This is a genomic window from Luteibacter sp. Sphag1AF, from assembly GCF_014192715.1.
In the GTDB taxonomy this organism is placed as follows: Bacteria; Pseudomonadota; Gammaproteobacteria; order Xanthomonadales; family Rhodanobacteraceae; genus Luteibacter.
This window is the reverse complement of the sequence record NZ_JACHYH010000001.1, coordinates 337,121-451,643: the sequence shown is the minus strand read 5'-3', so window position 1 is coordinate 451,643 and position 114,523 is coordinate 337,121. Positions and strand designations below refer to the sequence as shown.

The 114,523-nt window shown below is 64.1% G+C and carries 101 protein-coding genes and 1 riboswitch (1 of these 102 only partly in view); of the genes, 42 read left to right on the top strand and 59 right to left on the bottom strand.

Translation table 11 applies throughout. From position 1 onward, the window contains the following. The first annotated feature begins 242 nt into the window (after positions 1–242). Entirely contained in the window at positions 243–1,199 is a 957-nt protein-coding gene (locus FHW69_RS02075; RefSeq protein WP_183421353.1) for a hypothetical protein, read from the top strand. Between the two features lie 84 nt (positions 1,200–1,283). On the opposite strand, the gene FHW69_RS02070 is transcribed toward FHW69_RS02075, so the two are convergent. The 5 genes from FHW69_RS02070 to FHW69_RS02050 form a co-directional block, all read right to left on the bottom strand. After that, complete coding sequence (locus FHW69_RS02070; protein ID WP_183421352.1) at positions 1,284–2,189, bottom strand: DUF4097 family beta strand repeat-containing protein; 906 nt, start codon at positions 2,187–2,189, stop codon at positions 1,284–1,286. A gap of 21 nt (positions 2,190–2,210) precedes the next feature. Further along, positions 2,211–2,627: a hypothetical protein gene (locus FHW69_RS02065; protein ID WP_183421351.1), complete on the bottom strand. Its 417-nt coding sequence runs from the start codon at positions 2,625–2,627 to the stop codon at positions 2,211–2,213. Next, positions 2,627–3,172: a sigma-70 family RNA polymerase sigma factor gene (locus tag FHW69_RS02060; RefSeq protein ID WP_183422238.1), complete on the bottom strand. Its 546-nt coding sequence runs from the start codon at positions 3,170–3,172 to the stop codon at positions 2,627–2,629. Before FHW69_RS02060 ends, FHW69_RS02065 begins: the two co-directional genes overlap by 1 nt. 144 nt (positions 3,173–3,316) lie before the next feature. Next, positions 3,317–5,104, bottom strand: a complete 1,788-nt coding sequence (locus tag FHW69_RS02055) for a phosphoenolpyruvate carboxykinase (GTP) (RefSeq protein WP_183421350.1) — start codon at positions 5,102–5,104, stop codon at positions 3,317–3,319. Positions 5,105–5,213: 109 nt separating this feature from the next. Further along, positions 5,214–5,798, bottom strand: coding sequence for a TetR/AcrR family transcriptional regulator (locus FHW69_RS02050; RefSeq protein WP_183422237.1), 585 nt, complete (start codon positions 5,796–5,798; stop codon positions 5,214–5,216). A 104-nt stretch (positions 5,799–5,902) separates the two neighbouring features. Between FHW69_RS02050 and FHW69_RS02045 the strand changes: the two genes are divergently transcribed. Further along, positions 5,903–6,814 carry an alpha/beta hydrolase gene (locus FHW69_RS02045; RefSeq protein ID WP_255494485.1) on the top strand — a complete coding sequence of 304 codons (912 nt, stop codon included), beginning with the start codon at positions 5,903–5,905 and terminating at the stop codon, positions 6,812–6,814. Between the two features lie 72 nt (positions 6,815–6,886). Beyond that, positions 6,887–9,358, top strand: a complete 2,472-nt coding sequence (locus FHW69_RS02040; RefSeq protein ID WP_183421349.1) for an acyl-CoA dehydrogenase — start codon at positions 6,887–6,889, stop codon at positions 9,356–9,358. 81 nt (positions 9,359–9,439) lie between these two features. On the opposite strand, the gene FHW69_RS02035 is transcribed toward FHW69_RS02040, so the two are convergent. The 5 genes from FHW69_RS02035 to FHW69_RS02015 all read right to left on the bottom strand — a co-directional run bounded on the left by FHW69_RS02035 (position 9,440) and on the right by FHW69_RS02015 (position 16,480). After that, positions 9,440–10,450 (bottom strand): diguanylate cyclase, encoded by a 1,011-nt coding sequence (locus FHW69_RS02035; protein WP_183421348.1) that lies wholly within the window; start codon positions 10,448–10,450, stop codon positions 9,440–9,442. After that, complete coding sequence (locus tag FHW69_RS02030) at positions 10,441–11,007, bottom strand: chemotaxis protein CheB (RefSeq protein WP_183421347.1); 567 nt, start codon at positions 11,005–11,007, stop codon at positions 10,441–10,443. The genes FHW69_RS02035 and FHW69_RS02030 overlap by 10 nt, the downstream gene beginning before the upstream one ends. Beyond that, positions 11,004–11,831, bottom strand: coding sequence for a CheR family methyltransferase (locus tag FHW69_RS02025; protein WP_183421346.1), 828 nt, complete (start codon positions 11,829–11,831; stop codon positions 11,004–11,006). Before FHW69_RS02025 ends, FHW69_RS02030 begins: the two co-directional genes overlap by 4 nt. Before the next feature lie 4 nt (positions 11,832–11,835). Continuing rightward, positions 11,836–15,471: a response regulator gene (locus tag FHW69_RS02020; RefSeq protein WP_183421345.1), complete on the bottom strand. Its 3,636-nt coding sequence runs from the start codon at positions 15,469–15,471 to the stop codon at positions 11,836–11,838. 67 nt (positions 15,472–15,538) lie between these two features. Beyond that, positions 15,539–16,480, bottom strand: coding sequence for a type II CAAX endopeptidase family protein (locus FHW69_RS02015; protein ID WP_183421344.1), 942 nt, complete (start codon positions 16,478–16,480; stop codon positions 15,539–15,541). Positions 16,481–16,627: 147 nt separating this feature from the next. Here FHW69_RS02015 and FHW69_RS02010 point away from each other — a divergent pair, with 147 nt between their 5' ends. Next, on the top strand, positions 16,628–18,283 hold the full coding sequence (locus FHW69_RS02010) for an FAD-dependent oxidoreductase (protein ID WP_183421343.1): 1,656 nt from the start codon (positions 16,628–16,630) through the stop codon (positions 18,281–18,283). 21 nt (positions 18,284–18,304) lie between these two features. Here the strand turns inward: FHW69_RS02010 and FHW69_RS02005 are convergent, their stop codons facing one another. Next, positions 18,305–19,909 (bottom strand): peptide chain release factor 3, encoded by a 1,605-nt coding sequence (locus tag FHW69_RS02005; protein WP_183421342.1) that lies wholly within the window; start codon positions 19,907–19,909, stop codon positions 18,305–18,307. A gap of 51 nt (positions 19,910–19,960) precedes the next feature. Then, positions 19,961–20,977, bottom strand: a complete 1,017-nt coding sequence (locus tag FHW69_RS02000; RefSeq protein ID WP_183422235.1) for a cysteine synthase A — start codon at positions 20,975–20,977, stop codon at positions 19,961–19,963. Between the two features lie 214 nt (positions 20,978–21,191). After that, a riboswitch (SAM riboswitch) is annotated at positions 21,192–21,306 on the top strand. Positions 21,307–21,400: 94 nt separating this feature from the next. Between FHW69_RS02000 and FHW69_RS01995 the strand changes: the two genes are divergently transcribed. Genes FHW69_RS01995 through FHW69_RS01985 form a run of 3 tightly spaced genes read left to right on the top strand, consistent with a single transcriptional unit; the run spans position 21,401 to position 24,692 of the window. Next, positions 21,401–22,435: a homoserine O-succinyltransferase gene (locus tag FHW69_RS01995; RefSeq protein ID WP_183421341.1), complete on the top strand. Its 1,035-nt coding sequence runs from the start codon at positions 21,401–21,403 to the stop codon at positions 22,433–22,435. A 2-nt stretch (positions 22,436–22,437) separates the two neighbouring features. Next, a complete protein-coding gene (metB, locus tag FHW69_RS01990; RefSeq protein ID WP_183421340.1) occupies positions 22,438–23,625 on the top strand; it encodes a cystathionine gamma-synthase in 1,188 nt (395 codons plus the stop codon). Continuing rightward, entirely contained in the window at positions 23,622–24,692 is a 1,071-nt protein-coding gene (locus FHW69_RS01985) for a homoserine dehydrogenase (RefSeq protein WP_183421339.1), read from the top strand. Before metB ends, FHW69_RS01985 begins: the two co-directional genes overlap by 4 nt. Positions 24,693–24,764: 72 nt before the next feature. On the opposite strand, the gene FHW69_RS01980 is transcribed toward FHW69_RS01985, so the two are convergent. Further along, positions 24,765–26,432, bottom strand: coding sequence for an APC family permease (locus FHW69_RS01980; protein ID WP_183421338.1), 1,668 nt, complete (start codon positions 26,430–26,432; stop codon positions 24,765–24,767). 172 nt (positions 26,433–26,604) lie between these two features. On the opposite strand from FHW69_RS01980, the gene FHW69_RS01975 reads away from it, so the two are divergent. Next, positions 26,605–26,985 carry a hypothetical protein gene (locus FHW69_RS01975; protein ID WP_183421337.1) on the top strand — a complete coding sequence of 127 codons (381 nt, stop codon included), beginning with the start codon at positions 26,605–26,607 and terminating at the stop codon, positions 26,983–26,985. A gap of 79 nt (positions 26,986–27,064) precedes the next feature. Here FHW69_RS01975 and FHW69_RS01970 read toward each other — a convergent pair whose 3' ends face one another. After that, positions 27,065–28,447 (bottom strand): L-serine ammonia-lyase, encoded by a 1,383-nt coding sequence (locus FHW69_RS01970; protein WP_183421336.1) that lies wholly within the window; start codon positions 28,445–28,447, stop codon positions 27,065–27,067. Positions 28,448–28,515: 68 nt separating this feature from the next. Between FHW69_RS01970 and FHW69_RS01965 the strand changes: the two genes are divergently transcribed. Beyond that, positions 28,516–28,743, top strand: coding sequence for a glutaredoxin family protein (locus tag FHW69_RS01965; RefSeq protein WP_183421335.1), 228 nt, complete (start codon positions 28,516–28,518; stop codon positions 28,741–28,743). A gap of 1 nt (position 28,744) precedes the next feature. On the opposite strand, the gene FHW69_RS01960 is transcribed toward FHW69_RS01965, so the two are convergent. From FHW69_RS01960 to FHW69_RS01940, 5 genes are all read right to left on the bottom strand, one after another. Continuing rightward, positions 28,745–30,091 (bottom strand): GTP-binding protein, encoded by a 1,347-nt coding sequence (locus FHW69_RS01960; RefSeq protein ID WP_183421334.1) that lies wholly within the window; start codon positions 30,089–30,091, stop codon positions 28,745–28,747. Between the two features lie 14 nt (positions 30,092–30,105). Continuing rightward, the gene (locus tag FHW69_RS01955) at positions 30,106–30,666 is read right to left on the bottom strand and encodes a YceI family protein (RefSeq protein WP_183421333.1); all 561 of its coding nucleotides are present in this window, start codon (positions 30,664–30,666) and stop codon (positions 30,106–30,108) included. Then, entirely contained in the window at positions 30,663–31,250 is a 588-nt protein-coding gene (locus FHW69_RS01950; protein WP_183421332.1) for a cytochrome b, read from the bottom strand. The genes FHW69_RS01955 and FHW69_RS01950 overlap by 4 nt, the downstream gene beginning before the upstream one ends. Further along, positions 31,234–31,860: a YceI family protein gene (locus FHW69_RS01945; RefSeq protein ID WP_255494483.1), complete on the bottom strand. Its 627-nt coding sequence runs from the start codon at positions 31,858–31,860 to the stop codon at positions 31,234–31,236. The genes FHW69_RS01950 and FHW69_RS01945 overlap by 17 nt, the downstream gene beginning before the upstream one ends. A gap of 124 nt (positions 31,861–31,984) precedes the next feature. Continuing rightward, complete coding sequence (locus FHW69_RS01940) at positions 31,985–33,442, bottom strand: GTPase (protein ID WP_183421330.1); 1,458 nt, start codon at positions 33,440–33,442, stop codon at positions 31,985–31,987. A gap of 123 nt (positions 33,443–33,565) precedes the next feature. Between FHW69_RS01940 and FHW69_RS01935 the strand changes: the two genes are divergently transcribed. Both FHW69_RS01935 and FHW69_RS01930 read left to right on the top strand, forming a co-directional pair. Beyond that, positions 33,566–37,069: an ATP-binding protein gene (locus tag FHW69_RS01935; RefSeq protein WP_183421329.1), complete on the top strand. Its 3,504-nt coding sequence runs from the start codon at positions 33,566–33,568 to the stop codon at positions 37,067–37,069. 156 nt (positions 37,070–37,225) lie between these two features. Further along, positions 37,226–40,726, top strand: coding sequence for a hybrid sensor histidine kinase/response regulator (locus FHW69_RS01930; RefSeq protein WP_183421328.1), 3,501 nt, complete (start codon positions 37,226–37,228; stop codon positions 40,724–40,726). 7 nt (positions 40,727–40,733) lie between these two features. Here FHW69_RS01930 and FHW69_RS01925 read toward each other — a convergent pair whose 3' ends face one another. Both FHW69_RS01925 and FHW69_RS01920 read right to left on the bottom strand, forming a co-directional pair. Next, positions 40,734–41,156, bottom strand: coding sequence for a DNA polymerase III subunit chi (locus FHW69_RS01925; protein WP_183421327.1), 423 nt, complete (start codon positions 41,154–41,156; stop codon positions 40,734–40,736). 13 nt (positions 41,157–41,169) lie between these two features. Continuing rightward, a complete protein-coding gene (locus FHW69_RS01920; protein WP_183421326.1) occupies positions 41,170–42,660 on the bottom strand; it encodes a leucyl aminopeptidase in 1,491 nt (496 codons plus the stop codon). A 76-nt stretch (positions 42,661–42,736) separates the two neighbouring features. Here FHW69_RS01920 and lptF point away from each other — a divergent pair, with 76 nt between their 5' ends. Continuing rightward, positions 42,737–43,864: an LPS export ABC transporter permease LptF gene (gene lptF / locus FHW69_RS01915; RefSeq protein ID WP_343203944.1), complete on the top strand. Its 1,128-nt coding sequence runs from the start codon at positions 42,737–42,739 to the stop codon at positions 43,862–43,864. Beyond that, positions 43,864–44,955, top strand: coding sequence for an LPS export ABC transporter permease LptG (gene lptG / locus FHW69_RS01910; protein WP_183421325.1), 1,092 nt, complete (start codon positions 43,864–43,866; stop codon positions 44,953–44,955). Before lptF ends, lptG begins: the two co-directional genes overlap by 1 nt. A 462-nt stretch (positions 44,956–45,417) precedes the next feature. On the opposite strand, the gene FHW69_RS01905 is transcribed toward lptG, so the two are convergent. After that, positions 45,418–45,738 (bottom strand): hypothetical protein, encoded by a 321-nt coding sequence (locus FHW69_RS01905; RefSeq protein ID WP_183421324.1) that lies wholly within the window; start codon positions 45,736–45,738, stop codon positions 45,418–45,420. A 375-nt stretch (positions 45,739–46,113) separates the two neighbouring features. After that, positions 46,114–48,873, bottom strand: coding sequence for a valine--tRNA ligase (locus tag FHW69_RS01900; RefSeq protein ID WP_183421323.1), 2,760 nt, complete (start codon positions 48,871–48,873; stop codon positions 46,114–46,116). A 116-nt stretch (positions 48,874–48,989) separates the two neighbouring features. Between FHW69_RS01900 and FHW69_RS01895 the strand changes: the two genes are divergently transcribed. The 3 genes from FHW69_RS01895 to tsaB all read left to right on the top strand — a co-directional run bounded on the left by FHW69_RS01895 (position 48,990) and on the right by tsaB (position 53,018). After that, positions 48,990–50,918, top strand: coding sequence for an ATP-dependent DNA helicase (locus FHW69_RS01895; RefSeq protein WP_183421322.1), 1,929 nt, complete (start codon positions 48,990–48,992; stop codon positions 50,916–50,918). Positions 50,919–51,003: 85 nt separating this feature from the next. Next, a complete protein-coding gene (gene creD / locus FHW69_RS01890) occupies positions 51,004–52,332 on the top strand; it encodes a cell envelope integrity protein CreD (RefSeq protein WP_183421321.1) in 1,329 nt (442 codons plus the stop codon). Next, positions 52,329–53,018 carry a tRNA (adenosine(37)-N6)-threonylcarbamoyltransferase complex dimerization subunit type 1 TsaB gene (gene tsaB / locus FHW69_RS01885; RefSeq protein ID WP_183421320.1) on the top strand — a complete coding sequence of 230 codons (690 nt, stop codon included), beginning with the start codon at positions 52,329–52,331 and terminating at the stop codon, positions 53,016–53,018. Before creD ends, tsaB begins: the two co-directional genes overlap by 4 nt. Here tsaB and FHW69_RS01880 read toward each other — a convergent pair. The 6 genes from FHW69_RS01880 to FHW69_RS01855 are packed head-to-tail and all read right to left on the bottom strand — an operon-like array spanning position 53,015 to position 58,010. Beyond that, positions 53,015–54,244: a DegT/DnrJ/EryC1/StrS family aminotransferase gene (locus tag FHW69_RS01880; protein ID WP_183421319.1), complete on the bottom strand. Its 1,230-nt coding sequence runs from the start codon at positions 54,242–54,244 to the stop codon at positions 53,015–53,017. The two genes, tsaB and FHW69_RS01880, sit on opposite strands and share 4 nt — an antisense overlap. Beyond that, positions 54,228–54,647 (bottom strand): EamA family transporter, encoded by a 420-nt coding sequence (locus FHW69_RS01875; protein WP_183421318.1) that lies wholly within the window; start codon positions 54,645–54,647, stop codon positions 54,228–54,230. The genes FHW69_RS01880 and FHW69_RS01875 overlap by 17 nt, the downstream gene beginning before the upstream one ends. Continuing rightward, positions 54,644–55,003 (bottom strand): EamA family transporter, encoded by a 360-nt coding sequence (locus tag FHW69_RS01870; RefSeq protein ID WP_183421317.1) that lies wholly within the window; start codon positions 55,001–55,003, stop codon positions 54,644–54,646. Before FHW69_RS01870 ends, FHW69_RS01875 begins: the two co-directional genes overlap by 4 nt. After that, positions 55,000–55,836, bottom strand: coding sequence for an alpha/beta fold hydrolase (locus tag FHW69_RS01865; protein ID WP_183421316.1), 837 nt, complete (start codon positions 55,834–55,836; stop codon positions 55,000–55,002). Before FHW69_RS01865 ends, FHW69_RS01870 begins: the two co-directional genes overlap by 4 nt. 55 nt (positions 55,837–55,891) lie before the next feature. Then, positions 55,892–57,343 carry a sensor histidine kinase gene (locus FHW69_RS01860; protein WP_183421315.1) on the bottom strand — a complete coding sequence of 484 codons (1,452 nt, stop codon included), beginning with the start codon at positions 57,341–57,343 and terminating at the stop codon, positions 55,892–55,894. Further along, positions 57,336–58,010 carry a response regulator transcription factor gene (locus FHW69_RS01855; protein WP_183421314.1) on the bottom strand — a complete coding sequence of 225 codons (675 nt, stop codon included), beginning with the start codon at positions 58,008–58,010 and terminating at the stop codon, positions 57,336–57,338. Before FHW69_RS01855 ends, FHW69_RS01860 begins: the two co-directional genes overlap by 8 nt. 277 nt (positions 58,011–58,287) lie before the next feature. On the opposite strand from FHW69_RS01855, the gene FHW69_RS01850 reads away from it, so the two are divergent. After that, on the top strand, positions 58,288–58,893 hold the full coding sequence (locus tag FHW69_RS01850) for an outer membrane beta-barrel protein (RefSeq protein ID WP_183421313.1): 606 nt from the start codon (positions 58,288–58,290) through the stop codon (positions 58,891–58,893). 129 nt (positions 58,894–59,022) lie between these two features. On the opposite strand, the gene FHW69_RS01845 is transcribed toward FHW69_RS01850, so the two are convergent. Then, positions 59,023–60,273: a hypothetical protein gene (locus FHW69_RS01845; RefSeq protein WP_183421312.1), complete on the bottom strand. Its 1,251-nt coding sequence runs from the start codon at positions 60,271–60,273 to the stop codon at positions 59,023–59,025. Next, entirely contained in the window at positions 60,270–62,675 is a 2,406-nt protein-coding gene (locus FHW69_RS01840) for a hypothetical protein (protein WP_183421311.1), read from the bottom strand. The genes FHW69_RS01845 and FHW69_RS01840 overlap by 4 nt, the downstream gene beginning before the upstream one ends. Positions 62,676–62,988: 313 nt before the next feature. Between FHW69_RS01840 and FHW69_RS01835 the strand changes: the two genes are divergently transcribed. From FHW69_RS01835 to FHW69_RS01815, 5 genes are all read left to right on the top strand, one after another. Then, positions 62,989–63,609: a PepSY-associated TM helix domain-containing protein gene (locus FHW69_RS01835; RefSeq protein ID WP_183421310.1), complete on the top strand. Its 621-nt coding sequence runs from the start codon at positions 62,989–62,991 to the stop codon at positions 63,607–63,609. Between the two features lie 10 nt (positions 63,610–63,619). Continuing rightward, entirely contained in the window at positions 63,620–64,132 is a 513-nt protein-coding gene (locus tag FHW69_RS01830) for a DUF2271 domain-containing protein (RefSeq protein ID WP_183421309.1), read from the top strand. Between the two features lie 30 nt (positions 64,133–64,162). Continuing rightward, a complete protein-coding gene (locus FHW69_RS01825) occupies positions 64,163–64,972 on the top strand; it encodes a DUF4198 domain-containing protein (RefSeq protein WP_343203943.1) in 810 nt (269 codons plus the stop codon). Positions 64,973–65,042: 70 nt separating this feature from the next. Then, positions 65,043–66,059 (top strand): FAD:protein FMN transferase, encoded by a 1,017-nt coding sequence (locus tag FHW69_RS01820; protein ID WP_183421308.1) that lies wholly within the window; start codon positions 65,043–65,045, stop codon positions 66,057–66,059. Positions 66,060–66,151: 92 nt separating this feature from the next. After that, on the top strand, positions 66,152–67,645 hold the full coding sequence (locus FHW69_RS01815) for a sulfite reductase subunit alpha (protein ID WP_183421307.1): 1,494 nt from the start codon (positions 66,152–66,154) through the stop codon (positions 67,643–67,645). Here the strand turns inward: FHW69_RS01815 and FHW69_RS01810 are convergent. The 6 genes from FHW69_RS01810 to FHW69_RS01785 all read right to left on the bottom strand — a co-directional run bounded on the left by FHW69_RS01810 (position 67,639) and on the right by FHW69_RS01785 (position 72,974). After that, positions 67,639–68,322 (bottom strand): HAD-IA family hydrolase, encoded by a 684-nt coding sequence (locus FHW69_RS01810; RefSeq protein ID WP_183421306.1) that lies wholly within the window; start codon positions 68,320–68,322, stop codon positions 67,639–67,641. The two genes, FHW69_RS01815 and FHW69_RS01810, sit on opposite strands and share 7 nt — an antisense overlap. Before the next feature lie 66 nt (positions 68,323–68,388). After that, positions 68,389–70,203, bottom strand: coding sequence for a M56 family metallopeptidase (locus FHW69_RS01805; protein ID WP_183421305.1), 1,815 nt, complete (start codon positions 70,201–70,203; stop codon positions 68,389–68,391). 1 nt (position 70,204) lies between these two features. Next, positions 70,205–70,591, bottom strand: coding sequence for a BlaI/MecI/CopY family transcriptional regulator (locus FHW69_RS01800; RefSeq protein ID WP_183421304.1), 387 nt, complete (start codon positions 70,589–70,591; stop codon positions 70,205–70,207). Positions 70,592–70,777: 186 nt separating this feature from the next. Next, positions 70,778–71,188 (bottom strand): HU family DNA-binding protein, encoded by a 411-nt coding sequence (locus FHW69_RS01795; RefSeq protein ID WP_183421303.1) that lies wholly within the window; start codon positions 71,186–71,188, stop codon positions 70,778–70,780. A gap of 201 nt (positions 71,189–71,389) precedes the next feature. Beyond that, on the bottom strand, positions 71,390–72,145 hold the full coding sequence (locus FHW69_RS01790; RefSeq protein WP_183421302.1) for a molybdopterin-dependent oxidoreductase: 756 nt from the start codon (positions 72,143–72,145) through the stop codon (positions 71,390–71,392). Then, entirely contained in the window at positions 72,138–72,974 is an 837-nt protein-coding gene (locus FHW69_RS01785) for a cytochrome b/b6 domain-containing protein (protein WP_183421301.1), read from the bottom strand. Before FHW69_RS01785 ends, FHW69_RS01790 begins: the two co-directional genes overlap by 8 nt. Before the next feature lie 247 nt (positions 72,975–73,221). Here FHW69_RS01785 and moaA point away from each other — a divergent pair, with 247 nt between their 5' ends. The 5 genes from moaA to FHW69_RS01760 are packed head-to-tail and all read left to right on the top strand — an operon-like array spanning position 73,222 to position 77,081. After that, positions 73,222–74,199, top strand: coding sequence for a GTP 3',8-cyclase MoaA (gene moaA / locus FHW69_RS01780; RefSeq protein WP_221195350.1), 978 nt, complete (start codon positions 73,222–73,224; stop codon positions 74,197–74,199). A gap of 20 nt (positions 74,200–74,219) precedes the next feature. Next, positions 74,220–74,471: a MoaD/ThiS family protein gene (locus FHW69_RS01775; RefSeq protein WP_183421300.1), complete on the top strand. Its 252-nt coding sequence runs from the start codon at positions 74,220–74,222 to the stop codon at positions 74,469–74,471. Between the two features lies 1 nt (position 74,472). Continuing rightward, positions 74,473–74,958, top strand: a complete 486-nt coding sequence (locus tag FHW69_RS01770; protein ID WP_343203942.1) for a molybdenum cofactor biosynthesis protein MoaE — start codon at positions 74,473–74,475, stop codon at positions 74,956–74,958. Further along, the gene (gene moaCB, locus FHW69_RS01765; protein ID WP_183421299.1) at positions 74,955–75,893 is read left to right on the top strand and encodes a bifunctional molybdenum cofactor biosynthesis protein MoaC/MoaB; all 939 of its coding nucleotides are present in this window, start codon (positions 74,955–74,957) and stop codon (positions 75,891–75,893) included. The genes FHW69_RS01770 and moaCB overlap by 4 nt, the downstream gene beginning before the upstream one ends. Further along, positions 75,894–77,081, top strand: coding sequence for a molybdopterin molybdotransferase MoeA (locus FHW69_RS01760; protein ID WP_183421298.1), 1,188 nt, complete (start codon positions 75,894–75,896; stop codon positions 77,079–77,081). Positions 77,082–77,084: 3 nt separating this feature from the next. On the opposite strand, the gene FHW69_RS01755 is transcribed toward FHW69_RS01760, so the two are convergent. The 15 genes from FHW69_RS01755 to rpsB all read right to left on the bottom strand — a co-directional run bounded on the left by FHW69_RS01755 (position 77,085) and on the right by rpsB (position 92,028). Next, positions 77,085–77,447: a hypothetical protein gene (locus tag FHW69_RS01755; RefSeq protein WP_183421297.1), complete on the bottom strand. Its 363-nt coding sequence runs from the start codon at positions 77,445–77,447 to the stop codon at positions 77,085–77,087. A gap of 131 nt (positions 77,448–77,578) precedes the next feature. Next, complete coding sequence (gene rnhB, locus FHW69_RS01750) at positions 77,579–78,235, bottom strand: ribonuclease HII (protein ID WP_183421296.1); 657 nt, start codon at positions 78,233–78,235, stop codon at positions 77,579–77,581. Positions 78,236–78,249: 14 nt separating this feature from the next. Then, positions 78,250–79,479, bottom strand: coding sequence for a lipid-A-disaccharide synthase (gene lpxB / locus FHW69_RS01745; protein ID WP_183421295.1), 1,230 nt, complete (start codon positions 79,477–79,479; stop codon positions 78,250–78,252). Between the two features lie 58 nt (positions 79,480–79,537). After that, complete coding sequence (lpxA, locus tag FHW69_RS01740; RefSeq protein WP_183421294.1) at positions 79,538–80,311, bottom strand: acyl-ACP--UDP-N-acetylglucosamine O-acyltransferase; 774 nt, start codon at positions 80,309–80,311, stop codon at positions 79,538–79,540. Beyond that, the gene (fabZ, locus tag FHW69_RS01735; protein ID WP_183421293.1) at positions 80,308–80,781 is read right to left on the bottom strand and encodes a 3-hydroxyacyl-ACP dehydratase FabZ; all 474 of its coding nucleotides are present in this window, start codon (positions 80,779–80,781) and stop codon (positions 80,308–80,310) included. The genes lpxA and fabZ overlap by 4 nt, the downstream gene beginning before the upstream one ends. Beyond that, a complete protein-coding gene (lpxD, locus tag FHW69_RS01730) occupies positions 80,774–81,805 on the bottom strand; it encodes a UDP-3-O-(3-hydroxymyristoyl)glucosamine N-acyltransferase (RefSeq protein ID WP_343203941.1) in 1,032 nt (343 codons plus the stop codon). The genes fabZ and lpxD overlap by 8 nt, the downstream gene beginning before the upstream one ends. Positions 81,806–81,908: 103 nt before the next feature. Beyond that, positions 81,909–84,314 carry an outer membrane protein assembly factor BamA gene (gene bamA / locus FHW69_RS01725; protein ID WP_183421291.1) on the bottom strand — a complete coding sequence of 802 codons (2,406 nt, stop codon included), beginning with the start codon at positions 84,312–84,314 and terminating at the stop codon, positions 81,909–81,911. A 222-nt stretch (positions 84,315–84,536) separates the two neighbouring features. Then, entirely contained in the window at positions 84,537–85,883 is a 1,347-nt protein-coding gene (gene rseP, locus FHW69_RS01720) for an RIP metalloprotease RseP (RefSeq protein ID WP_183421290.1), read from the bottom strand. 47 nt (positions 85,884–85,930) lie between these two features. Continuing rightward, positions 85,931–87,112, bottom strand: coding sequence for a 1-deoxy-D-xylulose-5-phosphate reductoisomerase (locus FHW69_RS01715; protein WP_183421289.1), 1,182 nt, complete (start codon positions 87,110–87,112; stop codon positions 85,931–85,933). Continuing rightward, positions 87,112–87,933, bottom strand: a complete 822-nt coding sequence (locus FHW69_RS01710; protein WP_183421288.1) for a phosphatidate cytidylyltransferase — start codon at positions 87,931–87,933, stop codon at positions 87,112–87,114. Before FHW69_RS01710 ends, FHW69_RS01715 begins: the two co-directional genes overlap by 1 nt. Positions 87,934–87,946: 13 nt before the next feature. Then, on the bottom strand, positions 87,947–88,684 hold the full coding sequence (gene uppS, locus FHW69_RS01705; RefSeq protein WP_183421287.1) for a polyprenyl diphosphate synthase: 738 nt from the start codon (positions 88,682–88,684) through the stop codon (positions 87,947–87,949). Between the two features lie 16 nt (positions 88,685–88,700). Then, positions 88,701–89,258 (bottom strand): ribosome recycling factor, encoded by a 558-nt coding sequence (gene frr, locus FHW69_RS01700; RefSeq protein ID WP_183421286.1) that lies wholly within the window; start codon positions 89,256–89,258, stop codon positions 88,701–88,703. A 101-nt stretch (positions 89,259–89,359) separates the two neighbouring features. Further along, entirely contained in the window at positions 89,360–90,082 is a 723-nt protein-coding gene (gene pyrH, locus FHW69_RS01695) for a UMP kinase (protein WP_183421285.1), read from the bottom strand. Positions 90,083–90,229: 147 nt separating this feature from the next. Then, positions 90,230–91,108: a translation elongation factor Ts gene (gene tsf, locus FHW69_RS01690; RefSeq protein WP_183421284.1), complete on the bottom strand. Its 879-nt coding sequence runs from the start codon at positions 91,106–91,108 to the stop codon at positions 90,230–90,232. Between the two features lie 80 nt (positions 91,109–91,188). Then, positions 91,189–92,028, bottom strand: a complete 840-nt coding sequence (rpsB, locus tag FHW69_RS01685; protein WP_183421283.1) for a 30S ribosomal protein S2 — start codon at positions 92,026–92,028, stop codon at positions 91,189–91,191. Between the two features lie 357 nt (positions 92,029–92,385). Between rpsB and map the strand changes: the two genes are divergently transcribed. From map to FHW69_RS01655, 6 genes are all read left to right on the top strand, one after another. Further along, positions 92,386–93,153: a type I methionyl aminopeptidase gene (gene map / locus FHW69_RS01680; RefSeq protein ID WP_183421282.1), complete on the top strand. Its 768-nt coding sequence runs from the start codon at positions 92,386–92,388 to the stop codon at positions 93,151–93,153. 70 nt (positions 93,154–93,223) lie between these two features. After that, positions 93,224–95,878: a [protein-PII] uridylyltransferase gene (gene glnD / locus FHW69_RS01675; protein WP_183421281.1), complete on the top strand. Its 2,655-nt coding sequence runs from the start codon at positions 93,224–93,226 to the stop codon at positions 95,876–95,878. After that, the gene (dapD, locus tag FHW69_RS01670) at positions 95,865–96,692 is read left to right on the top strand and encodes a 2,3,4,5-tetrahydropyridine-2,6-dicarboxylate N-succinyltransferase (RefSeq protein WP_183422230.1); all 828 of its coding nucleotides are present in this window, start codon (positions 95,865–95,867) and stop codon (positions 96,690–96,692) included. The genes glnD and dapD overlap by 14 nt, the downstream gene beginning before the upstream one ends. Positions 96,693–96,696: 4 nt before the next feature. After that, positions 96,697–97,047 (top strand): Spx/MgsR family RNA polymerase-binding regulatory protein, encoded by a 351-nt coding sequence (locus FHW69_RS01665; RefSeq protein ID WP_183421280.1) that lies wholly within the window; start codon positions 96,697–96,699, stop codon positions 97,045–97,047. Between the two features lie 67 nt (positions 97,048–97,114). Further along, complete coding sequence (gene dapE, locus FHW69_RS01660; RefSeq protein WP_183421279.1) at positions 97,115–98,245, top strand: succinyl-diaminopimelate desuccinylase; 1,131 nt, start codon at positions 97,115–97,117, stop codon at positions 98,243–98,245. A gap of 100 nt (positions 98,246–98,345) precedes the next feature. After that, positions 98,346–99,893: a hypothetical protein gene (locus FHW69_RS01655; RefSeq protein ID WP_183421278.1), complete on the top strand. Its 1,548-nt coding sequence runs from the start codon at positions 98,346–98,348 to the stop codon at positions 99,891–99,893. 9 nt (positions 99,894–99,902) lie between these two features. Here FHW69_RS01655 and FHW69_RS01650 read toward each other — a convergent pair whose 3' ends face one another. Beyond that, complete coding sequence (locus FHW69_RS01650) at positions 99,903–100,685, bottom strand: phosphodiester glycosidase family protein (RefSeq protein WP_183422229.1); 783 nt, start codon at positions 100,683–100,685, stop codon at positions 99,903–99,905. Between the two features lie 127 nt (positions 100,686–100,812). Here FHW69_RS01650 and FHW69_RS01645 point away from each other — a divergent pair, with 127 nt between their 5' ends. After that, positions 100,813–101,301, top strand: coding sequence for an 8-oxo-dGTP diphosphatase (locus tag FHW69_RS01645; RefSeq protein WP_183421277.1), 489 nt, complete (start codon positions 100,813–100,815; stop codon positions 101,299–101,301). Between the two features lie 34 nt (positions 101,302–101,335). Here FHW69_RS01645 and FHW69_RS01640 read toward each other — a convergent pair whose 3' ends face one another. Beyond that, positions 101,336–102,709, bottom strand: a complete 1,374-nt coding sequence (locus FHW69_RS01640) for an adenosylmethionine--8-amino-7-oxononanoate transaminase (protein WP_183421276.1) — start codon at positions 102,707–102,709, stop codon at positions 101,336–101,338. 57 nt (positions 102,710–102,766) lie between these two features. On the opposite strand from FHW69_RS01640, the gene gspN reads away from it, so the two are divergent. From gspN to mazG, 5 genes are read left to right on the top strand one after another with little or no spacing between them, the layout of a single operon-like run. Further along, complete coding sequence (gene gspN, locus FHW69_RS01635; protein WP_183421275.1) at positions 102,767–103,534, top strand: type II secretion system protein N; 768 nt, start codon at positions 102,767–102,769, stop codon at positions 103,532–103,534. Next, positions 103,531–104,328, top strand: coding sequence for an inositol monophosphatase family protein (locus FHW69_RS01630; protein ID WP_183421274.1), 798 nt, complete (start codon positions 103,531–103,533; stop codon positions 104,326–104,328). The genes gspN and FHW69_RS01630 overlap by 4 nt, the downstream gene beginning before the upstream one ends. Beyond that, positions 104,325–104,882: an ADP compounds hydrolase NudE gene (gene nudE, locus FHW69_RS01625; RefSeq protein ID WP_183421273.1), complete on the top strand. Its 558-nt coding sequence runs from the start codon at positions 104,325–104,327 to the stop codon at positions 104,880–104,882. Before FHW69_RS01630 ends, nudE begins: the two co-directional genes overlap by 4 nt. Next, entirely contained in the window at positions 104,879–105,688 is an 810-nt protein-coding gene (cysQ, locus tag FHW69_RS01620; protein WP_183421272.1) for a 3'(2'),5'-bisphosphate nucleotidase CysQ, read from the top strand. Before nudE ends, cysQ begins: the two co-directional genes overlap by 4 nt. An 8-nt stretch (positions 105,689–105,696) precedes the next feature. After that, a complete protein-coding gene (gene mazG, locus FHW69_RS01615) occupies positions 105,697–106,500 on the top strand; it encodes a nucleoside triphosphate pyrophosphohydrolase (protein ID WP_183421271.1) in 804 nt (267 codons plus the stop codon). Positions 106,501–106,570: 70 nt separating this feature from the next. Here the strand turns inward: mazG and FHW69_RS01610 are convergent, their stop codons facing one another. Further along, on the bottom strand, positions 106,571–107,089 hold the full coding sequence (locus FHW69_RS01610; protein ID WP_183421270.1) for a hypothetical protein: 519 nt from the start codon (positions 107,087–107,089) through the stop codon (positions 106,571–106,573). Positions 107,090–107,258: 169 nt separating this feature from the next. On the opposite strand from FHW69_RS01610, the gene FHW69_RS01605 reads away from it, so the two are divergent. Together FHW69_RS01605 and FHW69_RS01600 are read left to right on the top strand one after the other, a co-directional pair. Next, complete coding sequence (locus FHW69_RS01605; RefSeq protein WP_183421269.1) at positions 107,259–108,017, top strand: DUF4097 family beta strand repeat-containing protein; 759 nt, start codon at positions 107,259–107,261, stop codon at positions 108,015–108,017. An 89-nt stretch (positions 108,018–108,106) separates the two neighbouring features. Further along, positions 108,107–109,240 carry a sodium:proton antiporter gene (locus FHW69_RS01600; RefSeq protein ID WP_183421268.1) on the top strand — a complete coding sequence of 378 codons (1,134 nt, stop codon included), beginning with the start codon at positions 108,107–108,109 and terminating at the stop codon, positions 109,238–109,240. Here the strand turns inward: FHW69_RS01600 and FHW69_RS01595 are convergent. Next, positions 109,229–110,125 (bottom strand): LysR family transcriptional regulator, encoded by an 897-nt coding sequence (locus tag FHW69_RS01595; RefSeq protein WP_183421267.1) that lies wholly within the window; start codon positions 110,123–110,125, stop codon positions 109,229–109,231. The genes FHW69_RS01600 and FHW69_RS01595 overlap by 12 nt on opposite strands. Positions 110,126–110,251: 126 nt before the next feature. On the opposite strand from FHW69_RS01595, the gene FHW69_RS01590 reads away from it, so the two are divergent. Further along, positions 110,252–111,313, top strand: coding sequence for an aldo/keto reductase (locus FHW69_RS01590; RefSeq protein ID WP_183421266.1), 1,062 nt, complete (start codon positions 110,252–110,254; stop codon positions 111,311–111,313). Between the two features lie 56 nt (positions 111,314–111,369). Here FHW69_RS01590 and phaZ read toward each other — a convergent pair whose 3' ends face one another. The 3 genes from phaZ to FHW69_RS01575 form a co-directional block, all read right to left on the bottom strand. After that, complete coding sequence (gene phaZ / locus FHW69_RS01585; protein WP_183421265.1) at positions 111,370–112,653, bottom strand: polyhydroxyalkanoate depolymerase; 1,284 nt, start codon at positions 112,651–112,653, stop codon at positions 111,370–111,372. A 193-nt stretch (positions 112,654–112,846) separates the two neighbouring features. Further along, entirely contained in the window at positions 112,847–113,608 is a 762-nt protein-coding gene (locus FHW69_RS01580; RefSeq protein WP_183421264.1) for a methyltransferase domain-containing protein, read from the bottom strand. A gap of 12 nt (positions 113,609–113,620) precedes the next feature. Continuing rightward, positions 113,621–114,523: the end of a molybdopterin cofactor-binding domain-containing protein gene (locus FHW69_RS01575; RefSeq protein ID WP_183421263.1), read on the bottom strand. 1,374 nt of this gene lie beyond the right edge of the window; the window shows 903 of its 2,277 coding nt (coding positions 1,375–2,277); its start codon lies beyond the right edge, outside the window; it ends in the stop codon at positions 113,621–113,623.

Genomic DNA, 114,523 nt, shown 5'->3' with positions numbered 1-114,523 from the left:
CGGGTTGATGGCAGTTTATATGGGTACGGCGGCTTGCGGTGATGGTTTTTGACAAGCAGTCGCAGAGCCGGCGAGACTGGGGCGAAGCCCGTTCCGGAACGTTAAACGGCAGTAAACGCCGTTCCTGAAGTGGTAACCACGGGGTGTTAGTAAAACGTAAAACGGGGTACACTCAAATCGTTCCGGTGGGCTGGGTCGGGACGAACGGGGAAGCCAGCCAATTCCTGTCGACACAGATACCTATGCGCCGATCGCTCTCCACATTGCTGCTTATGCTGCCGCTCGCTGCGGCCGGACAAGTTGCGTCTGGTGGAAACGACGCGCAGAGCTCACGTCTGCTGACTTCGCCGGTGCTTCTGCCTTCGACTCCCGGTGTCACCACCACGCCGTTGTGGCAGGCCGCTGATGGCCGCACGTTGTCGATTCGCAATTCTTCGCGCCCCGATACGCTCTCGCCGCTGGCCGTGAGCCCCGTGCTGAGTGGACCGTCGTTTTCCTCCGGTTTGCAGTATGACCTGGGCCCGCGCATTCAGGCGCATGCCGAAGTCAGTGGCCAGCAGTGGCTCAATTCCACCGAAGCCTGCGGCAGTTCTGTTTCCACCCGCACTGATCTTTGCAGCACGCCTGGCGCGCCGCCGCGCATCGTAGGCAGCGAAGTCGGCGCCACGTTCCGTGGCGACGCTTATAGCGTGGGCGTGGGCATCGGATCGTCCCGTCCGTCGACCGCCGGTCCCGTGCTTCCGCGCGTGGTGCCGGGTTTGTCCACGGTCGCGGGTCTGCCGTTGGGCACGTTTGGTTCCAGTACGGAATTCAATGCACACGGCCGCGTGAATATTGATGCGCGCAGTGGTTTTGATCTCGGTGCCAGCATGGGCCGCATCCGTCTGCTGCCGGGCAATCTGCTGGGCCTGGGCGCCGTCGATCAGAAAGCACTGAGTTTCGGCGTGGATCGTGGTCCGCTCAGTGGCTCGATCACGGGCCGCACCATGCAGCCGGAAGCGGCCATCGTGAATGGCCTGAACGCGGATCGTCGCTGGTCCGCCATCGACCTGGGCGTGACCTGGCATCTGCCGTGGCGCGGCGAGTTGAGCGTGGGTGCACAGAACGTCTGGTCGTCGGGCAATGCGCCCACACCGGCCGCAGGTCCGGAACCGGATCAGGGGCGCACGCCGTACGTGCAGTACCATCAGGATCTCTGAGTTGCGCGCGGTGCGCGTGCTCTGACCGAACAAAAAAGAAGGGCCGGTAACGCGATGCGTTACCGGCCCTTCTCACATCTGCCGTCAGCGATCCTGCTTGCGGACGCGGATGTCGCCGCTGAACGATTCGAGGTGGACATAGCCGCTGCCGTCACCGATGGTTGTCTTCAGCTCTTTGCCCGGGCCGTCTTCATCCCGGGACGGCGTGCCGAAGTCGCTGCGGATCTCGCCGCTGAAGGTGGACACGTTGAGGCGTGAACCGGTATTGGCAGGCAGCTGCAATTGCACGTCGCCGCTCATGGCATCCACGTCGAGCTTGCCGCCCGGGGCGGGGCCGCCGTTGATCAGGATGTCGCCGGATACGGTGCTGAAGGAGGCTTCGCGCCACGGGCCGCCACCGATGGTCATGCGGCCGGATACTGTCTGTGCCTCCACGCTTTCGACCACGCTGGGCGCCGTGATGTCCCCGCTGACCGTCTGCAATTCCGCCTTCGTGGCCCGGCCTGAGAGATCGATGCTGCCACTGACGCTTTGCACTTCGATCTTCGGCGTGCGCACGTTGGCGCGCACCTTGCCGCTCACGGTATTGATGCTGACGCGCCCGCCGTCGAGGCCATCGATGCTGAGCGGTGCGCTCACCACGTTGATATCCACATCGACCGATCTGGGCACGCGCACATTGAGGACGGTGCCCTGCATGCGGGTATCGCTGTCCCAGTTGAAGAAGCCGTTCTTGCCGTTGGCTTCTACCTTGATGTCGACCTCGCGATCATCGCCGCCCAGTTCAAGGGGGCGCGCGCCATCGCCGAGCGTGCCCGACACCTGCACCGTGTTGCGATCCCACGTGGTGACGGTCACTTCGCCTTTCACGTTGTTGATGTTGATGTGTGCATTGGGACGCACGTCACGGCTGAGGTTGATCGGCGTGCCGGCAATGGCATGTCCGATAGAGAAAGCCAGCAGCAGGGGAGTGAGATAGAGCATTTTCATGGGAGGTCTCTTCTGCGGGGCTTAGCCGGCTTGCTGTTCGAGATGACGCAGGCGATCACGTTGACGTTCGGTGCGTTCAAGCAGGCGCTGAAGCGCCGGGGAATTCGGGGAATCCTGCATGGCCTGACTGAGCTCCATGCGCGCGGCATCCAGTTCGACCGCAGCACCTGCAAGGCGCGGATCACTGGGTTTCCACGCTGGCGCGGATGCAAACTCAGGTGTCTGGACCGGAGCAATGAGATGAAGACCCAGTGTGCCGCCCAGCACGGCCACGCCTGCGATGGCGGCGGCCCTCAGCCAGGGGCGGGCGCGTGGTCGCCGGGCGGCTGCCACAGGGGCGAGTTCCAGTTGCCGGTCGATGTCGGCCCACAGATCCCGGCGCGGAGTTACCGGCCGGTTGAGGGCGCGCATCTGGCGCAGGTAATCGAGGTCGTTCATTACTTTTCTCCCAGCGCGCGCCGGAGCAATCCCCGCGCGCGATGCAATTGTGCTTTCGACGAACCCACCGCCATCCCGAGTTCAATGGCGATTTCTTCGTGCTTCCAGCCTTCCACGTCATGCAGTACCAGTACCGCCCGCGCCCTTGGAGGCAGCAAGGCAATCGCTTTTTCCAGTTCCTCGCGCTCGGCCGGGCAGAACGGCCGGTCAGCGGGATCAGGCAGATGCTCTTCGTCCATGATCGTGACCGGGTCGGCGTTGCGGGCACGTATGGACATCAGTGCCGTATTCACCGCCAGCCGGTAGATCCACGTGCCGAACGCGCTTTCAAACCGGAAGCTCTCAAGCTTTTGCCACGCCTTGACGAACGCTTCCTGCACCAGGTCTTCCGCCCGGGCATGATCGAAGGCGGCAAGGCGGAGCACGGCGCCATACACGCGGTCGGAATGGCGGCGGTAAAGCGTCTCGAACGCCTTGCGATCACCGGCCACGGCGGCGCGCACGACGTCGTCGTCGGTCGATTCCGCTGGCAGCTCAGGCTGCATGTAGGGTTCGGTGACCAGGCATAAGGCGCTCATCTTGCCACCTTGGATGCCGGTTCGCGCGCAATGGTTTAGACCTTTGCGTTTCCCATAAAGAAAACGCCCGGCGTGGCCGGGCGATTCTGGTGTGCGAAGGGGCGGTGAAGATCAGCCGACCGCGCGTTCCTTTTCCATGCCGGCCAGGGCGGCCAGCAAGTCGTCGCTGACGCGACGGCGTTCTTCCTTCAGGCGTTCGGGCATGCGCTGGCCGAAGCCGTCCAGATACTCGCCAATGTGGTCCAGCTCGACCTGCCAGCTTTCAAGGTCCACGTGCAGCAGGGCGTCCAGCGCGCCGTCCTTGAGGTTCAGTCCGTGCAGGTTGAGCTCGCCCGGTGCGGGCACGGTGCCGATGGGGGTTTTCTCGCCCGGCACAGAGCCGGTGACCCGGCCGATCATCCACTCAAGCACGCGCAGATTGTCGCCGTAGCCCGGCCACATGAAACCGCCATCGCTGTCCTTGCGGAACCAGTTCACGTGGAAGATTTTCGGCAGCCGCGCGCCGGGCTTGTCGAACGATAGCCAGTGCGCGAAGTAGTCCGCGAAGTTGTAGCCGCAGAACGGCTTCATGGCCATGGAGTCGCGACGCAGAACGCCCACGGCACCCGTGGCAGCAGCGGTGGTTTCCGAGCCCATGGCTGCACCGACCAGTACGCCGTGCGCCCAGTCTTTGGCCTCGAATACCAGGGGAACCAGTGACGGACGGCGGCCACCGAAGACAATGGCCGAAATGGGGACGCCCCGTGCGTCTTCCGCTTCCGGCGCCCAGCTCGGGCACTGCTTCGCGCTGACGGTGAAGCGGGAGTTCGGATGGGCGGCAGGGCCATTGGCCTTGTCGTAGGGACGACCCTGCCAGTCGGTGACTGGCTCACCTTCACCCAGGCCTTCCCACCACGGGCGATTGTCTGCCGTGAGAGCGACGTTGGTAAAAATCGCATCGTGGCCCAGCGTGGACAGCGCGCTGGGATTGGTGCCCGGGCCGGTGCCCGGCGCCACGCCAAAATAGCCGGCTTCCGGATTGATGGCCCACAACCTTCCATCGTCGCCCGGGGTCATCCAGCAGATATCGTCACCGACGGTCCAGATCTTCCAGCCATCCTTGCGATGACCTTCGGTCGGAATGAGCATGGCCAGATTGGTTTTGCCGCATGCCGAGGGAAACGCTGCGGCGATGTAGTGTTTCTCGCCCTTGGGGTTTTCCACGCCGACGATGAGCATGTGCTCGGCGAGCCAGCCTTCCTTGCGTGCCTGATGGCTGGCGATGCGCAGGGCGTGGCATTTCTTGCCCAGCAGCGCGTTGCCGCCGTAACCGGAGCCAATCGACTTGATCGACAGCTCCTCCGGGAAATGCATGATGAAGCGGCGCTCCGGGTCAAGATCGCCCGTGGAATGCAGGCCGCGCACGAAGGAGCCTTCGCGCTCGATACGCCTGAGTGCCGGTGCGCCCATGCGGGTCATGATCCGCATGTTGGCAACGACATAGGGGCTGTCGGTGATTTCCACGCCGCAACGCGCGATGGGGGAATCAATCGGGCCCATGCAATAGGGGATCACATACATGGTGCGGCCGCGCATCGCGCCTTCGAACAGGGCGTCGATCTTCGCGTGCGCATCGGCAGGCGCCATCCAGTGGTTGTTGGGGCCCGCGTCCTCTTCCTCCGGCGTGCACACGAAGGTCAGGTGTTCAACGCGCGCCACATCCGAGGGATGGGAGCGGTGCAGGTAGCTGCGCGGATTCGTGGTGGGATTCAGGGCGATCAGATCGCCTGTGCCCAGCATGGTTTCTACGAGGCTGTCGTATTCCGCATCCGAACCGTCGCACCAGTGAATCCGGTCAGGCTGAGTGAGCCGGGCAACATCTGCCACCCAGCGATTCAACGATTCCAGAGAGCTTGCCATGTCGCGCATCCTTCGTGGTCTCCATGTAAAAACATGAAGTGACAGTAGTTTGCGGTCGCTGGTATTGGCAAGGTACGGCGCAGCATCGCACGCCGTATGTGTTCATTTTTCAGGCTTTTTCAGGCGTGAGCGTGGTGATGACATGTTCGACGTACGCGTCGAATTCGTCATGGCTCAGGCGCGGAAGACCCAGCGTGAAGTTCAGTTGAAGGAAACCCACATACGCCGCATAGGTGAGGCGTGCGCGATGCAGTGCGGTGACCGGCTCCAGTCCCGCCTCGCGATACATGGTGTTGAGGAAGTCCATGCGCCGCTGTGACACGCGGGCCATGACCGGCACCACCTGCGGGTGATCCAGCGCCTTCAGCAGTGCGGCATACACGCGATGCGGTTGCAACTCGTGCGCCACGCGGCGGAACAGCTCCGGCAAGCGCTGGCGGGGGTCGCTGATGAGCTCCATCTTGCCCAGCACTTCGCGCTCGCCGTATTCCTCCCAGCGTTCCAGCGCCGCCTGAAGCAGCGCTTCGCGGGTGCGGAAGTGCCAGTAGAAGCTGCCCTTGGTGACGCCCAGCCGACGGGCCAGGGCCTCCACGGCCAGTGCGCCAACGCCTTGCTCGGCGATCAGGGCCAGGGCGCCATCTTCCCAATCTTCAGCGGAGAGGCGGACTCGTTCGTTTTTAGCACCTGCATTCATCGGCGCATGGTAGCTGACCAGCGGAGCAATGCAATCGGGACGTGCAGCGTCATGCTGCATAAGACCTTGACTTTCAACGCGTTGAATGACCGTACGGAGGCGTATTGACGCAGGTCTGTCGGGGCTACATACTCGGGCGTATGGTCATTGATCCCACCACCAGCACGAGTGTCCACGAAACCGTCGTTGCCCACGATGGCATTGCGCTTGCCACGGAACGCTGGCCAGGAAGCCGCCGCCCGTCGCTGATCTTCGCACATGGCTTCGGCCAGACAAGACACGCGTGGGCCGGTTCGGCCCGCACGCTGGCCGGGCTGGGGTTTGATGCCACCACCTTCGACGCCCGCGGGCACGGACAAAGCGACCATGTGGCCGGTGGGGATTACCACATGCCGCAGTTTGTCTCCGACCTGCTGACCGTTGCCGGTCGCCGCGCTGCGGCCGATGGCGTGGCCCCCGTGCTGGTGGGCGCTTCCATGGGCGGCCTGCTGGGTCTGGTGGCAGCGGGGGAGGCGGATGAGGCACATCCTTTTTCGGCACTGGTTCTCGTGGACATCACGCCGCGATGGGAAACCCGTGGCGTGGAACGTATTCTCGGGTTCATGCGTGCGCACCCGGACGGATTCGCCAGCTACGAAGAGGCCGCCTCGGCGATCGAGGTGTACCTGCCGCATCGTCGCGAGCGCAAGACCGAATCCCAGCTCAAGCCGCTGATGCGCGAAGACGCGCAGGGCCGCCTGCGCTGGCATTGGGACCCGGCCATGCTCGACAGCGTGGTTTCGGAAAGCGAGCGCTATCAGCCCAGGCTGTTTGCCGCCGCCGCGCGTGTCAGTGTGCCGGTGCTGCTGCTTTCCGGTGGACGCAGCGACGTGGTCTCACACGAGACCGTCAACGAATTCCTCAAACTGGTGCCCCACGCGCGCCACGTGACGTTGCCCGAGGCAACCCACATGGTGGCGGGGGATGCCAACGACGACTTCACGCGTGAAATCGTTCGATTCACAGAAGCACTGTAACGTTTAGTACCAATCGGCCAGGGCATGTTCCTGGCTGCAACGAAGCCTGATGACAGTAACGAGGTAACCCCGATGTCTGCGATTCTTGTTGTGCTGGCGGCGCTCATCGCCTCCGGCGCGTGTGCCTACCACCGCACCAGCCTGCGTACGTGGGTCGTGGCAACGGCGGTCACTGTTCTGGTCGTCGGTCTCATTGCCCGCGCGCCCTTCACGACCGTGATTCTCCTGATCGTGCTCGCCCTCGTGGCGGCACCGCTGCTGATGATCGACTTCCGCCGCAAGAAGATCAGCGCTCCGCTTCTGGCCATGTTTGCCAAGGTCACGCCGAAGCTTTCGGCTACCGAGCAGACGGCGCTGGAAGCCGGCACGGTCGGCTTTGAAGGCCAGCTGTTCTCCGGCAAGCCGGAATGGTCCGAACTGCTCAAGCAGCCGAAGCCCGAACTCAGCGTGGAAGAGCAGGCGTTCCTCGACGGCCCCGTCGAAGAACTCTGCGGCATGGTCGACGACTGGCAGATCACCCACGAACTGGCCGACCTTCCGCCGAACGTGTGGGAGTTCCTCAAGAAGAACCGGTTCTTCGGCATGATCATTCCGAAGAGCTACGGTGGTCTGGGTTTCTCGGCGCTGGCCCATTCGGCTGTGTTGCAGAAGCTCTCCAGCATGTCGCAGACGCTGGCTTCCACCGTTGCCGTGCCCAACTCGCTTGGACCGGGCGAACTGCTGATGCACTACGGCAGCGATGAGCAGAAGAACCACTATCTGCCGCGTCTGGCCGATGGCCGCGAAATTCCCTGCTTCGCGCTGACCGGCCCGTATGCCGGTTCCGACGCCACCTCGATTCCCGACTACGGCATCGTGACTCGCGGCATGTGGAACGGCGAAGAAACCGTCGGTATCCGCCTGACCTTCGACAAGCGCTACATCACGCTGGCGCCCGTCGCCACGGTGGTGGGTCTTGCCTTCCGCATGTACGACCCGGACAAGCTTCTGGGTGACAAGGAAGACCTGGGCATCACGCTGGCACTGCTGCCGCGCGAAACGCCGGGGATGGAAATCGGTCGTCGCCACTTCCCGTTGAATACGCCGTTCCAGAACGGTCCCATTCACGCGAAGGATGTCTTTGTTCCGCTGTCCACGCTCATTGGCGGGCCGCACATGGCCGGTCAGGGCTGGCGCATGCTGGTCGAGTGCCTGTCTGTCGGCCGCGCGATCTCGCTGCCGTCCAACGCCACGGGCGCAGCCCGCATGGCCGTGTCGGCTACCGGTTCCTATGCCCGCATGCGCAAGCAGTTCGGCCTGGCCATCGGTCGCTTTGAAGGTGTGGAAGAAGCGCTCGCCCGCATCGGTGGTCTGACTTACGCCACCCAGGCGCTGTCGCGCGCTACGGCTGCGGCCGTGGATCGTGGCGAGAAGCCCGCCGTGCCGTCCGCCATCGCGAAGTACCACGCCACGGAATGGTGCCGTCAGATCGCCAGCGATGCGATGGACGTGCATGGTGGCAAGGGCGTGATCCTCGGTCCCAAGAACTACATGGGTCGTGGCTGGCAGAGCGTGCCCATCGCCATCACGGTGGAGGGCGCCAACATCATGACGCGCAGCCTGATGATCTTCGGTCAGGGCGCCATTCGCTGCCATCCCTATGTGCTCAAGGAAATGCAGGCGCTCAGCATCGAGGACTACCGCGAGCGCGTGAAGACCTTCGACAAGGCGCTGTTCGGTCATATCGGTTTCGGCATTTCCAACGCGGTGCGCAGCTTCACGCTGGGTATCACCGCGTCGCACATCGGTGAAACGGCCGGTGATGCCTACACCCGCCGCTACTACCGCAAGCTCAACCGTTATTCGGCAGCGCTGGCACTGTGCGCTGACGTTTCCATGGGCGTGCTGGGCGGCAAGCTGAAGTTCAAGGAAAAGCTGTCGGCGCGTCTGGGTGACGTGCTCAGTTTCCTCTATATCGCCAGCTCGATGCTGAAGCGTTACGAGGATACCGGCCGTCCGGAAGCAGATCGTCCGCTGCTTGCGTGGGCTTTCCACGAGTGCGTGTATCGCATGCAGGAAGCGCTGGATGGCGTGATCCGCAACTTCCCCGTCCGTCCGGTGGCATGGCTGCTGCGTGCCCTGGTGTTCCCGCTGGGTCGCCGCGAAGTGCCGCCGTCGGATCGCCTGGGTCGTCGCGTTGCCGCGCTGATCACCGCGCCCAGCGAAGCGCGTGATCGCCTGACCACGTGGACCTACCTGACCCCCACGGCCAACAACACGGTGGGCCGCATGAACGCGCTGCTTCCCGATGTGATCGCCGCCGAGCCGGTGGAGCGCAAGCTGGTGAAGGCGCAGAAGAGCGGTCAGATCAAGGCTCACGAGTACAACGACCAGCTGGTGGAAGCAGAGAAGCTGGGTGCCATCACGGCGGCTGAGCGTGAACTGCTCCAGCGCGTCCGCGACGGCGTGGCCGAATTCATCTCGGTGGATGACTTCGATACCTCCGAACTCCGAGCCGCCGTTGTCCGCGGTGAAGAGCCGGCCAAGAGCGTCAAGGCTGCGTAAGCAGTCCTCGCCTGAATAGCAAAAAGCCCGCAGAAAAAACGCGGGCTTTTTCATGTCTGGCGAGGCTCCCCTCCGGATGCTTCAGTCGGCCATTACGCAGCGATTCTTTCCGCCGCGCTTGGCGTCGTACATGGCCGTATCGGCGCGCGCGACCAGGCGGTCATATCCGTCGCCGTCAGGATCGCGGGTGAACATGGCGATGCCAATGCTGGCGCCCACATGGGCGCTGATGCGTTCGCCCTGTACGGTCAGCGTGTAGGGTTCCGCAATCGCATCGCACAGCGCCTGGCAGCGAATCAGAGCGGCTTCGCGGTCAGAGGCGTCATTCAGCAGCACGGCAAATTCATCGCCGCCCAGACGGGCGACCGTGTCCGAGCCGCGCGTCCGGGCACCCAGCCGTGAGGCAATCGCCTGCAACAGGGCGTCGCCCGCACCGTGACCGTGTTGATCGTTCACGCCCTTGAAGCCGTCGATGTCGATGTACGCCAGACCGAAACTCGTATCGTCCCCGTTCGCCTGGTCGATGGCTGCCAGCAGGCGGTCGCGGAAAAGAACGCGATTCGGCAGGCCGGTCAGCGCGTCGTGCGTGGCCTGGTGCCGGACGAGTTCTTCCATGCGCGTGCGCTCGGCTACTTCGGAGGTGAGCTGCTCATTGCGAACCGACAGTTCATCCAGCGCCTGCTGAAGCAGTGCACGGGCACGATAGAGCTCAAGGAATACGCGAACCTTCGATTGCAGGATCACGTCGTTGATGGGCTTGGCGATGTAGTCGACGGCGCCCGACGTATAGCCCTTCATGCGATTGACGTCATCGCCATAAGCGGCAGTGACGAAGATGATGGGCGTTTCGCGCAGCTGATCGGTTTCCGCAATCAGCTGGGCGACTTCAAAGCCATCCATCTCCGGCATGTTGACGTCCAGCAGCACCAGCGCGAACTGATGATCGAGACACAGCGCAAGCGCTTCGTTGCCGCTTTCTGCTTCGTACACATCCGCTTCGGCACGTGCGAGCAACCGGCGCATGGCGACCAGATTGGCAGGCGTATCGTCGACGACGAGGATCTTGGGACGGATAGTGGGATTCAAAGACATAATTGATTGAGCGTTCCGGCAATGGCGTTCAACGGGACGCAGGCGTCAGCGCCTGCGATGTCGAGGCCGGCCTGTGGCATGGCGGCAGCTTCGGCAGTGGTGGGGTCCTGCACGACGGCATAGCCGCCATGGGCGCGGACATAAGCGAGGCCTTCGGCACCATCGGCATTCGCGCCGGTCATCAGCACGGCGACGATGCGTCCCCGATAGGCATCCGTCACGCTTTCAAACAGTACGTCGATGGAGGGGCGCGAATAGGCCACTTTCGCATCCACGCTGAGTGCGAAGCGCAGCGTAGGTTCGATCAGCAGATGGTAGCCCGATGGTGCTACATGCACGACGCCGCCACGTACGGGAGCGCGTTCACTGGCTTCTTCAACGGGAAGTCGCGAGTGACGGGCCAGCAGCTCGCAAAGCAGCGATACGTCCGATGAACCGGTGTGGCAGCACACGATCACCGGCTGGGTCAGTCGCGCATCCACCTGTGCCAACACTTCCTGCAACGCGGTAAGCCCACCCGCACTGCATCCCATAGTGACTGCGCTCCACGTATTCATCGGGTCTGCCGGCCTCCGAGCTGGTAGATGCGCAGCGCGCCGTCCACATTCGTGAAATCGACAGCCGATGGGGCGAAGTCAATGTTTTCCCGCGTACCCAGGCACAGGAATCCACCACGTACCAGGCTGTCACGGAACAGGCCCAGCGTGCGGTCCTGCAACGGGTTGGAGAAATAGATCAGAACATTGCGGCAAAGGATAAGGTGCGCCTCGCAGAACACGTCGTCGGTCACCAGGTTGTGATTGGCGAACGTAACGTTCCGGCGTAACCGGTGGTCCAGCTTGATGAAGTCGTAGCGTGCGCTGTAGTAGTCGCTGAGCGACCGCTGACCACCGGCTTCCTGATAGTTGCGCGACCAGTCGCGCGCGTCGCGCGTGGCATAGATGCCTTCCTGGGCGAGTGCGAGCGCGGCATCGTTGAAGTCGGTGGCGTAGATCTGCGAGCGTTCGTAAAGACCGGCTTCTTCAAGAAGAATGGCCAGCGAGTAGATCTCCTGTCCATGCGCGCAGCCGGCCTGCCAGATGTTGATCTGCGGGTAGGACGCCAGCACGGGAAACACCTTGTCGCGCAGGGCCCGGAATACCTGCGGGTCGCGGAACATTTCCGAGACAGGCACCGAGAGACCTTCGATCACCTTCGACAGAAAGCCCTCTTCATGCAATACGCGACGGTTCAGTTCGCTGATGTCGCTGACGTCCTGCGTACGCACCAGTTGCAGCACGCGCCGCTTCAGTGACGCGGGTGCATAGCCGCTGAAGTCATAGCCATGCCGGAGCTGCATGGCGCGGACGAACAGCTCGATTTCGATATCTTCAATATCCATACGATCAGGACGGCAGCCACACGCGGATCATCGACAGCAGGCGATCAATGTCGATGGGCTTGGACAGGTAATCGTTGGCACCCGCTTCCAGGCATTTTTCGCGGTCGCCGCGCATGGCCTTGGCGGTGAGCGCGATGATCGGAATGCGGGCCACCGGCGGACGAGCGCGAATTTCGCGCATCGTGTCGTAGCCATCCATGACCGGCATCATGATGTCCATCAGTACCAGCTCGATGCCGTGATCGTCGTCAAGGGCCTTCAGTGCCTTCTGGCCATCCTGTGCCATCACTACCTGGATACCCTTGGCACGCAGCACCTTCGACAGCGCGAAAAGATTGCGCATGTCGTCATCGACCAGCAGCACCTTGCGGCCATTGAGTCCGACTTCGCCGGACGGCGTATCGTTCGTCTCCACGCGCGCAGGACCGTTGCGTATGCTGTGCAGGAACAGGCTTACCTCATCGAGCAGGCGGTCGGGCGAGCGTGCGCCCTTCACCACGATGCTGTCGGTGTACTGGCGGATCTTCAGGCTTTCCTCGCGGCTAAGATCCCGGCCGGAATAAACCACGACCGGCGGCACGTTGCCGGTTTTGGACAGGCGCTCCAGGAATTCCATGCCGGAGATGCCGGGGAGGCCGAGGTCGAGCACGATGCAGTCGTAGTTCTTGTCTGCCGCCATGATGAGTGCGTCTTCACCGGATGCGGCTTCATCTATGTCGACGGAATCATCGCGCAGCAGAGTGCGTACGGCTGTGCGCGCGCTGGCATCGTCGTCCACCACCAGCAGATGGCGGGTGCGGCCTTCGGCAAAATGCAGCAGGCGTTCAAACGCGTTGGCGATGGCCTCGCGACTCACCGGTTTGGTCAGGAAGCCCACGGCACCCAGTTCCAGGCCGCGCGTGGCATCGTCGGTCGCGGAGATGAAGTGCACGGGGATGTGGCGGGTGCGCGGCTCGGCTTTCAGTCGTTCGATCACCGACCAGCCGTCCATGCCTGGCAGCATCACATCGAGCAGGATGCCGGTGGGCTGGTATTGACGGGCCAGTTGCAGGCCGGATTCGCCATCGGCGGCAGCGAGCACGCGGTGACCCTTGCGATGGACCATGTCGGCAAGAATGCGCGCGAACGCGGGATCGTCTTCCACCACCAGAATGATTGTGTCGCCGGGCGACACCACGTGGCGATCATCATCAATGCTGTCGGCGATCAGGCCCGGGCTGAGTGGCAGGGTGGCCTCTGCGGCGGCCTGCTGCTGCCGCACGGGTTCCGGTCGTGTGCCATCTTCCGGAGCATTCTCCGGAATGAGGATGGTGAACGTGCTGCCTTTGCCCGCCTCGCTGGCCAGCAGGATGTCGCCGCCCAGCAGTTCGGCGATGCGGCGCGAGATGGCCAGGCCGAGGCCCGTGCCACCGTACTGGCGACTGGTGCTGGCATCGACCTGCTCGAACGCGTGGAACACGCGCTGGAATTTTTCCTCGGGAATGCCGATGCCTGAATCGGTGACGGCGATGGCAATGGTCGATGCGCGATGCATCGTTGCCGGCAGTGCCAGCGATGCATCGGGGCGCGCAATGCTGACCACGACACTGCCTTCAGCGGTGAACTTGAACGCATTGCTCAGCAGATTGTTGGCGACCTGTTCGAGCTTGGAGGCATCCGTACGCACGGTGGCCGGCAAGCCCGGTTCCACATCAATGCGGAAGGCCAGCTTCTTCTCCTGCGCCACATGGTTGAACGTGCGGCCAAGTGTGCGGGCGAGATCGGCGATGGCAAACTCGTCGACCATCAGTTCCATCTTGCCGGCTTCCACCTTCGACAGATCCAGAATGTCGTTGATGAGGCGTAGCAGGTTGGAGCCTGCGTCATGGATGATGCGTGCCGACTCCACCTGCTCGCCGGTGAGGTTGTTTTCGTCGTTGTCGGCGAGGCTGCGCGACAGGATCAGCAGGCTGTTCAGCGGAGTGCGCAACTCATGGGACATATTGGCGAGGAATTCGGACTTGTACTGACTGGCCCGTGCCAGTTCCTCGGCCTTGTCCATGGTGTCGCGCTGCAACGCTTCCAGCGCATCCTTCTGCTGGTTGAGTGTCGTGCCTTTCTCGCGGAGTTCTTCGTTGGATGCGTGCAGTTCTTCGGCCTGCACACGCAGTTCTTCTTCGGACGCAACGAGGCGCTGCGACTGTTCCTGAAGTTCGGCCGTTTTCGATTCCAGTTCGGCGTTGGTCGCCTGAAGATCGGCCTGCTGCGCCCGCAGCGCGTCTTCCGAGGCGCGCAGTTCGTCGGCCTGCTGCTGGGTGGTGTCCAGCAGGGCACGGGTGCGAATGGCGCGGGCAAGGTTTTCCAGCGACAGCGCCACGATGGGCATCAGTTCTTCGAGCAGCCGTTCCTGGATGCCGGTAAGGTGGTTGAAGCTGCCTATCTCGATAACGCCCAGCAGCGTCTCGCGCGAGTAGACCGGCACGACCACGACGGAGCGCGGCGACGCTTCGCCCGTGCCTGAGTGGATGCGTACGTAGTCTTCGGGCACATCTTGCAGCACGATGGTTTTTCGCTCGATGGCGGCCTGTCCCACCAGCCCCTCGCCCAGCGCGTAATCGCGCGTGACGTGGCGGCGCTCGCGATAGCCGTAGCTGCCCATCAGTTCGAGCTTGTTGCCGTCTTCGCGCCAGGCATAGAACACGCCGACGCCCGCGTGGAGCAGCGGCACCAACTCGCCAGTCAGCACGTCGGCGAAGTCGCGGTAGCTGGTGGCGCCCTGCAACTTGCTGGAGATGGCCGATATGCTGCCTTTGAGCCAGGTCTGGCCGGCGGTCTCGATGGCCATTTCCTTGAAGACATGCAGTGCACGCGCGATCTCGCCGATCTCGTCGCGACGATCCAGCTGATGGATTTCAACGTCGTGATCGTGCGAGGCCAGACGCGTCATGAGTTCAGTCATGCCCACAATCGGGCGGGTGATCAGGTGGAACGTCATCATGATCACCAGCGCAGCCACCAGCAGGCCCACGATGATCGAGGCAACGTTGAGCAGGCGAACGGTGTGCAGTGTCTGGTCCAGCGTGGCGTTGCGCTCCACCAGCAGCAAGTTCTCCGTGTCGGACATCTGCTCGATCAGTGTCTGCACGTCGACCATCAGCACGGTGCGATGATCGAGATACGAGCGGCGCACGGAGTCGCGCGCGACCGAGGCTTCCGGCGTGGCAGCGTTGCCGATGGCGCGCATCGGATCGATGCCTCCGGTGGATACCTCGGTCTTCCAGCGGTCCAGCATCTGCTCCAGGCGATCAATGCGTGCCTGCTGAAGCGGATTGTCGGCGGTCAGTCGACGAATGACGGCGACACTCTTCTTCAGTTCCTCGTCCTGTTTCACAAAGTCGGCAAATTCCGCTGGCGACTGGTTCAACAGGAACCCGCGCGCGGCAACCTGGCGTCCCTGCGCGTTGGCCTGCACGTCGTCCAGCGCGACGATCACCTGGTAGGTGTGATTCGACCAGGCGCGCGTTTCTTTCTCCCGGGCGAGGGACACCAGGTTGGCAATGCTCGCCACCATGAAGACGGCAAGCATGGCGACGATCGCCAGGAGAATTTTGCGCTGAAGAGGCTGGTGGGCCAGCCAGGATTGCTTCTTCATGGAAGGCATGCGGATACCGGAAGACTGGGGAAGAGAAAAGCGTCAGGCGTCCATGCCTTGTGAAGCCAGTATGGGGTTACGGCGTGTCCGTGGCATCACGGTGCGGGAGGCGCCAGAACGGCGGCACGATAGAATGGCGGCGGACGGCTATCGCGAGGCAGCCGGCAATGACGATGGAGCACACCGCCAGCGCGACCACGGAGGCTTCCGCGCCGAAAGCGCCGCCGGTGATCCAGTCCGGGCCCTGCATATGTGAATCCAGCAAGCCGCGCTGATCGAAGCCGGATACCGAGATGCCGTAGAAAGGGCCCTGGCTCACATTCCACGCGGCATGCAAGCCCATGCAGATCCACAGCGAACGGGTCACGTGATAGACCAGCCCGAACAACAAGCCGGCTTCCAGCGCGATGGCGATGGCACTCCAGACCGTGGCATTGGGGTTGCCGAGGTGGGCGGCGCCGAAAAAGGCGGCTGAGATCAACAGCGCGGCCCATGTACCCAGGCCTTCCTCCACGATGCGGAACAGCACGCCGCGGGCGACGATTTCCTCAATCACGCCAGCGCCAACCCCCATGGCCAGCACCGGGCCCAGCCAGATCACGTCGTGGTGCAGGCCGGTAACCGAATAGGCGCCAAAGGCAAACAGCACGCCCACGATTGTGCTGAACAGCACGAAGCCGGCGGCCAGGCCGATCAGCACGTGAGGGATCAGTTTTGCAGGCGCCAGTTCGGTCACCTTGCGTCGCTCAATGAAGCGCACGAGGATCCAGTACGCCAGCACGGAGGGAATCAGCAGAAGTACTTCAAGCAGTGGCGTGACGTCGGTGAACGGGAGCGGCTTCGCCGACGGGGGGCCGTAAATGGCGTGCCGGACGAGAGCCATCACGGCGCCGAATACCGAAGCCAGTATGAAGAAAATGACGATCCGCGCCAGTGGCGAGGTGAGCCAGCGCTTCCAGCGCGCAGGTGGAGCGGGCTCGGCAGCCGGCGGTATCGCATCGACGTGCGCAACAGACATCGGTATCCCCCCTTTGAGAATGTGGGGCAAGCTTAAAGGGAAGCGCGCAATCCGGGGGCATTCGTTACAAGATGGGCGCTGAGGGGATCATTAGTCTGGAATGGTTGCCGGTGTGCCGGCTTGCGTGTCTTTTCAGGAAATTACCCGATGAATCAGCCGCCAGGGTCCAATCCGTCCGATCCGTACATGCGCCAGGAGCAGACGTTTCCGCACCTCAACGACGAGATGGCCGAACGGGTGGCCAGCTACGGTCGTGAGGAGTTTGTCCCGAAGGGCACGCTCCTGATCCGTCGGGGCGACCGCCGGGTGGACTATCTGTTTGTGCTTGAAGGCTGCATCGAGGTGTACGACCTCGATGAAGCAGGCCGGCCCAATGTGTTCACCGTCCACGGGCCCCATCAGTTCACCGGCGAGGTGGACCTTTTCAGTGGGCGGGAAATCCTGGTCAACAGCCGGGCGGGAGCAGACACGCGCCTGATTCGCGTGGCGCCTGCCGATTTCCGCCGACTGGTATCGGCCGAGCCGGACATCGGCGAAATCATCATGCGCGCCTTCATTCTGCGGCGTGTGGGCCTGATCCAGCACGGCCACGGTGGCGTGACCCTGGCAGGCTCCGCCCACGGTGCCGATACCATCCGGCTGCGCAGCTTCCTCATCCGCAATGGCTATCCCTACCGGCTGCTGGATACCGAGATCGACGAGGATGCCCGGCATCTGATCGACAGTTTCGGCCTGGAGCCCGAGGAGTGCCCGGTAGTCATCACCCCGGATCGCAAAGTGCTGCGCAATCCCGGTAATGCCGAACTGGCTGACGAACTGGGTTTCAGCATTCACGTGGACAGCCGCCACGTGTACGACCTCGCCGTGGTGGGCGCAGGTCCGGCTGGTCTGGCCGCGGCGGTTTACGCGGCATCCGAAGGCCTGGATACGCTGGTGCTTGAAGCGCTGGCGCCGGGCGGGCAGGCGGGCACCAGTTCGAAGATCGAGAATTACCTGGGCTTCCCGACCGGCATTTCAGGCCAGGCGCTGGCCGGACGTGCACAGGTGCAGGCGATGAAGTTCGGTGCGCATCTGGCCGTGTCGCGTGCAGTGGTGGGGCTGGATTGCTCGCGGCATCCGTACCGGCTGACGATGGATGACGGCAGCACGGTGCAGGCACGTGCCGTCGTCGTGGCCACGGGCGCGCGCTATCGCAAGCTCAGCGTGCCCGACTACGAGCGCTTTGAAGGGCTGGGCGTGCACTACGCCGCTACCGCGATGGAGGCGACCCTGTGCAGCAACGAGGACGTGGTGGTCGTGGGGGGTGGCAACTCCGCCGGTCAGGCTGCCGTCTTTCTTTCGCGCAGCGCATCGCACGTGCACGTGCTGGTACGTTCTGGTGGCCTCGCTGCCACCATGTCGGACTATCTGGTGCAGCGCATCGCGCAGTCACCGCGCATTACGCTGCATACGTACTGCCAGATCGACGGGCTGGAAGGCGACACCTATCTGCGTGCCGTGACGTGGTGCGACAAGGATGGACGCCGCAGCACGCACGCGATTGGCGGCCTGTTCGTGATGATTGGTGCCGAGCCCAATACGGGCTGGTTGAATGGATGTCTGGACCTGGATGGCAATGGCTTCGTGAAAACCGGCAGCCAATGTCCCACGACCGCGGTCGACTCGCCCTATGCCACGACATTGAACGGGGTTTTCGCCGTGGGCGATGTTCGCTCCGGCTCAGTGAAGCGCGTGGCTTCCGGCGTGGGCGAGGGCTCTGTCGTGGTGCAGGCCATCCATCGCTATCTGCATCCCGGCGGCTGAGCACCGGGATGCAGCGTTGCATTACTTCACTTCTACCGCGGCGGCATGTTCGCGTGTGGCGGAGAAGCGCACCATCGGCCAGCGCTCCTGCGCCAGCTGAAGGTTGACGCGGGTGGGGGCGAGGTAAACCAGCTCACCCGCACCATCAATGGCGAGATTGGCGGCGTTCTTTTCGCGGAACTCTTCAAGCTTCTTCGCGTCGTCGCAATGCACCCAGCGTGCCGTGGAAACCGCTACCTGCTCGAAGGTGGAGTCGACGTTGTATTCGTCCTTCAGGCGGTAGGCCACCACGTCGAACTGCAACACGCCGACAGCGCCCAGGATGAGGTCGTTGGACATCATCGGACGGAAGAACTGCGTCGCGCCTTCTTCGGAAAGCTGGGCCAGCCCTTTTTGCAGCGCCTTCATCTTCATCGGATCGCGCAGACGGGCGCGACGGAAGAGTTCCGGGGCGAAGTTGGGAATGCCAGTGAACGACAGCACTTCGCCTTCGGTGAAGGTGTCGCCGATGGTGATGGTGCCGTGGTTGTGCAGGCCGATCACATCGCCGGGATAGGCACGTTCCACGATTTCGCGATCCGATGCCATGAAAGTCAGCGCATTGGCGATGCGCACTTCCTTGCCCGTGCGCGTCTGCAACATTTTCATGCCTGCGGTATAGGTACCCGAGCACACGCGCATGAATGCCACGCGGTCTCGATGTGCGGGGTCCATGTTGGCCTGAATCTTGAACACAAAGCCGGTGAGTTTTTCTTCCTCGGGCTTCACTTCGCGGGTCAGCGTGTCGCGCGAACGCGGATACGGTGCGTTTTCCACAAAGAAGTCGAGAAGCAGCTGCACGCCGAAGTTGTTGACCGCCGAGCCGAAGAAGACAGGCGTCTGCTTGCCGGCAAGGTAGTCCTCGATATTGAACGGATTGGACGCGCCCAGCACCAGGTCCAGTTCGTCGCGCACTTCCTTCAATGCCTCGGCACCGATGCGTGCGGCGAGGTCCGGGTGATCCAGGCCCTTGAAGATGGTGGAGTCCTGGCGTGTGAAGTTCTTGCCCGGCTCGAAGATGTGCACTTCGTCCAGCAGCACGTGATACACACCCTTGAGGCGCGAGCCCATGCCGATGGGCCAGGTGAGCGGTGCGCAGGCGATGCCCAGCACCGATTCCACCTCGTCCAGCAGTTCGATGGGCGAGCGGCCCTCGCGGTCCAGCTTGTTGATGAAGGTCATGATCGGCGTGTCGCGCAGACGGCACACCTCCATCAGTTTGATCGTGCGTTCTTCCACGCCCTTGGCGCAGTCGATGACCATCAGGGCCGAATCGACCGCGGTAAGCACGCGGTAGGTGTCCTCGGAGAAGTCTGCGTGGCCCGGGGTGTCCAGCAGGTTCACGATGGCTTCGCTGTACGGGAACTGCATCACCGAGGAGGTGACCGAGATGCCGCGCTCTTTTTCCAGCGCCATCCAGTCCGAGGTGGCATGGCGGGCAGCCTTGCGTCCCTTCACCGAACCGGCCATCTGGATCGCGCCGCCGAACAGCAGCAGCTTTTCGGTCAGGGTGGTCTTGCCGGCATCGGGATGGCTGACAATCGCAAAGCTGCGACGGCGCCGGGTTTCGGTCAGGTGTGAAGACATGAGGGCTGCGCGGTGAGGGCTTAACTGCGTAGTGTACCGCGTCAGGACGGGTCAGTCCGGGAAGGCGGTATCCAGCCAGGCCGGGACCGGCAGTTCCTTGCTGCGCAGGAAGCGCGGGCTGTAGAGCTTGCCCTGATAGCGCATGCCGCTGTCGCAAAGCACCGTGACGATGGTGTGGCCCGGCCCCAGGTGGCGGGCCAGGCGGATGGCCCCGGCCACGTTCACGCCGCTGGAGCCGCCCACGCAGAGGCCTTCCCGTTGGAGCAGGTCATGCACGACGGGCACGGACTCGTCATCCGGGATGGACCAGGCAAGGTCAATGGGTGCGCCGTCGAAATTGGCGGTGATCCGGCTGCTGCCGATGCCTTCGCTGATGGAGTTGCCTTCCGCCTTCAGTTCACCCGTATTGACGTAGCTGGCCAGCGCCGAGCCCGCCGGGTCGGCCAGGGCGATGCGGACGGTGGGTCGCAGCCCCTTCAGGGCCCGGCCCACGCCAGCCAGCGTGCCGCCTGTACCGGCCGCGCACACAAAGCCGTCCACCTGACCATCGGTCTGAGCCCAGATTTCCGGGCCGGTGTGGGTTTCGTGGTAGTCGCGGTTGGCGGTGTTGTCGAACTGGTTGGCGAACCAGGCGCTGCCGGGGTCCTGCGCGTTCAGTGACGCGGCCAGGGCTCGGGCCGCGTGGGCGTAGTGGCCAGGGTCCTTGTAGGGCACGGCAGGCACCAGGCGGACGTCGGCCCCGGTGACGCGCAGCGCGTCGATCTTCTCGCGGCTCTGGGTCTCAGGCATCACGATGATGGTGCGGTAGCCCCGGCTGGCGCCGAGCAGCGCCAGTCCGATCCCCGTATTGCCCGCCGTACCTTCCACCAGCGTGCCGCCTGCGCGGATCAGATTCCGGTGCTCGGCATCGTCCAGAAGCCCGAGAGCCGTGCGGTCCTTGATCGAGCCGCCGGGATTGAGGAATTCCGCCTTGGCCAGAATCTCGCAGCCCGTGATGGCCGAGGCATGGGCGAGCCGGATCAGCGGGGTGTCGCCAACGGTGGCGGAGAAGTCCGGGCGGATATCCATGGGTGTGAAGGTCACAAAGGCGGTGTTGCATGGTAACGCGATGGGGCTTTGTGCGGCAGGGGAGGGGCGAGTCTTCGGGGTCTCTGTAAATGGTCTGTAACCCTTGAATCATGGGGTTCGGTTCGTGTTGATCGACATGTACGAATGGATAGCTGGACGTTCAGACGTCTAAACGGCTGTTGACATGATCTCTTTGCGGGGCGTATCGTGGCCCCACTCATCGAGACCGGCTGAGGGACAGGCCCTTTGAAGCCGGGGCAACCTGCGATTATTCGCGACGGTGCCAACTCCTGCGGGGCGTCCTTGCGACGTCAGCCGATAGATGGGATGTCCTGACGGACGGCGTGTCTTCACGCCTCGTCGGCGGCAATCCGCTCTTGTGGCAACCGCGGAGGCTCGAATCGCCTTTCGGAGATCGCCGCAGTGTCAGCAGAGCCCGCCATCGTGACCCCCTTTGAAGCCCCCGCCGCCGCTGCGCCTGTTCGTGCGCCCGCCGATCTCACCGAGCACCGCGGCACCCGCCGGGTCACCATCACGCCGAAGTACGGCAGTGGCGCTGTGGATCTGGACGTCCGTTATCTGTGGTCCGGTGCACCGGGTGCGCCCACGGTGATCGTGCAGGGTGGCATCTCGGCCGACCGTGACGTCTGCACCGGTCGCGATCGTGCGGCAGGCTGGTGGCAGGACCTGGTGGGCGAGAGCGCTGCCATCGACCTTCGTCATTGCCGCGTGCTGTCCATCGACTGGCTCGTACCCGATGACCTGGGTGGCGTGCCGTCGGTATCCAGCGAAGACCAGGCCGATGTGCTCGCGGCACTGGTGGATGCGCTGGGCATTGGTCGCGCGCAGGCGTTCGTCGGTTCCTCGTATGGCGCCATGACCGCACTGGCATTCGCGTCCCGCCATCCGGCCAAAGTCAGTCAGCTGGTGCTTCTGGCGGGTGCGCACCGGCCGCATCCGCTGGCTACTGCCCAGCGCTCTATCCAGCGCGGCATCGTGCGGCTGGGTGCTTCCACCGGCCGCACGGACGAAGCGCTGGCACTGGCTCGCCAACTTGCCATGACCACTTATCGCGGCAGCGAAGAGTTTTCGCGTCGCTTTGCTGCCGGCCCGGAGCTGCGCGAAGGGCGCTTCCATTTTCCGGTCGAGGATTATCTGGAACACGCGGGTCGCCGCTTCGTCGAGCGCTTCGATGCCGACCGCTTCCTCGCACTGTCCGAATCCATCGACCTGCACGACGTGGCTCCGGAGTCCGTCGCCACCCCGACCACACTCGTGGGCTTCCCGTCGGATCGTCTTGTTCCGCTGGCAGACCTTTGCGAGTTGCAGCGTCGTCTGGCCGGTACGGCGACGCTGGAAGTGATCGATTCCCCTTACGGCCACGACGCCTTCCTGAAAGAAACCGCACAGCTCGCCCCGCTGCTGCGCCAGGCAATCAACTGTTGCGGAGACTGCTGACCATGACCGATACCCGACTTTGTACCCGCGCCGTTCGCGCCGGCATTGAAAGCGACACCCAGCACGGCGCTGTCGTTCCCGCGCTGCATCTTTCCACCAACTTCGCCTTTGAAGGCTTCGGCCGCAAGCGCGCCTATGACTATTCGCGTAGCGGCAATCCCACGCGCGATCTTCTGGCCAACGCGCTGACCGATCTGGAAGAAGGCGCTGGCGCCGTCGTCACCTCCAGCGGGATGTCCGCCGTGGCACTGGCATTGGAACTGGTGCCTGCCGGCACGCTGGTTCTCGCGGCACACGACTGCTACGGCGGCACATGGCGACTGCTGGATGCGTGGGCGAAGAAGGGTCGTTTCCAGGTCCGCTTCGTGGACTTCACCGATCCGGCGGCGCTCGCCGATGCCTTGTCCGCCCGTCCGTCGCTGGTCTGGATCGAAACGCCGTCCAATCCGCTGCTGCGCATCACCGACATCCGTCATGTATCGCAGGCGGCGCATGCCGTGGGCGCGCTGGTCGTCGTGGACAACACCTTCCTCTCGCCGGTGCTCCAGCAGCCGTTGAAGCTGGGCGCGGATGTCGTTGTGCATTCCACCACCAAGTACATCAACGGCCACAGCGACGTCGTGGGTGGTGCAGTGATCGCGCGCGATCAGGCCGTGGCCGACCAGTTGAAGTGGTGGGGTAACTGCAATGGCCTGACCGGAGCGCCGTTCGACAGCTTCCTTACCCTTCGCGGCATCCGCACTCTGTCTGTTCGCCTGCGGGCGCATGAGGAAAACGCGCATCGCATTGCCGAGCGTCTGGACGGCCACCCGGCCGTATCGCGCGTCTTCTATCCGGGCCTGAGCTCGCACGCCGGACACGCGTTGGCCGCCCGTCAGCAGAAGGGCTTCGGCGCAATGCTCAGTCTGGAAATTGCCGGAGGCGTGGAGGGCGTTGAAGCCTTCGTTGATGGCCTCCAGTATTTCTCGCTCGCCGAATCGCTGGGTGGCGTTGAAAGTCTCGTTGCTCACCCCGCGACCATGACGCACGCATCCATGGCGCCCGAAGCGCGTCGCGTTGCCGGAATCTCCGACAGCCTGCTGCGCCTGTCCATCGGTATTGAAGACGGCGACGACCTGCTGGCCGATCTCGATGCTGCGCTTGAGCGCGCGTCGCGCGCGACCGAACCCAAACGCAAGGTGGGCGCATGAGCGCGGTAGCTGCCATTGGGTCAGTCAATGCGTCGCCGCGCACGGCTCTGGTCCTCCTTGGTACCGGCGTGGTCGGGCGTGCACTCCTCCAGTTGCTCGACACGCCTGCGGCGCGCTCCCTGCGTTTGGTGGGGGCCGCCAATTCGCGACGCCAGCACCTCGTGCCCGAGGGATGGAAGAGCGTTGAGGTTGCCGATCATCTGAAGCGCTCAGGCGACAGCCGCGACAACCGTCCCCTGCTTGACGCGCTGGATGCCAGCGGCGCGCTTCGCAAAGTGGTGATCGACGCCACGGCATGTCCCCTGGAGGCTGCCCGGCACGCGGAGTGGCTAGAGGCGGGCTATCACGTCGTCACGGCCAACAAGGCGCTGGCTGGCGGCCCGCTCAGTGGATGGCGGGCGTTGCAGCAGGCCGGGCAGGGTGGGTGTACCTATGGCGATGCTGCGACGGTGGGCGCTGGATTGCCGGTGCTTTCCACCCTGCGTCGCCTCCGTGCTTGCGGAGACAGCCTGCTCACGTTGGAGGGCGTGTTCTCCGGTTCGCTGTCGTGGCTGTTCAACCAGTACGACGGCACGCGCCCGTTCTCCGAACTTCTGCGCGAGGCACGTCGTCTCGGCTATACCGAGCCCGACCCGCGCTCGGATCTTTCTGGCGAAGACGTGGCGCGCAAGTTGCTCATCATCGCGCGCAATGCGGGCTACTCACTGGGTAGCGACGAAGTGGAAGTTGAAAGTCTTGTGCCGGAGAGCCTGCGCGGCGTCGACACACCCGCGTTTCTTGAACGCCTCAAGGAGCTGGACGCGCCGCTGCGCGAACGCCAGGCTGCTGCCGCATCGCGCGGCACCGTGCTGCGTTACCTCGCCCGACTGAATCAGCGCGGCCGCGCACGCGTAGGACTTGTGGAAGTACCCACCGATCATCCGGCCGCGCGCCTGTACGGCACCGACAACCAGTTCGCACTCACCACCACCCGCTATCACGCGCAGCCGCTGGTGATCCAGGGGCCGGGCGCGGGGCCGGAAATCACGGCGCAGGCGTTGCTGGGGGATGTGCTGGCACTGGGGTAGGCAGCACTCCGCACGAGCAGGCTCGTTCCCACCCAGGCACAAAAAAGCCGGCTTGCGCCGGCTTGTTCTTGTTTAACGGTGACCCGTCATGTGCTGGGTCTGGTCCGCGCCAGGCGGCACGAGGACCGCGTCGGGATGTTCGCTGGCTTCGAATCGGGCCGCGTCCACCGTCGGGGTGCGCCAGCCTGAGGAGATGCCCCAGAAGTAGAACACCGTGCCGAAGATCGCGACGACCAGCAGATCCCAGCCGTAAGGGATGTAGTCGTGGCCACCGAAAGTGGCGCTGCCGGCCCACGAAATCGCGGCGATGACCGGCAGGTAGACGATCAGCCACCACGAGCCCTTCAGGTTGCGGGCAAAGTCCTGCCAGCCGGTTTTTGCCTGGTAGTAGAAGTACAGCGGAAGCGCGACGACCATCAGCAGGATGATCTCGCCGGTCAGCGGCCACTTCGCCCAGTACAGGAGCTCAGTCGCGAAGATGAAGGCCAGCGCGGCGAGGATGGGCAGGCCGGGAATCCGCAGCGGGCGCTTCAGTTCCGGGGCGGTACGGCGAAGCGTCATGACGCTCACCGGGCCGGTCAGGTACGAAATGATGGTGGCGACCGAAATCACCGCCGCCAGCGTGCCCCAGCCGCGGAAGAAGAAGAGGAAGACGAACGACACGGCGAGGTTCAACCACATCGCCGGGCGCGGGATACCGAATCGCGGGTGGATATGGCCGAAGATCTTCGGCAGCGAACCGTTGCGCTCCATCGCATAGATCATGCGCGCGGTGGTCGCCGTATACGTGGCACCCGTACCGCTCGGGCTGACGAATGCATCCGCGTACAGCAGGATGGCCATCCAGTTAAGTGCCAGGGCGGTGGCCAGCTGCGCGAACGGCGAGCTGTAGTTCAGGCCCGCCCAGCCTTCATGCAGATGTTCCGGCGGCACGGCGCCGAGGAAGGCAACCTGCAGCAGCACATAGACCACGGTAGCCAGCAGGATCGAGCCGATGACCGCGAACGGAACGCTGCGCCCCGGATTGCGCGCTTCGCCTGCCAGATTCACCGGACTCTGGAAACCGTTGAAGCTGAAGACGATGCCGCTGATAGCCACGGCCGTGAGGATCGAGGAAATGTTGATGGCATGCGTGCCACCGTGCGCACCGATCTTGAAGTTTTCCCAGTGGAAGCTGGTCATCATCAGGGCGATGGCGGTGGCGGCGGGCACCACCAGCTTGAAGATCGTGATTGCCGTGTTGCTCTTGGCAAACAGCTTCACGCTCCAGAAGTTCAGGAAGAAGTACACCAGCACCAGCACGGCGGCGATGGCCAGGCCCCACGGCGTGAGTTCGCCATGGCCTTCGGTCACGACGTAAAGGCTTTGCGTCCACTTCGCCCAGTCCCAGGGCCAGGAGGCCATGTACTGCACCGACGCTTCGGCCTCGACCGGAATCACCGACACGATGGCGATCCAGTTGGCCCAGCCGGCAATGAAGCCGACCAGTGAGCCGTGGGAATAGTGGCCGTAGCGCACCATGCCACCGGACTCGGGGAACATCGCACCCAGCTCGGCGTACGTCAGGGCGATGAACAGAATGATGACCGCGCCGATGATCCACGCGTAGATGGCGCCGGGACCGGCAAGCTGGGCGGCGTGCCAGGCGCCGAAAAGCCAGCCCGAACCAATGATCGATCCCAGGCCCGTAAGCATGAGTGCGAAGGCGCCGACGTCGCGGCGGATAGCGCTATGAGACATGTAAACTCCGGTCGGATGGGGAACCGGGAAGGTTCCTCAAGGCGGCACAAGGGCGGGATGATGACAGCCCGGAAGCCACCTGTCAGCCGTGCCAACTGGCTGGGAACAGATTCACCTCTGTCTCGTCGGGTGGCGATACACTGTCGGGCGCAGTCTGGAACAAGGGGGTCGGATGCGTTGGGTAAAGACCGCCTGCGGCGTATTCGTAGTCGCTATGACGGTATGCGGCGGGGTTCGTGCCGCCAGTGAGTGGAGCGACAAAGGACGTTTGATCGACTCAGAGTCGTACGATCGGACATCCAAGGGATTCTATTTCACCCTGTACCCGGGCGAAGATCCGGTTGCGGCCGTACGCCTGTGTGCGCAGACCATGCGTGAGCGGGGTAACCTCGCCAGTGTGTCGTGCTTCGCATTTACCAGTCGCCAGCGCTTTGATACGCGTAAGGGAAAGCTGCGCGTCTGCTACAGCGCCGTTGCCAATCTGTGGGGCGACGACGAGCCGGTGCACGTGGAAACGGTGGACCGGCTGCCCAGGATCTGCCCGCAGCGATAGTCATTCTGGCGGCGCGAAGCGCATCCAGTTTTGAGAAAGTTCGCATTCCCCCTCGCGAACTCCCTCCCGCAACACCCCATCAGCACTCGATGACGTTGACCGCCAGACCGCCGCGCGAGGTCTCTTTGTACTTGTCTTTCATATCGCGGCCGGTATCGCGCATGGTGGCGATGACCTTGTCCAGCGACACGTGGTGCTTGCCGTCACTCTTCTGAGCCATGCGGCTGGCATTGATGGCTTTGACCGCGCCCATCGCGTTCCGCTCGATGCAGGGAATCTGCACCAGCCCGCCAATCGGGTCGCAGGTGAGGCCCAGGTTGTGCTCCATGCCGATTTCCGCGGCGTTTTCCACCTGGCGCACATTGCCGCCCAGCGCTGCCGTGAGACCACCGGCCGCCATGGAGCAGGCCACGCCGACTTCGCCCTGGCAGCCCACTTCGGCGCCGGAGATGGAGGCGTTTTCCTTGTAAAGGATGCCGATGGCGCCCGCGGTCAGCAGGAACTCCACCACGCCGGACTCGCTGGCATTGGGGCAGAAGTGGAAGTAATAGTGCAGCACGGCCGGCACGATGCCCGCGGCGCCATTGGTCGGCGCCGTGACCACGCTGCCACCGGCGGCGTTTTCTTCGTTGACGGCCAGCGCGTACAGATTGACCCAGTCAAGAATGGTCAGCGGATCGCGCAGGGAGGCTTCCGGCTGCGCGCGCAGTTCGGCCACCATGGCCGGCGCACGACGGCTCACTTTCAGGCCGCCGGGCAGCACGCCCGGCGAGCGCAGACCGCGATTGACGCAATCCTGCATGGCCTTCCAGATGTGCAGAAGGCCGGAGCGGACCTCGGCCTCGGTGCGCCAGATGGTTTCGTTGGCCATCATCAGCTGGGCAATGGTGAGGTGGTGTTCCTCGCACAGCGCCAGCAGCTGGTCGCCTGAGGAGAACGGATAGGGCTGTTCGCTGGTGTCGGCCACGATGCGGTCTTCGGCCGCTTCGTCCGGGTTGACCACAAAGCCGCCGCCTACCGAGTAGTAGTCGCGCGTGGCCAGTTCGTTGCCATCTGCATCGAAGGCAGAGAAACGCATGCCGTTGGTGTGGAACGGGAGCTTCTGGCGCTTGTTGAACACCAGGTCGGACTTTTCATCGAACGCGATTTCGTGGCGACCGAGGATGCGGATGCGTTTGGAACTGCGGATGCGCTCCAGCGTGGCCGGGATCATGTCCGGGTCCACGCGGTCGGGCCATTCGCCTTCAAAGCCCAGCAGCACGGCCTTGTCCGTACCGTGGCCGCGGCCGGTCATGGCCAGCGAGCCGAACAGTTCGCAGCGCACGCGGGCCACGCGTTCAAGCACGCCTTTTTCTTCCAGCCAGTGTTCCGCAAAGCGCGCGCCAGCGCGCATCGGGCCTACCGTATGCGAGGAAGACGGGCCGATGCCGATTTTGAAAAGGTCGAAAACACTGACGGCCATGGGAAAGGCTTGCTGTTGGGGATAGCCGGCTATTCTACGCCCTGACGCCCGCTGACCCCAGAGACCCGATGCATTCCTTTGTTCTGTATCAACGCGACGACTGCCATCTGTGCGATCAGGCGCTGGCGTTGCTGGCGCAGGCGCGTTTTCCCGAGTTTCAGAGCGTGTGGATCGACGAAGACGCTGCGCTGGAGCACCGCTATGGCGTGCGCGTGCCGGTGCTGCGCCGCAGCGATGGTGAAGAGCTTGACTGGCCTTTCGATGTGCAGGCTATTTGCCGCTTCGCACAAGCATGAATCATGCGCGTGAGCGCAGGTGTTTCATGATCTCCTCGCGCGCTTCGCGCAGGATGGAATCGCGGTCCAGACTGGCCACGATGTCGGCTACCGCACGCTTGGGGCCGTGTTCGCCCCAGGATTTGCCGCCCACCAGATAGTGTTCGGCCGCGCGCCCGATCAGTACGGTGGCGTACCAGCCCAGCGCGCCCTGGGCGGCGGCGGTGACAACGGTTGACAGTCCGCCACTCAATCCTTTCAGCGCGGATGCCACGAGCTGGACGCCCCAGATGGCGCCCATCAACGCTGCCAGCTGCGCGGATATCACGGCGACCAGGCGTCCGGACTCGCTGCGGGTCAATGGCAGTCCATACACGCGGCTGAGCTGCACCACCATCGCCGCATCCAGGCCCGCGGCTACCAGCAAGTCTGCGACTGGCACGGGATTGAGCGCCACGGCCAGTCCCTTGGCGATGCAGTACTGACGAATGACGCGCGCGGCCAGATCGCGGCGGGCACTGGCGATGCGCTGGCTGACCTGATCGGTCAGGCGTCCGGCAAACAGGCCCGCGTTGACGGATGAAAGTGCCTTGCCTTCGCGCTGGGCAATGGACAGCAGGCGTTCGCGCAGTGCGCGGACGTCCGGAAGGGTGGCCCGTTCCTGGCGGTGTTCGCGCCCCTGTTCGTCCACTTCCACGAATACCTTCGGCGAGGGCAGGGCGGCAACGGCGATCACGTTCTCCGGCAGCACGATGCCCGCCGTATGTTCGACCAGACGGGCCAGCAGGCCGTCGCGCTCGTCGGGCGTATAGCGGTCTGTCTTGTTGAGCGCCACGATGATCGGTCGGCGCGTCTGTGCCAGCGTGCGCAGCGCATCGCGCTCTTCGCGGGTGAGGTCGCCATCGGCGACAAAGACGACCAGGTCGCTGATCTCGGCGACATCAAATGCCAGCCGTTCGCGCTCTTCGCCGCCCAGTTCGTTGATGCCCGGTGTATCAATGAGCACCAGTCCGTCGTGCGCCGCTTCGTCCAGCCGTGCAGGGCGCGCATCGGTGGTCGTGCCGTGCAGCACGCCCACCGCGAACGCCTCGCGGCGCAGCAGCGCGTTGCCCAGCGCCGACTTGCCCGCGGAGACGCGCCCGAAGACAGCCACATGCAGCTCGCATTTTTCGATACGCGAGAGCATCGCTTCCACACGTGCGAAGTCTTCGGCCATGGCCGTGCGCACGTCGGTGGGAATGGAGGAGTCGTTGAGAATTTCACGCAGACTGGCAGCCACGCCGTCGCCCGTCACGGGGGATGACGGGCGTGGCGTGGGAGGCCGAACGCGACCGGCGAGGTCGCGCAGGCGTTGCCAGAAGGCACTCATCGGTGACTGCTGACTTACTTCGGCAGCAGTTGCAGCGTGCCGTTGATTTCCACGGCATCAGCAATCGTGCTGGTGTCCTTGTATTCCGAACCGCCCACGCCGAAATCGAGGCGCTTGACCGAGCCTTTCACCGAGAGCGTGGCACCACCGGCGTTCGGCGCGAAGGTGACGATCAGGTCAACCGGCTTGGTGACGCCGCGCAGGGTGAGCGAGCCGTGTGCCACAACATGGCCAGCGGCATCCTTCGTGAAGCTGCTGGTGACGTAATGCGCTTTCGGGAACTTGGCAGCATTGAAGAATTCTTCACCCGGAAGCGCGCTGTCACGGTCGCCGTCGCCGGTAGCGGCGCTGGCCACATCCACGGTGACGTCGAATTTCGAGGCAGCCAGGTTGGCGGCGTCGTAGGTGATGGCTGCATCAAATTTCTTGAACGTGCCGTCGAATTGCTGCCCCTGGAACTTGCCGCTGAAACCCAGCGTGCTGGACGGCTGCGTCTGGTAGGTGGCGGCGTGTGCGCCAAGCGGAAGCGCGACGGCCAGGCCGAGGGCAAGAACGGTGCGGAGCGTGATCGTCATGGGGTATCTCCAGGTGGAACGGAAGTCGGGGTACGACGGGGACGGCCGAACGGAAGCATACGGCGCAGCGTGTTGTCGTGATCCACAAAATGATGCTTCAGCGCGCCGCCGATGTGTGCCACCAGTACAACGCACAGGAACCAGAACAGGTACACATGGACGGTACCCAGTACATCAGACAGCTCCGGGTTTTTGTCCAGCAGCGCCGGCAGATTGAACTGCTTGAAATACTGCAGCGGAAAGCCGTGCGCGGAATTGAACATCCAGCCCGTCAGCGGAATGGCAACGATCAGAAGATAGAGCAGGCCGTGCACCGCATGGGCGGCCATCTGCTGCCAGCGCGGCGCCGGTTCGTCAGGCGGGCGACGGTCAAACATCTTCCATGCCAGGCGCAGCACGAACAGCGCGAGCACGGTCAGTCCGATGGACTTGTGCAGCGCGAACATGTTGATCTTGTTGAGCGACGGTTTCAGGCCATCCATCCAGATGGCGAAAATGCCGTTGCCGATGATGAGCAGCGCCATCGTCCAGTGAAAGAATTTGGCGACCGCGCTCCAGCGGGTCGGATTATTGCGTGGCGCCACGTGGGGTCTCCTGGGTGGGCGAGGCGGAAGCGGGGGTGTCATCGGTACGGATCGCTTCGATTTCCAGCATCACAGCGACATCGGTGCCAATGGAGCCGGTATGGCTGGTCATGCCGAACGCGGTGCGATCCAGTGTGGCCGTGCCGGAAAAGCCGGCGATGGTATGCATGCCGTAGATGGTGCGCGCGACGCGGTTGAGGCGGAAGGACACATCCACCGGGCGGGTGACGCCGCGCAGGGTGAGGTTGCCGTGGATCACGCCTTCGTTGTCGCTGCGTTTTTCAACCGAGGTGCTGACGTAGCGTGCAGTCGCGGCACGGTCGCTGGCGAAGAAATCATTGCCTCTGACCGCCTTGCTCCAGCCGGCGTCGCCCATGTCCACTTTGCTCAGGTCGATCGTGAGGTCGGTGGACGAGCGAGTCCAGTCCTTATCGTCGAACAGCAGTGTGCCGCTGGCCACGTGCAGTCGGCCTAAGGATCGGGAGAACCCGTTGTGGGTCACGCTGAAGATGATCTGGCTGTGCACCGGGTCATAGCGGTACGAGGACGGAGCGGCATGCGCGGCGGTACTGGCGGCCAGCGCGGCGGCGAGAATCCAGGCGTGACGCATGGGCATTTTCTCCGGGCGGGCCGTGGGGTGGCGGGAGGGCAGTGTCGCCCAAGGCGGCCACGCGTGCCAGCGGGCCGAAGCGAACGCATTGTTCACCGGATGATGCGGAACTCCCGTGAACCGGTTATCCGTTTGCGCGCAACGCATCCCGGGTCAGTGCGGCGAGCTGGCGAAGGCGCGGGGCGTCGGGCTTCTCCATCAGGGCCTTCATCCGGGCGGTAGTGTCGAACTGGTCCAGCGTATGGGTGGCCGCCAGGGACGTGGCGAGCGCCGTGCCCAGGCTGTCGAAAATCAGGGCATAGGCAAACGCATGCAGCACGCCGCCGCCAAGGGTGCCCAGGCCGGGAAAGGCCTTCAGCGCATTGCCCGAGATGGCCAGCACGACGGTGGTGCCGGTGCGCAGGGTCAGGCGGGCCTGGCGAATGAGGCTTTCGATATCGACCTCGCTGACCCGTACGTCATAGAGTTCGGCCAGGGCCCGTATCAGGCCGGTAGCCAGTACGCCCTGGATCAGCAGGTCAGTGCCTGGCGCCACGGCCGCCATGGCGCCTACGATGGCGCGGCGGGAATAACGGGACACGATGCGCCGGGCCTGTTCGGCCCGCGCGTCTGCTTCACGTTCGCCGGTACGCTGATGTAGCCCCGCCAGCACGGCGTGCTGGCGCTGGTCTTCCAGAGCGGCGGTGCCGGGCGACAGCACATCGTCCAGTGCGCGATACAGGGCATCAAGCTGTGGTCGGCGCTGGCGTTGCACGTGTTCCACCGTGCCGTCGGGCAAATGCCGGGTGAATCGCTCGCGGCCCCCGGCGCTGATGGCGATCACGGCATCGGCCACATCGTCTGATTGCACGCGCAGCCGGGCCAGCAGTGTCTGGCGTTCGGCATCGGTCCATTGGTCGGCCTTGTTCAGCGCCAGCACCATCGGCTTGCCGAAATCGCCCAGCCAGCGGATGTCGGCCGCCTGCGTGCGCGACAGGTCGCCCGCACACAGGTACACCACGGCGTGGGCACGCAGCACTTCCTCGCGCGCGATGCGCTCCACCGCTTCGCCGTCTGCCTCGCGGCTGCCGGGCACGTCGGCAAGCATCAACACCTGTCCGCCTGGCAGACGTCCTTCGTAGTGGCCGACCTCGCGCGTGGTGCCGCCCAGCACATCGGTGCGAGGCGCCGCGTCCGGACACAGGGCGCCGGTCAGGCTCGATTTGCCGGTGGATATGTCGCCAAACAGGGCCACGTAAATCTGCTCGTTGGCGCGACGGCGATCCAGCTCGCGCAGTTCATCGTTCAGGTCGCCAGTGTCGGCGCCCAGTCGGGTCAGCGTGTCGATGCGCGCCTGCAACGCGGGGCGATCAATCGGGGGAGGGGCGCGGCGTCTGGGGCGACGCCCGAAAAGCCACCACAGCACCCAGATGCCGCCGAGCACGAACGCGATGAGAATGATCGCAATTATTGATTGCCACGTTTCAGGCAAGGTCATGTACCGCTGGGCCAGGCTCAGCAGGCGGTCGAATGCCGCCAGGACAAGCCAGGCAAGGGCCGCCAGACCAATGGCAGCGATAAACAGGCGCATGCGTCGTGACATGACCCCATTCTAGCCGGGCGTTGTCGGTCGCGGGACCGCTTCCTTTCCTGCGCGGCTTCCCCGAACCCACGCACAAGGACGGGCAATTACAAGATGGGTGCCACAAGGTGGATGCTGGGCGTCATGGCCACCCTCTGTGCCTTGTTGGCGCAGGCGGCGGATGTCCCGCCGCAGCCAACACCGCAGTTTCGTACGTACAGCCTGGGTCAGGGATTGCCCAGCAGCGAAGTGCATGCGGTTGCCCAGGACCGGAAGGGCTTTCTGTGGGTGGGTACGGCAGCTGGCCTGGTGCGTTTTGATGGCGTGGATTTCCGTGTGCATGGCTGCGACGCGGGCCAGGCGGGCGCACCGTCTTCCCATCGAGTGCGCAGCGTCGTGGTGGACGCCGATGACCGCATCTGGTTTGGCGGGCGCGATACCGGCTTGAGCCGTCTCGATCCCACCACCGGGGAATGCCGGCAATGGCGTCACGATCCGACGGCCGCACACAGCCTCGCGCAGGATCACATCACCGCGATTGTGGAAGGACGTGATGGCGATCTGTGGGTGGGAACGGCACACCGGGGCGTGCAGCACCTGAGCAAGGACGGCATGACTTTCTCGCGGCCTGTGCGCGAAACAGGTGCGCCCGGCGGCCCGCGCGCCGATGCCATCCGCAGCCTGCTGGCGACCCCTGACGGCGACATCATCGTGGGCAGCGCATCGGGGCTGGAGCGTATTGGCAGCGACGGGCGCATGACGCGCATTCCGTTTGGAGACGACACCTCGCCTTCCGTCAACCGCATTGATGGTGACCATCGCGACATCCGCATCGCCACCGAACGCGGTCTCTATCGCCTCATCAACGGCATCGCCCAGCGCGATACCGATCTGCCTTCCATCGCCATGGATGCGTCGTTCGATGATGCGCACGGCATGCGCTGGATTGCGACGGAGCGCGGCCTGCACGTTCAGGACGTCGATGGACGCACCAGCCTCGTCGATGGTGGGCAGTCGGGGCGTGGTGCGCTGCCTGGACAGGCGGTGCGTCAGATCATGGAAGATCATGAGCACGGGCTGTGGTTCGCACTGACCGATGGCGGTCTTGCGTATCTGCCGCCCTTCTGGGACGACTTCACCCGCTTCACCGATGTGTTCGCAGACGCGTACGGGCTGTCGGGCGTCGCGGTTACCGCCGTGGCCGCGCATCGTGGCGACAGCCTCTGGGTGGGCGGCATGCGCGGTTCGCTGCGCCTGCTGGATCCGGCAACTGGCCGGGTCAGTCCATCCGCCACGATGGGAGACGCGCGCATTGATGTGCTGCACGAAACCCGGGATGGCCGCGTCTGGGCGGGCACGTCGGATGGACTGCACGTGCGCGGGCCAGCCGGCGTACGTCGCGTTGCGCCAGGATTTCTGCGACGCGCCATCACTCACATTGTGGAAGCGCCGGACGGCACGCTGTTTGTCGCCTCGGCAGTGGACGGCGTGTTCCGTGTGGATACCCGATCTCTCACCGCAACGCCGCTGTACTACCGCGAACCACGCCAGGGGCAGCATGAGACCCGCGAACTGACCTTTGCGAACGATACGCTGTGGCAGGCCAGTGTGGCGGGCATTGCGCGGTGGGACCCGTCGACCGGACAGATGCGTTTCGTCGACGGGGTGGAGGCGGGCAGAACCCATGCCGTGGAGCCTGACGCCACCGGCTTCTGGCTGGCCCGGCCCGCGGCGCTTGAACACTATCGCTGGGATGGCAATCGGGCGGTCAGGGATACATCGGTGACGTCGCTTCAGGGCTGGCCGACGACCGAAGTGCTTGGCCTGAGCACGGATGGATTTGGCCGGCTGTGGGTCTACGCGCATACAGGCGGCTGGCGCTTTGATCCGTTCTCCGGCGCATTTCGCAGCATGGGCGTGGGCAACGACGCAGTGAGCGTGGAATTCACCAGTGGCTCCACCGTGCGTCTGAACGATGGAACCGTATACGGAGCGACCCTGGGTGGCGTGGTCGGTTTCCGTCCCGATCGCCCTGGCGATCATCGGCAGCTTCCACCCGTGCAGTTGATCGAGGCGAGCGTCATGCGCGGGGAAACGCGCGTGACGCTTCCCGTGCACAACGGGACGGTGGCCATGCGCTGGGATGATCGCGACCTCCGCATTACCGCGCGCACGCTGTCGTTCGTTGATCCCGCCCGGCATTGGCACGAGTTCAGCCTGAGCGGACGGCGTGGTGAGGAGGCGTCGTATACGGGTCACGACGGCGTGCAGGATTTCGACCGGCTGCCGGCCGGCCATTACACCCTGCGGATACGCGGCACGGGCGGCGATGGCATGACCGGTGAGCTGGCCGACCCGCTGGTCGTGATTATCGACGCACCACCGTGGATGCGCTGGTGGGCGTGGGCCGCTTACGCCGCTTTCGTGCTGGCGTTGATTTTTGGTGTGTCACGGCTGTGGTGCAGCCGTCACGACCGGCGCGTTTCGCTGCGTCTTGCACAACAGCAAAGCGTGCTCGCCGTGGCGGCGAATCAGGCGAAGACCGATTTCATGGCGACGCTCGGTCATGAAATACGCACGCCGATGACCGGCATGCTGGGCATGGCGGAACTGCTGGCGCGGACGCCGCTGGACGCAAAGCAGCAACACTATGTCGACACGGTACGTCGTTCCGGGGCCTGGCTGCTTCGGCTGGTGGACGAGACGCTCGATCTGGCGCGCATCGAGGCGCGGCAACTGGTGCTGGAAAACGAGTGCTGCTCACTTCGCGCCATCATCGGCGAGGTCACTGAGCTGACCCGCGCCTCGGTGGCAGGGAAGCGTCTTCATATGGACGTCCATATGGATGATACGGTGCCCGCCATCGTTCGCGCCGATCCCACGCGAATTCGTCAGATCTTGCAGAATCTGCTGAACAACGCCGTGAAGTTCACCGAGCGTGGGTCAGTGGGGCTGCATGTGTCCGGGCATGCGGGTGCGGTGGTCTTTGATGTATGCGATACCGGCCCTGGCATTGCGGCGGAGCAACATGCCCGTCTGTTCGGGCGGTTTGAGCAGGGCGCGTCACCGCAGGGGCGGGCCGGTGTGGGTCTGGGGCTTGCCATCTGCCGCGAGCTTGCCTGCCTGATGGGTGGTCACATCGAACTCTTCAGCACCGTCGGCAAAGGCAGTCGCTTTCGCGTGCATCTGCCCCTGCAAGCCTGCAAGTGCGATGTACCTGCTGGAGGCGCGGCGGTCCCGGCGTCGCCAGCCACGCCTGCTGTGACGCGGCGATCCATCCTGCTGGTGGAGGATGATCCTGCCACCATGGAATGGATGGCCACGCTTCTTGAGCAGCGTGGACACCACGTCGTCCGGGCCACCGATGGACTGGCCGCGCTGGCCGAACTGGCGTGCGGCCGACATGACCTGGTGCTGCTCGATCTTGATCTTCCGTGTGTGGACGGTTTTCAGGTCAGTCGCATGATGCGACTCACGCACGATGCCGGTGCGCTCCCGATCATTGCTGTGAGCGCGCGTTCCGTAGGCGACGAGACGCAGGTCACAGAAGAGGCCGGGATGAATGGGTTTCTTCGCAAGCCGGTGTCGATGGTCGCGCTTGATGCGCTGCTCGCCAGGGTGGCGTCCCGCCAACACCACGCGTTGTAGTGTTTTTTCACATCGCGCACGTGCGGTGCTTTTCCTACATCATTCCGGGACGTGCGCCGGAATATTTGTGTGACGGCAGCAGGCACGATGCTTGGGTGTAAGCCGTCATGCAATCAGCTCAGTGCCAGCATGACGCAAGGCGCATAAGGATTTGCAATGCCTCGTTTGTTGAGATGGTTCGTGCTGTTTTTTGTGCTCGTGGTGGCCACATGTATGTGGGTGCCGGCGGGTATGGCTACCGCCGTGGCGCCACGGCCTACGCCACAATTCCGCAGTTATGGACTGGCGCAGGGATTGCCCAGCCGGCAGGTGCATTCGGTGGTGCAGGATCAGCGTGGCTTTCTCTGGATTGGCACCGCAGCGGGCCTTGCGCGTTTTGACGGCGTGCGATTTGAACAGCGTGGTAGTGCGGTGGGCCAGGCACCTGCGATCACTGCGCTGCTGGTGGACAGTAGTGATCGGGTATGGAGTGGCTCCGCGCACGGACTGCAACGACACGACGCGGTGGATGGCGATATCCGCTACTGGCGGCATGACGCCAACGACGTACGCAGTCTGGCGGATGCAGACGTCACCGCCCTGGCGCAGACCCTGGACGGCTCCATCTGGGTGGCCACCGAACGTGGCGCGTTGCAACGCATGCGTGCCGATGGCACCGGATTCGACCGCATCGCGTTGTCGTTGCCTTCCGGTTCGCCTGTCACGTCCCTGTGTGCGGCGTCCGATGGTCGTCTGTGGGTAGGGCACCAAACAGGCCTCAGCGTGGTGGCAGGCGACACGGCCCAGGCAGTGGCATTCGCTGACGAAGGTCCGCACCAGGTGAATCGTATTGATTCGGGGCCCGGCGGCATCCGCCTTGCCACGAATCGCGGACTCTATCGCCTGGACGAGAGGGGAGTGGCTCATCGCGATACGCGGTTGCCGCCGTTGCCCGTGGACGCCTCACTGGCCGACCGCCACGGCCTGCTCTGGGTGGCCACGGCCAGCGGTCTGCATCTTCTTGACCGGCACGGGCGTGTGCATCCGTTGCAGGGTGCATGGTCATCACGGGGCGGGCTGCCGGGGCGCAGCATTCGCCAGATCATGGAAGACGACGAGCACGGCATCTGGTTTGCGCTGAGCGACGGCGGACTGGCCTATATCGGCCCGGCATGGGATGACTTCACGCGCTTCACGCATGTGCAGGGCGATGCATTCAGCCTGCCGGGCGCCGCCATCATGGCGCTGGCAGCTCATGGCGATTCGCGTCTGTGGCTGGGTGGCATGCGCGGGTGGATACGTCGGTTTGATCCGGCAACGGGACACGCCGACGGTATCTTTGATGTCGGTACGTCGTCCATCCAGGCACTCCACGAGTCGATGGATGGACGGCTGTGGGTGGGCACGGCATCGGGCCTGTTTGTGCGGGATCAGACGCAGCGTGCTCCGGTGGCCATCAGTAAAGTGGATCGCGCGGTCACCGCCTTGGCCGAAGCCCCGGACGGTCGCATGCTGGCGGCAGTAGCGGGACGTGGTGTGGTGGCAGTGGATGAACACTCGCTCGCGGTCACGCCGGTGCCGTTCGCGTCGGCAGCACGTGGCCTTGTGGAGACCCATCAACTGGAGTTTGTGGGCGGCCATCTGTGGCATGCCAGCACCGAAGGCCTTTTTCGCTGGGACGATGGTCGTCGCCAGATGATCCGTGTGCCTGGCGTCACGCCCGGGCGGGTCAACGCCTTCGAGCACCATGAAGGCGGCTTCTGGCTGGCGCGTCCGGATGCGCTGGAGCACTACCTGTTCATTGGCTCCGAGGCGACGCTCGACCGCTCGTTCACGGCTGCCGACGGGTGGCCCGCGCCGGACATTCTCAACCTGCGCATGGATGCCCTCGGCCGCCTCTGGGTCTACGGACCCACCGGCATCTGGCGATTCGATTCGGGATCGGGCCGCATCCGCACGTTTGGGGAAGCGGATGGACTGTCCAGTGCGGAGTTCACCAATGGCACAACCATTCTTCTGGCCGATGGCACGATGTACGGAGGCACCCTGGGCGGGCTCGTCGGATTCCGTCCCGACCGTCAGGCAGATCACTCGCGCCGTCCGCCCGTGGAAATCTCCAGCGTCAGCGTCGTTCGTGGCGGGGAGCGCATCGAGCTGCCGTTAACCAGTCATACGCTGCATCTGGATTGGAATGACAGTGACCTTCGCGTGACTGCGCGCGCGCTTTCGTACGTGGACCCGGAGGGCAACACCTACAATTTTCGACTGGAGCGCAACGAAGACCGGTCGTCGTGGACGGTAGGCAAGGCGGGTGCGCGGGAATTCGCAAAACTCCCTGCGGGTGAGTACCAGTTGTTTGTGTCGGGGGCAGGGCGCGACGGCGTGACGGGCGATCTCTTGCGTCCCATCCGCGTGCTGGTGGCATCCCCGCCCTGGCTGCGCTGGTGGGCGTGGCTCATCTATGCCTTGTGCGCCACGGCAAGCGTGCTGGCGGTGATCGGGATGACACGACGGCATCTGCGTCAGTCGCTGCTTCTCCAGTTTGCGGAGCAGCGCAGGCAACTGGCTGAGCAGGCGAACTCCGCAAAAACCGACTTCATGGCGACGCTGGGGCATGAAATCCGCACGCCAATGACGGGCGTGCTTGGCATGGCCGAGCTCATGGGGCGCACGCCGTTGACCGACATGCAGCGCGGTTACGTTGACGCGTTGAGCCGTTCCGGTGAACTTCTGCTGCGCCTCGTCAACGAGGCGCTGGACCTCACCAGGATCGAGTCGCGCCGTCTTGTGCTGGAGTCGCAGTGCGTGTCGGTAACGACGCTGGTCGATGAGGTGATAGCGATGGCCCGCGCGCAGGCCCGGCAAAAGCCTCTGGTCGTGGAGGCGCACGTGGAGCCGGAAGTGCCAGTGCGCATTGAGGGTGACGGCGCGCGGCTGCGGCAGATACTGCAAAACCTGCTTGGCAATGCGGTGAAGTTCACGGATACCGGTTCGGTCACCCTGCATCTGTCGTGCAGCGAGGAAGGCATGCAATTCGACGTGCTGGACACGGGCCCTGGCATTGCCAATTCGCTGCGGGCACGGCTGTTCGAGCGCTTCGAGCAGGGCGCCTCACCCCAGCAGGCGCTGGGCAGTGGTCTCGGGTTGGCCATCTGTCGCGAACTCACGCTGTTGATGGGCGGAACCATCACGGTCGACTCTCGCCCCGAGGGCGGAAGCCGCTTTCGCCTGACGCTTCCGTTCACGCCGTGCACCTGTGCGGCGCTGACCGCTGCGACCACGCCTGATCTGAGGTCCATGAGCGCGGCACGCATGGTGTTGCTGGTGGAAGATGACGCCACCGTGGCAGAGGTGATCCGGGGCCTGCTGGAATCTGCCGGGCATCGGGTCACACACGTTGCCGACGGGCTGGCCGCGCTGGCGGAGTTGCCGTGCGCGCGCTACGAACTGATGCTGCTGGATCTGGATTTGCCCGGCATCAATGGATTCCAGGTGGCCAGGCTGGTCCGACGCACGGAGCACTACGCCGATCTGCCCATTCTGGCAGTCAGTGCGCGATCCATCGGGGATGAAGTAGCTGCGGTAAAAGCAGCCGGCATGAACGGGTTTCTACGCAAGCCCGTTCGGGGCAGCGACCTCGACAGCGCCATTGCGGGGCTGTCGGGCCGGAAGACGTAGTGCCTTCTTACATGTCGTGCTTGGCCACAGCGAAGCCGTCGCGCTTGTATTCCTGCCAGCGCACCCGTGAGCCGTCGCGTTCTGCCGGATCAGCTGCCACCACTTCGAGCACCCGGTCGTACTGACCGGGTGCGCAGGTGTCGCGCAGATTGATGACCAGCGGGCGATCCGCCGTGTCCACGCCGGGCGGCACGATCAGCACGGCCGTGCCTTCGTCGTCGTCATCACCCGCCAGCTGGTGGGGGATGAAAGCATCTTCGTCGAAGGACCACAGGTACTCATCCACCGCTTCTGCCTGAGGGAAGTCGCGCGTGAGGATCAGCGTGGGCTGGCCAGCGGCATGGGCCTTGCGGGCCAGTTCGCATACCAGCAACAGCGGGTCCTCGCGGAACCGCGGCTTGTCGATCAGGTAGAAGTCGGCGCGACGCATCGGGTGCAGAAACTCAGCCGGCGACGCGGTCGAGAAGCCACTGGGCCAGCAGCGGCACCGGACGGCCCGTGGCCATGCCCTTGCGGCCTTCGTCCCACGCCGTGCCTGCGATGTCCAGATGCGCCCAGCGCTGGCCTTCCGTGAAGCGGGCAAGGAAGCAGCCGGCCGTGATGGCGCCGGCGTACTTGCCGCCAATGTTGGCGACGTCAGCGAAGCCGGAGTCGAGCTGGCTCTGGTAGTCGTCCCACAGCGGCAGGCGCCATGCGCGGTCGAGGGTGGACTCGCCGGCCGCCAGCAGTTCGGCGGACAGCTCTTCGTCCTTGGTCATCAGGCCGCTGGCGTGCTTGCCCAGCGCCACGACGCAGGCACCGGTAAGTGTGGCCGCATCAATGATGGTGTGTGGCTCGAAACGCTTGCCCGTGTAGGTGAGGGCGTCGCACAGGATGAGGCGACCCTCGGCATCCGTGTTCAGCACTTCGATGGTAATGCCCGACAGGCTGGTCAGCACGTCACCCGGGCGGTAGCTGTTGCCGTCGGGCATGTTTTCAACCGCCGGCACGACGCAGACCAGGTTGAGCGGCAGCTTCATGCGCACGGCGGCCACGAAGGCGCCCAGGACGCCGGCGGCGCCGCACATGTCGAACTTCATTTCTTCCATGCCCGGGCCGGGCTTCAGGCTGACGCCGCCCGTGTCGAACGTGATGCCCTTGCCCACGAAGGCGTAGGGACGCTCGGACTCGCTGGCGCCGCGGTATTGCAGGATGACCAGCTGCGACGGGTTGGCCGAGCCACGGCCCACGGCCAGCAGCGAGCCGAAGCCCTCCGCTTCCATGGCGTCGCGGTCCAGGGCTTCAAAGGTCACGGCCTCGTTGGCGTCTGCAAAGGCGCGGGCCTGGTCGGCGATGTAGGCCGGGTTGCAGATGTTCGGCGGCAGGTTGCCCAGCTCGCGGGCGAAGCGCACGCCCTCGGCGATGGCGCGGGCCTGATCCAATCCGGCCGAGGCTTCGCCCGGAGCCACGAAGACGATAGAGGCCAGTTCCGGCGCGGCAGCCTTCTCGCGCGGCTTGAAGGTGGCGGTGTAGCGGTAGGCGGCGTGGTCGGTAGCCAGGGCGGCAACGCGCACGCGCCAGGCGGCATCGCGGCCCGGGACGTCGATTTCCGACAGCCAGGACACCGCTTCGGTCACCGGGAGACGACCCAGCGCACGGCCGGCTTCGAGGCACACGCGCTGGAAGCGGGCGGCGTCGAAGGTCTTCTGTGGGCCGAGGCCGACAATCAGCACGCGCTGGGCGGTGATGCCCGTGGGGTGCAGCAGCGTGGTGACCGAGCCGGTCTTGCCGGTGACGTCGCCGCTTTCGACCAGGCGCTTGATGGCGCCGTGGGCCGCCGTGTCCACGCGGGCGGCGGCACTGGTCAGCAGGCCGTTCTCATAGACGCCGACAACGGCGACGGCGGTCTCGGCGGATTCGGGAGCGATGGAACCAAGGCTGAACTGGAGCGTCATAAATACGTGCCCTGCTAAAGCCTGCCGGGGGCCGGACAAGCTAGACTTGAGGTTTGTCGGCCGGGACTGGTCCGGCATGAACCGGCAATTCTACCAAATGCTGAGCATTCTCGACCGATACTTCCTTCGCGAGCTGGCCTCTGGCGTGCTCGCCACAGCCGCCGTCCTGCTGGTGATCTTCGCCGGCGGCGCGTTCGCGACCGTGCTTCAGAAGGTGGCTAACGGCAGTATCCAGCCCACCATCATGTTCCAGGTGCTGGGCCTGCAGATGGTGGACCTCCTGTCCATGCTCCTGCCGATGTCGGCTTTCCTGGGCACGCTGATCGCCCTGGGCCGCATGTACCGCGAAAGCGAAATGCACGTGCTGGCTTCCTCGGGCATGGGCCCGCGCGGCATGCTGCGCCCGGTGACCCTGCTGGCCGTCATCACTACCATCGCCGTGGGCACTGTCTCCCTGTGGCTGGGCCCCCTGGCCTCGCGCACCAGCGACCAGCTGATTGCCGCCGCCAATCGCTCGGTCATCGCTGCGGGCCTCGATGCCGGCCGGTTCACCGAGTTGCCCGGCAAGGGCGGCATCATTTTCGTGGATGCGCTCAGCCGCGACGGTACGAAGCTGGGCAAGACCTTCATCGCCACCGACCGGGTGGACGGCAACGGCAATCCGCAGGTTCGTGTGGTCAGCGCCCAGAAGGGTCAGATGTTCCAGGAAAGCGATGGCGTGAATCGCTTCCTCGGCCTGTCCAACGGCTGGCAGTTTGAAATTCCGCTGGGTGGCGACAACTGGCGCCGCATGAAATACGAGCGTAACGATGTGTCGCTGTCCACGGTGGGCGACGATGATGACGACGTCGATCCGTCGCACGAACTCACGACCCTGCAATTGCTCACCGACCACGCACCCGATGCGCTCGGCGAATTTGTTTCGCGCGTGGCGGCGCCGGTCAGCACGCTGGTGCTGATGATGATGGTGCTGCCGATGTCCCGTCAGGCGCCGCGCGACGCGCGCTATGGCCGTCTGCTCGTGGCCGTGCTGGCTTATTTCCTCTATGTGATCTGGCAGCTCATCGCGCGCACGCAGATTCTGAAGGGCAATCTGCACACGTCGGTGCCGATCTGGATGTTGCATGCCATCGTGTTCGGCGTGGCGGCCTGGTTCTTCTGGCGCCAGAACACGCCGCGTCGCCTTCCGAAGAGGGCGGCCTGATGTTTGGCATCAAACGCGCCGACCGCCTGATCGCCATGAGCGTTCTGGGCACGCTGCTGCTTGTCTGGCTGGTGCTCACCGGCTTCGACGCGCTGACCCAGTTCATCCGCCAGCTTGGCAATATCGGCAAGAACGGGTTCACGCTGTACGACGCCATCGCGTACATCGCGCTGACCGTGCCGCGCCGCATGTATCAGATGTTCAGCAATGCGGCCCTGATTGGCGGCCTGCTGGGTCTGGGCGGCCTTGCCGCCACGGGCGAGCTTACGGCGCTGCGTGCAGCCGGCATGTCCAAGCTGCGCATCGCCGCTTCGGCAGCGGGCGTTATCGCCGTGCTGACTGTTGGCGTGATCGTCATGGGTGAAACGGCTGCGCCTTACGGCGATCAGCACGCGCAGGCGATTCAGGTGCGCATGAAGTCGAGCAACCTTGGCGCGACCAGCAGTGGCTTGTGGGCGCGTGACGGCAAGCTTTTCATCAATGCCAAGTCGGCCATCGCCACACAGGAAAACGGGCACGATACGGTCAAGCTGGTTGACGTGCGTGTGTTCGACTTTACGGATGACGGTCAGGTGCGCGTGTTCTCCCATGGAGACAGTGCGTCGCATGACGGCAATCAGTGGGTCATGGCCAATGTGCGCACCACTACGCTGGATAACACGGGTGTGCATTCGACCAATGCGCCGTCGGCCACCTGGAATTCCCATCTGAATCCGCGGGTGCTGGAGCAGTCGGTCATCCGTCCGGAATATCTGTCGATGAGCGACCTGCGTCGCAACATGCGTTATCTGGAAAGCAACGGGCAGAATCCGGGTGCGTATTCGGTGGCGTTCTGGGGTCGCGTGCTGTTTGGCTTCAATGTGCTGATTCTGGTGCTTTGCGCGATGCCGTTTGCATTCGGCTCGCTGCGTTCCGGTGGTTTGGGCAAGCGCCTTTTCATTGGCATCATTCTGGCTATCGGCTGGTATTTCCTGCAGGGCGCGATGGTGAACTTCGGCACGGTGTACGGCATGCCGCCGTTACTGGCCAACCTGCTGCCGCCGTCGTTGCTGGTCGTTGGGGCGCTCGCGTATTTCAGGCGGTTCGGCTAGCGCCATTTGGCTTCTCGCGAGTTCGGCACAGCGTGGCGTTTCGCGGGAAAGCCCCGCCGCCCTCCCCATGAGCACGTCGCGCGGTCGCTGCGCGACCCGGACGTTCGGGCGGGGTTTGTCGACGGGTTTCAGGCGGTTCGGCTAGCGCCAATTTGCTTGTTGGTTTGTCTCGCGAGTTCAGCACAGTGTGGCGTGTCGAGGGAAAGCCCCCGCCGCCCTCCCCATGAGCACGTCGCGCGGTCGCTACGCGACCCGGACGTTCGGGCGGGGTTTGTCGACTGGCCATCCATGGCCAGGCGCCAAATGGCCGGCATCCCTGCCGGCCACCCCTGCGGGGCCTTTTCCGCCCGAACGTCCTCGCGCTCCTAGCGCTCATGGGGAGGGCGGCGGGGGCTTTCTGCCCACTGGTGCTTGTGTTTGGGGTAAGAGCCGGGCTTTGCTGTCGGGGCGAGCACCCCTCGCTCAGGATTCGGTCGAGGCGGGTGTGGTTCCGAAGGGGCCCGCTCTGAGCATGTCGATCACCTCAACGGGCATGAGTTTTATCCGGCTGCGCCAGAGTCCGGTAATGGGCGGCATGGCTTCGGCGAGCAGTCGGCGCAGCATGATGCTGAGTTGTGCGGAGGTTTCCGGATCGACGTCCGCCTCCACCGCGTGCGAAGAGATATCGACGATGGCCTGGGCATCGGCGAGTCGCATGACGGCGACGTCGCGGAGCTGGTCGATGGTGAGGGTGACGTCGCTCTGGCAGGTGGGGCAGGTGATGGTCTGGTCGGGCGTGTGCATGGCGGTTCCCTGGCCGGAGGTCCGCACCCTGTTTCGCAGGGTGGCGGACGTGTCGGGGTAGAAAACCGGTTGACTTGATCAGTACCCGGCCAGGCGCGAGGCCTGCCCGACACGCCCGCCATAGGGGCGTGCGATGAGAACACAGGCGGGTATCCGCCTGTGTGATCTAGTCAATACGGGTTTCTACGCCCGGTCGCCGATGATTCGGCGACGCGAAGAGCATCCCGATTCACGCAAGGCGGAACTATCCGATTATTCCGAAAAAGTCATCGGAATTATTTGAGAGCGGGCAAGCATCCGTCGTTCGCAGGGCTCGTTCCACAGGTAAAAGAAGACCGGCTTTTGCCGGTCTCTTTTTTTTCCTGAAGCCGGGGATCAGCCGAGGCGTTGTGCCTGATCGCGCATGGCGTTGGCCTGGGCGGTCCAGTCGGCGATGCGCTGGCGTTCCTGGGCGACAACTTCGGCGGGGGCGTTGGCGACAAAGTTGGCGTTGCTGAGCTTGGCTTCGCACTTGCGCACTTCGCCTTCCACGCGGGCGATTTCCTTCGCCAGTCGTGCTTTTTCGGCGTCCACGTCGATGAGGCCTGCCAGCGGAATCAGCACGCGCAGTGAGCCGACCACGGCCACGGCGGCAGCGGGTTCATCGCCGCCCGTGATCCACTCGGGTGTTTCCACGCGGCCGAGGAACGCGATCTGTGCAGCGAACTTGGTTGCACGGGCGCGATCCGCATCGCCGCCATCGGCGAACAGCAGCGGGATGGTCTTGCCGGGGGAGATGTTCATCTCCGAGCGGATGCGGCGCACGCCGGTCAGTACGGACTTGACCCATTCCACTTCGGCAGCGGCAGCGCCGTCGGAGGCGATTTCATCCGCCTGCGGATAAGGACGCAGCATGATGGTGTCGCCTTGAATGCCGAGCACGGGCTTTACGTTCTGCCAGATTTCTTCCGTCACGAACGGAATCATCGGGTGCAGTGCGCGCAGCAGGGTTTCGAGCACCACGGCCAGCGTGTAGCGAGTGGACGCGGCGGCGCTGGTGTCGGTGCCATTCAGGGCGGGCTTGGACAGTTCGAGGAACCAGTCGCAGAAGTCGTTCCAGGTGAACTCATACAGCGCCTGCGCGGCGAGGTCGAAGCGGTACAGGTCCAACTGCGTGCGCACTTCGGCCAGCGTGTTGTTCAGACGGGTAAGAATCCAGCGCTCGGCTTCCGTCGCGGGACTGGCCACGGGTGCCACGGCTTCCTCGCCGAGGTTCATCAGCACGAAGCGCGAGGCATTCCACAGCTTGTTGCAGAACGCCTTGTAGCCGGCAGCACGCTCAAGGTCGAACTTGATGTCACGGCCATGCGTGGCCAGGGATGCGAAGGTGAAGCGCAGGGCATCGGCGCCGAAGGCGGGTATGCCTTCGGGGAATTCCTTGCGTGTGGCCTTTTCAATCTTGTCGGCCATCTTCGGCTGCATGAGGCCGCGGGTGCGTTTGGCCACCAGGTCGTCGAGGGTGATGCCGTCGATCAGGTCCAGCGGGTCAAGGACGTTGCCCTTGGACTTGCTCATCTTCTGGCCGTCTTTGTCGCGGACCAGGCCGGTGATGTACACGTCGCGGAACGGCACTTCGCCGGTGAAGTGGTCGGTCATCATGATCATCCGGGCGACCCAGAAGAAGATGATGTCGAAGCCGGTGACCAGCACGTTGGTGGGCAGGTAGCGATCAAAGCCCAGCGCCTGCTGTGCTTCCGCGTCGGGCCAGCCCAGGGTGGAATGGCTCCACAGCGCCGAGCTGAACCAGGTTTCCAGCACGTCGTCGTCGCGGCGCAGTGCGCCGGTATAACCCTGCGCGGCGGCGCGTTCACGCGCTTCGTCATCGGTGCGGGCCACGATGATGTCGCCCGCATCGGTGTACCACGCCGGGATGCGGTGGCCCCAGGTAAGCTGGCGGCTGATGCACCAGTCCTGGATGTTGCCGAGCCAGTGGCGATAGGTGTTGATCCAGTTTTCCGGCACGAATTTCACGTGGCCGTCTTCGACCAGTTCAAGGCCGCGCGCGGCCAGCGTGTCCATGCGGACGAACCACTGCCAGGTGAGGAAGGGTTCGATGACCTGACCGGTGCGATCACCGCGCGGGACCTGAAGCTTGTGCTTCTTCGTCTCGACGAGGAAGCCGTGTTCTTCCAGATCGGCAAGCACGGCTTTGCGGGCGACGTAGCGATCCAGGCCGCGATATTTTTCCGGCGCGTTGTCGTTGATCTTCGCCTCGTCGGTGAGGATGTTGATCATCGGCAGGCTGTGGCGCTGGCCGATCGCGTAGTCGTTGAAGTCGTGCGCGGGCGTGATCTTCACGCAGCCGGTGCCGAAGTCTTTCTCAACGTAATCGTCGGCAATGATCGGAATCTGGCGGTCAGACAGCGGCAGCGAAAGCATGCGGCCAATCAGGTGCGCGTAGCGCTCGTCTTCCGGATGCACGGCAACCGCGACGTCGCCGAGCATGGTTTCCGGACGCGTGGTGGCGACCACCAGATCGCCGGAGCCGTCGGCCAGCGGATAGCGGATGGACCACAGCGAACCGTCTTCTTCTTCGCTGACCACTTCCAGGTCGGAGATGGCGGTCTTCAGCACCGGATCCCAGTTGACCAGCTTCTGGCCACGGTAGATCAGGCCTTCTTCGGACAGGCGCACGAAGGTTTCGACCACGGCCTTGCTGAGGCCTTCGTCCATGGTGAAGCGCTCGCGGCTCCAGTCGCCGGACACACCTATGCGGCGCATCTGCCGGCCGATGGTGTCGCCCGATTCGGCCTTCCACTCCCATACGCGCTCGATGAAGGCATCGCGGTCAAAGTCGGAGCGCTGCTTGCCTTCAGCGTTGAGCTGGCGGGTGACGACCATCTCGGTGGCGATACCGGCGTGATCGGTGCCCAGCTGCCACAGGGTGTCGAAGCCGCGCATGCGGTGGTAGCGCACCAGCGTGTCCATGATGGTGTGCTGGAACGCGTGGCCCATGTGCAGTGTGCCGGTCACGTTCGGCGGCGGCAGCATGATCGTGTACGGCGTTCCCTTGCCGGAAGGCTTGAAATAGCCGCTGGATTCCCAGCGGGAATACCACGACGACTCGATCTGGCTGGGCTCGAAACTCTTTTCCATGCGGGACTCTTGGCTGGCGCCGGATCGCGGGCGCGCGTGATTAGATGAACGACCCTGCATTGTAGGGCCCCGCCCGGGGCGGTGCCAAAACCGGCTGCCTCGGCGATACTTAGGCGATGACAGATCACGACGTAGCCGCGTTGCTGGGGGCCGAGGGCCCCTTTGCGCGGGAAGTACCCGGATTCGCCCCACGCGAGGCGCAGCAACGCATGGCGGCCATCGTGGCCGAGGCCATCGAAGAGCGTGATGCCCTGATTGCCGAGGCGGGCACCGGCACCGGCAAGACGTTCGCCTATCTGGTGCCTGCCCTGATGTCGGGGCGCAAAGTCGTTGTTTCCACCGGGACCAAGGCCTTGCAGGACCAGCTGTTCTTCCGCGACCTGCCCCGGGTGCATTCCGTGCTGGGTAGCCGGGTCAAAAGCAGCCTGCTCAAGGGCCGGGCCAATTATCTGTGCCTTTACCGGCTGGATCAGTCTGTGCGCGAGGGCCATCACGACCGCGTGCTGGCCTCCCAGCTGGCCACGATCCGGGCCTGGTCGGCACGCACGCGGCGTGGCGACCGCATGGAACTGGCCGATATCCCGGAGGATTCGCCGGTCTGGCCGCGGGTGACCTCCACGCCGGAAAACTGCCTGGGTACCGAGTGCGCCTTTTTCGACGACTGCCATGTGGTGAAGGCGCGCCGTGAGGCCATGGAGGCCGACATCGTGGTAGTGAACCATCACCTGTTGATGGCCGACCTGGCGCTGAAGCAGGAAGGTTTCGGTGAAATCCTGCCGCATGCCGATGCGTTCATCCTGGATGAAGCCCATCAGATTCCCGAACTGGCCGGCCAGTTCTTCTCGCAGAGTGTGAGTGCCCGACAGATCACCGACCTGGCGTCGGACGCGCTGGCCGAATGCCAGGGCGTTACCGGTGCGATGGGGTTGTTGCTTGAGCCGGTGGAAGCCGTGCAGGCCATCGTCAAGCGCGTGCGACTGGCCATGGATGTATTGCCGGCGAAAGGGGCGTTCGGTGAGCTGGAGCGCAACGATGCCGTCCACGATGGTCTGACGGAACTGCGCGACGTGCTGGCCGCACTGTCTGATTTGCTGGGTGCGCAGGCCGAGCGTTCGCGTGGCCTGGCCAGTGCCTTCGAGCGCGCCCAGATGCTCAGTTTGCGGCTGGATCGCATCGTGGAAGAGCACTCCGATGCCGACGTGCGCTGGTACGAAACCTGGCCACGCGGGTTCGCGCTGCATGCCACGCCACTGGACCTCGCCTCGCCGTTGCGCGCCATGCGCATGTCGACCGACGCGGCATGGATTCACACGTCGGCCACGCTGTCGATTGCGGGAGATTTTCAGCATTTCGCGCGTCAGCTGGGTCTTGAAGATCCGCGCACGCTGAGCCTGGAAAGCCCGTTCGACTATGCGCGTCAGGCGCTCGCTTATCTCCCGCAGGGGCTGCCTGATCCGGCCGCCCGCGATTACACCGATCAGGTGGTCGATGCATTGCTTCCCGTGCTGGAAGCCTCCAACGGTCGCGCGTTCCTGCTGTTCACCTCCCATCGTGCATTGCGACGTGCAGCGGAGCTTCTGGAAGGCCGCGTTCCGTGGCCTTTATTCGTACAGGGCAGCGCGCCACGTCATCGTTTGCTGGAAGAGTTCCGCGCCAGCGGCCATGGCGTGCTTCTGGGCGCTGCCAGTTTCTGGGAAGGCGTGGATGTGGCCGGCGAAGCGTTGAGTGTGGTGGTGATCGACAAGCTGCCATTCGCCACGCCCGATGATCCGGTGTTGCAGGCGCGGCTGGAAGCACTGGAATACGCGGGCATCAATCCCTTCATGGGGTGGCAGGTGCCCACGGCCGTGATCGCGCTCAAGCAAGGCGCGGGTCGGCTCATCCGTGATGTGCATGATCGCGGCGTGCTGGTGCTGTGCGATCCGCGTCTTACCACCAAGGGCTACGGCAAGCTGTTTCTTGCCAGCGTTCCGCCGATGCCCCGCACGCGCAGCCTGGACGACGTGAAGGCGTTTTTCACCGCCGTGGACACCGCCACGCCCTGAATCGCCCCTGCTTTGCCTCAATCCGAACCCGGCTACGGCCGGCTGATGCGCTTTCATGTGCGCTACCTCGTCGAAAAGGACATTCATGTTTGCCTGGACACAAACCGTTACCGCCAAAGTCATTGGCGTGGGACTTCTCGCGCTGCTGATGCTGATTCCGCTTGGCCAGATTTCGGGTCTTGTCCGTGAGCGCGAAGCGCTGCGTGTGGACGCGGCCGCCAACATTGCCAAAGGCTGGGGCGGCGCGCAGACCGTAGGCGGGCTGGTGCTGGCCATTCCCACGCAAGAGCAGGTCAATGTGGAAGGCACCTCGAAGGTGGCCACGCGCTACGCGACGGAGATCGTGCTTGCCGACACGCTGACCACGCGCGCTGACCTCGCTGTGCAGAAACGCAGCTACGGCATGTACGAAGTGCCGGTGTACGAAGCGGAGGTGCAGATTTCCGGGCGCATTCTTCCCGCAGATATCCGTGCCTTCGACAAGGCGAGCAACGCCACGTGGATCGGCAAGAAAGCGGAACTTCGCCTGCTGATCAGCGATACGCAGGGCCTGCGTGAGGTTTCCGAAGTCACGGTCAACGGGAAGCCGCAGCGTTTCGCATCGTCCACGGAGCGCGTGGGTGGATTCCCGGTGGTGGCATTGCCCATCGACCTGGATGCGCTTGGCGATACGCCCATTGATTTCAAGGTGACCGCGCGTCTGGCGGGTACCGAGTCGCTGGATGTGCTGCCGCTGGCGCGCAGCAACGTGGTGGAGATGAAGGCGCCGTGGCCTGATCCCAGTTTCACGGGTGCGCTGCTGCCAGCCACGCGCGACATTCGCGCTGATGGATTCTCCGCCAACTGGCGCATGCTCGATTTGAATCGCAACTTTGGTCAGCACTGGAACGAGACGACCGACGGTGTGGATCGCCTGGTGGCCGCCTCGTCGTTCGGCGTGGAGCTTTATCAGCCGGCCAGCGTGTATCAGCAGAATCTGCGCGCCAACAAGTACGCGCTGCTGTTTATCGCGCTGACGTTCGTCGCGTTCTTCCTGTTTGAAGTGCTCAAGCGCCTGCGCGTCCATCCGGTGCAGTACCTGCTGGTGGGCGGTGCGATGGCCACGTTCTATGTGCTGCTGCTGGCGCTCTCTGAACAGATCGGCTTTGGCCGTGCCTACCTGCTGGCTTCCTCGGCCGTCGTGCTGATTGTGGGCGGCTACGCCACGGCAGTGCTGAGGGCCCGTCGCGCCGGGCTGCTGCTTGGCGGCGTGCTGGCACTGGTTTACGCGGTACTCTATGGGCTGATCGGCGCAGAGCAGTACGCTTTGTTGATCGGCTCGGTGGTGCTGCTGGCGGTGGTTGCCACCCTCATGTTCCTGACCCGGCGCATCGACTGGTACGCCTACGGCTCGAAAACCACGGATACCCCATGAATTTCCTCGCTATCGAAACCTCCACGGAAGCCTGTTCGGTTGCACTCGTGCACGGCGACGAAGTGATCGAACGCAGCGAGATCGCTCCTCGCCGTCACGCCGAGCTGGTGCTGCCCATGGCCGATGCGCTGCTGGCCGAGGCAGGCCTCTCACGCATGGCACTGGATGGCATTGCCGTGGGCCGTGGTCCGGGGGCTTTCACGGGGGTGCGTCTCGGCGTCTCCCTGGCCCAGGGCATGGCCATGGCGCTCGATGTGCCGGTGGTGACGGTCTCGTCGCTGGAGGCGCTGGCGCTGGAAGCACCCGAGGATGACGCCAGCATCCTCGCGGTGATTGATGCGCGCATGGGCGAAATCTACGTCGCGGCGTATCGCCGCGACGGCAACGGTGGCCTCATCGGCCTGGATGCCGAGCGCGTGGATACCGCAGCCAAATTGCTGTTGCCGGAAGCGTCGGCGTGGCACGTCGTGGGCACCGGCTGGGGCACGTACGAGGCCGCGCTGCGCGAGCGCATTCATGCGCCCATCGTGTCTGCCGATCCGTTGCGCTATCCGCAGGCGCGTCACATCGCTGGCATAGCGGCGCGCCGATTCCGCGACGGCGCGGCGGTATCGCCCGAATTCGCGTTGCCTGTGTATCTGCGTGACAAGGTGGCGCTCACCCTGGTGGAACAGGGCAGGGCTTAAGCCGCGCGGCGCCGGACGACCAGCGCCTCGATCACGGCGCACACGTGCTCGAACGTGCCGTCGTCGATCCACGGGCTGTTCGAGATGGTCAGCGTACAGGCGGCGATGTGCCGGGCAACCGAGACATCGTCGCTGCCTTCCATCGGGTCCAGATAGCTGTAATCGGGCAGGGCGTGGATGAACAGGCGACCCACACCCAGGCCGGCATGCCACAGCCGTGACAGGGCCTCATCGCGGGTCGCTTCATCAGGCAGGCGCACCAGGAAATAGGGCCACGTGCCTTGCTCGCCTTCATGGTCGGCGTACACATGCACGCCTTCGATGGCCTGAAGACGGGGCAAGCGCCGCAAGGCCTGTTGCGTGGTGTGTTCGACAAAGGCGGGCAAGCGGGTGATGGCCGATGCGCCAACGCGCTCACGCCACGCACCCACGCGATGCAGGGGGATGGTCGGGCCAAAATCTTCGCTGGCCGCCGCCACCAGGTTGCCCCGGCGCAGCGCGCGTCGCAGCGGGTCGCCGTAGGCCCAGCGCAATCCGCGCGGCCCATACAGGGCGGCGTATCCGGCCAGTTCCATCGACCGGCGCATTTCCCACAGGCGGTTTCGCGGCACATGGGCTTCGCTGGCGCGAACGAGCTGGCTGCGCAAGGCGTCATCGCGGCTGACCAGCAGGCCGCCTTCGTAGATCGACAGGCCTTTGCCGGCCGCGAGACTGAAAAAGCCGATGTCGCCGATGGTGCCGACGCTTTGGCCGTTGACGCGCGCGCCGAAGGCTTGCGCCGCATCTTCAATGACGAACGCCCCTTCAGCCCGTGCGATGGCCTGGGCGGTGGCCACATCCGCCACGCGGCCGCCGAGATGGGTGGGGATGATGGCAAGCGTGGAGGCACTGCACGCGCTTTGCAGCTTCTGCGCATCCATGTCCAGCCGCCCGGTGGCCATGTCGCACAAACGGGACGTCAGCCCCGCGCGCTGCACGGCCATGGGAACCAGCGGACAGGTATAGGCCGGGATCACCACTTCGTGGCGATCCGGCGCGAGTTCTTTCAGTGCCAGCAGTGCGACGATCAGTGAGGCCGTGCCGGAACATTCCAGCTGGGTGGCCGGAACATTGATGAAGGCGGCGGCGGCGTCGGTCAGGCGCTGGCGCGGACGGGCACGCAGATCAGCCAGTGCGAGTGGCAGGCCGGCGGTGGGAGGCAGTTCGCGGTCAGGGCGATATGACATGGGCCGCGGACTCGGCGACGGACGCGTGTTCGCCACCGTCGGTCTCGGACATGGCAAGGCATACGATGCCGAGCAGAATCGCCACGGCGCCGATGATCTGGGTCACGGTCACCGGTTCGGAAAACACCCAGTACGACAGCAACATCACGCTGATGACTTCCAGATGCGATGCCGCGAACGCCGGGCCGATGGGCGCATGCTTGAGCAGGCTCATCCACGTGAAGAACGCGCCGACGTAACCGATGATGGCGCCGTAGATCCACGGATGCGAAAACACACGGCCCAGCCACGCGGCAGACATTTCGACCGGCAGCGCGCCGTTGCCTGCCAGCTTGAAGCAGAACAGGTTCAGCGTGTCGAAGGCCAGCAGCAGGGCAAAACCGATGAGATAGAAGCGCTTCATGCGCCAGCTCCTACGACAGCCACGCCAGCGGCAATCAGAAGAATGCCGGTGACGCGCAACGGCGTAAGGCGCTCGCGGAACAGCCAGCGTCCGGCAAGCATCACGGCCACGATGTTGATGGATCCCAGCAGCACGCCTTCAGACAGCGGCACCAGCGAGAGGAAGGCGATCCACACCACAAATTCCAGCACGTAGCAGCCGCCACCCACCCAGATCCACGGACGCGACAGCATGTAGCGCCAGCGTGCCAGGCCATCACCTGCGCGGTCGTCACCTGCCGCTGCCTTGAATGCGAGCTGGCCACCCGTGTCGAGCACGACATTGAGCAGCCAGAGCATCGCGGCAAGCGTACTCATGCAGCCACTCGTGTGGGACGCGCGCCGTTGACGATGCGCTGGAAGAAATCGGCAGAGCGGTCGATCAGCGTGCGGCGTTCGCGGTCAATCGTGATCATGTGGTAGCTGTCGCCCAGCAGCAGCATTTCCACCGGGCCGGACACGCCCGCTTCCACCATCTGCGCATTGCTCACGCTGGCGACGTCGTCTTCCACAGCGTGCGCGATCAGGCACGGTGCGGTGACCTGCGCCAGCGAGCGGCGAACGTCCTTGGCCAGCGCGTACATTTCAGCCAGCGCATGCCACGGGTTGCCGGGCAGGCCGGCCGCGGCGCTGTCGCCGGCGAACATGGCCGAGCTGACCTGCGCGCGCAGACGCTCGTCGCGGATGCCGTAAGGTGGTTGCTCGATGAAACTGCGCTTGCGACCAATACCGAAGCGCTTGAACCACGGCAGCAGGAACGAGAACTTGCCCGTCCAGGGAATGCTCCAGCCGTCGTAGCGGAAGGTGGCGCCGAACACGCCCACGCCATCCACCCATTCGGGACGGCGTGCCGCAAGGCGCAGCGCGAGCACGGCGCCCATGGACAGGCCAGCAACAAACAGGTGATCGACGCGACCGCGCAGTTCTTCTGCGGCGGCTTCGACGCTGGCGTACCAGTCTTCCCACGTGGTGGCGAGCAGATCGTCCTCGGTGCCGCAATGACCCGCCAGCTGCATGCCAACCACGGTAAAACCTGCGCGATTCAGTCCTTTGCCGACGAGGCGCATTTCCGTGGGCGTTCCCGTCAGCCCATGGATGAGGAGCACGCCATTACGGTCGCCTTCAAAGATGAATTCAGCCGTCTTGGCCACGTCGACACTCCAGGCAGGGTCTGATGAATGGATTGCAGGCTCGCATGAGGCGGTTTCAGAAACCTTTCGGTTGCAGGTCGGGGTCTTCACCCCTGACCAGAGGCAGGCGCATTTCGATGCGCAAACCGCCCATGTCCCCGCGCGAGAAGGTTATTTTGGCGTCGTGCTGTTCCGCGATGCTCTCCACGATGGCGAGCCCGAGCCCCGTGCCTTCTTCACGAACGCCCGGAACGCGGAAGAAGCGCTCACCCAGGCGCGAGAGGAACGCTTCATCCACACCCGGGCCGTCGTCTTCTACGCTGAGCACTGCGGCATCATCGTCCATGGACAGCCCCACCGTTACGGCATGGCCCGGCCCGGCGTAGTGGAAAGCGTTGTCCAGGAGGTTGTCCAGCAGCTCCTGAAGCATGAGCGTGTCGCCGTGTATCAGGCAGGCCGAAAGGCTGCTTTCGTAGCCCAGGTCGATGCGCAGCGTCAGTGCCTGATGGACGCGCAGCGAGATGGCTTCCGGAATCACGACGGTGAGGTCGATCACCTGCATGTCGTCCGCATCGCGGTGCGGTGACTGCGTGCGGGTAAGTGCCAGAAGCTGCGCCGATGTGCGTGCCGCGCGCGCAGACAGGCGATGAATATGAGTGAGCGCATCCGCATGCGCTGTGGCATCTTTTGTGGCGTCCATGCGCTCCACCTGCAACTGGATGCCCGCCAGCGGCGTGCGCAGTTGATGCGCGGCATCGGCGATGAAGCGTTCCTGCAATGTCAGCATGCCGCGCATGCGCGCAAACAGATCATCAATGGTGCGGGTGAGCGGAAGAATTTCGATGGGCACGTCCGTCTCGCCGATGGGGCTCAGGTCGTGGCCGCGACGGCCGAGTCGCGCGGTGAGCGGTTCGAGCACGCGCAGGCCATAGCTCACGCCGAACCACACCAGCAGGAAGATCGCGAGAATCAGCAGTGCCTGAAGCGGCACCGTCAGAAACAGGATTTCGCGTGCGCGCTGGTGACGGTCGCGCAGATTTTCAGCGACCGTGATCGTCAGTACATCGCCCGGCTCGTGCGCATTGGGCGTGCGCATGATGGCCGCGCGCAGCGGCCGGTGCGCCAGGGTGGAATCGAACAGCAGCGGAGGACGGTCCACAGCCACGGTGCGCACGGGCGCATTCAGTTCCGCATTGCCAATCAGGCGGCCATGCCGCTCGCTGACCACGGTGTAGTAATTGCGGCCGTCCGGATCGTATTCCAGAAGGAACCGTGCCTGCGCCGTCAGCTCGCCGTTGAGGGCATCGCTGCGCATCATTTCGGCGAGCGTCAGGGCCGAGTCGGAAAGGTCGGCATCGTGCACGCGATTGGAATAGGCGAGGGCAACGGCGTACGCGAGGATCGAATCAAGCACCAGCGCAAGCAGCACCGGCACCAGCAGGAAGGTGAGCAGGCGCTTGCGCAGGGAAAGTTTTTCATTGGAACGCCGCCGACGGCGCAGGGGCCACACTGAAGCCTGATCAGGCATCCTGGGTTTCTTCCAGAAGGTAGCCAAGCCCGCGGATCGTGCGCACGTTTGTGCCGGATCCCTGCAATTTTCGGCGGAGGCGATGCAGGGCGATGTCCAGCCCGTTATCGGTCAGTTCTTCGTCCCAGTTGCACAGCGCTTCCACCAGCTGGGCGCGGCTGGTCACCTTGTCCGGGCGCGTGGCCAGCGCCTCCACCAGGCCGAACTCACGCGCGGTAAGTTCCAGTGGGGTCTGTCCGATCCACGCGCGGTGTCCTGCGATATCCAGGCGCAGCTGCCCGATTTGCAGCTCCGGCGTGCCCTGCGTCGTGCGACGGCGCAGCAGCGCGCGGACGCGGGCTTCAAATTCCACCAGGGCAAAGGGTTTCACCAGATAGTCGTCGGCGCCCAGGTCCAGCACGCGCACGCGTTCCCGAAGGCCCTCGCGTGCGGTCACTACCAGCACCGGAATGCCCGCGCCACGTTTTCGCAGGCGGGCCAGCACGTCGCTGCCATCCAGCAGCGGCAGGCCCAGGTCCAGGACCAGAAGGTCATAAGCGTGATCGCGTAGGGCGGTATCGGCGCTGGCGCCGTCAGTGACGTGATCGACGGCGTGGCTGCTCTGCTCCAGCGAGGCACGGATACCTGCGGCGATGGCGGCGTCGTCTTCGGCTACGAGGATGCGCATGAATGAAGCCTGCGTGGTTATGAGGGGAAGGATACGCCTCACTGACGGACAACGCGACGCGGGCCCGCCCGCCCTAACCTCCGTTTCGCCTACAGCGTGAAATCGGACGCCTTCACATCATCAGCCGAAGATGGCTTCAGACCTCGGCGTAGCCTTCCTGACGCCCGTGAGCCCTGCCTTTATCTTGCCTACAAGACGTTCAGTTTGCACTGACGTCCGCAAAGGGGCCCGATCCTATGGACGACGGGCAGGGATGGTTGGACACAAGGAGATATGGATGAAAAAGTGCATCGTTGCAGTAGCTGTCGCTTGCTGCCTGATGGCAGGCGCCGCATCGGCGGAGTCGGGCAAGGGCTGGTTCGTGGGCGCGCAGTTGGGCGACGCCAATTCGGGTTTTGGCCGTGGCGCTGCCACCTCCGTCAAAACCCGTGATACGGGTGCCGCATGGGGATTCAACGTGGGCCACCGCTGGGCATTGGGAAGCCGCCTGGCGCTGGGTCCTGAGTTCGCCTATCAGCGTTTCGGCAGCGCGAACATCACCTGGGGCAACGGCCCCACGGCAGGCAAAGCCTCGGTGTCGACGGCAGCATTCACACTTGGCGGCAATATGCGCTTTTCGGTGACCGACCGCTGGTATCTTTCGGCCCGCGGGGGCTGGCTGTCCTGGAGCGGCAACAGCGACCTTTCGGTCCAGGGGCAGCGCGCCCGTCGCAATGGTCGGGGTACTGGGTTGTACGCAGGTGTTGGCGCAGGTCTGGACGTGACCAAGACATGGAGCGTCGGCATGAGCCTGGACAAGCACTGGATGAGTTCGACGCGCAAAAGCCGCAATGATGGCTTCCGCATGCGCACCCTGCAGCTCACGACTGAGTGGCGTTTCTGAAGATGTAGCATCGAGGCATTCAGCCAGACCCTCCCGCGTCGTCACCCGTCCCGGCGGCGATCGCGCGAGGGCTTTCGCGCTAATCGCCTGGGTGTGCGGGATGGCTTGCGAGGGGTGCTGGCAACAGGGCTAGTGGCGCATCACCGGTCCCCGATGCCGCATGGTCACCTCCTGCCGGGCCACCAACTCCCGTTCCATCGCCTGCTGCATGGCCAGTTGCCTTGCCTCTTCATCCAGCTGCTGCGCCAGCTCCATGCTTTCCTCCCGGGGCGGTACGCGCGTCTCCATGTCCAGGGTCAGCGTGCGGTCGGGCATGCTGATCGTGATCTGATTGTCTTCAAGCTGCGCGTCCTGCACACAGCCGGGCCGGCGAAAACCCGCCCGCCGCACATCGCACGCCAGCACCGCGACCTGATCGTCGGATACCTGCATCGGCAACTTCACCCGCAGCTCGGCATATAACGGATCGTCCCCGGGCACGGGCGTACTCGCCCGCGGCTTGCGCACGGCCACCGGATGCGGCGAAGGCAGCAGTTCGCTGCGGTCTTCGGGGTGAATCTCATCGCGGGCACGCTGGCGTTCAAGCCGGAGCCTGTAGGTATCTTCCAGCCACGCGTGTGCGTCCGGATGCGTTACGCGGGTCATCAGCGGCGGATGTCGGGGCGTGACGGCTGCCTGCACGTGCGTCCACACACCCATGCGGTCGCGCTGGTAGTAGTCGTGCCTTGAGCCGATGAGCGTGGGATTCGTGTGTGGGCGCTCGATCGTCGCAGCGGAGTACGCGCTCATCATGTCCACACTGTAGCTGCGTTGTTCGCGTGCCGGCATGCTGTCCAGCGTGACGACCTCGGCGAGTGTCCTGGCCATGCGGTTTGCACCGCCAAAGCGGTTGTCGAGCATGCTTTTCCAGAGCGCCTCGGTCTTGATCTCAGCGCCTCTTTCGTCGATGCGAAGAGCCTGAAGGACTTTGCGCGGGGTCCACGCATCGCGATCCACGTGGATATTGTCGAAGCTCTGATCGTGAGCCGTCTGTACATGTCTGACCGGCAGATTGAGGGCCAGATCTGCGCGATGATGAGTGTTCATCCACTCACGACGAAAGGACAGATCTTGTCTGATCAAATCCACGCCAAAGGCGTCCCATTCGCGCTCGGTCAGCACCCTGCCGTTATGGGTCCTTACATACTCCCGTGCATACAGATTGGCGACCGCGCCGGGCATGTTGTCGTTGCGGACCACGCCCAGAGCGAGAAGACCATAGCCATCGTTTCCGGGGAGACTGGCCAGGTAGTTCCAGTAGCGTTCGCGATTTCCCCTGCCAGCGTAGTAGGCAAGTATTCGCAGGTCTTTCTCGGTCAACCCTGCAAGCGCGGCCGTCATGCATGGACCTCGGCGTTCTTGAGCAGTGCACGAACATGCGCTTCAAACTGCGCCCAGTACGGCAGCAACACGCGCATGTAGGCGATCGAGACATGGGCTTTGTACTCAGGAATCAAAAACTCGTGAGTGCAATTGGACCGGCGACCGTCGCGCTCGATGTCATCGATGACACGCCCCTGTTCGATATGCAGACCATCCGGGAAGAGGTACGAAGAGCAGCGGATGAACGTGGTGGGAATACCTTCCCTATCGAGCTGCACGAACCAGTCATCGTTGTTTTCCGGCTCGGAAGCGCGGCTATTGGGGCCGTGATATTTCGTATAGTGCGCCTTGATCTTGTCGAAGTTTGCGTAGTACGGCGTCAGCCCGTGGACCGGCTCACCCTTGATGCGCATATCCAGATTCCAGGCCGGATTGTCGCGTTGCTCCGGATCATCCTGACTCATCGGCTGGATCGATGTCATCATGATGGTTCGATACCCTTCGTCCGTTCGCCGTGATTCGTGTACGACCGTTATCTGCAGCGTTGAAAAATACGTTTCCGGGTCGTCGTGAAAATCCACGCCCATCGGTATTGGCTGCATGGCGGGCCAGCGTAAAGCGAGGTAAAGGATGTCCCGATCATCCTGACCGTCCTGCCAATTGAACAGGTTTTTGGGCAGCTGAAAGCGCTGCCTTCCCAGACACGCCTCCAGCATCTGATTCCCCGGACGCCGCGCGGGCGGACGGGCGCCGCACGGGTTCGGCCCCGTGGTGTCGTTGATCGGCACGGGGGAGGTGGTGCATGCCGCCATCAGGGAAGCGACAAGGGCGATGAGCGGTTTGGGCAGGGGCATGGGTTCTCCGGGAACATGAGGCGGCGGTGACAACGGTGGGGGGTACCGTGGCGTGCGGCTGAGTACCGCCTGGCGAATACCGGGGCCGGTGATCACTTGCTGACGTCGACGCAGGGTCATCAGCTCGGCGGACGTGGGCAGGCCAAAGGACGCCCGGCTGGCCCCCTGGGCCACATGCGCGTCGTGAAACACGTCCAGTGCCGCCCTCTGCGCCTCGGCCCCGGCAAGATGGGAGGGCGCCTGCACCACGCATCGGCTGAAGCGCCGCATCACCTCCGGCGTGGTTCGGTGGTAGACCGCCTGCAAATCTTCCAGCCCTTCGACGGTGGCGAGCCAGCGCAACGTGTGCGAGCCGTGGGTCAGGCTGTTCAGGCGACCGAACCCCTCCAGCTGATGGATCACGACCAGCGGCCGGGCCTGGGGATCGTGGTGGTGCAGGTGCGCGTGCCACTGGGCAACGAAGGTGTCGATCACCCGCGACGCGCCCCGACGCCGGTCGGCGGGGATATGCAGGTAGAGCGTCGTGCGGCGCGGATCGCGACGTGCAAACACATTCCCGCAGCGGTCCACGGCATCGCTGTCCGCGTGACGCGGCGCAAAGGGTGCCAGCGGCTCGCGCAGTTCCTGCCAGACCCTGGCGAGGGAAGCTGAGTCCAGGGCAAGCCACTCCTGGAGGGCATCGCGCGTGGAAGGCTTCAGCCCCGGATGATCGGCCAGCATCCTCAATGGGCGGTGATCCGGATCATCCTCGCACGCACGGCACACCCGACACAGGTCAGTCAGCGAGACGACGGTGCCCGGCTCGTCCCCTCCATGCAGCACGTCGTCCAGCGCGTAAATCAGCGTCACGAAGGCATGGCGGACCTGACTGGCAAGCAAAGGATGTCGCGACGACGTGGCGGGATACCAATGCGCGGCCAGTTGCCGTAACGCCTCGTCATCCCAGCCATGCGGTGTCCACGCCTGCCGCAGCGGATTCCACGCATGGCCACCGCCGAAGGGCATGACACTCACCACCGCGTCTCCACGGGCGGCACGCCATTGCGCCGTTGCCTTATAAGTGACGCTATCGGTGTCGATGACCAGCACCGGGCCATCGACATGCCGCAGCGTGGCCATCAGCGCCAGGCCCTTCAGGCGAGGTCCTGCCACCAGCACCGAGGCCGTCTCCGGCGCGAACAGATTTTGTCCGAAGCGTGACCCCATGGCGATGCTGCCTCTGCGCTGGCCTTGCCGCATCCACTCGCGAAGGCGCGGCTTTGCAAACGGAGGAACCGGGGCCGGCCAGCAAGTGCGCTGGTAGTCGTGCAATTGCCAGCCCAGCCACGCGAAGAGCAGCAGCGTGGGAAGGAAGCCCGCAAGGCTCCAGCAGAGAAGGCCGGTGGCGATCGGTTTGATGTTGGGGGCGCTGAGGTTGTTCCAGAGCACCAAGGTCATCAGGGGGCCATGCACCGGATGCCGAACGTTGTACACCCAGGAAATCAGGGCACTGGCTACGCTCATCGAAACGACCAGCGCAATGAATACAAAAACCAGCGCACAAAAACGTTTTGCCCATGGCTCCATGCCAGGTCCTCAAGAAGGTGAATACGATCCGTGTCCGACGATGATGGCATAGCGCTCGAACGCGCGCCGAGTCGATGGGCACACGTCACGGGTGGAAAGTGACGGGGTTGGCGGGTGCTTTGTGATGCGTCGTATCGGCAGTCAACGGTCCCGAAAAGCCACCATCAAATCCACGACAACGGGCGGCGGATCTCTCGCCCGGTCTGACCCTTGGGCGCCGCGCCACACCGAAGCCCTGCGATTGCGAGTCATTCGCATTTCTTCTAGTATGTAGGCCCTTACCGATCCGCCTCTCAGGGATTCAAGTCCGAACATGCGCGATACCGTCGACCGGCAACGCCGCGCGTTCTGGCTCAAACACCTGCATCAGTGGCACTGGATCAGCTCGGCGGTCTGCCTGCTGGCGCTGGTGCTGTTCGCGATGACGGGCTTTACGCTCAATCACGCGGGCAGCATCGAGGCGAAGCCGCGCGTGGACCATCGACAGGCCACGCTGCCGCCCGCGCTGCTGGCAACTCTGGATGCCCGGCAGAAGTCCGCGCCGCTTCCCGCGCCTGTGCGCGAATGGATCCAGTCGCAATGGCACGTCTCGTTGAATGGTCGCGATGCGGACTGGAGCGAGGACGAAATCTATCTCGCCCTGCCGCGCCCCGGCGGCGATGCATGGCTGAGCATTCAGCGCGAGAGCGGCGAGGTGGAGTACGAGCTTACCGATCGCGGCTGGGTGTCGTACTTCAATGATCTGCACAAGGGGCGCAACACCGGTCCTGTGTGGAGCTGGTTTATCGACATCTTCGCGCTTGCCTGCCTGATCTTCGCGATCACGGGCCTGTTCCTGCTGAAGATGCATGCCGCGCAGCGCGGTGCCACCTGGCCGATGGTGGCCCTGGGACTCGTGCTGCCACTGATCTTGATTCTGCTGTTTATTCATTGAAGGGGATTCCATGCGTCGTATTGCATTCGCTGTCGCCTGTTTTGCCGTGTCCGCTACGGCCGTTGCCGGCGACATGAACATCACTGTGGAAATTCCCACCCTGAAGGTGGCCGAATACCACCGTCCGTATGTCGCCGTGTGGCTGGAGCGCGAAGACCACACGGTCGCTGCCAATCTGGCGGTCTGGTACGACGTGAAGAAGGCCGATGGCGAAGGCACCAAGTGGCTGAAGGACATGCGCCAGTGGTGGCGTCGCACGGGACGCGAACAGACCATGCCCATCGACGGCGTGTCTGGCGCGACGCGCCCGGCCGGCCAGCACCAGCTGAAGTTTGTTGACGGCAAGGCGCCGCTCGGCACGCTGCCGCCCGGCAAGTACGAATTGGTAGTGGAGGCCGCGCGTGAAGTGGGTGGCCGTGAAATGCAGCGCATTCCGTTCGAGTGGCCGGTCAAGGCTTCCGCGCATCTCAGCGCGCAGGGCAAGGACGAACTCGGCCTTATCAGTCTCGACCTCAATCCCTGATCTTTCACCCGTTTTTCAAGGAGACGACCTGTGAAAACTTCCGCTCTGCGCGCGGCTCTCGCGCTTGCACTGATCCTTCCCGTCGCCGCGCATGCGCACAAGATGTGGATGGTTCCGTCCTCCACCGTGCTGTCCAGCGATGATGCCTGGGTGACTGTCGATGCGGCTATCTCCAATGATCTGTACTACCCGGATCACTTCCCGGCACAGCTCGATCAGCTGGTCATCACCGCGCCCGACGGCACGGTGGTGAAGCCGGAGAATTCCGCCACCGGCAAGTACCGCAGTACGTTCGACCTGCCCGTGCCGCAGAAGGGTACCTACCGCATCGCGCTGGTAAATCAGGGCCTGTTCGCCAACTACGAGATGGACGGCCAGAAGAAGCGCTGGCGCGGCAAGGCCGACGAATTCAAGACCGCCATTCCGGCGGGCGCGAAGAACGTGCAGGTCAGCGAAATGGCATCGCGTGTGGAAACCTTCGTGACCCAGGGCTCGCCGAGCACGGGTGCGCTGAAGCTCACCAACGTTGGCATGGAGCTGGTTCCGGTCACCCATCCCAATGACCTGGCCGTGGGCGAGCCGGCGAAGTTCCGACTCGTGGTGGACGGCAAGCCGGCCGCTAACGTGAAGGTGGCCGCCATCAACGGTGCCACGCGCTATCGCAACGCGCAGGACGAGATGGACACCACCACCGACAAGGATGGCAACTTCACCATCACGTTCCCGAGCGCGGGCATGTACTGGGTCAACGCCAGCGCTGAAGACACCCACACCAGCCTCAAGGAAGCCAAACAGCGTCGCCTTGGCTATACCGCCACGCTGGAAGTGCTTCCGCAGTAAGTGCCATGCAACCGAAGCCGCGCCCGGAGCGCGGCTTCGGTTTTTTATTCCTTCGCTGCCAGCGACGCCCATGAAACGCCTGATCCTTCTTTGTGCCGCCCTGTTGCTTCCCTTCGTTGCCACGGCCACGGATGTGCGCCGGTTTGAAGGCGAAGTCATGGGCACCACCTGGTCAGTGAATGCCGTGATGCCCGAGGGGACCGACCCGGAGTACATCCGCAAGGGCATCCAGGCCGAGGTCGACAAGGTCGATCTGCAGATGAGCACCTGGAAGCCGCAGTCCGACCTCAGCCGTTTCAACAACGCGCCGGCGGGCACCTGGCAGGTGCTGCCTCCCGAATTCTTTGACGTGCTGACCTACGCGCTGCAACTCGCGTCGTCGTCGGGTGGCGCGTATGACCCGACGGTGGGTCCGCTGGTCAACCTGTGGGGCTTTGGCCCCGACCGCCATCCCCACGACATACCCACGCCGGAAGCCATTGCGGCGGCGAAGCAGCGTGTGGGCTGGCAGCGCATCACGCTGGACCCGGCGGGCCGTCGTGCACGGCAGCCCGGTGGTGTGTACGTGGATCTGTCTTCGGTGGCCAAAGGTTACAGCGTTGACCAGGTGGCGCGCTGGCTGGATGCGCAGGGCGTGCACGCATATCTGGTGGAAGTGGGTGGCGAACTGCGCGCCCATGGCCGCAAGCCGGATGGTTCGTCCTGGCATGTGGGCATCGAACGTCCGGGCGCCGCTTCTGCGGCCGCTGGCGTGGATCAGATAGAGCGGATCATTTCACTGGATGATCGGGCCATCGCCACGTCGGGCGACTACCGCCATTTCTTCGAGACGGGCGGCAAGGTGTTTTCGCACCACATCGACCCGCGCACGGGATACCCCGTGAAGCACCGCATCGCATCGGTCAGCATTATTGCCGCCGATTGCATGCATGCCGATTCACTGGGCACCACCATGACGGTCCTCGGTCCCGAAGACGGCATGGCGTACGCGACGCAGCACGATATCGCGGTGCTTTTCGTGATTTACGGGGACAACGGCTTTGAAGAGCGCATGTCGCCGGCCTTCGCGGCAGCACAGAAGCCGTGACAGCGGAGCGCCGTGCCTGGGTGGGGCAATCGCTCATTGGCGCGGGCCTGCTCGTTGTCGCCGTTGTGCTGTGGCGATGGCATGCCGCGAGCATGTTGGCCATCACTCACGACGGTGAGCGAATTGGCTGGGCGCTTGCTGCGGCGATCCTCTGGGTAACGGGCACCGCTGCACTGATGCGGCGCGCGCCGGTCGCACGTCCTGTGCAGGCAACCGTGGCAGGCGTGTCGCAGGTACTTGTGGTGCACGCCTCGCAGACCGGTTTCGCCACTGAGCTTGCCCACCGCACGGCAGATGCCCTGCGCGACGCCGGGCTTGGCGTCGTCACCTGCGCCGTCGGTGAGCTGGATAGCGCCATGCTGAGTGCACACACGCGTGCGCTGTTCGTTGTAAGCACCACCGGCGAGGGCGATGCGCCCGACAGCGCCGTGGGCTTCCAGCGCGCGTTGATGAGCTCTCCGCGTGCGCTGTCGCACCTGCATTACGGCATCCTTGCGCTGGGTGATCGCGATTACGAGGATTTCTGCGCCTTCGGGCGTGATCTCGAGCACTGGCTGCATGCCTCCGGCGCGACGGCCCTCTTTGACCGGGTGGATGTGGATAACGGTGACGACGGTGCCTTGCGTCACTGGCAGGACCAGCTGCGCCAGCTGAGTGGCAATGCCGAGCTGCCGGACTGGCAGCGTCCCGCATACGGTGCGTGGCGGGTGAACGCGCGCCAGTTGCTCAATGCGGGCAGTCAGGGGCTGCCGTGCTTTCACGTGTCGCTGGTGCCGGACGATCTGGCGGCGCTGGACTGGCAGGCCGGTGACATTCTTGAAGTAGGTCCGAAGCACGGTGACGCTGTATTGCGCCGCTGGACAGAGCAGGCGGGCGTTGCGCCGGACGCTTCGCTGCTTGCAGCGCTGGCGTCCATGCACCTGCCCGAACCGGCTTCCGTGCGTGGCATGCCTGTGGCGGCGTGGCTGCCGACGCTGAGTGCGCTTCCACATCGGGAGTATTCCATTGCATCGGTTCCTGCGGATGGATCGCTCGATCTGGTCGTTCGTCAGCAGCGCGGCGCGGATGGCTCAAGTGGCCTGGGTTCGGGCTGGTTGACCGAGCATGTTTCCGTAGGCGGGCGGGTGGATGCACGTGTACGGCGCAATCCGGGTTTTCACGCGCCGTCTGATGATCGGCCAGTCATTCTGATAGGTAATGGCACGGGCATTGCCGGTCTTCGTGCACTTCTGAAGCAGCGCATGGCGCGTGGACACCGGCGCAACTGGTTGCTGTTCGGTGAGCGACAGGCGGCGGTGGATCGTCTTCATGTGGACGAGCTGGAGCGCTGGCAGCACGCGGGTGACATCGCGCAACTGGATCTCGTGTGGTCGCGTGACGGTGGGGCGGGGCGTTACGTGCAGGATGCCCTGCGTGCGAATGCGCCCATGTTGCGCACGTGGGTGGCCGAAGGCGCCAGCCTGTACGTTTGCGGCAGTCTGGCAGGCATGGCGCCTGCCGTGGACAGTGCGCTGCGCGAATCGCTGGGAGACGCAATGGTGGACACGCTGCTGGAAGCCGGTCGCTATCGCCGGGATGTTTACTGATCGGCAGAAGACTCCACCACGGCCAGCTCCACCAGTCCGTCACGGATACCAGCAAAGCGCAGTGTGCGAAGGTCCGTGACCCACTCCACACCGTCGCGCAATTCCTCGGGATGGTCGCCTGCTATGGCAATCACCCGCGCACCTGCGCCCAATCCCGCATCAATGCCCGCTGCCGCGTCTTCAAAAACAAGCGTATCGGCCGGTGCGACGCCAAAGCGCCGTGCGCCTTCCATGTAGCCTTCCGGATCAGGCTTCCCTTCGCGCACGTCGTCACCACACACCATGAGCGGAGGCGGCGCGATTCCCGCGCTCTGCAAGCGTGCATGGGCCAGCTCGCGATCCGCCGAGGTGACGATGGTCCACTTGTCGGCCGGCAGTGATGCCAGCAGCTCGTGCGCGCCAGGGATGGGAACGATGCCGTCGGTCTGTTCGAGCTCCAGCTGATATAGCCGGGCTGTTTCCACTGCAATATCGACGCCTGCCGGAGCGAAACTGCGTACCGAGTCGGCGAGGCGCACGCCATGCAGCCGAGGCAGCACGTAGTGCCAGTCGACGCCGTGCTCATCGCACCAGGCTTTCCATATGCGTTCGACCGCGATGCGCGAGTCGATCAGTGTGCCGTCCATGTCGAACAGCAGGGCTTTGCATGCAATGACGCTGCCTGGGGTCAGGCGCATAAGAACTCCGGGAAGGGGATAGTCGATGCGACAAGACCACCACCTTACCGGAGCGACGCCCGTTCGTCAGCGCGCAGCCTGTGCCACGTGATCGCGAAGCGCTTCATCTAATACGCGTTGAACGTTCTGCTGCGCTTTCTGCGCGGCTTCCCGCTGCTGCTGGCCGAGTGCGGCCTGCTGTTTGCCAAGCTCGGCCTGCTGGAGACCCAGGGCGCGTTGCTGTTCACCTACCTTGCGCTGTTCGTCGCCGATTTTCTTTTGTTCGGCCTGCATGGCAATGGCGACATCAGGTTGATTCGGATCGGAGGCGCGGTAGGAGAGTTCCGCCTGGGTGGCGCTGAGCCGTGCCTGGGCGTGGCCGATGGCGGCCTGCTGCTGGCCGATCATGCGTTGCTTTTCTCCGATGTCCCTTTGTTTATCGGCTAACGACTGCTGCTTGCCGCTCAGGTCATTCACAGACGCAAACGCGCTCTGAACCCTGCGGACGTAAGCCGGGTCACGTACAACCCACTCGCTGTCCCCGCGACGAAACCACAGCAGGGCCTCATCGCCTTTGCGCTGTCGCGTCGCATGTTCTGCATCCCGCGTGCTGCCGCTCATGAACATCGAATGGCCGTCCATCAATACATAGGCGGTATTCGTGTCGTCGTTGAGCGTGACCACACTGTGTGTGTATGTACCGCCCAGCGGCGGCGGCATGGCGGGACGTGCCGGTCGGGCAGGTGCTACGTCGGGGGCCATGGGTGCCATCGGAGCTGGCGGCGGGGGCGGGGGCGGCAGGCTTGCCATGGGTGCCATCGGCGCCACTGACGCGATGGAGGCCACTGGCGCCACCGGACGCACGGGTGCCACGTCAGGTACAGGGGGCACGGCGTTTACTGTGGGCACGGTGTCCTGTGTGGAAGCCACAACACGCCATGGGGCGACGCCCGCCACGGCGACGACGGCAACGAGCGTCCATGCGAGTGCACGGGAGGAAGTGTCATGAACCTGGCCAAGCATGGTGAGTCTCCGCTTGAGTGTGGCAAAGGTGGGGGAGGCGCCGCCGAGTGCATGGCGCGTTTCAGGCGATACGCCCAACCGCACGAGTAGCCGTCCATAGGCCTGCGGCACCTGACGTCCGCGGCCGATCACTTCGGCATCGCACGCCGCTTCCCGGGAAAGGCCGTATTCACGCGCGGCCAGGTGGGCCAGCGGATGAAAGAAGAAAAGTGCGCGTGCCGCGGCGGGAATCCAGCCCAGCCACAGGTCACCGCGTCGTACGTGAGCCAGTTCGTGCAGCAGCGCCATTTCCAGTTCGTCGTCGCCCAGTGTGTGTTCCGTGGGCAGGAGGATGGCGGGCCGAAGGACGCCCACGACCTGTGGCGAGGTCACTTCATCGGAACACAGCAATGCGGGTGAACGACGCATGCCCAGGCGGCGGGCACGCTGCGACACGAGTGTTTCGATACGGATATCGTCGTGGGGCATGGCACGCGCCACGCATCCGCGAACCCGGCGCCACTGCACGAACGCCACAACGCATTGCGCAGCCACGACCAGCGCCCAGGCCAGCATCAGCCATGCGGCCCACGAAAGAGATGCGGCTGGCTCTGCCACGACGGGCGGCACGACATCGCCGGCAGCGGGCGCGAAGGTCGTGATGAGGGAGGTTACCGCCGCGCCCTGTATTGCAGGCTTGAGCAACGGCAGCGACCAGCCCGGAGCCCCGGCGAGGCCGATGATCAGTTGAAGACCCACCAGCCACCACAGTAGTGCACGTGTCGCGGCAGACAGGCGGGGAACGCAACGCATGACAACGAAAATCAGCGCGCTAAGCACGCATGCCTGCACAGAGGCATACGCCAGACGTTGCAGCAGGGTTTCGGCCATGGCGTCCATGTCAGCGTGCCTTGCGCTTCGATTGCAGGGTGCTGACCAGCGCTTCCAGTTCGGCCAGTTCGTTGTCGCTGACTTCGCCGCGCTCGGACATCCACGCCACGAAGGGGGACACCGAACCACGCAGGGTCTTTTCTACGAAGCTGCCGACGGCACCGCGCATCACATCGGTCGCCCCGCTGCTGGCGCTGTAACGAAAGGCGCCTTCGGCACGACGGCGACCCAGATAGCCCTTCGTGCGCAGGCGTTCCATCATGGTCAGCACGGTAGAGCGCGCGAGGCCACGCGGTTCGCCGAAGCCTGCCTGCACGTCGGCGACAGAGCTTTTCGGATGCATGGACACGTATTCCAGGAGAGCCAGTTCCTGGTCGCCAATGGTTCGCTTGAGCACGGAAATCTCCCTGACTACAGATGTAGTCAGACTGCGCTTGACTACAGATGTAGTCAAGCATGACTTCCGGCACACGGCTGCTTTTACGTGACGCAGAAACCAAAACGCCCCCGCCAGAGGCGGGGGCGTTCGGAATGCTTTTTTGTCGCTGCGCGTCTACGCGTGATGCGTGACGTGCGCGTCAGATCAGGCTGCCGCGTCTTTGAGCTTCTTCAGCGGGCGAACCTTGACCTTGACCGATGCCGGCTTGGCGGCGAACCAGCGCTCTTCACCGGTGAACGGATCCTTGCCCTTGCGCTTCGGCTTGGCAGCAACGGCCACCGAGGTGATCTTCAGCAGGCCGGGCAGCGTGAAGGTACCTGCGCCCTTCTTGTGCACCGAAGCGCTGATGACGCTTTCGAGGGAAGCCAGAACGGCCTTCACGGACTTGCTCTCTACGCCGCTGATTTCAACGAGGTGAGCAACGAGGGTCGACTTCGACAGCGCTTCCTTGATCGGCTTGATCGCGGCGGGCGTCTTTGCAGCGGTCTTGGCGGCAGCCTTTGCAGGCGCCTTGGCGGCTTTCTTGGTCGCCGCCGATTTGGTGGTCTTGGCCATGGTTATCCTTGTCACTTGATCGAAAAGTGCGGCCTGTCCGGCCGGTGCCCCGCGGGCGACTCACTCTAGCGTTGCTTTGCGCCTTGGGAAATAGGGTAGAGCGGTTTTTTTTCTCGTTTCGACCCTTTTTTTAAGGTTCTTGACGAGCCCACGGGTTATAGAGCCCAAAACGTGAGGGCCAACTGAACCTGTTGCGCCGCGTCAGATTCCTGCGTACCACTCATATCCATTGTCTTCCCAATACCCGCCTTTACCGTCGCCGATGGATGCGAAAGAGTCGGTGAATTGAAGGCTGCGGATGTACTTGGCGTGCTTGTAACCGAGTTGCCGCTCTACGCGCAGGCGCAGGGGGGCGCCGTTCTGTACCGGCAAATCATGGCCGTTGAGCATGTAGGCAAGCAGGGTTTGCGGGTGGCGGGCTTCGGCAAGATCAATGCTCTCGTAGTACGGCGTGCCTTCCTCGTACTCGTCGTAGCAGTGAAAAACCACATAGCGGGCGCGCATATGCGGCCGCACAAAGTCCATCACCTGACGAAGCGGCGTGCCGGTCCATTTGCCGATAGCGCTCCAGCCCTCCACGCAGTCGTGCCGGGTGATCTGGGTACGCATGCCCAGCGCGCGAAGGTCGCTGATGGATAACAGCGCCGGCCGTTCCACCATGCCGCCTATCGCGAGGCGATAGTCGCGGAAGGCGTTGTTCAGCAGTGCGCGATAGTCGGGTGTGTCCGGCATGGTGCTGCCGTTGGGCTTGAATACCGCTGAAATATCGGCCTCGGTGAACTCTTTGGCGAGCACATCGCCGGGCGCGGCGATTTTTTGCGCAAGGTGGTTCAGTTTCTCCGCCTGGCTGAGGATACGCTCGCCGGTCTGGCTGTCGGAGATGCGGTCGCAGCCGGTGACGATGACGCCGCCCAGCGCGAGGGCGGTATGGCGCAGGAAACGGCGACGGTCAGTCATGCGGTGTCTCCTCCGGTGGCTGCTTCTTTACGCGGTAATAGCCGGTAATCATGCCTCGCAGCTGGTTTATCGGGCCGGTAAGAATCACTTCCACCACGTGGACCACCACGAAGGCGACGAAGCCGCAGGCAATGATGAAATGCAGCGTGCGCGCGGTCTGCCGTCCGCCGATCAGGTCCACCAGCGGTGACAGGACCGCATCCATGCGGGGCGACATGGCCAGCCCCATCAGCACGATGCCGCCACCGAAAATGAAGATCGCCACCAGGTACGCAATGCGTTGAAGCACGTTGTAGCGTAGCGCCTCGTCGCCTTCGGGGTGGCGCAGGCGCACGTGGTCCAGCACGGAGCGGCCAATGCCGCGCCAGTCGCGGCGCGTGGGGACAAGATCGCGCTGGAAATGCCGGCTGGCGACAGACCAGGCAACGTAACAAAGCCCGTTGATCACGAAGAGCCACGCAAAGAAGAAATGCCAGCGCCGCCCCATGGCCAGCCAGCCGGCGCCGGGAATCGTCGCCCAGGAGGGGAAGGCGCGGGCCTGCTCCTGTCCGTTGCTGCGTGAGACGCCCAGCACACCCGTGGTATCGAAAGAGGCGCTGCCTACCTGGGTGACGCCGCGCATGGGGCCGTCACCCTGGCGCTGCGCGTCGATTTTCAGGACTTCGGCCCCGGGGTCCGAGCGGTTCCCGAGGTACAGCGCCGGATGCGCATTGAAGATTTGCAGGCCGCTTCCCAGCAGTGCAAGCAGGCATGCCACGTTGATCCAGTGCATGACGCGCACGGGCCAGCGGTGTCGGTAAACGAGTCGGGAGGGGCTGGCGTCGTGCATGGCATCCGTCCGTTGAGGCTTGCCGGAGTATGGCGGTGTGTTGCCGGGACGTTGGACTGTGAGAGCTTGCCAGAGGCCGCGGCTTACGCACCGGCAAGGTCAGGGCTTACGCTTCCTGCCCTGTCTTTGCCCGGATAGTCAGGCAAGGCCGCGACGCTCTTGGGGCAAGTCTGGCACGATGCCGGATATACACGGCGTGAGTGCCGCCAACAACGCTCTCACGGCCGATATGCACACTGAGCAGACAATGACCGCCCAACTGACCGACCAGCACGGACGACGCAAGCGAAAACTGCGGATATCCCTTACGGATCGCTGCAATTTCCGTTGCTCGTACTGCATGCCCGAGCATCCGGACTGGTTGCCGCGTTCAAGCGTGCTGACGCTGGATGAGGTGGTCCGCCTGGCCGGATTGTTCGTGGACGAGGGCATCACGCAGATTCGGCTGACCGGCGGCGAGCCATTGCTGCGGCGGGACCTGGTCGAGTGCGTTCAGGCGATTTCGGCACTGCGCGCGCGTGGCCTCCAGCGCCTGTCCATGACGACCAACGCCTCGCGCATGGCGCCGCGCGCGCAGCAACTGGTGGACGCTGGGGTCGATGACTTCAACGTCAGCCTGGATGCCATCGACCCTGAAACCTTCCGCGCGCTTACCCGCGCGCCGGTTGAGCCGGTGCTCGACGGCATCAACGCGCTGGTCGCGGCAGGCGCCCGGATCAAACTGAACGCCGTGGTGGTGCGCGATGCCAACGAAAAGGACATCGTGCCGCTGTTGCAATGGGCCATGAGCCGCCAGCTGCCGCTTCGCTTCATCGAATACATGCCGCTGGACGCCCCGGGGCACTGGCAGCGGGGGCAGGTGGTCAGCGAGGCAGACATGCTGGCGGCCATCGCGCCGTTTCACCGGGTAGAGCGGCAACCACGCGGAAGCGACCCCGCTACGCCGTTTCTTATCGACGGTCATTACCCGCTTGGCATCATTTCCACGGTGTCCGACCCGTTTTGTTCCACCTGCGACCGCCTGCGCATCACGGCAACGGGCGAGCTGTATACCTGCCTGTTTTCGCCGGTCGGCACCCCGCTGGGGCACTTCCTTCGCGAGGGTGACGACGATGCCGCATTGCGCGAGCGCGTGCGCCGCGCGGTATGGCTGAAAGAAGCGGGCTACGCGGCGCATCCAGGTCCGGTGGATCGTCCCCTCACCATGCATGCGATGGGCGGTTGACCGCCTGCGCCGGAGAATTCATGGCTGTTGTTGTTTTCGAGCTTTTTGCGAATATGCGCAGGATTGCTGGCACGGATGAGTGTCGCGTTGACGTGGACGATGCGGTGCGCAGCGTGGCCGACGCGCTGGCTTCGCTGGCAGCGGCACGCCCGGATCTGGCGGGTCTGCTTGATCGCTGCGCATGCGTCAGCGGCGACACGGTGATCCGCCGTGCCGATGCCTTGCCCGTGGACGGGCGTATTGCGTTGCTTCCCCCCGTGGCAGGAGGTTGATGTGACGACGGACGATGTGCTGACGCACGAACCCATCGCGGTGGAACCGCTGCTGGCGCTGGATGCGTATCCGGACTGCGGCGGTCTGGCGATGTTCGTGGGAACGGTGCGGGATCATCACGAAGGACGTTCCGTTGATCGCCTTGTGTACACCGCCCACGCGCCCATGGCTGCGAAAATCATCCGCGAAGTGGAAGCGCAGACGCGCGAGCAGTTTGGCGTTGCCTATTGCCGCGTGCGCCACCGTCTGGGCGAATTGCGCATCGGTGACATTGCCATCGTGTGTGTGGTGCGCGCGGCGCATCGTGCCGAGGCGTTTGAGGCGTGCCGTCATGCGGTGGATGCGGTGAAGCACGGCGCACCCATCTGGAAAGAAGAGTTCTACACCGACGGCAGCAGCGCCTTTGTCGAAGGCTGCTGCATTCGCGACGACCTGAACGAGTCGGCGCCGCATTCCCACGCATCCACGAGCCACCATCACGCATGAAAGACGTCAGCCAGAAGCCCGACTCCCTGCGCAAGGCGCGCGCCACCGCCACGCTGCATGCGCCGGCCTCATGCATCCAGTTGCTTCGCTCGGGCGAGACGGAAAAGGGGGATGCGCTCAAGACCGCACGCGTCGCCGGCATCCTTGCCGCGAAGCGCACCGACGAGCTGATTCCGTTATGTCACCCGTTGCCCATTCATCGCGCAGAGGTGATTTACGAGCTCGGTGAACGTCACGTGCGCGTGATCGCTGAAGTGCAGACCATTGGCCCGACTGGTGTGGAGATGGAGGCGCTCGTGGCGGCGAACATGGCGGCGCTCACGTTGTACGACATGCTCAAGCCATACGCAGAGCCGGATGACCTGCACATCGAAGACTGCCGTCTGGAACGCAAGATCGGCGGCAAATCGCACTACAGGCGCGAGTTGTCCGCTGCACGCACGGCAGCGGTCGTGGTGCTGTCCGATACGGTGGCCAGCGGTGCGAAGCCGGATACGGCAGGCGTCGCGGTCAAGGATTCGCTGGAGGCCGCGGGTTTCTCGCCCGTGGATTACGTTGTACTTCCTGATGATGCCGGCCAGCTGGCCGATCATCTGCGCCAGTTGATTGATGCGGGCATCACCCTGATCGTCACCGTCGGTGGCACGGGCCTGGGGCCGCGTGACATCACGGTAGATGTGGTGCGCCCCATGATCGACGTGGATATTCCCGGAATCATGGAAACCGCGCGTGCTTTCGGTCAGCAGCGCATGCCGTACGCGATGCTGTCCCGTGGCGTGGCTGGCTACGCGCGCGAGTCCCTGGTGCTCACTTTTCCCGGCAGTCGCGCGGGTGCCCGGGAGTCGCTTGCGGCGGTGTTGCCGGGCGTGGTGCATCTGGTGGAAACCGGCCGTCAGGGTGGCGCGCATGCGGGTGGTTACACCAGGGAGAGTTGAATGTTGCTGGCCATTGAAGCCGCATTGGGTGAGTACCGCCGGCACGTGATGCGGCGTGACAGCGAGCGGGTTCCGGTCACCGCCGCGCTTGGCGCCGTGCTGGCCGAAGCGCCGGGTGCGCGCATTGCGTTGCCCCGCTTCACGCAAAGCGCGCTGGATGGTTACGCCCTATGCAGTGCGGATGGCCTGGCGCCGCGGGAACTCATCGGTACGTCGGCGGCGGGTGATCCGTCGCCCGCCCGCGTGGGGCCCGGGCTGGCTGTGCGCATCTACACCGGAGGCATGTTGCCGGAAGGTGCGGACGCCATTGCGCGGCAGGAGATCGTGGATCGCGATGGCGGCCGCATTCATCTGCGCGAAGCCGTCGCAGAGGGCACGGGCGTGCGCTACGCGGGCGAGGAGCTGGCAGCCGGTACAACGCTGGCGCTTACCGGCCAGCGTGTCACCTCGGGCCTTGTGGCCGCTTTGTGCATGGCGGGCGTGGACGAGGTGCTGGTGCGGCAGCGTCCGCGCATTGCGGTGCTGGTCACGGGCGATGAAATCCGCCGCGCTGGCGAACCGTTGGGGCCGGGGCAGGTTTACGACGCGAATGGTCCGCTTCTGCGCTCGTGGTTTGTAGAGCAGGGCTATGGCGAGCCGTCGGTGGTGTATGTGCCGGACGATGAAGAGGCGCTTGCCCGGGCGATGCAGCAGGCGCTGGACAGCGCCGATCTGGTGGTGACCAGTGGCGGTGTATCCGTGGGTGACCGCGACTTCGTGCCCGTGGTGGCCGAGCGTCTGGGGGTGTCCCGCGTGTTCTGGAAAGTGGCGCAGAAGCCGGGCAAGCCGCTGTGGTTCGGCATGCGCGGAAACACGGCATTGCTGGGCATGCCGGGCAATCCGGCGGCGGTGCTGGTGTGCCTGGCCGTGCACGCGCGGGCGGTGCTTGGACACATGGAAGGATTGACCGAGCCGATGCCGCAGTGGCGCTCGGGGGTGCTGTCGTCAGAGGTGGAAGCGGATGCCGAACGCGACCGACTGGTCCGCATGCGCATGATGGACCATGCCGGGACGGTGGAACTGGAAGTCCTGCCGAAGCAGGACTCCCACATGCTCAGCAATCTGGCGTCGGCACACGCACTGGTGTGGCTGCCGTCGCGAGAGTTGCCGTTTGCTGCCGGCGAGCGCGTGCGCTGGCTGGCGCTTTAGCGATTACCAGGATTTGACGTCGACCACGGTCACCGTGTAGTCGGACATGTCGGACTGGTAACGGAACAGACGGCCCAGATCGAACTCGACCGACTGGCCCGGGCTGATGTTGGACGTGCCTGCCGGCCAGCCCTGCTTGCTTGCCAGCACCTTGCCCGAAGCATCCTTCGCGTCGATGCGGATCTGCGCGGCCGCAGCTTCGGAGCACTTGTTGGCCAGCTGGCCCTTCATGCTGAAACGCGGCTGGCCCGAGCCCTGGGTGACCTTGACGGAGAAGCCGTCAACCGAGAAGTCCTTGGAGGCGCACGCGGCGTGGGCGCTGAGTGGGGCGGCGAGAAGAAGAGCAGCAGCAAGAGCGATTTTCATGACGTGCACCTGGAGGGAAGGGAAGACACCCTCGGGCGGAGGGCGTTACCCCCGTTTTCGGCAGGACATGACAGGACTTTAGGATTTATTTCGCTGCGCAGCAGGGGCGCCTGCGCGCGGCTTGCGCGTGGTTATCCGACAGCGGCTGGGGCGAAAAGATCGGCCACGGGCTCGCCAGCGGCAGGCTCAAACCAGCGGCGCACAGGCGCGAAACTGCGCCGGTGCGCATCGCACGGGCCCAGTCGTTCCAGGGCATCCAGGTGTTCGGGTACGCCGTAACCCTTGTGACGGGCAAAGCCGTAACCGGGATAACGGGCGTCCAGTTCATGCATGTGCCGGTCGCGGCTGACCTTGGCCAGGATGGATGCGGCGCTGATGGCCGGCTCGGTGGCATCGCCGCCAATCACGGCATGGGCCTGGCAGGGCAGTGTCTTCGGCAGGCGATTGCCGTCGATCAGCGCTACCTGCGGCGCGACAGACAGCCCCATCAGCGAGCGCGTCATGCCGGTCATCGTGGCCTGGAAGATGTTGATGCGGTCGATCTCGTCGCGCTCGACGAATACCACGGTGAACGCGAGGGCACGTTCGATGATGCGGTCGAAGAGCTTTTCGCGGACGCTTTCGTTCAACTGCTTGGAGTCGTTCAATCCGCGAATGGCACGCGCAGGGTCCAGAATGACGGCTGCCACCACGACGGGGCCTGCCAGCGGCCCGCGGCCAGCTTCGTCCACACCTGCGACGATGAGGCCAGGTTCAAGGCGGGAGCTGACGTTGCGTTTGCGCGGCATGGCAGGTGACCCGGTCAGCGCGTGGTGACTTCGCTGGGAAGCGAAGGGATCAGTTCGGCGATGGCTTCTGCGGCGTGGTCCGCGGCATGTCCTTCCAGGCCGCCGCGCAGTGCCTGATGCAGATATTCGAACGCGGCAACGATACCGCCACGGCGCTCGCTGTCGCCCAGCAGGTCCAGCGTGGCGCGGGCGAGATTGTCTGCCGTGCAGTCGTCCTGCATGAATTCGGGGGCGAGCAGGCGATTGCCGAGCCCGCAGGCGCGCGCCAGGATGTTGGGCAGCGCGTAGACGTCGGTCTTCAGCATTTTCAGCGCACGCGCGATGCGATAGCTGGTGGGCGCCACGCGGTAGCCCACCACCATGGGCCGCTTGGCCAGCATGGCTTCCAGCGTGGCAGTGCCCGAAGCCAGCAGCACCGTGTCGGCAGCCAGCATGGCTTCGTGCGAATGGCCGTCTACCAGCAGCGGCGCGGTAGCACCCGGAACGGCGAACGACGACAGCAACTGCGTCAGGCGAGCATGTACCGCCGGATTGGCGGCCGGCACCACGATGCGGACCTGCGGCATGGATGCCGCAACGCGGGCAGCCGCATCGAGAAAAATGGTGCCCAGCCGGTCAATTTCGCTGGGACGACTGCCGGGCAGCACGGCAAGCACCGGCGCATCCTGAGGCAGGCCAAGCGCATCGCGCGCGGCAGCCCGGTCGGCAACCAGCGGGAAACGGTCGGCCAGCGGGTGACCCACGAAGCGGGCATCGACGCCATGCTTCTGATAGATGGGCGGTTCCATCGGAAAGAGGCACAGCACGCGGTCGGCGGACTGGCCGATTTTCTCAGCGCGTTTTTCACGCCATGCCCAGACCGAGGGGCTGACGTAATGCACCGTGCGCAGGCCAGCGGCTTTGAGCTTGCGCTCCACGCCCAGATTGAAGTCCGGAGCGTCGATGCCCACCACGATATCCGGGCGTGCTGCGAGCAACTGTGCGGTCACATCCTTGCGCAGACGAAGCAGTCGCGGCAGATGCCGCAGCACTTCGGCAAAGCCCATGACGGAAAGCTCGCGGATGTCGTACCAGGATTCAAAGCCCTGAGCGAGCATGCGGGCGCCGCCAATACCGACAAAGCGGGCATCGGGGTAGCGACGCCGCAGGGCGAGGATCAGATCGGCGCCGAGCTGGTCACCGGAGTCTTCTCCGGCAACCAGTGCAATCAGGGGCGCCGACGCCATCGAGGTCGTGTTCTGCATGATGGTGTCCTCCTGCCTTGGGCGATACGAACCAGGGTGGCCATGACGGCCACCAAAGTTACCGCGCCAGCGAACGCTCGCTGCGATCAAGAAATTCGAGCATCGCGCGGACGTCGTCGCTGAGTTCCGCCTGCGCCAGCAACTGCTCGCGGGCTTCGGCCAGCGGCAGGCCGCCCATGTACAACGTGCGATAAGCGCGCTTGATGGCGGCGATGCGTGCGGTATCGAAACCGCGACGCTTCAGGCCTTCGCTGTTGATGCCACGCGGACGGCCGCGGGTTTCGTTGGCCATCATCACGAACGGGGGAACATCCGAGCCCACCAGGCAACCCATGCCGATGAACGCATGCGCGCCCACCTTGCAGAACTGGTGCACGCCGGAGTAGCCGGAAAGGATGGTCCAGTCGCCGATCTCCGCGTGCCCGGCCAGTGCCGAGTAGTTGGAGAACACCACGTTGTTGCCAACGAGGCAGTCGTGCGCGATATGCACGTAGGCCAGCAGCCAGTTGTCGTTGCCGACGCGGGTGACGCCGCCGCCCACGCCCGTGCCCCGGTTGATCGTGACGAATTCGCGGATGAGGTTGCGGTCGCCAATGATGACTTCCGAGCGCTCTCCTGCGAATTTCTTGTCCTGCGGCGCGCCGCCGATGGATGCGAACTGCGAGATGCGGTTATCGCGTCCGATCGTGGTCGGGCCTTCGATGACCACATGCGGGCCGATGACGGTGCCTTCGCCGATGACGACGTCGGCGCCAATGATGCTGTAGGCACCGATCGAGACGTTGTCAGCGATGCGGGCGTTCGGATCGACCTGCGCTGTGGTGTGAATCATTTGTCGCTCCTCGCGGCGCACATCAGTTCGCAGCAGGCAACCACCTTGCCGTCCACGAGCGCGCGTGCCTCGAACAGGCCCATGCCGCGGATCAGGCGCTTTAGCGAGACTTCCAGACGCAGCTGGTCGCCCGGGGCCACCACGGCGGAGAAGCGTGCGTTGTCCACCTTCACCAGGTAGAACAGCGGGCTGCCGCTCTGGCCGTCGATCTGGCTGGTGATCTGCGTGAGCAGACCGGCCGTCTGGGCCATGGCCTCGACGATCAGCACGCCAGGCATCACCGGGTGACCGGGGAAGTGGCCCTGGAAAAACGGCTCGTTGATCGTGACGTTCTTGATGGCCGCAATGGATTTGCCCGGCTCAATTTCGATCACCCGATCGACAAGCAGGAACGGGTAGCGGTGCGGCAGCAGCCGCTGAATCTGCTCCACGTTCACGGGAAGGGTCACGCCGGCTTGGGTTTCAGTCATTTCCTCTGTCCTTCTCAAGCGCCGTCAGGCGGCGCGCGTACTCGTCCAGGTGTTTCATGCGCGCAGCATTGCGGCGCCACTGACGATTTTCCTGCAAAGGCGTGCCCGACGAATACTCGCCTGGCTCGCGAATCGAACTGGTGACCAGGCTCTTGGCCGTGATGGTAACCCGGTCGGCCACTTCAAGGTGCCCGAGGATACCGGCGTTGCCGCCAATCAGGCAGTAGCGGCCGATCTTCGCGCTGCCGGCCACGGCCGAGCAGCCGGCCATCGCGGTATGCGCGCCGATATGCACGTTGTGGGCAATCTGGATCTGGTTGTCCAGGCGAACGTCCTCTTCCAGCACCGTGTCGTCCAGCGCGCCGCGGTCGATGGTGGTGTTGGCGCCGATCTCGCAATCGTCGCCGATGCGCACGCCGCCAAGCTGGGGCAGCTTCACCCAATGGTCGCGATCAAAGGCGAGGCCGAAGCCGTCCGAGCCAATCACGGCGCCGGGGTGAACCAGCACGCGTTGGCCCAGGGTGACGCGAATGACCAGGGTGACGCGCGCTACGAGACGGGAGTGAGCGCCCACGACGCAACCCGGACCAATGGAGCAGTGCGGGCCGAGAATGGCGCCGTCTTCGATGATCGCGCCATCTTCGATGACGCAGCACGGGCCGATGCTTGCCGTGGCGCTGACGCGCGCACTGGGCGAGACGACCGCGCTGGGGTGGATGCCACGCGGCGCTGCCGGATGTTTCTCGAACAGGGCGGCGATCTTTGCGTAGGCCACGTACGGATCGTGGGCCACCAGCGCGGCACCCGTGCGCGAGGGCAGGTCGGCTTCGCGTACCAGCACGATGCCCGCTCCGGTATCGGCCAGCTGCGAGGCGTATTTGGAGTTGGACAGGAAGGTGAGTTGCGTGGCCGTGGCACCCGCCAGCGTGCCCACGCCATCGACAGTGACCGAACCGTCACCGTGCGGCTGAAGGCCGAATCGCTCGGCCAGTTCGGCCAGCGTGTAGTGCGGATTCCCGCTCACGTCGTATCTCCCTGTTCTCGTGCAAAAAAAAGGGTGGCAGGACGTGAAGCCCTGCCACCCTGTCATTCTACTGACTCTTTACGCTTTACTCTTCACGCCCTTATCAGAACGTGTTGCCGAACGTGAACTGGATGCGTTCGACGAAGCGGCTGTCCTCATCCTTCTTACGGATGGGCACGGCGAAGTTGATGATCAGCGGGCCAATCGGCGCCTGCCACTGGAGCGACAGACCGGTCGATGCACGCAGTTCGCTGGCGCTGAATGCGGAGTAGTCCTTGTAGACGTTACCGACGTCAACGAACCAGGACACGCGGGCCGTGTTCACGTCCTTCAGGAAGGGCAGCGGCAGGAAGACCTGCGCGGTACCGAGCACCTTGAACGCGCCACCGATCGGCTGACCGTAGCTGTAGTAACCGCCCGAGCACGAGCCGTCCTTCGCCGGGGTCGGCGAGGTGCTTGCGCCATCGCAAAGACGGGGACCGAGCGTGTTGTCCTGGAAGCCACGTACGTCGCGCACACCGCCGCCGTAGTAGTTTTCCCAGAACGGGAAGTCGATCTTGTCGCCCTTGCGATAAATGATGTTGCCGTTGGCGTCGTAACCGTTGTTGTCGTAGGTCTGGCCGTAGGTCTTGCCGTAGCCGATCTGACCATCGAGGTACAGCACGAAGCCGCCGCCGACGGGCCAGTAATGGTTGGCTTCGCCGAAGATCTTGTAGAACTGCACGGTCGAGCCGGGCAGGGCGCCTTCCACGGATGCACTCAGCTGGCCACCGCGCGTCGGAGCCCAGTAACCGTTGCGGGTGTCATGGGTGTAACCGATGCTGCTGGTCCAGGAGTGGATCGTGCGGTTGCCGATGGCGTCCTGATAAGCCACCAGTTCACGCGGCGTGGTGACCTGCGAGTTGATGAGGTTGCTGCTGACGCCGAGGCTCGTGTTGAACGAGTCGAAGTCGGTGATCGGGAACGACAGCGTCGTCTGGAACGACTTGGTGCTGTACGTGTAGTTCGCCAGATCGGTATCGCCGTAATCGAGCTTGCTGTAGCCGACGTTGTAGCCCAGCTGCACGCCATTGTCCGTGAGGTACGGATTGACGTAGCTCGCGTTGATTCGCTTGTAGTACGAGCTGGTTTCCGCGCCCACCGAGAAGCGGTCGCCGGTGCCGAGGAAGTTGTTCTGCGACACGGACGCGCTGAGGATGATCTTGGAGTACTGCGAGTAGCCCACGCCGAACATCAGGCTGCCGGCCGACTGTTCCTCGACCTTCGCCGTCAGGTCAACCTGATCGACGGTGCCGGGCACCAGAGCCTTGTCGATGTCCACGGTCTTGAAGTAACCGAGGCGCTGCAGACGGGTCTTCGAGCGGTCAATCGCGGCCTGCGAGTACCAGCCGCCTTCCAGCTGACGCATTTCGCGACGGAGCACTTCGTCTTCCGTACGGGTGTTGCCCTGGAACACCACGCGGCGAACGTACACGCGCTTGCCCGGTTCGATGAACAGGGTGAGGTCGACGGTGCGCTTGTCCTTGTCCAGCTTCGGAATCGGCGTGACCTTGGCAAACGCGTAGCCGATGTTGGCCAGGATGCCCTTGATGGAATCCGTGCTGGCTTCGATGGCGCCGCGGTTGAAGGTCTGGCCCTTCTTGATGAAGACGAGCTTGCGCAGCGTTTCTTCCGGGAGGATCAGTTCGCCGAGCAGCTTGACGTCGGAGACGGTGTAAACCTCGCCTTCCTTCACGCTGCTGCTGATGTACATGGCGCGCTTGTCCGGGCTGATGGCAACCTGGGTCGAATCGACACCAAAGTCGGCGTAGCCGCGGTTCATGTAGTACGCGCTGAGTTTTTCCAGATCGCCGCTGAGCTTTTCGCGCGAGTACTGGTCGTCTTTCGAGTACCAGGACAGCCAGTTGGTGGTGTCGGACTCGAAGCCTTCGCGGATCGCCTTGTCGGTGAACGCCTTGTTGCCGACGATGTTGATTTCCTTGATCTTCGCGGCCTTGCCTTCGCGAATTTCAATGTCGATGGCGACGCGGTTGCGATCCAGCCTGGTGACGTGCGGATCGACCGACACGTTGTACTTGCCGCGGTTGTAGTACTGGCGGATGAGTTCCTGCTGCACGCGGTCCAGGGACAGGCGGTCGAAGGTTTCGCCTTCGGCCAGGCCGATTTCCTTCAGGCCCTTGCGCAGGTCGTCTTCCTTGATGTCCTTGTTGCCGCGAAGCGTGAGCTTGGCGATAGCGGGACGCTCAACGACCTTGATGACCAGGATGTCGCCCTGGCGGTCGACTTCCACATCGCTGAAGAACTTGGTCTGGTACAGGGCGCGGATGGCGGCCTGGACCTTCTCGTCGTTCAGCGTGTCGCCCTTTTCAATGGGCAGATAGCTGAGCACCGTGCCTTGCGCAATGCGCGTAAGGCCGTCGATACGTATGTCGGAAACAACGAACGGCTCGAAAGCCAGTGCATTCGCAGTCAGGGAGGCAAGCAAAATCAAGGCGGCGATACGCTTCATCGTCGATTCCGTTGAGTTAATTCTGGACGATGGCGGACGAGGCCATCTTCCGAAGAGGTGCCATTGCCGGGATCGTTCCCGACGATGGATGACCGCAGGCGCGCAGGCGCTTGCGGTCGGTTTGAAGCTTGCTACGCCCTGCGCCCTCGCCGGTCATGACCGGAGATGTCGCGGTTGGACAACGCAATGACGCCGAAGGTCCGTGAAATCCGAACTTTGATGTCACGAAACAAAAATTCGCTGAATGTCGTTGAAGAACGCGACGCCCATCATCGTAAACAGCAGCGCCAGACCCACATACTGGCCTGCAATCATGGTCCGCTCGCTTACCGGGCGGCCCTTGACCAACTCAATAAGGTAATACAGCAGGTGACCGCCGTCCAAGACCGGGATGGGAAGCAGGTTCAGGACGGCAAGGCTGAGCGACACTGATCCGAGGAAAGTCAGGAACCAGGCGAGGCCCCGGCCGGCCGAATCATTGGCAACCTGGGCAATGCCGATCACACCCGAAAGATTTTTCGCAGAGGCCTGGCCGGTGACCATCTTGCCGATGAGGCTGAGCGTGCCGGCAGCGGTGTTCCAGGTGGTTTGCAGGGCCGCAGTGAAGGCTTTGCCTGGCGGGTATCGCAGAATGGCCGCTTCAGGCGGCGCAGGCGCGATGCCCACGAGCCAGCGCGGCGGCTGACCCTGAACGGATTTCTTTTCTGCGATGACGGTCAGCTGTTGCTGCTTGCCAGCGCGTTCGACGACGAGAGCCATGGTCGGCGACTTCGCGGCTTCTTCCTGCACGGCCTTCGTCAGGGCTTCAAAGTCGCCCAGCGGGCGGCCGTTGACGCTGATGATGCGGTCGCCTCCCTGCACGCCAGCGCGCGCGGCGGGATCGCCCGGCGTCACGGCGCCTACAAGCGTCGTTCCGGCCTGAGCGGACAGGCCAAGCGCGGTGAGATCCTTGCTGACGTCACCACCGGAAGGGAGTTTCTGCAGGGGGAGAACCACGTCACGCTGCGTGCCATCGGTGCCTTGCACATGCAGGGGCAGAGGAGAGCGGCCGACCACGGCGTAGACCAGCGTTTCGCCGGCTTCGCTCCAGGTGGTGGTGGGATTCCCGTCGATGCTGACGATGCGATCGCCCGACACCATGCCGGCCTGTGCGGCGAGGCTGTTCGGGGCAACCGAAATGAAGGGCACGGCATCGGGGCGGCCGATCACGAACGTGGCCCAGAACGCAGCGATGGCAAAAATGAGGTTGAACACGGGACCGGCCGCCACGATGGCGATGCGCTGCCAGATCGGCTTGCCGGTGAATTCCTGCGCCCGGTCTTCAGGGGCCACGTCGCCTTCGCGGGCGTCCAGCATTTTCACGTAGCCACCCAGCGGGATGGCGGCAATCTGGTATTCGGTTCCGTCTTTGGCCACACGGCGCCACAGCGGCCGGCCAAAGCCTACCGAAAAGCGCAGTACTTTGACCCCGCAGCGGCGGGCGACCCAGTAGTGGCCAAATTCGTGGAACGTCACAAGCACGCCAAGCGTGACAAGCAACCAGAACACGGAACCGAGGATGGGGCTCATTTTCTAGGGGACGCTTCTTGAAGTATCGCGGTTCGGGTCGAGCTAGCTTAGCAGCAAGCGCGGGCCAGCACCTTGCGGGCGGCCTGACGGGCAGCTTCGTCGCGCGCAACAAGGGTCCGGACATCGACCACGGCTTCGGGCGGCAGTTCCGTAAGGACGTGCTCCACCACCTCGGCGATGGCCAGGAAAGGCAGTGCGCCGGCCAGGAAGGCATCCACCGCAACCTCGTTGGCGGCGTTGAGGATGGCCGTGGCATCGCCACCGGCCCGCAGAGCCTGGAAGGCGAGGGCGAGGCAGCGGAAGGTGTCGGTGTCGGCCGGCTCGAAAGCCAGGCTGGGCGTGCGGGTCAGGTCCAGGGGGGCGACCCCTGCCTCGATGCGCTCCGGCCATGCCAGGGCGTGGGCGATGGCGGTGCGCATGTCCGGATTGCCCAGTTGGGCCAGCACGGAGCCGTCCTGGTACTCGACCATGGAATGCACCAGGCTCTGCGGGTGCACCACCACGTCGATGGCATCGGCCGGGGCGCCAAACAGGTAATGCGCCTCGATGACTTCCAGCCCCTTGTTCATCAGGGTGGCCGAATCGACCGAGATCTTGCGTCCCATGGACCAGTTCGGGTGCGCGCAGGCCTGATCGGGCGTGATGCTGCCCAGATCGGCGCGGGTGCGGCCGCGGAACGGGCCGCCAGAGGCGGTCAGGATCAGTCGGCGCACGCCGGAAGCCCGCAGGTCGGGGCGGCCGCCCGGCAGGCACTGAAAAATGGCGTTGTGCTCGGAATCCACAGGGATCAGATCGCCGCCGCCTTCGCGCAGGGCGTCAAGCAGCAGCGCCCCGCCCATCACGATGGATTCCTTGTTCGCCAGCAGCAGGCGCTTGCCCGCGCGCGCGGCGGCGAGGGTCGACTCAAGGCCCGCGGCGCCCACGATGGCGGCGACCACGGTGTCGCACAGCGAGCCGGATGCGGCGGCTACCACGGCATCCGGGCCGGCGCCCACGTCACAGCGCACGTCGGCGGCCTTGAGGCGGCGCACCAGTTCGCCTTCCATCGCCGGGTCGGCGATGACTGCCAGGTCGGGACGAAAGCGCTGGCATAGCGCCACAAGGGCTTCAACGCTGCGATGTGCCACCAGCACGCTGGCGCGGAAGCGCTCCGGGTGTCGCGCGATGACGTCCAGGGTGCTGGTGCCGATGGAGCCGGTGGCGCCGAGGACGGCGACGTTGGTAACCATTACAGCCCCAGAATCAGTTTGCCGGCTGCAAACACGGGCAGGGCGGCGAACACGCTGTCGAGGCGGTCCAGCAGGCCGCCGTGGCCCGGGAAAAGCGTGCCTGAGTCTTTGACGTCAGCGTGGCGCTTCATCAGGCTTTCGTACAAATCGCCCGTGACCGACGCGGCGACGGTGAGTACGCCCAGTACGATGAGGCCGATCATGTGTGCGGTATCGGTGACACCGAGCAGCCAGCCACCCAGCCAGGTGAACAGGGCGCCAGCGACCACGGCGCCGTACACGCCTGCCCAGGTCTTGCCCGGGCTGACCCGCGGCGCGAGCTTGCGCTTGCCGAGGAAGCGGCCGCTGAAATAGGCGCCGGTATCGGCCACCCACACGAGCACCAGTGCGAACAGCATCCACCAGTGACCATGCGGTTCAGAGCTGTGCAGGGAGATGGCGGCGGCCAGGGTGGGCACGAGGAGCAGCACGCCTGCACCGAGCTTGAGCATGCGGTTTTCCGCACTGGGTGCTGCCGCGAAGGTGAGGTTGCGCAGCCAGAACAGCACGCCGATCCACCAGGCCACGCCCATGAAGACGAGCACGCTGAGCACGTCCGGAGTGCGGACCAGGTTCAGCGCCAGCAGCAGGGCCGCAGCCACCGCCACCACGACGCCACGGCCGTTGCGGGTACGGCAGCCTGCCAGCGCGCTCCATTCCCAGGCGGCGCCCAGGAAGGCCAGTGACGCGAAGGCGGCAAACAGCCAGGTCGGCGGCAGCAGGATCAGCGCCAGCACGAGGGGAATCAGGGAAACAGCGGTGATGACACGGGTCTTGAGCATGTAGGTCTCGGCGTCAGCTGGCGTTGGCGACCTGCTCACCGGTGCGGCCGTAGCGGCGCTCGCGGCGGGCATAGTCGTCGAGGGCCTCTGCGAGGCAGGCCTGGTCGACGTCGGGCCACAGGGTGTCGGTGAAATACAGTTCGGCGTAAGCGACCTGCCAGAGCAGGAAGTTGCTGACGCGATGTTCTCCACCGGTGCGAATGAAGAGGTCCAGCGGAGGCTGGTCGGCCAGGCAGGTATACGAGGCCAGGGTGTCTTCGGTGATCTGGCTGGCGGCAAGCTCGCCGCGGGCCACGGCCTCGGCCGCCTTGCGGGCGGCCTGGGCGATGTCCCAGCGACCGCCGTAATTGACGGCCACATTCATGTTGAGCGCGGCGTTGCCCGCCGTGCGTTCCATGGCTCCGAGCATGCGCTGGCGCAGTTCCGGGGCGAAGGCATCCAGGTCGCCGACGAAGCGGATGCGCACGCCATTGCCGTGCAATTCATCCACTTCCTTGTCCAGCGCCTTCAGGAACAGGTCCATGAGGGCGCCGACTTCGGTGGCCGGGCGGTTCCAGTTTTCGCTGGAGAACGCGAACAGCGTCAGGGATTCAATGCCGTTGCGCAGGCTGAATTCCACGGCCTCGCGCACGGCTTTCTGCCCGGCATGGTGACCAAAGCTGCGAGGGCGAAGACGTTTCTTCGCCCAGCGGCCATTGCCATCCATGACGATGGCGACATGACGCGGGACGCGCGCAGCCGGACTTGCCATGAGATGCGATGGCGCCTCAGAGCGCCATCAGCTCCTTTTCCTTTTCTTTCACGACGTCGTCCACTTCCTTCACGAACTGGTCCGTGAGTTTCTGGATGTCGTCTTCGGCGCGCTTCTGCTCGTCTTCCGTAATGGCCTTGTCCTTCAGCAGGTCCTTGACCTTCTGAATGGCATCGCGACGGACGTTGCGGATGGCGATTTTGCCGTCCTCGCCATAATGCGCGACCTTCTTGGCCAGCTCCTTGCGGCGCTCTTCGGTCGGCGGCGGGAAGTTGAGGCGGATTTCCATGCCCATGGTGGTGGGCGTGATGCCCAGATCGGACGCCATCAGGGCCTTCTCGATCGGGCCGACCATGGTCTTTTCAAACGGCTTTACCGACAGCGAGCGTGCGTCGGGCGTCGATACGTTGGCCACCTGGGCCAGCGGGGTCGGCGTGCCGTAATAGGGCACCTGGATGTTGTCGAGAATGGCGGCGTTGGCGCGACCCGTGCGGAGCGTCTTCAGCTCATGCCTGAGCGATTCGATGCTCTTGCCCATACGGGTTTTGGCATCGGTCTTGATGTCGTTGATCATGGGCGTTTTCCCGGTGGATCTGGTCAGCAGGCGAGTATAGCAGTGTGGCCGCAGCGCCTATCTCGCAGCGCGGCACGGCCGGACGGTGGGTGTGGCGGCGGTCAGCCGGCGTCCACCAGCGTGCCGACGGGCTCGCCCTTCATGATGCGCATGAGGTTGCCCGGCTCGGTCATGTCGTAGATGCGCAGGGGCAGGCGGTGGTCGCGGCACAGCGCGATGGCGGCGGTGTCCATGACTTCGAGGCGGCGCTCGATCACCTGGTTGTAGGTGAGGTGCTCGTAGCGCTCGGCATCGGCGTGGCGCTTCGGGTCCGCCGTGTACACGCCGTCGACCTTGGTGGCCTTCAGCAACAGGTCGGCGCCCACTTCCACGGCGCGCAGGGCGGCAGCGGAGTCGGTGGTGAAGAACGGGTTGCCGATACCGGCCGCGAACAGCACGACCCGACCCTTTTCGAGGTGGCGGATGGCGCGGCGGCGGATGAAGTCCTCACAGACTTCGTTGATCTTGATGGCGCTCATGGTGCGGGCTTCGCCGCCCAGCTTCTCGATGGCGTCCTGCATGGCCAGGGCGTTCATGACGGTGGCCAGCATGCCCATGTGGTCACCCGTTACGCGATCCATGCCGGCGGCCGCAAGGCCGGCGCCACGGAAAATGTTGCCGCCGCCGATGACGACGCCAACCTGCACGCCTTCACTGACGATTTCGAGGATTTCCTTGGCGAGGCGGCCGATCATCTTCGGATCAATGCCGTAGTCCTCGGTTCCCATCAGCGCTTCGCCGGAGAGCTTGAGCAGGATGCGGCGATGATTCAGCGGTGTGCTCATGGGGGATCTCCAGATTGTGTGGGCAAAACAGCAGTAGTGTAACGGCAGCGCGCCTCCCGGTCCTACCGGGGTGCGTACGGCCCTCACAAAAAGCGAAGGCCGCGATCACTCGCGGCCTTCGGGGTACTGCTGTCAGGTTGGAGAGGCTTACGCCAGGCCAGCCTGCTTCATGACTTCGGCAGCGAAGTCGTCAACGACCTTCTCGATGCCTTCGCCCACAGCCATGCGCTGCACCGAGATGAGCTCGGCACCGGCCTTCTTGAGGACTTCGGCCACCGTCACGTCACCGTCCAGCGCGTACTGCTGGCCGACGAGGGTGACTTCAGCCTTGATCTTGTTGACCTTGCCGCTGACGATCTTCTCGAGGATTTCGGCCGGCTTGGCCTTTTCCTTGTCGGTCATCTTGCTGAGCTCGATTTCCTTTTCTTTCTCAAGGAAGTCAGCCGGGATGTCCGACTCGAAGATGAACTTCGGGTTCATGGCGGCGACGTGCATCGCGATGCCGCGGGCCAGCTCTTCAGTGCCGCCCTTGAGGGCCACCAGCACGCCGATGCGGCCGCCGTGCGAGTAGTTCGCCAGCACGCCGTCGGACTCGATGCGGGCCATGCGGCGCACGTCGAACTTCTCGCCGATGACCAGGGTCAGGTCCTTGGCTGCGCCTTCCACCGTGGTGTCGCCGAGCGGGGAGGCCTTCAGCGCCTCGATGTCGGTGATGCCATCGGCGAGGGCAGCAGCGGCGGCAGCCTTCGTGAAAGCGATGAACTGGTCGTTCTTCGTGGAGAAGTCGGTTTCGCTGTTGACTTCCACCATCACGACGACGCCGTCTTTCTTGTCGACAGCGATCAGGCCTTCAGCAGCCACGCGGTCGGCCTTCTTGTCGGCCTTGGCGGCGCCGCTCTTGCGGAGGGCTTCCATGGCGGCTTCGATGTCGCCATTGCTTTCGACGAGTGCCTTCTTGCACTCCATCATGCCAACGCCCGAACGCTCACGCAGGTCTTTAACGAGGCTTGCAGTGATCTCAGCCATGTGTATTTCCTCAGAATTTGGTGGGCACCGCGGCGGATGTGCCGCGGTGCCGGATGGAACCGAAGAATCGGGGCGGGCGCTTACGCGCGGCCGCGGCCGCCTTCACGACGCGGACCTGCCGGGCCCTTCTTGGCCGGGGCGCCGCGACGGTCGCCGCGCTCGTCCTTGGCTGCCGGCTTGCCTTCTTCGTCCATTTCGACGAATTCGTCAGCATTGCCACGGGCGGCGTGCTGCGGGGCAGCAGCCTTGCCTTCCAGGATGGAGTCGGCGGCGGCGCGGGCGTACAGCTGGATCGCGCGGATGGCGTCGTCGTTACCCGGGATGGCGTAGTCGACGAGGGCCGGGTCGTAGTTGGTATCGACAACGGCGACGACCGGGATGCCGAGCTTGCGGGCTTCCTGGACGGCGATGTCTTCGTGACCGATGTCAACGATGAACAGGGCGTCCGGCAGACGGTTCATGTCCTTGATGCCGCCCAGCGAGTTCTGCAGCTTCTCGCGCTCGCGACGACGGGCCAGCACTTCGTGCTTGACCAGGCGGTCGAACGAACCGTCGGTTTCGGCGGCTTCGAGTTCCTTCAGGCGGGCAACCGACTGCTTGACCGTGCGGAAGTTGGTCAGCATGCCGCCGAGCCAGCGGGCCGTGACGAACGGCTGGTTGGCGCGGGTGGCTTCTTCGGCCAGCGACTCACGGGCGGAGCGCTTGGTGCCGACGAACAGGACCGTGCCGCCCTTCTGTGCCAGACCCGACAGGAAATTCATCGCGTCGGTGAACAGCGGAAGGGTCTTTTCGAGGTTGATGATGTGGATCTTGCCGCGGGCGCCGAAGATGTACGGAGCCATCTTGGGGTTCCAGTAACGGGTCTGGTGGCCGAAATGGACGCCGGCTTCCAGCATCTCGCGCATGGTGACTTGTGCCATGGAATTACTCCTGGGCGAACCGCGCCGAGGCGGTTCTGTGGGGGTTGGGACCTCCACGCATCCCCGGCTTCGACCCCGCCCGGTTCACTGAAGGGCGGGGCACCCCGAAGGCGGTGCCGATGCGTGTGTGGCGTTTAAAGCGATGGCCCTGACGGGGCTGATTAAGCCCTGATGAGGTTACAATCGCGCTTCGATCCTGCGTCCGGAGCCTTAAAGAAGGCGGTTGCCCGGTCAGCAAAACTCGCTAATTGTAGCCCGAGGGGCATTCTGGCGACAAGGTGGTGGAATTTGCCGCCTCTGGCCGCCATCTGTATGCCCTCCCCAGGCCGCATGGCGCCTTACCGGCAGAGAACGTTTATGGCAGTTATCCTGAAAACCCCGGAAGAAATCGAAGGCATGCGCGTTGCCGGCAAGCTGGCAGCCGAAGTGCTGGCCATGCTCGTCCCGCACGTGAAGCCGGGCGTGACCACCGAAGAACTGGACCGTCTGGCCCACGACCACATCGTCAACGTCCAGAAGGCCATTCCGGCCAACGTCGGCTACCGGGGCTTTCCGAAAACGGTCTGCACCTCGGTCAATCACGTCATCTGCCACGGTATCCCCACGGAAACCAAGGTCCTGAAGGACGGCGACATCGTCAATATCGACGTTACGGTCATCAAGGATGGCTGGCACGGCGACACCAGCCGCATGTACTTCGTGGGCACGCCCAGCGTGCTGGCCAAACGCCTGGTGGAAACCACCCACGAGGCGATGATGCGTGGCATCCAGGCCGTGCGTCCCGGCGCCACCCTTGGCGACGTTGGCGCGGCCATCCAGAAGCACGCGGAAGCGGCGGGTTTCTCCGTGGTGCGTGAGTATTGCGGCCACGGCATCGGCAAGATCTACCACGACGAGCCGCAGGTGCTGCATTACGGCCGCGCGGGCACGGGCCTGGAGCTGAAAGCCGGCATGACCTTCACGGTGGAGCCGATGATCAACGCCGGTCGCCGCGAAACCAAGGAACTCCCGGACGGCTGGACCGTGGTCACCAAGGATCACTCGCTGTCTGCCCAGTGGGAGCACACCATTGCGGTCACCGAGGATGGCTTTGAAATCCTGACCCCGTGGCCGGACGCCTCCTGACGTTATTCCTGCGCCTGTCCGCAGTTGTGCGGACAGGCGCTGTTTCACTCCCGCCCGAGCAGGCCCCGACGTGACGCTTCCGCCGCTTCCACGCCTACCTGCCGTCGTTCCCCGTTCGGGCGTGTCGCCCGACGCGCGGCGCGCATTGCGGCAGCTTCTTGGTGACATCGACCGCGATCTGAATGTCGCGTTCCGGGAGGGCGAGGACGCCAGCGCGCTGGCTCGCCGTCGCGGTGAAGCCGTGCAGCGCATCGTGGTGCACGTGTGGGGCGCCTGCCTTGGCGACATTCCTGCCGCCGCGCTGTTTGCAGTGGGGGGCTTCGGCCGCGGCCTGCTGTTTCCCTGCTCGGACGTTGACCTGCTGGCGCTGGTGGGCGAATCGTCCCCGGCGGTGTCGCGCGCGCTGGAAAGCTTCTTTGCCTGCCTGTGGGACATCGGCATGAAGCCCGGGCACGCCGTGCGCACGGTGGGTGAGTGCCGTGCGCTGGCGCAGACCGACGTGAGCGTCTTTACCAGTCTGCTGGACGCACGCCGTCTGGTGGGGCAGCCGATCCTGGAGACGGAACTGCGGGGCATCCTGGCTGACCCTGAGCTGTGGCCACCGCGTGCGTATCTTGCCGCGCGCCTTGCCGAGCGCGATGCGCGTCACGCCCGCTACGACGACACCGCCCACAATCTTGAGCCCAACATCAAGGACGGCCCCGGTGGCCTGCGCACGCTTGATTCGCTGCGCTGGCTGGGCCTGCGCCTGGCGCATGCGCCGAACTTCGACGCGATGGTGGGTGAAGGCTTGCTCGAGCCAGTGGAAGCGGCAGGATTGCTGCGCGCCGAAGAGACGCTTCGCCGTTATCGCTACGCATTGCATCTGGAAGCGGGGCGCGCGGAAGAGCGCCTGCTGTTCGATTACCAGCGCGCCATCGCCGCGCGGTTGGGGTTTGAGGACGAACATGCCAAGAATCTGGGCGTTGAACAGTTCATGCAGGGCTACTACCGCGCAGCCACGCTGATTGAACGGGTGGGCGTGCAACTGGCCGAGCGCTTCGAGGAAATGCTCGAACCCGAATCGGAACCGCAGGCGGTGGGCGCCGATTACGTCCGCTATGGCGCGCGCCTCGCATTGCGCAATCCGCATCTGTTTCAGCGTCGCCCTGCCGCACTGGTGGAAATTTTCATTGCACGGCTTGATGAGCCGGGCATCTCGGGCTTCACTGCCGAAACCATGCGTCGCATCCAGCATGCCGTATCCATTCACGGCGAAACGCTGGCCGATGAGCCGCACGTGCTGGAAGCGTTCCTTGCGCTGTTGCGCCGTGGCGCGCCGGCCGTGGAAGCGTTGTGGCGGATGAACCGGCATGGCCTGCTGGCTGCGATTCTGCCCGCGTTCGGTCGCGTCGTGGGCCGCATGCAGTACGACCTTTTCCACGTGTACACCGTGGACGAGCATACGCTGCGCGTGCTGCGCAACGTGGCGCGTTTTGCCGATCCCGGCGCGCGCCGCGATTTTCCCATTGCATGCGAAATCTGGCCGTCACTGGAAAAACCCGAACTGCTTCTGTTGGCTGCGCTGTTCCACGACATTGCCAAGGGCCGTGGCGGCGATCACTCGGTGCTGGGCGAAGAAGACGCCCGGGAATTCTGCACGCGCGTCGGGTTGGCCGATGAGGAAACCGACCTGGTAGCGTGGCTGGTGCGCTGGCATCTGCTGATGAGCACCACGGCGCAACGTCAGGACATCACCGATCCGGACGTCGTGCACCGTTTCGCCACGGTAGTGGGTGACTGGGAACGGCTGGATCATCTGTATCTGCTGACCATCGCCGACATCATCGGCACCAGTCCGAAACTGTGGAACGCATGGAAAGACCGGCTGCTGGCCGACCTGTACACCGCCACGCGTTACGCACTGCGCAGTGATCTCCAATTGCCGGCGCATGCAGGCATTCGCGTACGCGAGTGTCGCGAGCGCGCGCTGTCGATGCTGGTAGCCGATCACGTCCCCGCTGAAGAGATCGCGCGCGTCTGGGGTGAATTCCCGGATACCAGCTTTCTGCGACACCGCCCCGAGCAGATTGCCTGGCAGACGGCCGCCATCCTGCGCGCCAATGGTGAAACGCCCCTGGTTGAGGTGCATCCGTTCTCGGTGCGCGGAAGCACGGAGCTCTTCATTTACACCACAGACCGCGATGGCCTTTTCGCCACTGTGACGGCCATGCTCGACCGTCTGCGATTCTCTGTCGTTGAAGCGCGCATTCTCAGTTCCAGCAACGCAATGGCGCTGGACACCTTCCTGTTGCTGGAGGCCGACACACAGGCGCCGGCAACGTTGCAGCGCGCTGACGAGCTGCGTCTGCGCATGCAGCGTGCACTGGTGCAGACCGCCGGCCAACAGCCGGCCAAGCGCAGCCTGTCCCGTCACCTGCGTCATTTCCAGATGCCGCCTCGCATCGAGTTTGTGGAGGCGGCAGGTCGTACCCAGCTTGCGCTTGTGTGCACGGATCGCCCCGGCTTGCTGGCGGCGGTGGCGCAGGCGCTGGCCGAAGCGCAGGTGCGCGTGCATGATGCGCGCATCGCCACTTTCGGCGAACGCGTCGAAGATTTCTTTCAATTGACTGACCGTCAGAATGCGCCGCTTTCGGCCGAACGCAGGGACATCCTGCGCGAGGTCCTGCTGCGCTGGATCGGCGGCGAATCCAGGAATGTCGTACATGCAAATGCAAACCCTTGAATCCCTGATCGACGATGCGTTCGAGCGTCGCGCTGACCTGACCCAGTCGGAAATCGAAAGCAGCCTGCGCCCTGCCGTGGATCAGGTGCTGGACTTGCTTGAGTCCGGTGAGCGCCGCGTGGCAGAGCCGGACGGCAAGGGCGGCTGGACCGTCAATGCGTGGCTGAAGAAGGCCGTGTTGCTGTACTTCCGCATGAATGGCAATCGCGTGATGGACGGCGGTCCTTCGTCGGCCTTTGACAAGGTGCCGCTGCGCTTTGCCGATGGCGACGCGCTTGAGTTCGGCAACCTCGGCGCACGCGTGGTACCCGGTGCACTCGTGCGCCGTGGTGCGCACATTGCCAAAGATGCCGTGCTGATGCCGAGCTACGTCAATATCGGTGCGTTTGTTGGCGCAGGCACCATGGTCGACACGTGGGCGACGGTGGGTTCCTGCGCGCAGATCGGCGCGGGCGTGCACCTGTCCGGTGGCGTGGGTATCGGCGGCGTGCTTGAGCCGCTTCAGGCCAACCCGACCATCATTGAAGACAACTGCTTCATCGGCGCACGTTCCGAAGTGGTGGAAGGCGTGGTCGTCGAGAAGGGCAGCGTCATCGGCATGGGCGTGTTCCTCGGCCAGTCCACGCGCATCTACAACCGTGCCACGGGCGAGGTCAGCTACGGCCGCGTGCCGGCAGGCAGCGTCGTCGTGGCAGGCAACCTGCCGGCGAAGGACGGCAGCCACAGCCTGTACGCCGCCATCATCGTGAAGCAGGTGGACGAGAAGACCCGTTCCAAGACGGGCATCAACGAACTGCTGCGCAGTGGCGAGTGATCCGATGACCGAGATCTACGGCCTCGGCAACTGCGACACGTGCAAGAAGGCACGCAACTGGCTTGCCCGCTTCGAGGTGCCCCATACCTTCATCGACTACCGCGCACAGCCCGTGCCGGCAGCCACGCTGAAGGCGTGGGCGACGAAAGTGGGTGGCTGGGAAAAGCTGGTCAACAAAAGCAGCACAACCTGGCGTCAGCTGCTGCCGCAGCGCAAGGATCCGCAGAGTGATCCGGAATGGACGCTGCTGCTGAAGGAATACCCCGCGCTGATCAAGCGGCCGGTGGTTGTCACGGGCGATGAGGTGACGGTCGGTTTTACCGACAACGCCTTCAAGACCCGCTTCGGCAAGTAAGACCCGTTACCACCCTGCATGGCTGTTGCCATGCAGGGTGCCCATCCCTCAACAGGCATTTCCCCGCATGTCCGACGTTCTCGACCTCACCTGTGATCTCATCCGCCGTCGTTCCGTCACGCCGGAAGATGCCGGGTGTCTGGACGCGATATCGGCCCGGCTGGAAGTGGCGGGGTTCCGGGCAGAGCGGCTGCGTTTCGTTGATGTCGACAATCTGTGGATCACCCACGGCAGCAGCGGTCCTGTCCTCGCGTTCCTGGGGCATACCGACGTAGTGCCGCCGGGACCGGAATCGGACTGGGCAACACCGCCGTTCGAGCCGACCATCCGCGACGGTGTGCTTTACGGCCGTGGCGCGGCCGACATGAAGGGCTCGGTGGCAGCAATGGTCATCGCGCTGGAGCGCTTCGTTCGCGCGCACCCCGATCATGCCGGCACGGTCGGTCTGTTGCTGACCAGTGATGAGGAAGGCGTGGCACTGCATGGCGTGCGTCAGGTAGTGGAACACTTCGAGGCGACGGGGCAACGCATCGACGCCTGTGTCGTCGGTGAGCCGTCCGCGAAAGCGCGCCTGGGTGATCTGATTCGCGTGGGGCGGCGTGGCTCGTTGTCCGGCACCCTCAATGTTCGTGGCATTCAGGGTCATGTGGCTTATCCGGAAAAGGCACGTAATCCGATCCACGCGTTTGCGCCTGCGCTGGCTGCACTGGCGGCCGAGCGTTGGGACGAGGGGAATGCAGACTTCCCGCCCACCTCATTCCAGGTGTCGAACATCAATTCGGGCACCGGCGCCAACAACGTCATTCCCGGCGATCTGGTGGCGCTCATCAATTTCCGTTTCTCCACCGCGAGCACGGCCGACGAGCTTCGCGAGCGCTGCGAAGCGATCCTGCGCAAATACGACGTCGATTTTTCCATCGACTGGCATCTGTCTGGCCATCCGTTTCTGGCGACGCCGGGCGGCAAGCTGCGCGAGGTGGTGGTGTCGGTGTGCCGTGATCTTTGCGGCATCGATCCGGAACAAAGCACGGGTGGTGGCACGTCGGATGGTCGCTTCATCGCGCCGATGGGCGCTGAAGTGATTGAACTGGGCCCGGTGAATGCGACGATTCACAAGGTCGACGAAAGCGTGGCAGTCGATCAGCTGGAGCGCCTTCCCGATCTTTACGAAGCCATCTGCGAACGCATGCTGCGCTGACGGCTCACAGCTCCCGTCGAATTGTCCTGCTATGGCCACATGATCTTCCCCCGCAAGCTCGCTTCAGCCCGACAGGGGCTGACGCATAAGGGAAGTGGTTATGAGAGTTGTGGCATGTGCCGTGATGGCAGTAAGCATCGCGGCGGTATTGGGGCAGCCTGCGCGGGCCATGCAGCGTGATGACACCCGTGTGCCCGGCGTCACGCTGGTTACGCTGGAAGAGGGCGATGCGCCCGTTGAGATTCAGGGGCACATCACGCAGTGGCTGGACGCAGGCATGCGCATCGCGTTGACCGGGCCGTCGGCTATCGTTGCCGAGGCGGGGCCCGATGACGTGTACGCGTGGCCGTCCACCAATACGATTGTGCTTGACCCCGGAGCGGGACTTGGCGTCTTCGGTTTTGAAGCGAGTGACGACGCGCACCGGCTCGCGGTGTTGCGTGCCTGGAAGTGGGCGCACGAGGGCGCTGATGCTTCTGCACCTGTCCGTCCTCAGGCCCGTGCAGCTGAGGAGCTTTCGCCGCGTATCCGCAATGTGGCCTTCGACCTCTCAGGCACATCGCCTGCGTCGGTGTGCCAGTCATTCCGGCGCAAGATGGCAGCACAGATTCTGTCATCGGCGGCCTCACCCGCTTCAGCGGCACTGGCTGAGAAAAGGGCTTTTCGTCACGAAATGCGCCGCTGGTGTCAGTACGGCAATCTGTCGTTGCATCAGTCGAGTTCGCCTGACGCGGCCATTCCGCCTTATCAGTTCACCAACGAACCGCTGCTCACGATCGCGACTGAATGGTCATTGATGCGCAGCGAGGACCCCGTGGATCCGGAAAAGGCGAGCTACTTTTTCTGGGCGAAGACCATGGGGCGGGGCGCTGGCAATGGCTTCACCCGCCGGAGCGGCAGCGAGGCCTATTACGACCATGTGTACGGAGGCATTTTCCGTCTGATGGACGTCGCCATTCACAGCGGGTGGGGGCCTCTGGCTCACGATGAATTGCTGACAGCATGGCCGCTCAATTCGTCGTTTCCCGATACCGGGAATACGCACGTGTTCGACTGCGACAAGCCCGACGAGCCGAGATTGTTCGGATGTCCAAGAGCCCTGCGCTTGCATACGCTGTATCCCGCCGACTCGGTGGATGGCACAGTGACCGTGTCTCTCGCAGAGCGGTTCATTGTGGGTGGCAGCGCGCAGGCGGGTGTATCGGTAGACAACACAGGCAAGGTGACGCCCAGCTTTGTGTTCAACCTCAACCTGGCGCAAACACGCACTGATACCGCGCAAACGCAGATGCAACTGTTGCAGACGCACTCCAACGCAGACACCGTCCATTACCGCACCACGCGCTGGACGCCGGATGTTCCTGCGATTTACCGCTGGATCGCATCACGCGGTCACAGGGGCAACCTCAGTCAGGCCACTCCGCTGGCAGCCACGCTCAATCCGAATTACGAGATCGTGTGGGAGTTGCCGGTGGAGGAGAATGCGGGACTTCGTTTCAGTTACAACATCCTGTACGAAGTGGGCTGGAACACCTGCTTCGACGGCCCCAACTGTGCCACGCACGTGCAGCCGCCAGATCAGTCGCTGTCACCGAAGGCACGCGTGTTGTGGAAGGACTTCATGTCGTTTCGCATGCCGCTGATCTGAACGGCGGCGTTACTCGTTCTTCCTGAATACGGAGAAGATGCCAGCGTACGGCTTGGTCATGAAGGCCGGCGCGCCGGCATAGCCGTCTTCAGCGGTGTATGCCTCAGAGATGGTGCCGTCCAGGAATAACGCATCGCGACATCCGATTTCGTCGCGGAACAGCCGCGCGAATCCGTGAAAATTCACGGGCGCGCGGCTGACCACGAAGACGACTTCGTTCGGAGTCTTTGCACACACGCCGCTGCGCCATTTCACGCTGTCCGAATCGTTGTCGAACTGCGGGTTGATCTGTCCGTCAATGACGAGCATGGGGCCGGACTGCGTTGCGATGCGCGGCTTGCTGCCCAGCGCACGGAAGGCTTCGCTGGTCAGCACCTGGGCGCGACCGTCGTCGTAGATGGCAAACACGCCATTGGGCAGCAGCGAGAAATTGCCCGAGCGGGGATTGCCATGCGCAAGGTTCAGGGGCACCAGCGTTTTGCCTTCCTCCACATACAGGCCCAGCGGCGCGTACTGGCGGTCGTAGATACCTGCATTGGTGGCGAACGCCAGCGAACGGCCATTTGCCTCACCCCAAAGTCGCAGGGCATCAATGGTGCCGAAGGGCTGCTGGGTGTCCGGATTGCGCCAGTGCAGCTCGATGGTTTCGCGTCGGGTGTCTACCGAGACCACCCGGTAGGACTGGTTCTCGAAGGTGACGTCGCGGCTGTCCACCGCGTCGGCCGTACGTGAGCAAACCAGTGAGACCACGACGGAGAAGGCCACCAGTAAAGGTAGTCCGAGCCGGCGCATGGGAGTGGGGAGGGGGAGCGCATGGGGCATCCTCCGATGGTCGCTGCCCGGGTGTGCCGAGTGCAAGGGTCCGGCGAGTGATTGTGTCGCGTAAACTGTCGGTCTTTATCTCGCGTTGCAATAAGCCATGCCCTATACGCCTATTGTCGCCACCCTCGGTTACGTCATGTCGCCTGACGGCCGCCAGGTTTTGATGGTCCATCGCAATGCGCGCAAGGACGATCAGCACCTGGGCAAATACAACGGCCTGGGCGGCAAGATGGAGCCGCATGAGGACATCGCGGCCTGCATGCGCCGGGAAATCCGTGAGGAAGCGGGCATCGAATGCCTGGACATGCGCCTGCGCGGCACGCTGAACTGGCCGGGCTTCGGCAAGCAAGGCGAAGACTGGCTGGGCTTCATCTTCGTGATCGACCGCTTTGAAGGTACGCCGCACTCGGAAAATCCGGAGGGCGCGCTGGAGTGGGTGCCGCTGGACGGCCTGGACGCCTTGCCGATGTGGGAAGGCGACCGCCATTTTCTGCCACTGGTGTTCGACAACGACCCCCGGCCGTTCCATGGCGTGATGCCGTACAGCGAGGGCCGCATGGTGTCGTGGTCGTATTCGCGGGTATAGAGCGCCGAAGGTCGTGATTCCGGCGCTTGCCCCGTCAGCTCACCGCCAGCTCAATGCCCCGCACGGCGGTGGCCACCATCAGGTCGATGTCTGCCTCCGTCACCACATACGGCGGCATGAAGTACACGATGTTGCCCAGCGGCCGCAGCAGCACGCCCTGTTCCAGGCCGTGACGATAGACGCGCAAACCGCGCCGTTCGTGAGCGGCGAAGGGCTGGCGCGTGCGTTTGTCGGCCACCAGCTCGATGGCGGCGATCATGCCGGTCTGGCGCACATCGGCCACATTCGGGTGGTCACGCAGCGGCGCAATGCGCGTGGCCAGGTGGGCCGCCAGCTGACGGTTCCGTTCCAGTACCGGCTGCTCACGGAAGATCGACAGCGTGGCTACCGCCGCACTACAGGCCAGCGGATTGCCTGTATAGCTATGTGAATGCAGGAATGCCTTGCCGCTGGCGTACTCGGCATAGAACGCCTCGTACACATCCTGCGTGGTCACCACCGCCGACAGCGGCAGGAAACCACCGGTCAGCCCTTTTGAGAGGCACATGAAGTCGGGGCTGATCGAGGCCTGCTCGCAAGCGAACAGCGTGCCTGTGCGGCCAAAGCCCACGGCGATTTCATCGGCGATCAAGTGAACTTCGAACTCGTCGCAAAGCGCGCGCAGGCCCGTGAGATAGCCGGGGTCATACATGCGCATGCCGCCCGCGCACTGGACCAGCGGTTCCACGATCACGGCACAGGTTTCGTGTGCGTGACGCTCCAGCAGTGCGCGCATGTCGGCCAGGCGACGGGTCGCGGTCTGGGCCGGGGTTTCGCCCGGTTCACCCTCGTAGGCATCCGGGGAGGGCGCCAGTTCAGGTGTCAGCAGCAGGGGCGCGTACGTTTTGCGATACAGCGCCACGTCGCTGACTGAGAGCGCCCCCAGGGTTTCACCGTGATAGCTGCCGGTCAGGGCAATGAAGCGGGTTTTCTCGCCGTGGCCCTGATTCAGCCAGTAGTGGAAGCTCATCTTCAGCGCCACTTCGATGGCGGCGGAGCCGTTGTCTGCCAGAAACACCCGCTCCAGGCCGGGCGGCGTGATGCGGACCAGTTCCTCGGCCAGCTCGATGGCCGGCTGGTGGGTGAAGCCGGCGAAGATCACATGCTCCAGCGTGTCGACCTGCTGCTTGATGGCCCCGGCGATCTGCGGATGGCTGTGGCCGAAGAGGTTGGTCCACCAGGAACTCACGGCATCGAGGTAGCGGCGGCCATCAGCGTCAACCAGCCACGCCCCCTCGCCGCGAACCACAGGTACCATGGGAAGGCTTTCGTGGTCGTGCATCTGTGTGCAAGGGTGCCAGAGCACGTTGAGGTCGCGCGCGGCAAGCGCGGCACTGGATGTGGGCGGAACGAGGAATGCGTCGGTCATCGGCCAATGATCGGTCCCCCGCCCATCGGACTCAAGCGAGATGAGAGGTACTCGGGTTTGAAGTGGATTCGCTGGGTCGTTGTCATCGTGTTGTTCCTGTGTGTGACGCTGGGCCTTCTGTACTGGTTCCTGCCCGCGTCACTGGCGGTGGGATTGCTGGGGTCGCGCCTGCACGGAATGACGTTCTCCGGCGTGTCCGGCTCGCTGTGGAAAGGTCATGCGCAAAGCATTGTTCTGCCCGACGGCGTGGCGCTGGGCGCTGCCGACTGGGAACTGGGCCGCGACGTGGTGCTTGGTCGCACCCACCTGGTGCTGCATATCGAGGGCCCCTCGGGCCGCTTTGATGGCCGCTACGATCAGGTCACGGCGGATTCCCGTGCCTGGCACGATGTGTCCTTCGACATGGACGCCGCCGTGCTGACGCCCGCCATGGGCGACCTGCGTCCCCGCGGCAGGCTGTCAGGCAACGTGCCCGAAGCGCTGATGCAGGGCAGCTGGCCCATGACGATGCGCGCCAACCTTCACTGGGCCGATGCCTCGGTGGGTACGCCCGAGGGGCAGGTGATGCTGGGCCGCCTGGATCTGGACGCCAGCAGTGCGGCAGGCGTGGTGAAGGCCACCCTCGGCGACGACGGCAACGGCTCGGTGCAGATACGGGGCGCCATGATGGCTTCGCCCATCGGCTGGCGCGGGCAGTTGACCCTGAAACCGCGCATTGCCGACACGGCCACGCGCCACTTCATTGCACGCTATGGCGTTCCCGGCGCCGACGGCACCGTACACATTCAACGCAAGGCGGGCCTCGCGCCTGCGGAGATGCCATGACCCCCGATTCCGCTCTTCTGGACCGCGCTCTGCTCGCCGCACGCGTTGCAGCCGATGCCGCCGGCAACATCATTCGTCATTACTGGCGCTCGGGCGTGGAGGTCGTGACCAAAAGTGACGACACGCCAGTGACCGTGGCCGACCGCGAGGCCGAACTGGCCATTCGGGACATCCTCACCGAAGCGCTGCCGGAGGCTGGCATCTACGGCGAAGAATTTGGCGTTGACGGTGGCGACCGTGAATTCCTCTGGCTGGTGGACCCGCTGGACGGCACCAAGAGCTTCGTGCGTCGCACGCCGTTCTTCTCCACGCAGATTGCGCTGATGTGGCGCGGTGAGCTGGTGCTGGGTGTGTCGTCAGCGCCGGTCTACGGCGAAACGATGTGGGCTGTGCGCGGCGGCGGCGCCTATCTGGACGGCGAGCGCGTGCGCGTGGCCGATACCACGCAGATGGCGCAGGCCTCCGTGTCCACGGGCAACGTGAAAACGATGACCGGTGATGCGCGCTGGGCAGCGCTGGGCCAGTTGATCCGGGACAGCAACCGCATTCGCGGCTACGGTGATTTTTGCCACTACCACCTGCTGGCGCGCGGCGCGCTGGATCTGGTGATCGAATCGGACGTCAACATTCTGGACATCGCGGCGCTGGCTGTCATCGTGAATGAGGCCGGCGGCGTGTTCACCGATCTGAACGGCCAGGCGCCCGGGCTGGAGACGCGCAGCGTGCTCGCCTCCGTACCCGGCCTTCACGCCGAAGCCCTTCGCCGCTTTTCCAGCGCTACAATCAGCCGATGAACGAACGCCCGACGATCCTCGCCACGCGCGACGCCACCGATAGCCACTTCCTTCATGTCGAGCAGGTGGATCTGCGCTTCTCCAACGGAGAACTGCGCACCTACGAGCGCCTGAAGGGCGGCGGCCTGGGTGCCGTCATCATCGTGCCCATGCGCGATCCCGATACCGTGCTGCTCGTGCGCGAGTACGGCGTGGGCGTCGACCGCTACGAACTGGGCTTGCCCAAGGGCCGCCTGGATCAGGACGAAACAGCCGAGCAGGGCGCCAACCGCGAACTGAAGGAAGAAGTGGGGTTTGGCGCGCGCAAGCTCCGGATTCTGGGCACGCTGTCGTTGTCGCCGTCCTACATGACCCATATGGCGCACGTGGTACTGGCACAGGATCTCTACCCGGAGCGCCTCGAAGGCGACGAGCCCGAGCAACTGGACGTGGTGCCCTGGCGTCTGGATGCGCTGCACGAATTGCTGGCGCGCGACGATGTCACCGAGGGGCGCTCCATCGCGGCCCTCTTCATGGCGCGCGAGTATCTCGCCGGCCGCTACCATCCCGCGTGAGCACGTTCGCCTCGGCTGATCTGCTTACCCACGTCGCCATGCTCGCGCGTCGGGCAGGCGATGCGATCCTTGAGATCTACGCCGAGGACTTCGAGGTCATCCGCAAGGCGGATGAATCGCCGGTCACTGCGGCCGATCTCGCGGCCCAGCGGGTCATCGCCGAAGGGCTGGCCAGGCTCACGCCGGGCGTTCCCCTGATATCCGAAGAAGCCGCCGCCGCCCCCTGGGCCGAGCGCAGCACGTGGCGACGGTACTGGCTGGTGGATCCGCTGGATGGCACGCGCGAGTTCGTGAAGCGCAATGGCGAATTCACGGTCAACATTGCACTGATCGAAGATCACCGGCCGGTGCTTGGTGTGGTGTCGGCACCGGTCACCGGTGACTTGTATGCCGGCCTGCATGGCCAGGGCGCCTGGCGCCAGCGCGACGAAGGCGCTGTGCGCGAGCCGATTCATGCCCGCACGCCACCGGAAACCATGCGCGTCACGGGCAGCCGCTCTCACGGCAATGCCCGCATGGCCACGCTGCTTGAGCGCCTTGGGCCGCACGAAACCTTCGCGCTGGGCTCGTCGCTGAAGTTCTGCATCATTGCACGTGGTGACGCTGACCTGTATCTGCGGTTGGGTGCCACGTCCGAGTGGGATACGGCAGCGGCGCAATGCGTGCTGGAAGAGGCGGGTGGTGCAGTGCTTGACCTTGCCGGCCGGCCCTTCCGGTACAACACGCGCGATTCACTTATCAATCCTGAATTCATCGCTTGCGGCGATCCACGCACCGACTGGGCCGCGAGACTCATCGACCCCTGAAGGCAACCATGGCCACCGATACACGCCGCAACATCGACGATCTGATCGCCATCATGGCGCGCCTTCGTGATCCGGTGAACGGATGTCCGTGGGACCTGAAGCAAACCTTCGAAACCATCGCGCCTTACACCATCGAGGAAGCGTACGAGGTGGCCGATGCCATCGACCGTGCGGATCACGATGACCTGCGTGATGAGCTCGGTGATCTGCTGTTGCAGGTGGTGTTGCAATCGCGCATTGCCGAAGAAGCCGGGCTTTTCGATTTCGATGAAGTGGCCGGTGGCATTCGCGACAAGATGGTGAGGCGTCATCCGCACATCTTCGCCGATGCAACCTATGGGGATCTCACCGAGCAGATGGTCGATTGGGAACGCCTGAAGGCGGACGAGCGCGCGGCGCGGGGTGAGACAGATACCAGTGCGCTCGCAGGTATCCCGCGCGGGTTGCCCGAATGGCAGCGCGCCACCAAGTTGCAGAAGCGTGCGGCGAATCAGGGCTTCGACTGGCCCGACCATCGTCCGGTGCTGGACAAGTTGCTTGAGGAAGCGGAAGAAGTGCGCGCCGAATTCGATGCCGGTGCGGATGTAGAGCGGCTTACGGATGAAATCGGCGACGTGCTTTTTGTCGTCGCCAATCTGGCACGTCACGCAAAGGTGGATGTGTCGCGCGCCATGCGTTCGGCCAATGCGAAATTTGAACGCCGCTTCCGCGCGATGGAGGCCATCGCTGCGGCCGAAGGTCGAGAGTTGAAGTCGTACTCGCTGGAAGAGCAGGAAGCGCTCTGGATGCGGGTCAAGCGCGACGCGCTCTGACGTCAGGCAAAGAGAAGGCGCGGTGGCTGAAGCGCCGCGCCTTCTCTCCTTTACGCACTAACCCGGCAACTTACTTGGCAGTGGAAGGTGCCTGACCATTGGCACGCTGTGCGCGCCACTGTTCCATGGCAGCATGGCGCTTCGCGTCGTTGGCGAGGTTTTCGTCCAGGCTCTTGCGCAGCGTGGCGATGGCAGCATCAGCGTTGCCCGGCTGCATCTGCGCGCGAGCCAGGTGGCTGTATGCATAGTCACGCACGCGCGGGTTCTGCGACTTGGCGAGCACTTCGTTGTACAGCGCGGGAAGCTCCTTGGCGCGACCCTGCATGATGTACAGGCGCTCAAGGCCGCGAAGGTCGCCGATCACGCCGCCCTGTTCGCGCATGCCGTGGTGGCCGCCCCAGCCATGCTGGCCGCCGCGATCACCATGCTGGCCGCCCTTCGGGCCACCTTTGGGCGGCATGGCGTGATTCGCGGCCGACTGGCTTGCCGGCGGCGGAGGAGGAGGTGTGCCGTCCTGCGCGAACGCAAAAGTCGTCGATCCGGCGAGAAGCAGGGTGGCGGCACTGGCGAGCAAGGTCTTGCGTTGCATAGGGTATCTCCTTCAGTTGGATGTTGCCGTCCCAAGAACGTGCCTGTTACAGACCGGTTGACGTCTCCGTCACGGGTTGTGTTCAGGTTCGCAGGTCCTTGCAACCCTTTGCATCCGGGCTGCATCAGACCACCCACAAGTCCATCACCGAACCCCGAAGGAACGATCCATGCGCCTCTATCTCCTGACTGCCATGCTGCTTGCCCCCGCGCTTTCTTTCGCCCACGAGCAGTGTGCCGCTCAGGCCGATCGCAATCTGGATATTGATCTGGCAGGCGCCAAGAGCGTGCGCGTGGTGGTGAACAGCCACGAGATCCATCTGGAAGGAACGGCTACGCCGAAGATCATTGTTCGCGGCAAAGCCTGCGCATCGGATCAGGACGGCCTGAAGGGACTCACCATCACGCAGCAGCGCGAGGGTGATGTGATCGTTGTTGAGCTGAAGGACGAAACTTCGCACTGGGGATGGGGCAGTCACTACTCGGATCTGAAGGTCGACATAAAGGTGCCGACGAACCTCCCCGTCGATGTCAAAGTGGGCTCCGGTGATGCCAACGTGCGCAACGTGGTGTCGCTGCAAAGCTCGGTGGGCTCGGGCGACCTCGATGTGAGCCACGTGTCCGGTTCGTTCTCCACCAACGTTGGCTCCGGCGATGTGGACGCGCAGGACGTGGGCCCGGTTCGCGTGGGTTCCATTGGTTCGGGCGACTTCACTGTAAAGACGGTGCGCGGCGATGTTTCGATCGACAGCATCGGTTCGGGCGATGCCAACGTGTCCAGCGTCACGGGCAACATAAAGGTCGGCACGATTGGCTCAGGCGATCTCCACGTCAATGACGCCACCGGAAGCCTGACCGTGGACACGCTCGGCAGCGGCGATGTCGACCACCATGGTGTTGCCGGCAAGGTCTCCATTCCCGTCCATTGAGGCCCCGGCCATGCACGCCACGGCGACGCGCGTTTCGCCTATGATCCGCGCGTTACCGGGCTTCCCGGTCTGAAGTGGACATGCCGGGAATGGTTGTGCAGAAAGGTGGGATAGGCTGGATTCCCGAATCCATACGCGGCCTGCGCCAGGACTATTTCTTCCTGGCGCTGCTCGCCGCATTGCTGCTGCTGTCGGCGCTGGCGCCTTCGAAGATCCCTACGTACCCGTCGCTGGTGGACTGGCCGACCATTGCCACACTCACCGGCTTGCTGTTGCTTACCAAGGCAGTGGAAGTCAGCGGCGCGTTGCATCGGGTGGGTGCGTGGCTGATTGCGCGTACCGCCACCCGCCGCATGACGGCCATGGTGCTCGTGCTGGTCACCGCCGTGCTGTCGATGCTGGTCACCAACGACGTGGCGCTGTTCGTGATGGTCCCGCTTACGCTGAGCATGTGTCGCGCGGCGCGGATGCCGGCAACACGGCTGGTCATTTTTGAAGCGCTGGCGGTCAACGTCGGCTCCAGTCTCACACCCATCGGCAATCCGCAGAATCTGTTTCTGTGGCAGCAATGGGGTGTGAGTTTCGGTGCCTATGTATGGGCGCTCGCGCCGCTGGTCGCGGTCATGTCGGTCATGCTGATCGCGGCGACGTGGTTCGCGTTTCCCGCATCGGCCATCAAGGGACACGACCACGCCGACGATCATGTGGTTGATCGCACGCTGCTATGGGTGGCTGCGGCTCTGTATATCCCGTTTCTTCTGCTTGCCGACCTGCATTACACAGCGTGGGCGCTTGCCGGTGTGTTTTGCATTTTCCTCGTGGTACGGCGCAGCATCATCGTGTCCATCGACTGGGGACTGCTGGTCGTCTTCGTGCTGATGTTTATTGATCTGCGACTGCTGGCCGGATTGCCCGCCGTGCACCAATTCATCGGCGGGCTGGGGCTGGATGAACCGAAGCGGCTTTACACCGCGGGTGCACTGTCCTCGCAGATCATCAGCAATGTGCCTGCGGCTATCGCCATGGCGGAATACTCAAAGGATTTCCGCACGATTGCCTGGGGTGTGAACGTCGGTGGCTTTGGCTTCATGCTGGGTTCGCTGGCCAACCTGATTGCGCTTCGCCTGCTGGGCGAGCGCAAGGCATGGCTGGAAATTCACCTGTATTCCGTGCCGTTTCTTCTTGCCGCCGGGGTCGTCGGCTATTTCCTTCTAGGCGCCTGAACGCTGCCGCATGAAGTCGATGAAGACCCGGAGCTTGCGGGGCATGTGCGCGCGGCCGGGGTAGTAGAGGCAAAACGGCGGAAATATGGGCCACCATGGCTCCAGTATCGGAACCAGGCGTCCGGCGTCGACGTCGGCGCGGACTTTGTCCTCGAAGCAGCACGCGATGCCGACGCCCCGGAGGGCGGCATCCAGCAACAGCGTGATGTTGTTGCTGATGAGCGGCCCGCTCACGGTCAGTTCGAACGGCTTGCCGTTGTCTTCGTACCTCCACGGAAACAGATCGCCGCCCGCGAAGCGCAGGTTGAGGCAACGGTGTTCCAGAAGTTGCCACGGGGTGGCGGGCACGCCGTACCGGGCAAGGTAGGAAGGCGCTGCGAACGTCATGTTGCGCAGGGGTGGCCCGATGGGGATGGCGACCATGTCGCGCTCCACGCTCTGTTCAAGGCGCACGCCTGCATCGAAGCCATGGGACACCAGATCCATGAATCGCGTGTCGCAATGCACTTCCACCGTCACGTCCGGATACATCGTGAGGAACGCCGGCAGATGCGGCGTAATCAGCAAGTCGGCGACCAGCTCAGATGCATTGATGCGAAGCAACCCGGCTGGCCGGTCACGCACCTCGTCGATGTCGGCCACGGCGGCGCCGAGCGCAGCGAGGGCCGGGCGGGCGTCCGTCAGGAACCGTTGACCGAGTTCCGTGAGGCCGACGCGGCGGGTGGTGCGCTCCAGCAGGCGGACGCCAAGGCGGGCCTCCAGCGTGCGCATCGTCTGTGAGAGCGCCGAGGGAGATACGCCAAGCTCGCGCGCAGCCCGGGTGAAGCTCGCATGGTGCGCCACGCGCGCAAACGCGGCGATGGCAGGCAGAAGGTCGGGGGTCATGGCCCGACTATAAAGCACAGCTTCAAAGTGCATGCGCAAGAGGCGGATGTTTCTCTCGGCGGCATGCGCCTACCTTGGAGGGCATGGGTGACGCACTCCGCGCCGCCGGACAAAAAGGATCGCAGCATGAAACTCGACGACTACCTGACCCTGGGACGTACCGGCCTGCGCGTCAGCCCGCTGTCACTCGGCACGATGACCTTTGGCGATGACTGGGGCTGGGGCGCCGACGCCAGCGAGTCCCGCCGCATCTATGACGCGTACCGCGAGCACGGCGGCAACTTCGTTGACACGGCCAACATCTACACCGGCGGAAGCGCGGAACGCCTGCTTGGCCAGTTCACCGCCGGTCATCGCGACGAGGTGGTCATCGGCACGAAGTATTCGCTGAACATGCAGCCGGGCAATCCGAACACGGGCGGCAATCACCGCCGCAATCTGCTGCGTTCGGTGGAAGCGAGCCTGGAACGTCTTGGCACGGATTACATCGACGTGCTGTATCTGCATGTGTGGGACGCTGTAACTCCGCCGGAAGAAATCGTCCGGGCGTTCGACGACGTCGTGCGTTCGGGCAAGGTCATGTACGTGGGCATCTCCGACGCACCGGCCTGGCAGGTGGCACGCATGCAGACCATCGCGACCCTGCGCGGATGGGCCCCCATTTCCGCGTTGCAGATCGAATACAGCCTCATCGAGCGCACGGTGGAACGCGATCTGCTTCCGATGGCGGACGAGCTTGGCCTCGGCGTGCACGGCTGGTCACCGCTGGGCAGTGGTGTGCTTACGGGCAAGTACACGCGCGATGATCTGACGAGCGCGGACCCGCACGCCCCGATGACCACGCGCAAGGCTGTCGCCGCCAGCAATGGCGCGCTGACGGAACGTGCGCTGGATATCGCCGACGTCGTCGGGGACATCGCACGTGAAACGGGCCACAGCTCCGCCCAGGTCGCGCTGGCCTGGACGTTGCGTCGTACGGCGCCGAGGATCATTCCGATCATCGGGGCGCGCACGCTGAAGCAGTTCGAGGACAACCTGGGGGCGTTGGACGTCGTGTTGACGGAGGCGCAGGCACGGCGCCTGGACGACGCCAGCACGGTTTCCATGGGATTCCCGCACGAGTTCCTTGCGCGGCTTCAGGCCGGTGGCATGATTTCGGGTGGAACGAAGGTCAGCCGGAACTGGTAAGCGCGATGTGTTCCGCGAAGGCAGGGTGCTGCCTTCGCGGAACACGGGACCTTGCATCAGGCCTTGCGCGGCGGTTTCGCGCCGGTGGCGCTGTTGCCCTTGTCGAATCGCTTGATGAAGTCGCGCACGTCCGGATACACCGTTTCGCGCCACCGGCGACCGCTGAATATGCCGTAGTGACCCGCGCCCGCCACGGTGATGTGCTTGCGGGATTTCTTCGCGATGCCCTTGCACAGATCGTGCGCGGCTTCGGTCTGGCCGGGGCCGGAAATGTCGTCCAGTTCGCCTTCGATGGTGAGCAGGGCGGTGCCCTTGATCTTCTCGGGACGCACCAGTTCACCGTGAATTTCCCAGGTGCCCATCGGCAGGCGATGTTCCTGGAACACGGTTTCGATGGTGTCGAGGTAATACTCCGCCGGCATGTCCAGTACGGCGTTGTAATCGTCGTAGAACTTGCGATGCGCTTCGGCATCTTCCATGTCGCCCTTGCGCAGGTTTTCGTAGAAGTCCCAGTGCGACATCAGATGACGGCTGGGATTCATCGCGACAAAACCGGCGTGCTGCAGGAAGCCCGGATACACGTCACGCCCTGCGCCCGGATACTGCCAGGGCACCTTGTGAATGACCTGATTCTGGAACCACGACAACGGGCGCGTGGTGGCCAGGTTGTCCACGCTGGTGGGGCTGCGGCGCGTGTCGATCGGGCCGCCCATCAGCGTGAGCGTGAGCGGCGTGGGTTCGCCGCGTGCGGCCATCAGCGAGACGGCGGCAAGCACCGGCACGGTGGGCTGGCAAACCGACACCACGTGCGCGCGATGCACGCCCACGTGACGAATGAATTCTTCGATGTACGACACGTAGTCGGCGAGGCTGAAGGAGCCTTCGTCCACCGGAATCATGCGCGCATCGACCCAGTCGGTGATGTACACCTTGTGGTCGCGCAGCAGCGTGCGGACGGTGTCGCGCAGTAGTGTGGAGTGGTGGCCCGACAGCGGCGCCACGACCAGCACGGCCGGATCGTTTTTCATCTTGTCGACGGTGGCCTGATCGTCGCTGAACCGCTTGAAGCGCTTCAGCGTGCAGAACGGCTTGCTCATCGACACCTGTTCTACGATGGCCACTTCATGGCCATGCGCCTGGACGCTGTGGATGGCGAACTCGGGCTTCTCGTACGCCTTGCCCAGCCGGTACATCAGTTCATAACCCGCCGCCGCGCGATCCGCGCCCGGGATGCGGGAAAAGAAACTGCCCGCATCGCCAAACATCTTCGCGCTGGCCTCGGCCCAATAGGTCAGCGGGCCGAGCATCGAGCGTTGCCATTCGTGCATGAGATAGAGCATGCAGAGCGTCCGGGGGATGGGGAAAGTGACGCATCTTAGCTTGTGGCGGCGCACCACGTGTTAAGTAACTGGTTTGACGGGTTATTTGGCTCGATCCAAGCCCGAAATGAGGCCTTGCCGCGTACGCCCGTTCAGCTTTTGCGGGGTGTGGCGAATGGCTTGCCCAAACGCTCCGGCTCTGGTCGTGGCCCCGTCAAAGAGCCTTGCGACACACCAGCAACACCTCATCCACATCCGCGCCGGGATGAAACCCGTCTTTCAATGCAAGCGGCTTCTGAAAGCGCACGCCCAGGGGCATGAACACCTTGTTGTACCACCACATCGCGCGTTCGCGCTGGTGGGTGAGGTACCACTGGCCCAGATCCAGCAGCTTCGATGATTTCGGCTGCATGCCGTAGATGGCGCTGCGCTCGATGGTGAAGCCGTGACGGGCGAGCAGGGCGGTGATGGCCTCCGGCTCGTACCGGCGGTAGTGGCCCACGAATTCGTCGAACGCGTTCCACGCCGACGGATGCAACGGCACGGACAGCAGCAGCGATGCGCTGGGTTGAGCAACGCGGGCCAGTTCGCCCAGCGCGCCTTCGTCGTCGACCACGTGTTCCAGAATGTCGAACGCACAGACGAAATCGAAGCTGCCGTCCTTGAACGGCAGCGCGCCGATCATCGCGTGCGCCACGCGGGCGCCGTGCCGGTGGAGTTCGGAAAGCGCAGGACGACTGAGGTCCACGAACTGCGTGTCGTTCAACGGCAGACGCGGCCGCAGGCCCGGTGCCACTTCCAGCCGCGAGGTGGAGCGCGCGGCGAGTTCGGACACCAGGGGCCACGTGTTGAAGCGATCCGGCGAGAACAGCCTGGCGTCGCGCCACAGCGCGTCATAGAACTTGCGGTTGCTGCCGATGAGATCAGCATCCGTGCGGGTGCCGGGCGTGCCCGGAGTGAGGGATGTGATCGTCATCGGCGGGTTCCGTCAGCGTAGTCGGGCAAGTTCGCGAAGCAGGGGAAGCCTGCGTACGCGTACGGCGGTGGCACGGAACACGGCATTGGCCAGGGCCGGCGCCGCAGAGGGCACGCCCATGACGCTGGCGCCCGTGGGTTCGGCGGTGGACGGCACGATGAACACTTCCACTTCGTTGGGCATCTGCGCGCTGTTGGCGAGCGGATAGTCGCGCAACGTGCGCTGCTGAACCTGTCCGTCCTTGACGGTGATGGCCAGATTCAGCGCGGTGGACAGGGCGTCCATCGTGGCACCGGCAATCTGTCCCTGAAGGCCGGTGGGATTGATCGGGCGGCCCACATCCACGGCGCACACCACGCGTGTGACATCGACGCCGTCCGTGGTGGGAATGACTTCCACGGCGTGCGCGATGTAGGCGCCCCACACATAGGCGCACGCGATGCCCAGACCGTTTTCGCTGCGCAACCAGCGCGACCAGTCGATGCGCTCGGCAGCCAGACGCAACACGTTGGCCAGCCGGGCTGTGTCGATGGGGCCGCCGCGGCCGTTGTACGGCAACTGGCGACCCTCTCCCAGCAGGGACAGGCGATAGTCCAGCGGGTTGGCCTTCAGGGAATGCGCGATTTCGTCGATGAACGATTCAGTGGCGAACGTCGGCGTGACGTGCGGAGAACCGCGCCATTCACCGCGAAGCATCTGCGACTCCAGCGGATACCAGTCGCTGCGGAAATTCGGGACCAGGCCGGCCGGCAGCGCGTCGGGCATCATTTCGGACTGCCACAGGCGTTCGTCGGGAACACCGCGACCTTTCTGGATCGACGGGCTGGCCATCCGCTGATGCCAGCCCACCACGCGCTTCTTCGCATCTATGGATGCGTTGATGCGATGGACGGCCATCGGGCGGTAGAAGTCGTG

Excerpts from the sequence above, each read along its gene's own strand:
- map (WP_183421282.1), top strand. The coding sequence starts at position 92,386 with ATGGCAGTTATCCTGAAAACCCCGGAAGAAATCGAAGGCATGCGCGTT.
- FHW69_RS01955 (WP_183421333.1), bottom strand. The coding sequence starts at position 30,666 with ATGACGATCACGCTCCGCACCGTTCTTGCCCTCGGCCTGGCCGTCGCG.
- FHW69_RS02050 (WP_183422237.1), bottom strand. The coding sequence starts at position 5,798 with ATGAATGCAGGTGCTAAAAACGAACGAGTCCGCCTCTCCGCTGAAGAT.
- FHW69_RS01850 (WP_183421313.1), top strand. The coding sequence starts at position 58,288 with ATGAAAAAGTGCATCGTTGCAGTAGCTGTCGCTTGCTGCCTGATGGCA.
- FHW69_RS01610 (WP_183421270.1), bottom strand. The coding sequence starts at position 107,089 with ATGCAACGCAAGACCTTGCTCGCCAGTGCCGCCACCCTGCTTCTCGCC.
- FHW69_RS01580 (WP_183421264.1), bottom strand. The coding sequence starts at position 113,608 with ATGACGATCACATCCCTCACTCCGGGCACGCCCGGCACCCGCACGGAT.
- FHW69_RS01655 (WP_183421278.1), top strand. The coding sequence starts at position 98,346 with ATGAGAGTTGTGGCATGTGCCGTGATGGCAGTAAGCATCGCGGCGGTA.
- FHW69_RS01970 (WP_183421336.1), bottom strand. The coding sequence starts at position 28,447 with ATGGCCGTCAGTGTTTTCGACCTTTTCAAAATCGGCATCGGCCCGTCT.
- rpsB (WP_183421283.1), bottom strand. The coding sequence starts at position 92,028 with ATGGCACAAGTCACCATGCGCGAGATGCTGGAAGCCGGCGTCCATTTC.
- FHW69_RS02070 (WP_183421352.1), bottom strand. The coding sequence starts at position 2,189 with ATGAAAATGCTCTATCTCACTCCCCTGCTGCTGGCTTTCTCTATCGGA.
- FHW69_RS01775 (WP_183421300.1), top strand. The coding sequence starts at position 74,220 with ATGGCTGTTGTTGTTTTCGAGCTTTTTGCGAATATGCGCAGGATTGCT.
- FHW69_RS01710 (WP_183421288.1), bottom strand. The coding sequence starts at position 87,933 with ATGCTCAAGACCCGTGTCATCACCGCTGTTTCCCTGATTCCCCTCGTG.
- tsaB (WP_183421320.1), top strand. The coding sequence starts at position 52,329 with ATGAATTTCCTCGCTATCGAAACCTCCACGGAAGCCTGTTCGGTTGCA.
- FHW69_RS01855 (WP_183421314.1), bottom strand. The coding sequence starts at position 58,010 with ATGCGCATCCTCGTAGCCGAAGACGACGCCGCCATCGCCGCAGGTATC.
- FHW69_RS01790 (WP_183421302.1), bottom strand. The coding sequence starts at position 72,145 with ATGACTGACCGTCGCCGTTTCCTGCGCCATACCGCCCTCGCGCTGGGC.
- lpxA (WP_183421294.1), bottom strand. The coding sequence starts at position 80,311 with ATGATTCACACCACAGCGCAGGTCGATCCGAACGCCCGCATCGCTGAC.
- FHW69_RS02040 (WP_183421349.1), top strand. The coding sequence starts at position 6,887 with ATGTCTGCGATTCTTGTTGTGCTGGCGGCGCTCATCGCCTCCGGCGCG.
- FHW69_RS01985 (WP_183421339.1), top strand. The coding sequence starts at position 23,622 with ATGAGCGCGGTAGCTGCCATTGGGTCAGTCAATGCGTCGCCGCGCACG.
- FHW69_RS01930 (WP_183421328.1), top strand. The coding sequence starts at position 37,226 with ATGCCTCGTTTGTTGAGATGGTTCGTGCTGTTTTTTGTGCTCGTGGTG.
- FHW69_RS01835 (WP_183421310.1), top strand. The coding sequence starts at position 62,989 with ATGCGCGATACCGTCGACCGGCAACGCCGCGCGTTCTGGCTCAAACAC.
- FHW69_RS01960 (WP_183421334.1), bottom strand. The coding sequence starts at position 30,091 with ATGAGTGCCTTCTGGCAACGCCTGCGCGACCTCGCCGGTCGCGTTCGG.
- FHW69_RS01965 (WP_183421335.1), top strand. The coding sequence starts at position 28,516 with ATGCATTCCTTTGTTCTGTATCAACGCGACGACTGCCATCTGTGCGAT.
- FHW69_RS01935 (WP_183421329.1), top strand. The coding sequence starts at position 33,566 with ATGGCCACCCTCTGTGCCTTGTTGGCGCAGGCGGCGGATGTCCCGCCG.
- FHW69_RS01905 (WP_183421324.1), bottom strand. The coding sequence starts at position 45,738 with ATGCACACGCCCGACCAGACCATCACCTGCCCCACCTGCCAGAGCGAC.
- pyrH (WP_183421285.1), bottom strand. The coding sequence starts at position 90,082 with ATGAGCACACCGCTGAATCATCGCCGCATCCTGCTCAAGCTCTCCGGC.
- moaCB (WP_183421299.1), top strand. The coding sequence starts at position 74,955 with ATGAAAGACGTCAGCCAGAAGCCCGACTCCCTGCGCAAGGCGCGCGCC.
- FHW69_RS01605 (WP_183421269.1), top strand. The coding sequence starts at position 107,259 with ATGCGCCTCTATCTCCTGACTGCCATGCTGCTTGCCCCCGCGCTTTCT.
- FHW69_RS01945 (WP_255494483.1), bottom strand. The coding sequence starts at position 31,860 with ATGCGTCACGCCTGGATTCTCGCCGCCGCGCTGGCCGCCAGTACCGCC.
- fabZ (WP_183421293.1), bottom strand. The coding sequence starts at position 80,781 with ATGACTGAAACCCAAGCCGGCGTGACCCTTCCCGTGAACGTGGAGCAG.
- FHW69_RS02005 (WP_183421342.1), bottom strand. The coding sequence starts at position 19,909 with ATGTCTTCACACCTGACCGAAACCCGGCGCCGTCGCAGCTTTGCGATT.
- phaZ (WP_183421265.1), bottom strand. The coding sequence starts at position 112,653 with ATGCTCTATCTCATGCACGAATGGCAACGCTCGATGCTCGGCCCGCTG.
- FHW69_RS01630 (WP_183421274.1), top strand. The coding sequence starts at position 103,531 with ATGACCCCCGATTCCGCTCTTCTGGACCGCGCTCTGCTCGCCGCACGC.
- FHW69_RS01820 (WP_183421308.1), top strand. The coding sequence starts at position 65,043 with ATGAAACGCCTGATCCTTCTTTGTGCCGCCCTGTTGCTTCCCTTCGTT.
- moaA (WP_221195350.1), top strand. The coding sequence starts at position 73,222 with ATGACCGCCCAACTGACCGACCAGCACGGACGACGCAAGCGAAAACTG.
- dapD (WP_183422230.1), top strand. The coding sequence starts at position 95,865 with ATGCAAACCCTTGAATCCCTGATCGACGATGCGTTCGAGCGTCGCGCT.
- FHW69_RS01900 (WP_183421323.1), bottom strand. The coding sequence starts at position 48,873 with ATGGAAAAGAGTTTCGAGCCCAGCCAGATCGAGTCGTCGTGGTATTCC.
- dapE (WP_183421279.1), top strand. The coding sequence starts at position 97,115 with ATGTCCGACGTTCTCGACCTCACCTGTGATCTCATCCGCCGTCGTTCC.
- FHW69_RS01755 (WP_183421297.1), bottom strand. The coding sequence starts at position 77,447 with ATGAAAATCGCTCTTGCTGCTGCTCTTCTTCTCGCCGCCCCACTCAGC.
- lptF (WP_343203944.1), top strand. The coding sequence starts at position 42,737 with ATGAACCGGCAATTCTACCAAATGCTGAGCATTCTCGACCGATACTTC.
- FHW69_RS01805 (WP_183421305.1), bottom strand. The coding sequence starts at position 70,203 with ATGGACGCCATGGCCGAAACCCTGCTGCAACGTCTGGCGTATGCCTCT.
- FHW69_RS02025 (WP_183421346.1), bottom strand. The coding sequence starts at position 11,831 with ATGGATATTGAAGATATCGAAATCGAGCTGTTCGTCCGCGCCATGCAG.
- FHW69_RS01795 (WP_183421303.1), bottom strand. The coding sequence starts at position 71,188 with ATGGCCAAGACCACCAAATCGGCGGCGACCAAGAAAGCCGCCAAGGCG.
- FHW69_RS02015 (WP_183421344.1), bottom strand. The coding sequence starts at position 16,480 with ATGTCTGTTGCGCACGTCGATGCGATACCGCCGGCTGCCGAGCCCGCT.
- FHW69_RS02020 (WP_183421345.1), bottom strand. The coding sequence starts at position 15,471 with ATGCCTTCCATGAAGAAGCAATCCTGGCTGGCCCACCAGCCTCTTCAG.
- FHW69_RS02060 (WP_183422238.1), bottom strand. The coding sequence starts at position 3,172 with ATGCAGCCTGAGCTGCCAGCGGAATCGACCGACGACGACGTCGTGCGC.
- FHW69_RS01715 (WP_183421289.1), bottom strand. The coding sequence starts at position 87,112 with ATGGTTACCAACGTCGCCGTCCTCGGCGCCACCGGCTCCATCGGCACC.
- tsf (WP_183421284.1), bottom strand. The coding sequence starts at position 91,108 with ATGGCTGAGATCACTGCAAGCCTCGTTAAAGACCTGCGTGAGCGTTCG.
- FHW69_RS01785 (WP_183421301.1), bottom strand. The coding sequence starts at position 72,974 with ATGCACGACGCCAGCCCCTCCCGACTCGTTTACCGACACCGCTGGCCC.
- FHW69_RS01975 (WP_183421337.1), top strand. The coding sequence starts at position 26,605 with ATGCGTTGGGTAAAGACCGCCTGCGGCGTATTCGTAGTCGCTATGACG.
- metB (WP_183421340.1), top strand. The coding sequence starts at position 22,438 with ATGACCGATACCCGACTTTGTACCCGCGCCGTTCGCGCCGGCATTGAA.
- FHW69_RS01640 (WP_183421276.1), bottom strand. The coding sequence starts at position 102,709 with ATGACCGACGCATTCCTCGTTCCGCCCACATCCAGTGCCGCGCTTGCC.
- FHW69_RS01760 (WP_183421298.1), top strand. The coding sequence starts at position 75,894 with ATGTTGCTGGCCATTGAAGCCGCATTGGGTGAGTACCGCCGGCACGTG.
- FHW69_RS02000 (WP_183422235.1), bottom strand. The coding sequence starts at position 20,977 with ATGGATATCCGCCCGGACTTCTCCGCCACCGTTGGCGACACCCCGCTG.
- FHW69_RS01600 (WP_183421268.1), top strand. The coding sequence starts at position 108,107 with ATGGTTGTGCAGAAAGGTGGGATAGGCTGGATTCCCGAATCCATACGC.
- creD (WP_183421321.1), top strand. The coding sequence starts at position 51,004 with ATGTTTGCCTGGACACAAACCGTTACCGCCAAAGTCATTGGCGTGGGA.
- FHW69_RS01870 (WP_183421317.1), bottom strand. The coding sequence starts at position 55,003 with ATGAGTACGCTTGCCGCGATGCTCTGGCTGCTCAATGTCGTGCTCGAC.
- FHW69_RS01810 (WP_183421306.1), bottom strand. The coding sequence starts at position 68,322 with ATGCGCCTGACCCCAGGCAGCGTCATTGCATGCAAAGCCCTGCTGTTC.
- frr (WP_183421286.1), bottom strand. The coding sequence starts at position 89,258 with ATGATCAACGACATCAAGACCGATGCCAAAACCCGTATGGGCAAGAGC.
- FHW69_RS01830 (WP_183421309.1), top strand. The coding sequence starts at position 63,620 with ATGCGTCGTATTGCATTCGCTGTCGCCTGTTTTGCCGTGTCCGCTACG.
- FHW69_RS01980 (WP_183421338.1), bottom strand. The coding sequence starts at position 26,432 with ATGTCTCATAGCGCTATCCGCCGCGACGTCGGCGCCTTCGCACTCATG.
- mazG (WP_183421271.1), top strand. The coding sequence starts at position 105,697 with ATGGCCACCGATACACGCCGCAACATCGACGATCTGATCGCCATCATG.
- lptG (WP_183421325.1), top strand. The coding sequence starts at position 43,864 with ATGTTTGGCATCAAACGCGCCGACCGCCTGATCGCCATGAGCGTTCTG.
- rnhB (WP_183421296.1), bottom strand. The coding sequence starts at position 78,235 with ATGCCGCGCAAACGCAACGTCAGCTCCCGCCTTGAACCTGGCCTCATC.
- FHW69_RS01815 (WP_183421307.1), top strand. The coding sequence starts at position 66,152 with ATGTTGGCCATCACTCACGACGGTGAGCGAATTGGCTGGGCGCTTGCT.
- FHW69_RS01880 (WP_183421319.1), bottom strand. The coding sequence starts at position 54,244 with ATGTCATATCGCCCTGACCGCGAACTGCCTCCCACCGCCGGCCTGCCA.
- FHW69_RS02075 (WP_183421353.1), top strand. The coding sequence starts at position 243 with ATGCGCCGATCGCTCTCCACATTGCTGCTTATGCTGCCGCTCGCTGCG.
- FHW69_RS01590 (WP_183421266.1), top strand. The coding sequence starts at position 110,252 with ATGAAACTCGACGACTACCTGACCCTGGGACGTACCGGCCTGCGCGTC.
- bamA (WP_183421291.1), bottom strand. The coding sequence starts at position 84,314 with ATGAAGCGTATCGCCGCCTTGATTTTGCTTGCCTCCCTGACTGCGAAT.
- FHW69_RS01645 (WP_183421277.1), top strand. The coding sequence starts at position 100,813 with ATGCCCTATACGCCTATTGTCGCCACCCTCGGTTACGTCATGTCGCCT.
- FHW69_RS01895 (WP_183421322.1), top strand. The coding sequence starts at position 48,990 with ATGACAGATCACGACGTAGCCGCGTTGCTGGGGGCCGAGGGCCCCTTT.
- FHW69_RS02055 (WP_183421350.1), bottom strand. The coding sequence starts at position 5,104 with ATGGCAAGCTCTCTGGAATCGTTGAATCGCTGGGTGGCAGATGTTGCC.
- FHW69_RS01665 (WP_183421280.1), top strand. The coding sequence starts at position 96,697 with ATGACCGAGATCTACGGCCTCGGCAACTGCGACACGTGCAAGAAGGCA.
- FHW69_RS02030 (WP_183421347.1), bottom strand. The coding sequence starts at position 11,007 with ATGAATACGTGGAGCGCAGTCACTATGGGATGCAGTGCGGGTGGGCTT.
- rseP (WP_183421290.1), bottom strand. The coding sequence starts at position 85,883 with ATGAGCCCCATCCTCGGTTCCGTGTTCTGGTTGCTTGTCACGCTTGGC.
- FHW69_RS01925 (WP_183421327.1), bottom strand. The coding sequence starts at position 41,156 with ATGCGTCGCGCCGACTTCTACCTGATCGACAAGCCGCGGTTCCGCGAG.
- FHW69_RS02010 (WP_183421343.1), top strand. The coding sequence starts at position 16,628 with ATGAATCAGCCGCCAGGGTCCAATCCGTCCGATCCGTACATGCGCCAG.
- FHW69_RS01920 (WP_183421326.1), bottom strand. The coding sequence starts at position 42,660 with ATGACGCTCCAGTTCAGCCTTGGTTCCATCGCTCCCGAATCCGCCGAG.
- FHW69_RS01940 (WP_183421330.1), bottom strand. The coding sequence starts at position 33,442 with ATGTCACGACGCATGCGCCTGTTTATCGCTGCCATTGGTCTGGCGGCC.
- FHW69_RS01845 (WP_183421312.1), bottom strand. The coding sequence starts at position 60,273 with ATGACGGCCGCGCTTGCAGGGTTGACCGAGAAAGACCTGCGAATACTT.
- FHW69_RS02035 (WP_183421348.1), bottom strand. The coding sequence starts at position 10,450 with ATGTCTTTGAATCCCACTATCCGTCCCAAGATCCTCGTCGTCGACGAT.
- uppS (WP_183421287.1), bottom strand. The coding sequence starts at position 88,684 with ATGGCAAGTCCGGCTGCGCGCGTCCCGCGTCATGTCGCCATCGTCATG.
- lpxB (WP_183421295.1), bottom strand. The coding sequence starts at position 79,479 with ATGCAGAACACGACCTCGATGGCGTCGGCGCCCCTGATTGCACTGGTT.
- FHW69_RS01595 (WP_183421267.1), bottom strand. The coding sequence starts at position 110,125 with ATGACCCCCGACCTTCTGCCTGCCATCGCCGCGTTTGCGCGCGTGGCG.
- nudE (WP_183421273.1), top strand. The coding sequence starts at position 104,325 with ATGAACGAACGCCCGACGATCCTCGCCACGCGCGACGCCACCGATAGC.
- FHW69_RS01650 (WP_183422229.1), bottom strand. The coding sequence starts at position 100,685 with ATGCGCCGGCTCGGACTACCTTTACTGGTGGCCTTCTCCGTCGTGGTC.
- FHW69_RS01840 (WP_183421311.1), bottom strand. The coding sequence starts at position 62,675 with ATGGAGCCATGGGCAAAACGTTTTTGTGCGCTGGTTTTTGTATTCATT.
- FHW69_RS01875 (WP_183421318.1), bottom strand. The coding sequence starts at position 54,647 with ATGAAGCGCTTCTATCTCATCGGTTTTGCCCTGCTGCTGGCCTTCGAC.
- FHW69_RS02065 (WP_183421351.1), bottom strand. The coding sequence starts at position 2,627 with ATGAACGACCTCGATTACCTGCGCCAGATGCGCGCCCTCAACCGGCCG.
- FHW69_RS01860 (WP_183421315.1), bottom strand. The coding sequence starts at position 57,343 with ATGCCTGATCAGGCTTCAGTGTGGCCCCTGCGCCGTCGGCGGCGTTCC.